We start from the raw sequence: 115,343 nt of genomic DNA on the forward strand, positions 1-115,343 counted from the left end.
GCGTCATAATCATACTAATCGTATCTTGTTCGGCTGCCTGCTGCGCAAAGTAGGACAATGCCCCACAGTGACTACTGTTTACGATTCCTACAATTCCAATGCCATTATCCTTAGAAAGTTGAATTGCATGGTCCATTGCCTCTTTCGTGATGACATGTCCCATTCCGTTATCACCATCAAAGAGACTCGCTGAAGACCCTTTTTGCTCAGTACTGAATACTGGAGTGGGGTTCATCCCACCTTCTAGCATTCTTTTTACATAGTGCTCAGTTCGTAATACCCCATGTGAACTCACTCCACGTAGGTCTGCGTGAACGAGTACATCTGCTACAACAGTCGCGTGTTCTTGGCTTACCTTTGCTTTTGTTAATTTATTGACAACTAAAGATTTTAGCTCTTCCTTTTGTACGATTATGTCTGACATCTAATCTTCCTCTCATTGCAGATTGGCATGATTTCGTTTCATCATGTCGTGAATATCTTCCTGTTTGCTAGTCATGGAAATCACCACAGCATCTAACAATAGATGAACAGATTGATCAAATTGGTTTCCCATAGGTTGAATGGTCTCGGGTTCATCTTTCCTGCGATGTTTTGTTGCTGCTGGGATAATCACTTGATGGTTAGCTAAATCCCCAATATCAGATTCACTATTGGTCGTAACTAGGTATACCTTGGCCTTATTTTTGGCCGCTTGCTCAGCTACGAGTGCAACAGACGGGGTGTTTCCTGACCCACTTATGGCTACTAGCAAATCCCCTTCCTGAATACTTGGTGTAATGGTCTCCCCTGTTACATAAACCGGATAGTTTGCGTGCATCAATCTCATCGCAAATGCCTTCCCAATCAATCCTGATCGCCCCTCACCACAGATAAAAATATGTTTAGCCTGTTTCAGGGCATCTATTAAAGAAGTAACTTGCTCATTGTCTACATGTTCAGCTACTTGCTTAAGCTCCTCTAAAATTTTCAAATGAACATTCTTCATGTTTTTGGAATCACCTCCTTTATGGTTGCGCTTGCCTTACCTGGGTTAGCCGCACTTGTGATGTAACCACCTACAATAAAAACGTCTGGTTTAAGCTTTTCAAAGCGTTGAACCGATTCTGGTGAAATTCCTCCCGCTACAAACACAGTAAAATCATCGGATAAAGATTTGTAACGCTCTAATGAATACCTCTCTGCTTGAACTTGTGTATCCTTCCCAATATGGGCGGAAACGAGTTCTACACCCAATTCTTTTAATCTTTGAAATCGCTCTACCGGTACTTCTAATAAATCGACTAATACTCTTTTATTTAGTTCCTTAGCAATTTTTATCGAGTCAAGAATGGTTTGATCATGGGCAAAACCCATTACTGTAGTAATATCAGCTCCAGCCTCTAGCGCCTGCACTGTCTCATCTTTACCCGCGTCACAGGTTTTCATATCCGCAACAATTTTCTTGTACGGAAACCTATGACGGAACTCGCGAATAATATCCATTCCGTACTCCTTAATGACCCCTGTTCCAATCTCAATATAATCGATATGATTATAAGTCTGCTCTGTAATAGAGATACATTCCTCTTTAGTCAAACGGTCAAGTGCAACCTGAATCATTTCGATCACCTACCTCTCAATAGACTCTTTTTCCCCAAGTCTTTCGAGGACATCATCATAATAAGGTAAGCCTTCATTATCCCCGTAAACTCCAACAACCATGGCTCCAATGGTATTGGCAAATTGCAGGATGCGTTTAGGCTCCCAGCCATTTAATAAGCCACAAATCACACCCGCATCAAATCCATCTCCTGCACCAACGGTATCGGCTACTGTTTCTACTTTTACAGCTGGGGCTTCAATGATCTTATCCTCAGACCACACGAGTGAACCATCCCCTCCAAGCTTGACGAACAAATGAGAAATTCCACATTCCTTTGCATTCTTGATTAGTTCATTTACATCTCTAGTACCAAACAGCACTTCGGCCTCATCTAACCCGGTAAGTAGGTAATCCACATAAGGCATCCAGTTTAGCAAAGTCTCACGCGCCTTTTCCTTACTCCAAAGCTTCAATCGAATATTTGGGTCCATGGAAACTTTCACCCCATGCTTGTGAGCTAAAGCAACAGCCTGGTCAATGACTCGAATGTTTTGCTCACTAATTGCTGGAAATACCCCAGTGATATGAAGCAGCTTTGCATTTTCAAAGTAAGATTCGTTTAAGGATTCTGGAAGTAATGTTTCGGTCGGTGATTTATCCCGGTAATAAAAGGTTTTTCCAGATCCATCTGCTTGGATTTCTTTAAAGTTAAGGGAGGTTGGATAACCTTCCACTAGCTTGACCTCAGATACGTCAATGCCTTCACCTCTTGCAAAGTTGTATATATATCGACCAAACTCATCCTTCCCTAAACGGCCAATCCATCCTGCATTAAGGCCAAGTCGAGAGCACCCAATTGCAACATTGAATTCAGCTCCCCCAACCTTTCTTTTAAAGGAATCTGAAAAACGAAGAGGACCGGTAGCACTTGGGTCAAATGTAATCATGGCATCTCCGATTGTGATGATATCGTTCATATTCGTGCACCTGCTTTCTCTGCTGATTTTCTAATAATTATAGAAGGATCAAAACGATAGATTTGAGGCTCATCATACTGTTCCGATTCAAACTTATGAAGAACTAACTCCACCGCCTTCTTCCCCATCTCAAAGGTTGGCTGTGCAATGGTTGTTAATGACGGGTAATGAACCTCAGCGAATGATACTTCATCAATTGTGACCAATCCGACGTCCCTTCCAATTTCCAAGTCGTGATCCGATGCATATTTCAAGAACTCCATTAAGGTTAAGTCGTTTCCAGAAACTATGGCCTGTGGAGGATTTTCAAGTTGAAAAAGCTCATCTATACCCTTCTTCAAAAACGGAGGATCCATTGATTTGATATATCCTTCACGAATTGGGAGATCAAACCTTTCCATCGCACTTTTATAGCCTTCAACACGCTCAACTCTTGGTACAACCGCCGTATCAATGGACGTTGTTAAGACAGCTATATTTTCATAACCATTGGTGAGCAAATGCTCCACCGCCAAATGAATAGCTTTTTCATTATCTAGCATGACGGCGTCTCCGTTTAAACCGTTTACATATCGGTCAACAAAAACGATAGGAAAGTTTGAGTCTATTAATCTTTTATAAAGCTCCCGATTCCCGCTAGTTGGAAAAACTATCAAGCCATCAACCTGTCTGGCTAATAAGGTTTCGATGTATTTTTTCTCCTTTTCTGGATCATCATCTGCATTACAAATAATAGTTGAAAAATCATTTTCATTTAATGTATCTTCAATCGAGCGTATCACCTGGGTAGAGAAGGAATGAAGAATGTTCGCCACAATTACCCCAATCGTTGCCGTGCTTTTCAGTTTTAAGCTTCTTGCAACATTGTTAGGTTGATAGTTTAGTTCTTCGATAGCATTTTCAATTCTTTCTCGAGTTTCTTCTCTCATGTACTCATATCTTTCATTTAAATATTGAGATACAGTACTCTTGGATACTTGTGCGTGCTTTGCTACGTCACTTATGGTCGTTTTTTTGATTTGCATGTTCCTTCATCCTTTACAAAACAGGTTTACTAAATCGGTTTACTAAATCGGTTTAATGAAACTATAACACAATGAAAACGCTTTTAAAATAGAAAATTTACATTTTTGCAAAAAACAAATTTTGGAATCCAGAGTTATAACACGTTTTATGATGAACACCTATTTCGCACAAAAAATGTCCTATCTCAATATAGAGACAGGACATTAAATATCTGATTAATCAACTACACTCGTATACTATTGTCCTTCATTGGACACGTCTTCTTTGATGAAATTTTGTGGTCGGGAAACCAATATAATTTTACCTGAAGTGAGGTATTTTTATTTTTTATACCACACTGAAAGCTTACCGGAACCCCTGGCATAGCCAGGGGTTCCAAATATATAAAGAATAAAAACAAGGGCCAACTCCCACATCTGGGGTTGGCCCTTGTTTACTCAAAAGTTCCCTTAACCATAACTTCCTTATCCTTAACCATATGGCGTCCCCTTGCAAAAACATGCTGAATATCAAAAGTTTGCTTGTCCAAAATTAACACATCGGCATCTGATGACTCTTGCAGACGACCTTTGTTTTTCAAATGTAAAACTTCCGCTGTGTTCGTTGTAACCAGTGGTAGTACTTCCTCTAAATCTAGTCCTTGTTCCTTCACAGCTGCTACCATTTGCTTGTATAGTGTCTGAGTACTGGCAACACCTAAACCAACCAAATTTCCATCTTCATCAAACTTAGGCAAACTACCATTTCCATCTGATGATAAGGTTAGGTGCTGCATGTCTCCTCCATTTTCCTTATAATATGTAATCCACTCGCCGGTTTTGCTATCTGCAGTCATATCTACATAAGCACCTTTCTTGGCTAGTGCAATAGCATCATCAAGCAAGCGTTGACTTCGGGTGATGTGAGTGGCATATAGTTGTGATGCTGGAATCTCGTATTCTTCTAATAGCTGATGCAAAAGAGACAAATATTCTTTCCCAGGTCCAGTGTGAAAATGGGTGATTCCTGCCTTTCCACTTAACAAACCACCAACTCGAGCTTCCCCTACTAGCTTGGCTAGCTCATGTAAGGATGGCTGCCCGGATCTGGAATCTGAAATAGCAATTTCTCCAGCTCCAATCACCTTATCTATTAAAATGACGTCATCTTTTACACTGGTAGTAATCGTAGGAGTAGGAACATCGTAATTCCCCGTATAAATAAAGGTCGTGACGCCCTCTTCCTCTAATCCTCTCGCTTTGGCCAGCAGGGAGGTCATATGGCGAGTCGTTCCATCTGTTCCTAAAAGACCCGCAACAGTAGTAATACCGGATTTGAGAAGATCACTTAACTGAATCTCCGGTGTTCGAGTGGCAAAGCCACCCTCTCCACCACCACCGATTAAATGAACATGTGGGTCAATTAATCCTGGTACTACGACACAACCGTCTGCATCCACTACGTTTACATCTACTCCCAGCTTCTCAACAACCTGAAGGTCAATATCCCCAATTTTGATGATTTTTTGATTCACTAGTAGGATGGATTGTTTCCCAATAGGATTTGGTGCGTATATTTCGCCATTTTGAATGAGTGTGAACATGGTTTGCCTCCAATGCTTTTGTTATTAAACAAACGTTTGTTTGAATTGAGATCGCTAACTAATCAATCACACGAGCAACATCTCTATTACAAGACTTACATTTCCCTTTCAAAACCAAATTCCCATCCTCAGAATCAACCTGATAATCCACAATCGTTGTCACAAAACAATTACCACAAAAAACATTTTCCTCTAGTTCTTTTCGTATATCGGCTGGTATGGAAAGCCATCTTTTTCTGGCTAATTCATCGATTGGCATGTTTTCACCTCAAGTTTCTTATTTTAGACTATTCTATATAAAATAGAGCACTATGTAAAACAAAGCTATTACAAGAGAGATACTCACTACTACTACTTAATAGAATGGCATGCAATCCAAACAAAAAGAGAATTGGTCACCCAATCCTCTTCAACTTGCACTATTAAGTATGATCTCTCAAATGATTCTTCTGTATCTTCCCAATCGATGTCCTTGGAAAGTCTTCCACAAATTGATAGATTTGCGGTACTTTAAAGTAAGATAATCGCTTCTCACAAAAGGATTTAATTTCTTCTTCCGTCAACGATTCTCCATCCAAAACCTTTATATAAGCCGCTACAGCTTCCTCGCGTAAATGATCTGGAACGGAAATGACCGCACAGTCTTCTACACTCGGATGAACACGGATAGTGTTTTCCACCTCAATAGATGAAATATTTTCTCCAGCTCGCTTAATCATATCCTTACTTCGATCAACAAACCAAATGTACCCATTATTCAAGTAGTAACCACTATCACCCGTGTAGAGCCATCCATCCTTTAAGGTTTCTTGAGTAGCCTCAGGATTTTTATAGTATCCTTTCATCAAGGAAGGAGATTTCACCACAATCTGTCCCACCTGATCTGGACCAAGTTCCTTTCCTTCCTCATCTACAATTTTCACTTCATGACCCAAGGCGGGCTTACCAATGGGGACAATGCCCGTTCTTTCATCTCGAATTCTTTTATCAAATAACGGGGTGACAATGTTGGTCGTAATCGATTCGGTCATGCCAAACCATTGATAGAGACGAACGCCAAAGCGGGCTTCAAACTCCTCCAGCTCATTATAGGTCACAAATAAACCATAACCTGCCCACTTAAGCGTGTGATCCTTTTCATTCGGATGAGGATCAGTTTGCAAAAGCATTTTAACCGTTGTTGCCACAAAGCTAGAAACTGTCGGTTGATAGCGCTGAACGTCATCCCAAAAGGTGGATGAGCTAAATCGCTTCTTCAACACGATAGAACACCCCACTACTAAGGAGGCCATTGACGTATAATATTGAGAATTTACATGAAATAACGGTAAAAAGATTAAATAACGATCAAATGGGGTTAACCATTGATTTCGTACTGATGTCTCCCCTGCAAAAAGATAATTTTCATGAGTAATTTCTACCCCCTTTGGTTTCGATGTAGTACCAGATGTGTACATCATCCCGCACACATCACTTGGTTGTACGTCCTCCTCACGATTCTCTGAGGAATACTTTTGCAAATAGATACCCCACTCCTCATCCAGCACTTCCTGAAATGCTAAATCTTTAGAATCCACAACCTCAGTAATTTCATTTGTAAATAAGGAATCCTCAGCTATAAACCCAACCGCATCAGAATGATCCACGAAATATTCAATTTCAAAGGCAGTAGATGCTGTATTAATGGGAACCATTACCGCTCCAATGGCACCACAACCAAACCATAAATCATAAAACTCTGGTCGATTGCTCAACAATACTGCTACCTTGTCCCCTTTTTCAACCCCTTTGGTTTTTAAGAAATCAGCTGTTTGATTCACGCGAGTTCGTAGTTCATCATAGGTAATCACTTGATCCTCATAATAAAGAAATACCTTTTTCGGATGTAATGTACTTTTTTCAATAATTAAGTCATAAACGTTTTTATTTCCTGTTATAAGCAAGATGGGTACCTCCTTAACTTAATTAAAATATCATCGGAATAAAAGTGACCCCGACAGCTCCAATGACAAATAAAATTACAAGTGAGACTAAGCAGTATCCCCAGATATCTTTTAACCCCAAACCAGACAAACCTAATGCTGGGAGTACAAAAAATGGCTGGAGAAGGTTGGTAACGACATCCCCGATAGAAACGGTATTAACAGCCACTGATGGTGAAATTCCCATCTGTTGGATAGCATTGATCATAATTGGACCCTGAATTTGCCACTGCCCCCCAGCTGATGGAACAAATATGTTTACAATAGATGCAGATAAAAAGCTTAGGAAAGGAAAGGTAAATTCATTTGAGATGGCTACAATGCTATTAGAGATGATGACGATTAAACCTGATCCAATCATCATTCCCATAATCCCCGCATAAAAAGGAAACTGCAATACAATTCCGCCTGCAGATGGCATTGCATTCGTAATGGATTTAACATAACTACGGGGTGAACCATGCAAAGCAAGTCCTAGAATAATAAAACCAAAGTTTAAAATATTAAGCTCTAAATTAAACCCATTTCTAGAAAAGTATATGAATAACCATATGAAACCTAAAACGACAATAATATAATTTAATATCTTGCTATTATCCAATCGATCTGCAATGGTTGGATCTTCCACAGGTATAGATGGATTCGTTTCTACACCAGCAGCAGTCTCATCATGCTTCATTTGATAAGGAACAACCTCATCAGATTTTGGCATCATTTTTATATAAGCAAAGATGACAGCTACTAAACCTACTAATGCAACAAATAGCATAATCGGACTAAAAATCGTTTCGGTTAAAGGGATTAGACCAATTTGTTCTTCTAAGGAGTGTCCTGGAGTATTAACTAGAAGTGGTGCAGTGAGTGTGATACTAATTGGTAAAATAGAGATGGTTGCTGTATATGCTGCAGCAATCAAAATTCGAAAGTCTGCTTTTTGAACGTTTTTGGCGACTTCAATCGCAAATAATGTACCTAAAACAAAGCCTAGTCCCCAGCTAAGGAAACCACCCACAGCTGCAACCAACATGGTGATAATAATGGCTGATTTTTGAGTTTTGGGAACCTTGGCCCCTTTTTGTACCCACTTCTGTACAATTGGAGCTTTAACAAGTGCATACCCCGTAATAATGATTAAAATCATTTGAGTGGTAAAAGCCAAAAAGTTCCAAAAACCGCTATACCAATGTTCAACCATTCCAAATAAACTTTCCCCGGTCATGGTTATACCCATAATCATAACAATTAAAGTCAATATAATAGCAAAAATAAAGGCATTTGGCAGAAATCTTTCTACCCCAACTTTAAAGCTCTGAGAGACTCTTCTTAGCATTGTCATCCTCCTAGATCATTTTTTAAGTGTGTTAGTTACTATTTCGCAATTCCTAAAGCGCTTACAAAATATGAAATATAATAAATAACTGACCTCCGTTACATATAGACCACCCCTGACGTATTTTTTTATGACTTTTTTTAATATACAGAATATTAACATATTTATTACCAGCCCACAATAGTAGATTACCTTATATCTAGTAAAACAACCCATCCCCTACCGAAACACCATTTGCTTAATTTTTCATTATTCTATATAGTGAAAATAGGAAAATGGTCTATCCTCGTTTAAAACACTCTAGTAATCATATCTATCTTTCCTATTGTGATGAATATAATCCTACATGGAAATCCCTTAAGAAATGAGGTTATCCAATGAACGAATTATCACTAGAAAAACAAGTCCCATATTACGAACAGTTTTACCACATGATTAAGAAAATGATCTTTGAAGGAAAATATCAGCCTGGGGAACGAATAAATGAAACACAACTGGCCAAAGAGTTTAATGTCAGTAAAAGTCCAATTCGAGAAGCAGTACGTATTCTTGAAAAAGAAGGTCTATTAGTAGTCAAAAAATCGAAGGTCGTGGTGTATGAGCCGACTTTAAAGGATGTAAAGGATATCTATTTTTGTCGGATGGCATTGGAATCCTTTGCAGCGAAAATTACAACACAAATGGCCAGTGATGAGGAACTGAAAGAAATTGAGGATTCTTTATTAAAAACGGAAAAAGCGATTCAAGCTAACGAAAACGCGAACACGATTATTACCCTCAATGAGCAGTTCCACAATTTGATTCTCAAGTTTACACATAACAACCGCCTTCAAAAGCAGGTTAATGATTTAAAAGGGTTAATCTACTTTTTTCGTATTCTTAATTTTAAGGGTGAAAATAGAGCCGCAGACATTTTAAAGCAGCATCGTAGTATCTTTGAATGTATGAAAAATAGAGATGCAGAACAAGCATCCGAGCAAATGATTAACCATTTAGAGCTTGATACCGAACACTTATTTGAAGTCCTTTCTTCTAGTAAAGATAAAAGCACGACGTAAACATAAATAAGTATTTTAGACAGAAAGCTGTGTCCTCCATAGGATTCAGCTTCTTTTTTTCTTTCTATTAAAAATTTCTCTTGATAATATTCAGAAACTTTTGTATAGTATGATTACAAATCATCATCAGTCGACTGACGACTAAAATACTATAAGGAGGCATACATAGTGAAACAATTAAAAATTGCATCCATCCCAGGAGACGGTATAGGAAAGGAAGTTGTACCCGCAGCCATCGATGTTTTGAAAGCGGTATCAGAGGTTCATGGAGGACTACAGTTTGAATTCACGGATTTTCCATACAGCTGTGAATATTACTTAGAGCATGGTGCCATGATGCCTGAGGATGGACTTGAGAGATTAAAAGATTTCGACTCTATCTTTTTAGGAGCAGTTGGGAATGAAAAACTAGTACCAGACCATGTTTCCCTGTGGGGATTGTTGATTAAGCTTCGTCGTGAGTTTGAACAGCAAATCAACATCCGCCCTGCTAAAGTACTTAATGGCATTCAATCACCACTCGTGAACCCGAAAGATTTTGACCTGATCGTGGTTCGTGAAAATAGTGAAGGTGAATACAGTGAAGTCGGCGGTCGCATTTTCCGTGAAGAAGATGAAATTGCCATTCAAAACAATATCTTCTCACGTAAAGGAACTGAACGGGCAATGCACTATGCCTTTGATTTAGCCTCAAAGCGCAATAAGCATGTGACAAGTGCGACAAAATCTAATGGAATCGTTCACTCTATGCCGTTTTGGGACGAGGTGTTCCAAGATGTGGCTAAGCAGTATCCGGAGATTGGAACGGATAAGCAGCACATTGATGCATTAACTGCCTTCTTTGTTACCCATCCAGATCGATTTGATGTCATCGTGGCCAGTAACCTATTTGGCGACATTTTAACTGATTTAGGTGCTGCGGTTATGGGAAGCATCGGAATCGCTCCAGCCGGGAACATCAATGTTAATGGGAAGTACCCATCCATGTTTGAACCGGTTCATGGATCAGCACCTGATATTATTGGAAAAGGTGTTGCAAATCCAATTGGCCAAATTTGGACAGCGAAGATGATGCTAGACCACCACGGAGAAGATGAAATCGGTAAAGTACTATTAGACGTTGTGGAAAGTACAACAGCTGATGGAATTATTACTCCAGATATCGGTGGAAAGCACTCCACACAAGAAGTTACAGATGAAATTATTAAACGTTTGAAAGCGAAAGCGTAATTACTAACTATAGATGAATCTATTCAACCTGGATAGATTCATCATTTCCCCACCATTGCAAACGCTTACCTACTAAACAAAAAGGAGTGTTAAAAAAATGAGTAATCTTCAAAACAACCCTACTGTAGAAGGCACGGACTTAAAGGCTAATAATAAGTTAAAAATTATGGGCATTGACGCCCCTATCTTTTTCGCTATTGTCGTTGTTTTACTTATTGGTATTTATATGGAAGCTCTACCTGTAAATCTAGCAAGTGGTCTCATCGTAGCTATGGTATTAGGGATACTCTTAATGTGGATTGGGGACCAAATTCCAGTCTTCAACACATTTGGTGGCGGCCCTATCCTATGTATCTTAATTCCAGCCCTATTTTTATATTGGGGAATTCTACCTGAAAGTGTTGGAACGTTGACAGATACATTTTACAACGAAATTGGATTTTCTGACTTTGCTGTAACTGGGATTATTGTCGGTAGTATTCTAAGTATGGACCGAAAACTGTTGATGAAAATTGGGGTTCGCTTCTTTGTTCCTCTTCTCGGTGCTGTGGTTTCCGCTCTTTTAATTGGCGGACTTGTTGGACAGCTAATTGGATTTGGCTTTGCTGAAACATTATTTTATGTCGTTGGGCCGATTATGGGCGGCGGTATGGCCGCTGGTGCAGTACCTATGTCTGAAATTTTCGCCTCTACTGCTGGTGGAGACGCCGGTGATGTTCTGGCTAAAATTGCTCCTGCCGTCATGGTTGGGAACATGATTTGTATTCTCGCTGCTGGTGCCCTTAACGGTTTAGGAAAACGAAAAAATCGTTCCAAAAACTTCTCCGGTGATGGAGAAATGCTACGCCGTAAAGATGGGGAGAAAAAGCTTGATTTAAGTTCAAAATCATCTGGTTTTCCATTTTCGATTAATAGTCTCATTATTGGGATCATCATTGCTACTACCGTTTTTGCATTCGGTAAAATTGTGGCAGAAATTTTCCCAACCTTCCACTCCTATGTGTACATTATTTTAGGAGCAGCCGCTTTAAAGATTTTCAATGTTTTACCGGAATATATTGAGAAGGCTGCAGAAGATTGGTACGACTTGATTACGAAGGCATGGGTTCCTGCAATCTTGGTAGCGATCAGTGCGGGTATGGTTGATTTCAAAAGTGTCATTCAAATCGTAACTGACCCAAGCTATATCACATTAGCAGTCATGACTGTTGTGATTGCTATATTTGCAGCTGGATTTTTGGGACTCTTAGTTGGATTCTATTTTGTCGAGTCCGCAGTCGGTGCTGGGCTTGGTATGGCCGACATGGGTGGTTCTGGTGATGTTGCCGTACTTAGTGCCGCCGACCGAATGGGCCTGATGCCATTCCTACAAATTTCATCACGTATTGGTGGAGCCATAATGCTAGTAATTCTATCTATTTTAGCTCCATTCTTGATGTAAAATCTAGTAGACTATAAATATAGGAAAATGAAGGAAAACATAGCGGATTCTCGTGATCTGTTGTGTTTTCCTATCGTTTTATAATGGCGACTACATATTTTGAATAGGAGTGTTAGGAATGAAGGTCCTCATTGCTATGGACTCATTTAAAGGAAGTATTTCATCGATAGAAGGAAGCAAAGCAATTTCCCAAGGTATACACGAGGTTTACCCAGCTGCGGAAACTGTAACCCTTCCCCTAGCTGATGGTGGTGAAGGAACAGTTGAGGCATTGGTTCACGCCACATCAGGTCAGTGGATTGAAAAATCAGTGACAGGTCCATTGGGTGAACCTGTTGAGGCTTTGTATGGAATTTCAGGTGACGGGAAAACCGCAATAATTGAAGTGGCTGCTGCGTGTGGACTCCCACTCATTCCACGAGATTCCCTTGATCCGTTAAAGGCCACGACCTATGGTGTAGGGGAATTGATTTTAGATGCAATAGATAAAGGCTGCCGGCATTTTATTGTTGGCCTAGGTGGTAGTGCGACAAACGATGCTGGGGTCGGGATGCTTCAAGAACTAGGATTCCGTTTTGAAAATAATCAAGGTGAAGAGGTTGGATATGGTGGAGGTGCCCTAGCGGATATCGAGCACATCAACACAGACAATATCCATCCTTCCGTTAAAGAATGTACCTTCCAGGTTGCCTGTGATGTGAAAAATTTCTTACATGGAACAGATGGTGCGGCTTATGTTTACGGACCGCAAAAGGGTGCGACAGATGAAATGGTTCGTGAATTGGATGAGGGGCTTAAGCATTTTGCTGAACGTGTTCGAGATCAGCTAGATATAGATATTCATTCCATCGAGGGTGCTGGAGCCGCTGGCGGGTTAGGCGCTGCTTTTTCAGGATTTTTAAATGGTCAGCTACAATCTGGTATTGAGCTTGTCCTCGAAGTTATTGATATGGAAAAACAGCTCCAGGATGTGGACTTCGTAATCACTGGTGAAGGTATGCTTGACGGACAAACATCGATGGGAAAAGCACCAATTGGCGTGGCTCAGATGGCTAAGAAACACGGCATTCCTGTCATCGCCCTTGCTGGAGCGGTAAACCAGGAACAATTTACTTTAAATGACCGGGGAATGACGTCCTGCTTTTCCATATTATCGGCACCAATGTCCTTAGACGACGCTATGAATTCAGTTATTGCATATAAAAATTTACAGTTTACAACCAATCAATTATTTCGATTAATCAAAGGTTCAGAAGCTTTTCATTCCAAATAGGTTGAGGAGGAAAGATAGATGAAAATTACAGATGTACAAGTGATTCGAGCAAATCGTTTTTTATATGTAAAAGTGTTTACCGATGAAGGATTAACAGGTCTCGGGGAATCAGGAGCATGGGGCTTTTTAGATGCTTCAGCTGAAGCTGTGAACACATTTAAATCCTATTTAATTGGTAAAGACCCACTACAAATTGAGCACCACTGGCAGTATATGTATCGCTCCTTCCATTTTAGAGGTGCTGCGATTATGGGGGCCATTAGTGCAATCGACATTGCGCTCTGGGACATTGCAGGTAAATGGTTTAACGTCCCGACATATATGCTGTTAGGTGGAAAAACGAGAGACAAAATTAGAACCTATTACCACGTGGCGGGTGAAACGACAGAAGAGCTTGTAGCCAATTGTGTAAAGGCGAAGGAACAGGGATTTAATGCGATTGGGCACCTCTCCCCTTTCCTAGATGAGCCAAGAAGTAAACCATATTTCCTCCCTTATGCTCGTATGATAAATGAAGCGGCTGATCGTGTTGGAATGATTCGAGATGCGGTTGGGAATGACATGGACTTGTGCTTGGAATTACACCGCCGGATGAAACCTGGTGAGGCTGTAGCTTTCGCCCAAGCTGTTGAGCAATATCATCCATTTTTCCTAGAAGATCCAACTACACCGGATAATTTTGATTCCATGGGATTGATTGCCGAAAAATCAACAGTACCGATTGCGACTGGTGAGCGAATTCACACTATCCAAGAATTCGAAATGCTAATGTCACGCAATGCTATGTCCTATGCTCGTACCAGCGTTTGTGTATGTGGCGGTATTACAGGAACGAAAAAAATTGCCGCCATCGCAGAAGCACATGGTGTTCAGGTTGTGCCCCACAATCCACTAAGTCCTGTCAGCACAGCCGCTTGTATGCAAATAGCCATTTCAACAGAAAATGTGGCCATTCAAGAGCTGCCTGATCATAGCACCGTATCAGCAACGGAAAGATATACAAGCTCCAATAAAGTGGATGAAGAGAGCTTTAAGCAAAGTGATATGGTCACATGGGTACCTACCGTGAAGGATGGATTTATTGAAGTAGAGGATCGTGTTGGCATTGGGATTGATTTAGTTGATGATGTGGAGGAAAGATTCCCTTATGAGCGTCGGGATGTGAATACAAGATTGCATGTGGATGGGTCTATTGTGGATCAGTGATTTTGTGTGGAAGAAGCCCTCTTGGATAAGGGGGCTTCTTTTTTTGTGCTGTTGGTGGTGGGTGATTTGAGGGTGCAAGGCGGGCGTGCGGGTTGCTGAAGTTTATCTATTTAAGGCTAAAGTTTAAGTATATTTTACTGAAGATGGTTGTTTTGGCTAAAGTTTCCTGTTTATTTGCTAAAGTAGAGATTTGGATTGCTATAGATTTCATTAAAATAACTAAAGATACTGGATTAAATGCTGAACCTAGGCTGACTGTACCTTAGCCGGGTCCCATGCTAAACAACCTCTCATTTTTGCTGAAGATATATTTATTTTTGCTGAAGACCCCCGATTATGCTAAAGATTATTATATGTTCGCTAAAGTTTAAAATCAGATTGCTGAACCATGCTACCCAATTGCGAAAGGTCATCCACCAAATGCAAAATCAAACCCCATCAAAAAAACAGCCACTCTCTCCAAAAGAGAATGGCTGCTTAAACTTACGTTGTAATCTTAGAGTCCTGGTAAAATTCCAGTGAATAAGCTCAAAATAAACACAACACCTAATGCAGTTAAACCTGCTACAAATCCACCGAGTGACCAAGCCTTGATTGTTTGAACGATGGTAAGTTTTCCAAAGCGGTTTACAACCCAGAAACCAGAGTCGTTTGGTAAAGAAAGACCGACGGCACCAGCACAAATTGCAAGTCCAAGTAGTACTGGAGATGTACCTAATTCGACTGCCATTGGCCCAAGGATACTTGATGTTGTAACAAGTGCTACAGTTGCTGAACCGAGTGATGCACGTAGGATTTGTGAAAAAATAAAGGCTAGCAACAGAACTGGGATACTCCAACTTTGCATAGTTGAGATTAAGTGATCACCAATTCCACTCTCATTAATGACCGCACCAAATGCACCACCAGCACCCGTAATCAAGATAATCATTCCGGCTGAATTAATCGCCTCTGTGTAGATGTTATCTTTTGTTTGAGAAAGATAAGGTCTTAATACAATTAAAGCAATGACTACACTAATAAATAGGGCAACGTTTTTATCCCCGATAAAGCCTAATACAGTCGCTGCACCTGTACCTGGGAACAAGAGGTCAGATATTGTATTGGAAAGAATTAAAACAATTGGCAAAGCTAGTAATCCAAGCGATAAACCAGTACTAATTTCTTTCTTCGGTGTAACCTCTTCAACTGTTGCAGACGTTTCAGAAACTAGTGCATCTTCATCCACTTCACCAGAGTGCTTCACACGCTTTCCAATAAACATTCCGTAGAAATATCCACCTACTAATGTGGCAGGAATGGCACAAAGTAAACCATAAATAATAAATAGTCCTAAGTCAGACCCCGTGTTCTCAGCTACAATTAAAGGACCTGGCGTTGGTGCAATCATACTATGGGAAACAATTAAACCAACACCTAAAGCGGTTACAAATGAAACAATTGAAATGCCTGTTTTCTTAGATAAGCTTTTAATAAGTCCACTTAAAATAACGAACGCTGCATCAAAATATACAGAAATCGAAACTGCTGTACCGGTGATGGCTAGTCCAGCGGGTGATTTTTTCACTCCAAATAGCTTTAATACAGCTTGTGCAATTTTTCCAATCGCTCCGGAAGCGGCCAAGAACTGACCAAAAATGACACCAAGACCAATTAAAATCCCGACACCTGTTAAGGTACTACCAAATCCTGATGCGGCTATACCCGGAACTTCACTGATTGGTAAGCCAATAACAATCCCTGTACCTAGCGCAACCCCGATGAGCGCTAGGAATGGTTCTAATTTCACTTTTAATATGAGGAAAAATAAAGCTGCAAGTGAAAGCAAAAATACGATTATAAGTGCATTACCTGTCATCATAAGAACTTTCTCCTTTGTCTAGTTAGTATGGTTTATTTTTTATTTATCTTCAAGCAAGACAACGACATCTTTTAACGTGTCAACGGCTCCTACATTGCCTGGGAAGATGACGTATGGAATGTGTGGGAATGTACTTTCATTTCCGGTTTTCCATACAGGAATTCCTGGTGCAATTTGGCCAGCAACGGTTGCTCGTTTCACCCGTAATCCATTGGTGCCAACATCACTAGACGTGATTCCCCCTTTGGCAATAAGATAATTGGGGCGAACTTGAAAATCTCGGACGATACTCGTGACCGCGTCTGAAATTTCAACGGATAACTTTAATTCTTCTTCCTTTTTGTTTTCTCCGAGATCCAAACGCTCTCGTTTTGTATAAATGACGGTTGTCACACCACTCGCCACTTGCTCCTCAGCCTCCGCTTTAACTCGGGCCACTTCTTGTTGGAAAGCTTCCTTGTCTAACACAAGGTGAACATCAAGTTCAATAAAGTTTAGATTAGATAACGTTTTCAGTGCTTCTAGCTGCTGAGTCGTTTTTTGCACGTGTGATCCGACAACGACTAGTCCACCGTTTTGCAGATTTTCTTCTATCAATTCATCTCTAGTCAGTAATGGTCGTGATGAAATGTTTCCTATCACCTTTGTAAATGCTGCAGCTGTTCGGAATAAAAAGTTTTTGCCTTGGTTCATTGCTTTAATAAGACCTATGGAAAAAACTCGAACGTCCGCTTCTTCAATAGCATTGACGACAACCTTTCCAAAATCTGAAGTTTCAAGTAACTGCTGTTCAATCGTATCAATATCTAAATCTCGTATGGTTTCTAGAGAAATATAAGTTACATCCTCTTTAGCAAATTGACCTTTTGTTTTCTCTTCTACCCATTCTCCTAGATGACTAGATTGATAGCCAAAGGTACGATCCTTCGCAAATTCTGTTTCACCGGCTGGCACGAGGTTGTCCCCATCCTGAACATAGTGGGTGTTATCGATTGTAAGACGGCCACCCTCCTTGAAAAATGGTAGAATCACTTCCCCATCGATACGCTGATCACTAGCTTCTTTTAAAACCTCTGTTTCTAATGGATAGTGCCCACGTAATGTAGAATCCCCTCGGCTAATAATCAAGTAAGGCTGGTCATGCTTTTGAGCAACTCGAGCCACACGCTCCGCAATATCCCGATGAACCTGCTCGGTTTCGCTTGCTGTAAACGCTCTCGAATTCGTTAAAATAAAGAATATTGGCGAATCCTCCTGGAAGCCTCGTTCAATCGTTTCTTCAGACCAATCGGTATAAACAGAAACTCCATGAACCGTTTGAACCCCAGTTGGATCGTCATCTAATACGACCATTTTATGTTGAAATGTGGGATAGACTTCCTCCCATAGCTTCTGAACGGCCGCTTCATCTACCGGCTTGAGCTTATCGTATACATTAGTGAACGTTTTGTAGTTCGTCATGATTTTCCACCCTCTTCACTTCTGTTTTCGCAAGCTTCTCAAAGTACTGAACCAATCCTCCGTGGTCATCGGCTTCTTTTCCGTCTGCTTTTAAAGTTTGGAACATTTCTAGAACCTGACTGGATAGCGGTAAAGGCACATTCATTTGATGTCCTGTTTCCATCACATTCATAAGGTCCTTCGCATTGATGTCGATACGTCCACCAGCTACAAAATTACGTTCTAAAATGAGTGGAACCTTTGCGTCTAGAACAGCACTTCCTGCTAAACCACCTTTTATCGCCTCATACATTTTACCGACATCGATACCTGCTTTTTGAGCTAAAACTAACGCCTCTGACATAGCAGCAATGTTCACGTTTACAATAATTTGGTTCGCTAGCTTAGCCGTTGTCCCACAGCCATGATCTCCAACTAATGTGATATCCTGTCCCATACACGCAAGGGACGGCTTCACTTTTTCAAAAATATCTGGTTTACCTCCAACCATAATCGCAAGGGTTCCATCAATTGCTTTTGGCTCTCCCCCACTAACCGGTGCATCTAGCATGTGCATGCCTTTTTCTACTAAACGGTCCGCAATTTCCTTGGAAGCAACTGGTGTAATAGAGCTCATATCTACTACAATCGCACCTTCCTTCGCTCCATGGATGACACCGTTTTCATCCAATACAACGCTTTTTACATGGTTTGAGTTAGGTAGCATTGTGAAGATGACATCGCTTTCCTTTGCTACATCCTTAGGTGAATCTGCACCCTGTGCTCCTGCCTGAACCAACTGTTGAACAGCTTCTTTATTGATATCAAACACAGTTACTTGATAACCATTTGTTAAAAGGTTCTTCGTCATCGGTCTCCCCATTATTCCTAATCCAATAAAACCGAGTTTCATGTTGTCAGCTCCCTTTTTTACAACGCTTTCATTTTTCTATGAATTCATTGTACACAAAAAGTTCAATTTTGTATACAATAAATTTAAAATTGTATACATTTTATGATTTGTTCTTTAAATAAAAGCGATTTAAAACTATACTTAAGGTAGGATAGACCAAGGAGAAAGGAAGGATAGACAGTTCAGAACCGTCATTTGTACTGTCGACTACTGTGAGTCAATCAGCCTATTTAACTGCTTATGAAGCCATAAGAGATCAAATATTAAATGGAGAAATTCCACGAGGACAAAAATTAACCGAAGATAAGCTCGCATCCGAGTTAGGTGTTAGTCGAACGCCGGTGCGAGAAGCGATACGTAAACTAGAGGAAGAAGGATTGATTAAGAAAAAAAAGGTCGTCAACCCATCAGAAACCGACCTACGAAATATTTTTCATGTTCGTTCTCTGTTAGAAGGAGACGCGGCCCGCAGTGCAGCTGAATATTTAAGTGAGGAAAAGTTAATAAGATTAAAAGAGTGCGTTAAAATTGGTCGGAATGGTACCGTTGATGAAATTATGGCGGCCAACAAAGATTTCCATGAAATTATCGTCCAGTCCAGCAACAATCCGTTCATGGCTGATGTCATTGAACGTATGAATTCGATTATTTACTTATTTAGAAAAACAGTGGTTTACCATAATCGGCCGTTTCTCATCGATGAGCATGAGAAGATTTATGATGCGATTCTTAAGCACCAACCAGATCAAGCTGAGGAGTTGATGAAGAAGCATTTGCGGGCGGATTTGGAATTTTGTTTGAGGTTTATTCGGGTGGAGTAGGTCGTGCCTGTTATATTCATCCTAGCAGATATCCTTTTAAAACATAGAAAGCACCCTCTTATTACTAATAAGAGGGTGCTTTCTATGTTAGCATTACTCAAAAAAATGCTCTGTGATAGAAACCGTATACTTTGCGAACTCCTAACAACCACAAGATTTCCTTGTAATCAGTGTTGGTGGTAGTTCAATATTCTTTTCATAGTTAGGGTTATTGATTTTGTTCAGTAAAACATCAAATGCTGTTTTTCCTATTGTCTCAGGCGGTAAGACGATATTTGTTACAGGTGGTTCAATAATTGGAGCTGAAGCAAAATCCCCAAAACCAATGATGGCTATATCCTCAGGAATTTTAATATTCAATTCTCTTAACATAGAGATAGAACCAATCGTCATGAGATCATTTTGTATAAAAAGCGCCGTTATATCCGACTCCCTCTTTATTAAGGACTGAATGGCGTTTATCCCACCATTTACTGTCGCATACCCCGCTTCTAAATAACTTTCATTAAACGGAATATTTGCTTCTTTCAACGCATCTTTATAACCTCGAATTCGGTCATCTGTAGTGGTAACATGTCGTACTGCATAAATAAAACCAATTTTTTGGTGACCATGTTGTAGCAAGTGTTTTGTTGCATCATAACCAGTTTGATAATTGTCCCCTGTTACACGTGGAATGCTCTTCATATTGTAGTCCTGACGATTAACTAGCACCATTGGAAAACCATTATGGACAAAACGCTCAAGATAACCAATGTCTGTTGAAGTCGGGGATAGAATAATACCATCTACCATTTTAGAATATAGAAGGTTTATTGTTTCTTCTTCATATTTCTTATCCTCATTAGTATTAACCAAAAATAGATTATAACCTGCATCACGCGCTCTAGCTTCTACCCCATTAATCATTTCCGTTACAAAGGAATCAGGAAAACTTGAAACGACTAAACCCGCTGTTTTTGTTTTCATTTGCCGTAAATTTTTAGCAGTAGAATTAGGAATATAATTATATTTCTCTATGATTTGCATAATACTATTATATTTTTCTTCACTAATTTTTTTGGTTCCATTAATCACATGTGAAACAGTTGCAACTGAAACCTTTGCTTCTGTAGCTATATCTTTCATCGTTACCTTCATATTTACACCTCATTAAGTTAATCCTTTAACCAAAATGTGTATTTGTCATATATTTTAAACTATTTCTATAAAGTAAACAATTCCTTTTAAAAGAAGGATTGTTACAACGAACAGTTTTTAAATTTCTGAAAATTTATTGACAAAAAAACGCTTACATAATACTATATACTCATACATCGGTTAAACGATTAACCTAAAGGAGGCATATAATATTGAGCACTCAAACTTTAGAAAAATCAGAAGCTGTAAATCTTATAAGGGAAAAGGCCAAGATGTCTCGACTGGAGACGATCCGGCTTATATCTTATGCAAAAAGTGGACATTACGGATCCTCTTTTTCATGCTCAGAAATATTCGCAACACTTTATTATTATCAATTAAATTATGATTCTAAAAACCCTAAATGGGCTGAACGAGATCGATTTGTCATGGGTAAAGGTCACTCAGCAGTGGGTGTATATCCAATCCTAGCTGATGTTGGCTTTTTCCCAAAAGAGGAATTAGACACCTATACTAGCTTAGGAAGTCCTTTTGGAGACCATCCCGACATGAATAAAATCAAAGGGATAGATTTTAGTTCAGGGTCAATCGGGCATGGCCTTTCTGTAGGAGTCGGAATGTCACTAGGTGCTCGTGTTGATGGATTAAAATATCGAACCTATATCCTAATGGGTGATGGTGAATTACAAGAAGGCCAGGTTTGGGAAGCTGCCATGAGTGCAGGTAATTTTAAGCTTGGAAACCTAGTCGCTATTGTCGATAACAATAAGGTAACCGTGGATGGTGTAACAAAAGAATTAATGAATGTTAATCCAATCAAGGAAAAGTGGGAAAGCTTCGGTTGGAATGTAGTCGAAGTTGATGGCCATGATGTAGAGGCCCTGATTGATACCTTCGACAACCTTCCTAACGTCGATTCTAAAACACCGACTGTTATAATTTGTGACACAGTAGCTGGCAAAGGGGTTTCTTTTATGGAGCACGGTTTTGAATGGCATGTGGCTAACCTCGGTGAAGATGATATAAAAAGAGCAATTGCTGAAATTGAAGGAGGTAAATAAAGTGACAACACAAACCTTTCATAAAGATACATGGGAGCTATTTAAAAGTCTAGAATTATCGAAACAACTAACAACTGGTGAAACACTAGCAAAACTAGGTCATGAACATCCTGAGATTGTTGCTCTTTGCGCAGACTTAGGGTATCCAACTAGATTAGCAGACTTTGGAGAAAAGTTCCCAGATCGCTTCTTCGACTTCGGTCTAGCTGAAAAAAACATGGTAACAGCCGCAGCTGGTTTGGCTAGTACCGGTAAAAAAGCATATGTTTCTACGTACGCTTCCTTTTTAGGTGTGTTATGTGCTGAGCAAATTCGTACTGCTGTAGCTTATCCAAACCTTAATGTACGTTTGATTGGAACACATACTGGTATTGCCATGGGCTTTTATGGAACTTCTCACCATGCAACAGAAGATATTGCGATTACACGCTCCATGGCGAATATGACAGTTATATCGCCTGCAGACGGAGTGGCTTTATCAGAAATGATTGAAGAATCAGTTAAGACATATGAAGGCCCGATATATTTTCGTGTTAGTCGTGGACGTGAAACACCTATTTATGAAAATAACTCCTCCAATATTCAGAACAAGATTGGAAAAGCAAACGTGGTAAGAGAAGGATCTGACATAACCATTATCGCTTGTGGAATTGAAGTAAAACAAGCACTCGAAGCAGCTGAATTATTAGAGAGAGAAAATATTTCTACTAGAGTCATAGATATGCACACCATTAAGCCTATCGATCAAGAAATTATTTTTAATTCTGCCAAGAATACTGGGGCCATATTAACTGTTGAAGAGCACAACGTTCAAGGCGGACTTGGAAGTGCTGTTGCAGAGGTTTTAATGGAATCCGGAAACTTCTGTAAATTTAAAAGGCATGGGATATACGATGAATATTCTATTATAGGGAAGCCCTATTATTTATACCACCATTATAAATTAGATGGAGAAGGAATTGCAGATGAAGCAAAAACTCTTTTAAATCAGTCATAAGGATGTGTCTTAATGAAAGCAGCACTGTTTGATCAAATAAACAGTATGAAGATTATTAATAAAGAAAATCCAGAAATAAATGATAATGACGTGTTAATTAAAATTATAACAACTGGAATATGTGGTTCCGAAATACATGCCTATAATGGGGCTCATCCATTCCGCAAGCCCCCTTCTATTTTGGGGCATGAACTGGTTGGAAAGATTGAAGAAGTTGGTGAAAACGTTCAAGGATTTCACCCTGGAGATTATGTAACAGTAGAACCTCATTATGGATGTAAGCAATGTGTCCATTGCCAGAACGGTGACTACCATTTATGCGACAATAAAACTGTTTTAGGTACAGAAAAATGGGAAGGAGCATTTGCAGAATACTTAACTGCACCTGCTTCAACTGTCTATAAAATTCCTGGGGATATTCCCTATCACGTTGGAGTTTTAACCGAACCCTTGGCTGTAGGGGTTCATGCTGTTAAGCTAGGTCAAATTAAAAAGGGCGATAAGATTGCCGTCCTAGGTGCTGGGCCCATTGGTTTATTAGTGGCTGTTGCAGCAAAACATGCAGGTGCAGAAGTCATTTGCATTACAGATGCAATAGATCATAATTTAGAAACTAGTAAACAACTAGGAGCCACAGACACTCTAAACGTAAAAGAAGTATCTATTGTTGACTACATCGATGAAACCTATGGTAAAGTTGATCAAGTATATGTAACAGTGGGGCTTCAATCCACTATGAATGACGCCCTACAAATTGTTAAGAAAAAAGGGAAAATCATTTCAATAGCAATTTTTGAAGAAGATATAAAAGTAGATTTTAATCATGTATTCATCTCTGAGATTCAAATACTAGGCTCATCTATGTATGTCAAAGAGGATTTTGAACAAGCAATTGACATTATCTCTGAAAGGGGTGATCAGTTAGAAATACTTACAAAACACACCTTTCCATTACAAGATATTGAATTAGCCATGGATGCAGCAGCAACGAAAAAAGATGGAGCCATTAAAGTTTTAGTAGACCTTTAATATATTTTTTAGATACTCCAACAGGAATTTTCTTACACACTCATAAAACATCCGCTATAACACAATTGGAGTATCTAAATGTTTTCTATTATAATTGTTCAGAATTTTCTTTAAATGTAAACGGTGATGTATAAAACAAATTTAAATTATAAAATCAAGGAGGTTAACAATTTGATTACTGGAAACTTACTCATCTTAATATTTATAGCTTCGTTATTAAGTCTTTTTTTCTTAATTTTATTTTTAAAATGGGACGCCTTTATAGCCCTTCTAGTCGTAGCGACATTAACTGGTATTGTAGTTGGTATACCTATAGTAGATGTTCCAGTTATTATAGCCGATGGTTTTGGTAGTACATTGGCAGGAGTGGGTATACTTATTGGTCTTGGGATTGTCCTTGGAAAACTAATGGAATTTTCAGGGGCCATTCAAAAAATAGCATCTACTTTATTAAACATTTCAGGTCCAAAAAAGTCTAGACATGCTGTGGCGAGTACAGGCCTAGTTGTAGGGATACCTCTATTCTTTGATGCAGCTTTTGTTATTTTGAATAACTTAGTAAGAAGTTTATCAGCTAAAGCAAAAATTCCTTATGTATCTTTAGTACTTCCACTTGCATTAGGATTAATTGTAGCTTACTGCATAGTAATTCCAACCCCTGCTCCACTTGCAGTGGCGGATAACCTGAGTCTTGATCTTGGATTGTTTTTTATTTACGGACTTATTGTAGCCTTAGGAGCCATTTACGTTGGTGGTATTGTATATGGTAAATTTGTTGGTCGAAATGCCAAACCATTAATTGAAAACGCTATCAATAATCTAGCAAGTGAACAAGAAAGTCAACATGAGATATCTGCTAGTACTGAAAGCAGAAAGGAAATATCTGCTGGACTAGCTTTCTTCGTTATCTTATTACCTATTGCGTTAATTTTACTTAACACAATTTTCGGCTTAGTAATGCCAGAAACAGCCGCTGCAGCATTTTTCGGTTTTGTTGGTGAGAAAAATATGGCATTACTTATCAGTGTTATTGTGGCAGCATATTTATTAAAGCCATACATGAAAAAAGACATTGGTGAGGCTTACACCGAATCCTTTAAATCTGCCGGATTAATTATCCTGATCACAGGTGCTGGTGGTGGTTTTGGTAGTATAGTTAATGAAACGGGGATTGGTGACTATCTTGTTAGTACAATGCAAAACTGGAATATGCCAATTATCCTACTAGCATTCTTATTCGCACAGATGTTGAGGGTAGCGTTAGGTTCATCAACTGTGTCACTCATTACCACATCCTCTATTTTAGGGCCAATGGCGTTAAGCTTAGGCGTCTCCCCTATTCTATTAGGGCTAGCCATTTGTGCAGGTGGTATCGGACTTTCTATGCCAAATGACTCTGGGTTCTGGGTAGTAAGTAAGTTTGCAGGGCTCTCCGTAGTTGACACGTTAAAAACTTGGTCATTTGGTGGGTTTATAGCCGGTGTTACAGGGCTTGTAATTGTGTATATCTTAAGTTTAGGATCTGGATTTTTGCCAGGGATTTAAGAATAGGACAAGACATTTCAACTTATAGCAACAATCCCTTCTCCAACAAAAGAGAAGGGATTTTTAATACTTATAAATTAGTATGTTAATGTAGTAATTTATCTCTCTTCATTAAGATAAACTCCAGGCTTTCAGTTACCTATTCACATAATGCATGGCACCTTCTTAATATACAGTTGCTACAACTGGGTTTTCTTCCTCAGCCATCTAGTTCTGGTACTACTTTAGCTTCAAGCACTCGTACCAAAATGCACACCTCTTAGTAAAGAGGGGGGAATCATGTTAGGTTGACGTTTTGCCATACAATCATCCCACGCTTTGATAATATAACTACTATGCTTATTCAAACATTCGAAAGTATCCTTTTCCTTATTTTTATTAAGGCGGAAAAGCTGTTGTATTAGCATTAAACAAACGTTTGTTTAATTTTATATAGGCGCTTAGAGGGAGAACCCTTAGTCCTACCCTACTGCATATAAATTGCCTTCCTCGCCAATCGATCCGCATTCGGATTCTTCTTCTCAGGAATCCACTTAAAAAACACATGCGGAAAATGACTAATCTCCGTCCGTATCTTTTCTAAGTATGGTATGAACGTTTGGTTTTTCGTGAAATCACTTTCCACCACATCCACTACAATCTTGGAATCACAACGAAATGACAGAATTTCTCCAGGATAATATTCCTTACAAATCTCCAAAGCTTTAATTACCGCCATAAATTCCGCCTCGTGGTTTGAGAGTACACCCAATGGAAACGAAAATTCACTGATATCCCCTTGAGCTTTAATATAGACCCCAGCCCCACTCACGCCGGGATTTCCTTTGGATGCTCCATCTGTATAGACTTCAATCAATTTCCTGACTCTCCTTCTGCGTGTTTAGTAGTTCGATTATACCAATCTTAACTAGGGGGTGCATCCTTACTTTAGACGAGTGACAGACACCCTAATTTCTTGGTAAGATAATATCATTACTTACTTGCATCTTTTGGGGGAATACGTATGTCAAAAAATGAAGAATTAGACAAAGCAACAGGTGAACGTACGGTTCAGTCGTTGGATTTTAGATTAGGCGCGTTTGGGGCTGCTATTCCGCTCCTATTCTTTGTGATTTGGGCCATCACCATAAGTGTGCTCCAGCTCTCCTCTGAGGTGGGACTGGTTTTAGGTGCCTTAATTGGGCTGACACTTGGGCTGTTTTTTAGTAAAAGTAAATGGGAGGACTTTGCTCAAGGGATGTTTGATGGACTGGCACAGCCTGTTGGGGTCATTGCGATTGTGGCATGGTTTTATGCTGGAATGTTTGCGCAAGTCTTGCAGGTTGGCGGCCTAGTAGAAGGACTTGTCTGGATTGGGTCAATTACAGGACTTACTGGCGGCTTGTTTGTGGCCTTAACTTTTCTTTTAGCAGGAACATTCTCAACTGCAGTTGGAACAGGTTATGGAACAACGGTTGCCTTTTCCACTTTGATGTATCCGGCTGGCGTGGCTGTTGGGGCTGATCCTACTTTCATGTTTGCGGCGATTTTAGCTGGGGCCGTTTTTGGTGATAATTTGGCGCCTGTTTCAGATACGACAATTGTATCTGCTGTCACACAGGAGGCTGATGTTCCAGGGGTAGTTCGGTCGCGATTTAAATATGCGATTTCAGCGGCCATTCCTGCTACCATTTTGTTTGCAATTTTTGGTGGTGGCGGCATGATTCAAAATAACCAAGCAGCCATTGATTCCATGGCAGAATCAACCAATCCAAATGGTCTGATTATGTTAATTCCGTTCGCATTCGTGTTGTTTTTAGCCTTGAGAGGACACCATTTGCTCACATCCTTAACATGGGGAATCGTATCAGCTATCGTCCTGATTGTCGTTTTGCAAATTCAACCGTTAACTAAAATCTTAAACTTCAATCCTGACTCAGACGCGATTGTTGAAGGGGCATTGGTAAATGGGATGACCGGCTATTTTAATATGGCAATATTAATCCTATTGATTGTGGCGGCAGGGCATCTGTTAAAGTTAGGTGGCACGATGGATGTCATTACCAAAACCTTGATTAAATGGATTAAAAATTCGGTGCGGAGAGCAGAATTGGCTATGTGGGGACTTGTGGCGTTGTTAAATAGTGCAATCACCATTAATACAGCGGCCGAAATTGCAGCGGCGCCATTCGTAAAAGAACTTGGAACTAAGTATCGAATCCATAAATATCGTCGGGCTAATATGCTGGATGCTATCACTTCAGCATTAGGATATATTTTCCCATGGGGTGCACCTGTCCTCTTGGGCTGGTCTACGATTCAAACGATGAAGGAAACGTATGATTGGTTACCAGTTGTACAGCCAACATCCGTTTTCCCATTTGTATTCCAAGGCTGGTTCCTTGTCGTGATTATGCTTATAGCGGCATTGACTGGATGGGGATTACGATATGAAGGGAAAAATGGAGAGGAATTGAAAGAGCCACCACGGGATTAATAGTAGTTTAGGGAATGACATTCAACTTGTCATTCCCTTTTTAATTTGAATAGGACAAATTATCGTCCTCATATACTGAACAAAATACATCATTAGGGTGGTTTCGAAATGAAACATGTTAGACTCACTTATGATCAGTTGGTGGCTTTTCATTTGGAGGAAGTACCTGACAAAACTGCTCGTCATTATGCGGCAAAGTTGGAGAATGCCATAAATCCTCATATTATCGTTGAAAAAAGATTTGATAAAAAGTATAACGTCATAGGTGGTTTTAAATATGTATCAGCCTTGAAGTCAACGCAGAAAAAAGTGCCAACCCTTTGTTTTGTGGTCGGGCCTTTTAAATCCGAGGCAGAGAGAAAGCTTGCGATTTTACAGCAATGTATAACTGAGGGGGAAGATGAGCAATACAAGGAATTACTAATTTATGAGCTTATGCATGAGTGTGATTTAGATGAGTATGATATTTCGGAGGCTTTGGGGAAGGATGCTTTTAAGATTGATGAATATATGTACCAGCAAATCATCCCACGGACTTATTTGAAAAAAGCTATTGAATTAGGAATTAAGCCACTGATTCAGGCGATTTTCTTTAACCGATTAAATAGTTTTCAGGAAAAATGTCTGTTAACAGAATTAGCTTTAGTTGGAGACACCAGCCTCAGGGGATTCCATCTCCCTCAATACCGAAAGTACAGAGAAACATATATGCTGTTTGATGATTTTACCGAGGCAATCAATCAACTGCAACTAGCCCTACATTCCAAAAAATCCTGGCGCCACATTCCGCATCCAAGAACATACCCACCACAAGATAATTGGACTCATTATGAGATTTATACACTATATTCCTAGTGGGACGGAGGGACAGGTCCCTCGTCCCACTTCCCCTCCCTCCATCCTCACTCACTGAACGCGTTGGATCACACTTTTCGAAACCCCAGTTATCCTTGCTAACTGTCTAATAGATACTCCATTTAATGTTTTCAGCCTTGTTAATATAGCATTTCTACTCTCTTTATCCATCTTCTGTAACGAACTTGTATTAAAAACACCTAATTGCAACAAATATTCTCTCACCTCAATGTCAGACCTTCTTTCCCTTACCCTATCCTCCAAACATTGATCCTCATTCGTTTGCTTCATATACTCTATGTACATTTCAATTGCCTTTTTTCTATCTGGTGAAATATGGTTTAGCGCGAAATCTATATCTATTATATTGGTATGGTCAATATACTCATTCACACTTGTCCAACGACTACTGAAAACGTCCTTCACTAACCCTGCTTTCAATGGATTTTGATGAATATAACGTAAAACTGTGAAAAAGTAATCTCTGCTTTCCACACTTTCACTCTTAAACCGCTCCTGAAATAAATGTCCACTCCGCTCATATTTTTCGTTATACCAAAATACATAGCTCGAACTAATTCTTTTCATAGCAAGTGAGATTTCTTCCTCTACTTCCTTAATTAGTAGGTGGACATGATTATTCATCAAACAGTAGCTAAAAATTTGGTATTTAGATATTTCTTTGAACCTTGATAATGTTTCAAGAAATCTCCTTTTATCCTGGTAATCCTCAAAGATCGTTTGTTGATTCACTCCACGTAATATAATGTGATAGATACCACTACGACTCCTCTTTCTCGCGCTTCTTGGTATTTAAATCACCTCTATCATGTTGGATTCTACTACTTTATAACTAAAGATAATCACCTATGTGTTCAAAGTCAAAAGAGGAATTTTGCGATTCTAGTTTAAAAAACAAGGGTATTAGATAATTTTATAGGAGGATATTACCTTTTACTGTGTGAAATATGGGGAGAAACCTAAATTTGGGATCTTTTACCGAATTAAAAGGAAAGTGGGACGAGGGACCTGTCCCTACGACCCACTGAATATCTTGCCTGGGTTTAATAGTCCTTGGGGATCATACAGTTGTTTGGTTTGTTTCATGATGTTTAGGGCGGTGCCGTGTTCTGCTTGCTGAAATTTTATTTTTCCTAGTCCTACGCCGTGTTCTCCAGTGCAAGTGCCACCTACTTCAATGGCGCGGACAGCAAGGGCTTCATTCGTGTACTCAGCTCTTTTTCGTTCTTCCTCACTATCACGGTCGAACACAACAAGCGTATGAAAGTTTCCATCGCCCACGTGACCCCATATTCCACCTTTTAATCCACTTTCATCAACGAGCTCTCTTGCATAATCAACCAGTTCCGGCAATCGCGATATCGGGACACAGACATCGGCACCCGTTACATCTGATCCTTTCACATGGCTAAACGCATAGGTCAATTCATGTCTAGCTTTCCAAATTTCCTTTTGTTCAGTAGGGTTTTTAGCCGTATCCCAGTTGGAACAGCCTAGATCATTCATTAACTCTGCTATTAAGTCCACCTCGCCAATCACTGTATTTTTCGCACCCGCACATTCAATGAAAAGTGAATGTTTTTCAGGAAAATCATAACCATTTTGTCGGTTCACCTCAGCAATACTCGGCGCATCAATCAATTCCATGCGCATGACTGGAACACCGCTGTGTAAAATATTTTGGGCCGCAACTGTGCACTGCTCAAGTGTCTCAAAGGTGCATCTTGCCATCATTGTATATTCAGGAATGCCGTGTAAGCGCAGCGTAATCTCTGTAATGATGCCAAGCGTGCCCTCTGAACCAGCAAATAATCCGGTTAAATGGTAGCCAGATGATGACTTTTTGGCTCGTGTGCCTGTATGAATCACAGAACCATCAGCTAAAACCACTTCCAAATCTAGCAGCTGGTCTCGCATGGAGCCATAGCGAACAGCAGTGGTTCCACTTGCATTCGTGGCGACCATTCCGCCAATACTTGCATCTGCTCCTGGGTCTATCGGAAACATGAGTCCTTCTCGGTTTATGATTTTATTAAGCTCTAATCTAGTCATTCCAGGCTGTAAGGTAACAGTCATATCTTCTGGGGAAAAATCAATCACTTTGTTCATCTGTTCAAAATTGATAGATATTCCCTTTTGAATGGGAATGGCTTGCCCCTCCAACCCAGATCCTGTCCCGAAAGCTGTAACGGGTACATGATGAGTCCGCGCAACCTCCAAAATAGCTTCCACATCCTCACGATTTTCTGGAAAACAAACCACATCAGGTTCAACAGCCTGATGTGGAGATTCATCATGACTACATTTGTATAAAGCACTTTCGCTTTGACTGACTTTATTGCTGCCAAGCTTGTTTTTGAGTTCTGGTATATACATGAAATCTCCCTTTCTGTACAGGTAGTGGGACGAGGGACCTGTCCCTGTGACCCACCCCCATCTGGGACGAGGTGTCCCCACCGACCCGGTTAGTAGATGATGTGTGCGATTAGTGCGATGATGGGTAGTGAGATTATGGTACGTTCGACGAATACGAGAAATAGGTGCCAGATGTTGATTGGGATTTTGGAAATGATGAGGAGTGTCCCCATTTCCGTTAGATAAATCACCTGTACTAATGATAAGGCTCCTAGAATGAAACGTGTGATTTCAGCTTCGATTCCTGATGCCAATACAGCAGGCATGAACATATCAATAAAGCCCACGATGGTTGCTGGCGCGGCCTGTACAGCTTCTGGAATTTGCATTAGCTGTAAAAGGGGCACAATTGGCTTAGACAGAAATTGAAAAACAGTCGTGTATTCCGCAATAACGAGTGCAATGGTCCCAATGGCCATTACTTGAGGAATCAACACAAAGGCAATACCGAGAAAAATATTACTCCCTTGTTTGATCTGATTCTTTAAACTCCCTGCACTTTTAGCACGTTCAATCGCCTGTTGTAATCCCCATTTAAACTTGGACGTGTGGGTTGGTATTTTTTCACGAAATTTATTTTCCTTGAGGTACGTATCTGAAACCCTGGAAATCGGAGGGATTCTTGGAATAATAACTGCACTCACTATCCCCGCAATGACTACAGACAAATAAAATAGCGGAAACATGTGGTCAACCCCAAGCATGCCTGCAATGACTAGACAAAATGGTAGTGACACCGTTGAAAAACAGGTGGCAATAGCTGCTGCCTCCCGTCCAGTGTAGAAACCGTCCTGATACTGTTCACGCGTCACCACAACCCCAACATTTACATTTCCAATCCATGAAGCAAGTAAGTCAATAGTTGACCGACCCGGTAAGGTGAACAAAGGCTTAGTAACACCTCTAAGTAAGGTCCCAAAAAACTCCATAACCCCAAAGTTAATCAAGTAAGGCATCAAAAATGAGGCTACAAAAAACCAAACAATGAGGCTTGTCAGCAATCCAAACATGACTTGTCCAGTTAGTTCCGATCTGATGATATCAAAACCAGTGTTATAAAATGTCATAATAGAAAAAATAGTACCGATAACACGAGTCAGCATCCAAAACAAATTGACATCAAACAAGGACGTCATCAAGCTAGAATTTTGAATAAATGATGGCTTAAACAACGATGCGCTCACCGTAAATATAGTAGAAATAATCATTGTGATGGTCACAATCGCTGGTAACCAAGCACTTAATGTTTCAATTAAATATTCGGTGATAACACCAAGTGGGATGTTAAAGCTCCCACTTCCATCTAAAATCGGAAAAAGAAAAATAAATACGCCAAATAATGAGGGGATGACAAACTTTATGAGTCCTCTAAGGTCAATCCCCTCCTGAACCGGAATGTCGCTTTTGGTTTCCACTACATTTTTCAAGCACAAGACCTCCCAAATATTATTTTTTAACTTCTGCTAACACTTCATCCAAAACATCTAAACCATGATCAATTTGCTCTTTCGTTACGGATAATGGTGGAATCATACGAATAACTTCCCCCGCGTTCCCACATAGGTAAAAAAGAACTCCCTTTTCCAAGCAACGATTTAACACATCCATAACCAAATCTCCATCAGGTTCGCCTGTTTCGAGATTTTTTAGCGAAATTCCAATCATGAGACCAACACCACGGATATCATCGATTACAGGATATTTTTCCTTAAATGGTGCTAGCCGCTCAAGTGCATACTCTCCCATTTTGCGTGAATTCTCCAGAAGACTTTCTTCCTTGATGACATCCAACGAGGCTCTTGCAGCAGCACAAGCAATCGGATTTCCGCCAAAGGTTGTACCGTGAGACCCAAGCGGCCACTGGGACATTAATTCTTTTGACGCAACCGTTGCACTTAGTGGCAGACCAGCTGCAATTCCCTTTGCAATCGCCATGATATCGGGTTTCACATCAAAGGTTTGGGCTGCAAACCACTCTCCAGTTCGACCAAAGCCAGTTTGCACTTCATCAAAAATCAGAAGAATGCCGTGCCTATCACAGATTTCTCTAACCTTTTTCAGCCAAGACTTCGGAGGAATAATATAGCCGCCCTCACCCATAATAGGCTCAAGAATCATGCAAGCGACTTCTTCAGCATCTACTTTATGTTTAAATAACTCCTCAACATCCTTCTCTAATTTTTCTGGGAAAAACGCCTCAGGATCAACTCCATCTGGGCAATAGTCCGGATGCGCATATGGAAGCTGATAGGTAAGCCATGACGGCTGCTGATATTTTCGGTACTTACTTTTTGAAGTCGAAACACTCAATGACCCCATCGAACGACCGTGAAAACAGCCGGTAAAAGAAACGACATATGGGCGCTTGGTCACGTGTTTGGCAAGCTTCAAACCACCTTCAATCGCCTCGGTTCCACTATTCGCGAAGAAAAAGTTATCCAGTTTCGGCGGAAGGATTTCCTGTAGCTCCTCAGCCAATTTCATAATAGATTCATAGATAATAACCCCGGATGGCCCGTGTACCAAATGGTCTGCACTATCTTTGATTGCCTCCACAACTTTTGGATGACGATGCCCAACATTTTCAACTGCAATCCCTGATGTGAAATCCAGATATTTCGTTCCATCAACACCGTAGTAAAAACATCCCTCAGCCTTCACCACCGGCAGATTTGGATGATCCTTTGCCATACTAGGTGCTAAAAAATTTCCGATTGAGTCTACTAGTTTCACCCAATTTTGTTCTGCCTTCACCATTTTGAACTCTCCTTTATGCTAGATTGAATACTTTTTCATTTTTCTGACCACAGATGGTTGACTAATTCCTAATGCCTGGGCCATTTCTGTCGTTGTTTTATATTGCTGGCGTGCACGGCACGGGTTAAGACACGTTTTTCCACATTTTCCAAAATTTTCGTTAATGATCCCCCTTCAAATGCCAGTGAGTTTAATTCAGAATCTTGCTTACGATATTCTACTGGAAGGTCATCTACTGTAATAACATTCGACCCAGACTGAACCACCAATCTTTCCATGACATTATTCACTTCTAAATAATTTCCGCTCCACTCCATATGTAGCTTCATGGACAATCAAAACCCCTTTTATTCATGTAATTCTTATTATTCAAAATTGAATACCTAATGTATTAATATACATAATAACTTATACCATATACAAAAACAACAACAAATTTGGGACAGGGGGACAGGTACATTGTCCCTATTGTTAATACGCTAGACGCCCCCTTATAAACTTCAAGATTTTTTGCATAAAAAAAGTAGTAGTTCTCCCAAATTGTGAACTACTACTTTTACTAATTATTCTAGGGTATTAATCACTTCCCTATAGCCGACTGGGACAAGGGACCTGTCCCTCCGACCCGGTCTAGGATATTCGACAAAATACGGGCGGTGACAGGCACCCGCTCTTGATAGGTACCACATTCAAATCCGTTTATCCTTCTTCAAACACGTTTACAACCTCTCCACTTTGTGAATCCACATGTACTACAAGCCGCTTCCCTGTCAATCCTGGATTGTCCATCGAGAAATCCTTCGTATGAAACATCACAGCCCATATGTTGTCCGCTATAAAGTGGTCCTCTTCCACCACCCCAATGTCCTCGTTTTCTGTCAACCAGCCCTTGACCTCAGCATGCCCCTTTGCAGCAGATACTGCGTCTTTCTTAGATATGATGTCGGGAGCTGTACCTTGCACCATTACAGATTCCTTAATATAAAGGTTTTCTCCCTCTTCCGTCTGAAATGAAAGGGAAATCTCATATTCACCCTCTGGTGCATCTGTTTCTGTTGATTGGTTAATCCTAACGCGTGGCTCAAAAGCACTCGTTATAGTAAACTTTTCGCCCGGCCTAAATTCCTCAATATCATTTGGGTCATAAATATCTTGACAGCTTTCTGCTTTCGAATTGTTAATCAAATGCACACTACCATCCTTGGCAGCCCCACTAATCACAAAAGGAATACCACAACGCCCGTTATAATGAAGAGTTTGCCCGGATTCGTTCTTGAGTGTTGCCTCTACCTTGAGGCGGTCACCAGGTTGAAGCTCCACATCTGAAAATTGGGCGGTTAACTGAAGACCGTTCTGTATTTCTTCCATTTGTTTTGGTGTTGGGGGCTCTGCGTTAACAGGTGTTTGTGAGAATAAGTTCGTATAAATTATAAACGCGACAACTCCTAACAATGCAGTCGCCCCAAGTATACTAAATGATTTCAATCTTGCGTCACGCACCCTAATCCCCCTCAAAGGTTATTTATGTAGTTAGTCGTTTTAGTTGATGATTTGTTTCAGTATCCTTCATTTATTTTTTATCAAAATAAAAGAGTGTGCATGGCTAAGCGGAACTAATTGTACACCACTCCAACACTTGTATATCAACCCCTATGCCTCTCAATAAATTTTACAAAAATCGGCTTCTTTTCTATAACAGACCCTTATTAACAAGTGATTCCCTATAATCTATTTTTATCTCTCCCTCAACCATAGCATAACTGTCCATCAGCACCTCTAAGTTCATATACGGTGGAACCCTAAGCTGATGATTTCTATAATAACGAAAGCTGCTCCATCTATATTTCTCCGGGGCACCAACCATTTTCGCCTCCACCGGATTTAAATGTATGTATCGACTTACCTCAATCATATCTTCAGGAGTTCGTAGTACCTTGTCAAAAAACCGTTTTTCATAAACGTGCCCGGTGAAATTATGTTTGGAATTAAAATAATTCGCATGTCGCTTATTAATCAGTGCCATAATTTTTGAAATGGGGATTTCCTGTGATCGTAGTTGTAGATGGATGTGGTTACTCATGAGGCAATAGGCGGCAATCTCAAACGGGTATTGTTGATAAACCTTTTCAAGGATATACAAATAAACAAGAAAATCCTCCCGATCATAAAATAATAGTTCCCGTCGATTTCCGCGGCAAACAATATGATAAAAGGCGTCAGGTTCCCAAATTCTCTTCTTTCTGCCCATATCTTCACTCCATTATTGTAGACTTAGATATATTATAATCGTCCACAGAATTAATGTCATAGTAGGTAGAAATTCGTTACTACTTATAATTACGGGATAAAATGGAGAAATAAATAGATATAAAAGTGAATTTCACATTGGGTTATGAATTCAAAAGTTGAAAATGGTGAAATTTTTTCCGATCTTAACTTTAGCCTCAAAATAAAGAAGCGTACGAAACACTCTCCCTCACTTTTCGACAAAACCCGGGGCGTGACAGGCACTTCACAAACAGGCTACCACCATTAATTTCCACAAAAAACGACTTGGATTCTTTAAACCTAAGCCATTTTTTGCGGTATCAGCATTTAGCTATCATGAATTGAACAGTTCTTCCTCTATGATTTGTTCTAATTCATCCTTATAACGAACACCTTGAACGACTGTTTCACCAATCATAAAGGTTGGCACAGCCTGTATATCTGCCTCTGTATAAGCAAGTTGTAACGCCTTTTGATGTTCCTCTTTGTACTTTCTTGTTTGTAATGCGTCACGATATTCTCGTTTATTTAGACCCAATTCACCAGCTAAGCCTGTTAGCACCTCTATGTCCCCTATATTCTGTTCTTCCTGGAAAAAGGCCTTTAATACGCGATGATTATAATCATTCCCTTTCCCTTTTTCTTTGGCGTACTGATATCCTTCAAAGGCTAGATGAGTGTAGGGTTGCGGGGAAACTCTTGGCAACACGATGTTTACCCCAAACTGTTCTGCCATCGGATACACATAATTTTTCCATGTGGTTTGGAGATAATCCCCCTCAGGCTTTAACGTTTCATTTGGATATGGACGTAATTCAAATGGCATCCATTCTACTTCCACATCTTTTCCTTGAATCGCCTCATGAAGCGGAGCCTCCGCTATGAAACAGAATGGTCATACGTAATCAGAGTAGATTTTGATTTTAATGGGCATGGTTAATCCTCCTTACTTTATTACTATTATTGTCCTTAAGCATATCTTTATATGAATTAGTCAAACAAATGCAGATTATATCAAAACTCCCAACAGAGCGTTCTCTATTGGGAGTTAATACATTACTATTATTATATGACATAACCTGACAAAACCCGGGGCGTGACAGGCACCCCTGTTGTGGAAAAAAGCCTTACTGAAAATGTCACTAAGGCCTTTGATTTTATTAATCACGTTTAAATATATCCCTAGTATAAACCTTATCCTCCACATCAATAATCCCTTTTTCTAACCTGTTTGAAACGATTATATCAGTGATTTGCTTGAACTCATTCAGATCATGAACAACTTCACACCCTTGAAACTCATCACCCTCTAATACTGGCTCATAAATCACAATTTTCACACGAACTTTCTTGAGACGTTCCATCACACCTTGGATGGCAGATGCACGGAAGTTATCGGAATTAGTTTTCATGATTAGGCGGTAAATCCCAACAGTATTTGGTTTTTTCTCGATAATTTGGTTCGCGATATGGTCTTTACGTGTATCATTCGCCTCAACAACTGCACTGATTATGTTGTTTGGTACACCATCAAAATTTGCCCCCAACTGCTTAGTATCTTTTGGTAAACAGTAACCACCATATCCAAAAGAAGGATTGTTATAGTGGTTACCAATTCTTGGATCTAGACCGACGCCCTCAATCATCTCTTTAGTATTTAATCGGTTTATTTCCGCATATGTATCTAATTCGTTAAAGAAAGCAACACGCATGGCTAGATAAGTATTTGAAAATAATTTAACTGCCTCTGCCTCTGTCGAATTGGTGTATAAAATCGGAATTTCTTCTCTAATTGCCCCCTTTACTAACAACTCGGCAAATTTCTTTGCTCGATCAGACTTTTCCCCTACTATGATTCTAGATGGGTAAAGGTTATCATATAACGCTTTACCCTCCCTAAGAAATTCTGGGGAAAAAACAATATTGTCAGTTCGAAATTTCTTTTTAATTTCTTTTGTATAACCTACCGGGACAGTGGACCTTATAATCATAACAGCATTTGAATTAATACCTAACACCTGATCAATCACTATTTCTACCGTTTTTGTATCAAAATAATTTTGTTCAGAATTATAGTCAGTAGGAGTTGCAATAATGATAAGCTCTGCATTTTGAAAAGCTTCCAATGGATCCGTAGTAGCTACTAAATCTAAATCCTTTCTAGTCATAAATTCTGCTATTTCGGTATCAACAATCGGGGATTGTTTATTATTAATAAGATCAACCTTTTCTTGATTGATATCATAAGCAACTACCTTATTATGTTGAGCGAGTAAAATGGCGTTTGATAAACCTACATAGCCGGTACCAGCAAATGCAATTTTCATTGTTTGCACTTCCTTTTTAGTAGATTCATAAATTTCAACATATCGGATAATCACAATATTAACCTCGCAAAGAATATAACATGTTCATTTGTAAATTACAGTAGGTATAATATTAAGTTTTCTTAAATACCCTTTCACAAAGAAATGAATTTTTATTACCTATTTTCACTTGATTTACCCTTAATACAAAAGGCATCCTCATATAAAATAACCACCACAAAAATAAGAGGAATTAAACTAATACAAAAAATACTTCTGTCGCCAAATATCAGCGAAGGAAGTAGTGAAACGGAGAGAAAAACGCCTCTACTTTGTTTTGTTGTATAGCCTTTTAAGTCTGAAAGGGAAAGAAAGCTTGCTATATTACAACGTTGTATCGCAGAAAACGAGGATGTGAAATACTAGGAAGTTATTATTTACGAGTTAATCCATGAACTTAGGTGGATGAATACGCCATTGGGGTCTTTAGGTCGGGATGCCTTTTGGCTGAATTAATCATAGACCCCTCTGATGAAAAGGGACTAAACAGAAACCACCTACTCCAATATTGGAAAATGCAGAGAAACCTATATACTTTTGATGATTTTGATAAAGCTTAAAAACAAGTAATACAGGGCGTCCACTCGGAAAACCGAATGAGGAAAGGTGGGCAGGTTTTACAGTGCCCTCCTTCACTTTTTGTTAGGTCCTAATCACTATCAATAGACAAAATAGTTCGTTTTTCTGATTTTCATCTATCTTTCTGCTCTGGAAACCCCTCTTACCTTCCCTTCCACTTAATCAAATTACTGGATTTTTATCATTCAGGATGTATATGCTATTTGAAGGTAGGAGGTAAAAAAAGTGACAACAAACGATGGAGATGTAAACATTGAACATACATTAACCAAACAAGAAAAACAGAAAATTATATTCCTAATGTGTTCGGTCTTATTATTTTCTGTCATGAACGGGACAATGTTTATGATTGCTGTACCTGATATCGCGGAAGCCTTTTCCCTTTTACCATCACAGGTTAGTTGGGTGGTTACAGGTTACATCATAATTTATGCAATTGGAGCTTTAATGTATGGAAAGCTTGCTGATATTTATCCTTTAAGAACATTATTAACCATTGGTTTAAGTTTATTTGCAGCAGGTTCTTTATTTGGTTTTTTTGCACCAAATTATATCATGGTCGTTCTAGCACGTATTATTCAGGGAGCCGGTGCTTCCTCTATTCTTGCGCTCGCTTTTATCGTGCCATCAAGGTATTTTCCAAAAGAGCAGGGAAAGGTGCTCGGGATTATTTCAAGCACAATGGCCTTTGCTTCAGGTGTCGGACCGGTGATGGGTGGTTTTGTTACAGGTGCCCTTAATTGGCAGTATTTATTTTTAATTTCGGCATTGGTTTGCGTAACGATTCCATTTTTTCGTATATGGATGCCTAATGAGGAAAAAAAAGATGGGAAAGTAGATATTCTTGGGGCTATTTTTATTGCCATAGCGGTAGCATCCTTGATCCTTACGATTACGATGTTTATATGGTGGTATATCATCATCAGTATTGTGTTTTTAAGCTTATTTATTTGGAGAATCTTCCGCAGTAACAATCCTTTTATTAATCCCAAATTATTTCAAAATGGAGCGTTTCGAACAACGATTATAACGAGCTTCTTTGCGATTTTTGCTATGTTTGGGATGATGTTTATGATGCCACTTATGTTAAGTGAGGTTTATGAATTAAGTGCTCTATTCATCGGACTTACTTTATTTCCAGGTGCCATGGCAGCGGCTATTACAGGAAGATGGGTAGGATTATTAACGGATAAGCATGGGGGTAAGCAGGTAGCATTTATGGCATTTTCACTAATGGTTACAGGCTTTTTGCTGTTATCCACTTTTATTGGTAGTCCTACTTGGGTAATAGGGATTGTGGTCATTGTCGTCTATATCGCTTTTCCTTTTATCCAAACATCGACTGCAACCTTAATCTCAACCGTCCTTTCAGATAATGAGATAGGGGTAGGAATGGGGATCTATAATTTGTGTAATTTTATGTCGGGTGCTTTTGGAGGAGCCATTATCGGTAAAATTTTAGATTATGAAAGCGAGATACTATGGAATCCATTTGCACTTGCACAAGGTCATGAGATTATGTATAGTAACGTATTTATGGGACTTGTTGGGTTAACGGTTGTTAATGGACTTTTCTTTTTCTTCGTTTTTAGATGGTAAAATGGGTGGTACGGGGGGACAGGTTCCTCGTCCCACTCCCCCTTCCAAACCTTTCCCTATTGTCCCAATTCCAGCAACCCCATCTCCAAACAAGTCCCAACAGCCAACTGCTTCGAAAACTTCGGAAAACGAATCTCCACAATCCCATCCTCACAGTTAACAATCTCACCAGCTCCAAACACACGGTGTTTTACCATTAGGCCTTTTATCAAAACCTTCTCATCTTTAATCGCATTGGGACTAACCGGCGCTTTCTCTTTCGCTTGTTTCTTCCTAATCTTCTCCACCTTCGACTGGGACTTGCCAATTTGAGTAGGAGGATTGATCATCCGATTCACATCTTCATAAAACTGAGAAACCCGAACCTTCTTCCCATACTTCATTTGATACGTAATCAGCTCCAAATGCTCTTTTGCCCGAGTCATCCCCACATAAAAAAGCCTTACCGCCTCTTCCATCGGCTCCATTATGCCTTCCTTCTTACTCTCAATATCCGACTGAGCCGGAATCACGCCTTCAATCAAATCAATCATATATACACGCGAAAACTCCAAGCCTTTGGAACTATGAAAAGTTGAAAACGTGACCGCATTCTCATGCTTATTAAACTTCGAGGATTTCATCAGTGCATCCAAATGCTTAATCCGCTTACCAAACTCAATCACCCCATCAACTGATTTGGAAATCTCTTCAAGGGTGTTCAGAATATCAAGCAAATTTTCCTTATTAAAACCAAGTCGCTTACTCATATCCTTCAGAACTTCCTCATACCCAAGATCTGACCGAATCGCGCGGATTGCCTGCGTTGGCGACATGTCTTTCATCTCACTAAAAATCTTTTTCCCCTTTTTAACCTTCAGCCTTTGGAAATCCTTCAAATCGGAAAACTGAATCAAATTATCGAACACCGACTCGTTATTCCCCATCCGCTTCAACTGGGCCATATGCTGTCTGGACAAAAACCAATTAAACTTCCCATAAATGCGTTCAAACACATCCGTCCGCCGAACATCAAAAGCCAGGCGCATGAAGTTCATCATATCCTGTACAACCCAATGGCTGAAAAAACGATTGTCCGAATCCTTCATATAAAAAGGAATCTTCGCCTGTTCAAAGGCATCAATCAGAGTTATGGAGGAGGAATTATTTCGATACAAAATCGCGTTATCCTCATAGTTTTCCAACCGAGAAATTTCTTCGGCTAGATAAGTAGCCTGTCCCTTATAATCGGTCAGCGACACAAGTTCAACCGGCTTCTTATCAGGATTTTTTGTAAACATATTTTTATCGTAACGATTTTTGTTCCGCTTAATGAACCTGTTCGCAATCTCCACAATCTCCTTGGAAGATCGATAGTTTTGCTCCATTTTCAAAATCTTCGCCTCAGGGTAGACCTTTTGAAAATCTAGCAAATACTGAGGCTCTGCGGCTCGCCACGTATAGATGGATTGGTCATCGTCCGCAACAACACATAGGTTCCGATGCTCTTCAACCAACTTTTCTATGATAGAATGCTGCACCAAGGAAGTATCTTGACTCTCGTCGGTAAGAAAGTAGTCGTACTTCTGCTGGTATTTCCTTCGCATTTTGATGTTCTCATCCAGCGCACGATTGGCAATGGTCAGCATGTCATCATAATCGACCAATAACTGATTGGCGTGTGATTTCTTAAAATCCTCATACTGCTTAAAAATCTCCACAGCCTTTGGAACATCGCTCTCCACCGATGACCATTTTTCCTCTGGAAGCATTCGATTTTTAATGAAACTGATGTAAGTAGTGAGCTCTTCTAGTTGGTCATCTGTAATATTTTCCTCATTTACCGACTGAAAGATCCGACGCAAAACCATTTTCTTATTCAGCTCAAAACCAACCTCACCTTCTATCAACTTATACGCCACATCATTTCGCCAAAAATACTCCCGTACCACCTGAAAAGCTAAACTATGTATAGTAGAAAAATCAATCGATGGCAGCCCTGGGAAAAAGCTTTGGAATCGATCCTTCATGTCATTGGCAGATGCTTTGCTAAAGGTAACTGCTTTGACCCTTACAGGATCTACACCCAACACCTCTAGCAGATAACCAATCCTCATAATGATCGTTGTGGTTTTCCCCGAACCTGGTGAAGCCAATAGCAGCAGTGGCCCTTCTGTATGTAAAACTGCCTGTTTCTGAACACTATTCAGCGACACCCCGATATCTTTTATTTTTCGATTAAAAAACTTCTCTCCTGTTGTCATTACATGTACTCCCTTTATGCCGTTTATCCTAACAACCATCGTATCATAAATGTACTAGGTTCAAGGCTATGAAATTATTACTTTATTAAAATTCGACAAATATCGGGTGGTGACAGGCACCGACACAAAAAGGCCAGATAATTTATCTGGCCTGGCAAAAATTCATATGTTTTTTTTATAAGTTATAGGTATGTTTAACCGCTTGATATAAGATATTGACTCCATTGATCATGGCATCATGGTCAAACTTCATATTAGGGTGATGTAATCCTGGCTCAAGCCCACAGCCTAAACCTAGCATAGTGGCCTTTAAGGAAGGCTTTTTAATCGTATAGTAATGAAAATCGTCGCCACCTGGGGTCACTAATGGTTGATCTAGGTTATCTTTCCCAAGAGTATCCTCAATGGCTTTACTCATAATATCGATTGCTTCATCGTTTAATTTGGCAGCCGCAATTGCTCCGACACTCTCCAATTTAATATCCACATTATACAATTCTTTAACGGTGTCAATGATCCCATTCACTTTGGATTCTAATTCGTCCATTTGTTCATTCGTTTGCGCTCTTAAATCTAATGAAAAGGAAGCACTACCTGGAATGATATTGGTACTTTTTCCGCCAGCTTGAAAATTAGTCATCTTAACGGAATGAGGTACTAAAGGATCTAAATGAATTTGTCTAAGCAAATTGACAATTTGAGCCCCAACTTCAATAGCATTGTCATTGAGATGTGGTCGTGCCCCATGTGCATCATCACCTTTAATGGCTCCCCTATACATTTGACTTGCCCCGTGAACGATTACTGGAGAAGCATGACCCATTGCGGTTTCTTGTATAGGTCTTAGATGTACACCAAATAAATAATCCACATCATGCACAACGTTCTTTTCAACCATTTTCAAAGCCCCTGATCCCTTTTCTTCAGCTGGTTGGAAAATAAAACGAACAGCAATTTTGTCTTTTAAACCTTCTTCTTCCTCTAGACGCCATAACAGCCCTAACACCATGGACATATGTGCATCATGTCCACAAGAATGATTCGCTTGGAATTTCCCATCAACTTCCTGCCAAAGGGCGTCGATATCAGCCCGTACTGCTACAATAGGTAAACCCTGATCAAAATTACCATAATCCCCAATGACTCCAGTACAGTCATCAAAGGTAGTAACCTTACATCCACTCTCTTTTAATAGATTCTCAATATATTTAGTTGTTTCTACCTCTTCCCAACTTATTTCAGCATGGGTATGAAGATGATGGAACGTATTCAATACTTTTTGTTCTATTCCATTACTCATTTATTCTTCGCCATCCTTTATCAAATATTTATAAGTATAACTAATTTTTCCATGGTCCTTAACCCCTTTTATAACCTCAAATAATAGTGAATTTACCACAGATAGAGTTATAGGACCTCTAGAAAGTAATGATTTATCGCTAACATGAATAGGTAATAGTAAGTCAGCAAACTCAGCTATTGGTGAAACACGAGAATCGGTAACGGCGATTACTCGTATATCTTTACTTTTCGCTTCCTCTGCCAGCCTTAAGGTATCAAGTGCATATCGATAAAATGAAAAAATCACAACGGTTGACCCTTTAGGAAGTAAATCTAAAACTCCAGCATCATTTTCAGGTCGGTATAAGGACACATTGCCAAGTATGTAATTTAAATTAAAATAAAACCAATGGGCATAGGAGAATGATTGAAAATAACCAGCTACTACAATCTTTTCACTATCGATCAAACACCTTACTGCCTGTTCCATGTCTTCTAGTTCTAAACGTTCAATATTAGTTCTTAAATGATTGATGTCTGCTTTCATACTTTGAGCAAAACCATTAGTGCCCTTACCTTCTGACTCTAGCCCTTCAATAGGTCTACGATTTAAATCTAAAAGATGCCTTCGAACTTCCTTTTGCAGAGTACCATAACCAGAATAACCAATTTCACTACAAAAGCGCAGAACCGTTGTTTCGCTAACATCAATAATCTTACCCACTTCCTTTGCTGGATGTATAGCAAATATCATAGGTTCTGACAATAAAAAGTCTCCTACTTTTTTTAATCCTTTTGTTAAAGAAGAAAATTTCAGGTTGGTTTGCTTTACATAGTTCGGCTCCATAGGTCCCCCAATAATAATTTTGAAGTTTTCACAACATTCTGTGTTGAAATAAAGTATAAACTATAATATACTTTACTTCAACTTTAAATATTCTGAAAAAAATGTCAACGGGGGGGAATACACATGAGTGAAAAAAACTCAAAAGATTTGGAACAGCACACTGATCCAAATGCTAAGAAAAAGAAAAAGAGACAATTACCAGATGCGTATGTCATATTATTTGGCTTCTTGGTACTTGCAGCTATTTTAACCTACATCATTCCTGCAGGAAGCTTTGAAAGGGAACCAACGGACAATGGCAAATCTGTCATTATACCGGGAAGCTATGAACAGATTGATCAACAGCCAGCCTCAGTCATGGATGTTTTCACTTCCATACAAGAAGGTTTAGTTGGCGGAGCAGCACTGATCTTTTTAGTATTAATTATTGGTGGTGCATTCGCTGTTATTGAAAGCACCGGTGCTGTTGATACGGTGATTATGAAAACGATAGATAAAACGAGAAATAAAGAGTGGTTGCTGATTACCGTTGTAGCCGTATTGTTCTCCATTTTTGGCGGACTCGGCATTATTGTTAATGCTGTTATTGCCTTTATACCTATTGGAATTCTTCTCGCACGAGCCATGAATATGGACGCAATCGTCGGGGTATCGATTATATATCTTGGAGCCTATTCAGGATTTGCTATTGGTTTCTTAGATCCAATGACAACCGGGTTTGCACAGCAAATCGCGGAATTACCACTTTTTTCAGGCTTAAGCTTTCGTTTAGTCATTTATGTAACAGTTTTAGCTTCTTCCTTAATCTATATTATTTGGTACGCGAACAGGGTTAAAAAAGATCCACAGAAAAGTATCCTTAAGGAAAATAGGTTTCCAAAGTATGATGAAAAGAGCATGGACAACGTTTCATCTAAATTAACCACAACACACAAACTTGTCCTTTCCGTTTTAGCCATTGGAATTGGACTTTATGTTTATGGGGTATTTCAACTTGGCTGGTCAATTAACCAAATGGCAGGTATATTTATAGCTATCGCTATCATTACGGCTCTAATTGCCAAAATGGGAGCCAATAAACTAGTTTTAGAGTTTATGAACGGCTGTAAAGGTGTTGTATACGGGGCCTTAATTATTGGGATGGCAAGGTCTATTGTGGTCATTTTAGAAAATGGCATGATATTAGATACAATCGTAAATGGAATGGCAGTAGGAATGGAATCTTTTTCAAGTGTAACTGGGGCAATTGCCTTGTTTATCGGAAATGGTTTATTTAATCTCGTTGTAAGTTCCGGAAGTGGACAAGCAGCAATCGTAATGCCAATCATGACACCATTAGCAGACCTTATGGAGATTCCTCGCCAAGTTGCGGTTCAAGCCTACTCTATGGGGGATGGTTTTACAAATATTATTACTCCACTATCAGGAATTCTCATGGCTAACCTTGCAATTGCAGGTATACCATGGACGAAGTGGATTAAGTTTGCTCTTCCTTTAGTTTTAATTTGGTATACCATTGGTGTTATCTATTTAACAATTGGGGTCTTAATGAATTGGGGTCCAATGTAATAAATTTAAGGGAGCGATCTTGATTGAAACTGAAGGAAATAAATTTGTACAAAGTAAGCATGCGAATGAAAAATCCTTTCACCACAAGCTTTGGAACAGAACAAAACCGTAAATTTATTCTAGTAGAAGTAAAAGATGACCAAGAATTAACAGGCTGGGGAGAGTGTGTAACAACCGAACGTCCTTTATATATTGAGGAATTCACAGACTCTAGTTGGGTTATGTTGGAAAAATTCCTTATTCCACTAGTTCTTAATCGAGAAATTGGTCATCCTGATGAGCTACAAAAAGATTTCTCTCCTTATAAAAGGAACAATCTAGCAAAGTCAGCCATTGAAGGGGCAGTTTGGGATTTATATGCAAAATCCAAAGGAATTTCTTTATCCGAAGCCTTAGGTGGAGCCAAAAACGAAATTGAAGTAGGTGTCAGTCTAGGAATTGAGGATAATATCCAAGATCTCTTAGAGAATATACAACAAAAGTCAGACGAAGGGTACAGAAGAATAAAAATTAAAATTAAACCAGGTAAAGACGTAGAAGTTATTGATCAGGTGCGACAACGCTTCCCTGACCTGCCCCTTATGGTAGATGCGAATTCTGCTTATACCTTAGAGGATCTACCTACCTTAAAGGAAATGGATAAGTATAATCTTATGATGATTGAACAACCACTAACAGCGGGAGACCTAATCGACCACGCAAAGCTACAAAAAGAGGTTGAAACACCGATTTGCCTAGATGAAAGTATTCATTCTTATGAGGATGCTAGACAAGCTATTGAACTAGGAAGCGGTAAAATCATTAACATGAAAGTTGGTAGAGTCGGTGGACTGACACAGGCAAAAAAAATACATGGTCTATGCCAAGAAGCAAACATCCCATTATGGTGTGGAGGAATGCTCGAGTCAGGAGTAGGTCGGGCTCACAATATCGCTATTACTTCATTGGCCAATTTTACACTTCCTGGGGATACCGCCTCATCATCTAGATATTGGGAAAAGGACATTATTGAACCAGAAGTAGTGGTAGATAACGGATTACTTCAAGTTCCTACTAAACCTGGAATTGGATTTGAGGTCAATCTTGATGAAGTTTTAAAGCATACTATTGAACATAAAACGTTTCATTAATTCTATTGGTTAACTCGACTACACATGTGTAGTCGAGTTTTTCTATTTAATGGATTAAAAATCTACGTGGCATTTTTCTATGTCGAAGCCGTCGACAAAATTCGGGTGGTGACAGGCACGAGATATAACGTTCTCCGATAGGTGTTATTTAAAAAGGTGATAAGTCAATACACCTTAAATATGTTAGTGTTTAAGAATACAGCACTACGTCGGAGGTGGATCAATGGGGGTTCAAAAAATAAAGTTCCAATCTACGAATACACCAAAATCATCAAGGCCAAATTTACTCACTCATTTCCAAAGACTTTACAAAGGGGTCATCCTCACCACTGTTTTAGCTTTAGTAGCTAGCCAGCTTGCCACTTTACCGTTTTTATCTATAGCAGGTGTGATGATTATATCTATTTTTGTCGGTGTTTCTTGGAAGAGTATTATGGGGGTTCCAACAGAAGCGAATGCTGGAGTGACCTTCAGTAGTAAAGTACTCTTAAAATTAGGGATTGTTCTGATGGGGCTAAATTTAAACATCGCTCAAATAGCAGAAGCAGGCCTTCCAGTCATTACAATTGACATCATTGTGATTGTCTTCACCCTAACTGTGTTCTTCCTTTTAGGTAGAATGCACAACGTAGATAAACACTTAACTGCATTAATTGGCGTTGGTACTGCGGTTTGTGGAGCCTCCGCGATCGTAGCGGTTGCCCCGTTGATTAAAGCGAAGAAGGAGCATACGGCCTTAGCTGTTGCTTGTATAGCGGTTTTCGGAACGATAGGCGCCATCACTTATGTCATGGTATATCCAGCTTTAGACCTTGAGCCTTATACCTATGGAGTATTAGTGGGATCCACCTTACATGAGGTTGCCCATGTGGTTGCAGCTGGGGCTTCAGGAGGTAGTACAGGTGCCGAAGCTGCCATTATCACAAAGCTTGGAAGAGTTGCTCTATTAATTCCAGTTGCCATTATTTTAGGAATCATTTTTTCCTACATGGATAAAAAAGTAAATCAAGAGAAAAAGTCATTCAAACATTTACCCATTCCTTGGTTCTTATTTGGATTTCTACTTATGATTGTCGTTAATTCCTTACAAGTGATTCCTACTTCACTCGCAAACTCACTTGTCTCATTTAGTGGATTTTTACTCGCTATGTCGATGGTCGGTCTTGGGCTAAACATTAATTTCGTTGATTTTAAAAAGACAGGATTCAAGCCCATTCTTGTCGGGTTATTGGGGTTTATAGCCCTAGCAATCCTCGGGCCATTCTTACTATATCTACTATAACTTCATCACCGCCTATTTCCTACACTCTCCTATGCTATACTAGAGAAAAAGATTAGGAGAGTGTAGGTCAGGTGAATTTCGAACATTTAAAGGTCTTTTATACAGCTGCAAACAAAAAGAATTTCTCGGAAACCGCTAAAATACTCCATTTATCACAGCCCTCCGTTAGCTCTCAAATCAGACAGCTTGAAGAATCTCTTAATGTTTCTTTATTTAGACGTACAACTAAAAAAGTGAGCCTAACAGCTGAAGGGAAATTGCTATACCAATATGCCGGAAAAATTTTAGAGCTGGTAAATCAAACTAAAAAAGAAATAGACCTTCTCTCTCAATCCGTTCATGGGGAGCTCATTATAGGAGCTAGCTTAACTACGGGAGAATACTTCTTGCCATACTTTCTTGGACAATATAAACAAGAATATCCTCATGTAGACCTTACCATGAAGATTTACAATTCCGAACAAATTATTGAAAAGCTCGAAAATGAGGAAATCAATGTAGGCTTTATTGAATCGATGATCTCGTACTCCCACCTTCACCAAGAAGCCATTATGGATGATGAACTTGTCATGGTTGCGTCTAAGCAGTGGTTTGATTCTTCATTTGATGAAGAGGAGACAATCACACCTGAAGAGTTGTTCTCTCTTCCAATTATCATGAGAGAACAAGGATCCGGAACAAGACAGGTAGTAGAGGAGAACCTACGCAGGAATGACCTAAACCCGAGTAAGCTAAATATAATTCTTGAGCTAGAAAGCACGGAGTCCATCAAATCAGCCGTAGAATCGGGAATGGGCATTTCCATTATTTCTAAATCAGCCGTTCAAAAGGAAATGAAATTAGGGATTCTGAAAGCTCTGCGTATTAAGGGGATCCGTTTAAAACGTTACTTTTATGCCGTTTATAATGATCAAAACCTATCCCTGCCAAGTGAATCATTTGTATCATTTATAAAAGAGAATACAAAATAGTTAAAGAGCTTCATTAAGTTCGAAAAATAGATAAAACACTTGATAAAAGAGTAGGCCTTCCCCTACACTTTTTGTTATTCATCTTCATCCTCAGTCTTATTTTCGTCTTCTTTACCTTCCTTTTTAGGTTTTCCCTTTTCTGGAGCCTTCCGTTTAGTTTCTTGACGTACTTCTACCTCCTCATCTACGGTTTCTTCTTTGTCTTCTACTTTCGTACGTTCTTCTGTCTTCTCTGATTGATGTTCAGTTTTCTTACGCTCCTCTTTCATTTCTGACTTTTCCGCAGCTGCCTTTTTAGAGGCTGGTGCTGGAACCACTTCATCTCTAGCTGCAACATCTTCATCATCGTTTTCCTCTTTATCCTTATTCACATCATTTCTGTTTTTATCTTTACCCCGCTCCTTACCTTTAGTCTTTGACTCCTTATTTTTTCCCGCTACCTCTTTCATGCCCTCTTCAAATTCTTCCTGGTCTTCGGCAATCTCCTCTTGCAATTCTTTTAAAGCTTCCTCATGGTTTTCAATATGATCGAGATTACCTTTGGCCTTTTTCTCTTGCATTTTGGCTCTAATGTCGTTCATCTTTTCAAACTTCTTGGACATGCGTTCAAAGGACTTTTCTATGTTTTTAGCAAGAGCTTCTTTTGCATTTGGATTATCTACTTTTTCCATGGCTGTGAGAAGGGCCATGGTATTTGTAGTAAATCGATTTTCTAATGCTTTACGCACTTCATCTACTATTCCGGTTGTTCTATCGCCCTCCGCTGTTCCTGTTTCATCAGTAACTTGTTCGCTATAATCAAGGGCAAGTTCTTGATTTTCTAACGCCTTTTGTAAAGTTTCCGTCGCTCTTTCTGTATCCCCTTCCGCTATCAGGGCATTGGCTTCAGCTATACGTTCCGCTGCAAAATCAGCAAGTTTCTGTGCTTTTTTTACATCATCAAAGGTAAGAGCTAAAGAGATTTTCTCTGATAGCGTTTTGACAAAGTAAAAGAAATCACCAGGTAAAAGACCCGGCTCTTCAGTGGTAGGTTCTTCAACAGCTGATTCATCGGTTGGTGCGGTGGTCTCATTATTTTCAAGTGTAGCCTCCTCTTCCGTGGGAGTTGTTTCTTCAGTGGTTGTATCTGTTGTGGTTTCCTCTGTTGTATCAGGACTTGTGGTATCCGTCGTTTCAGGCGTATTTTCTTCTGTTGTGCCTTCTGGACTTGTGTTGTCCGTGGTAGTCTCTGTATCCGTTGTGGTTTCTGTTGTCGTCTCAGTTGGTGTTTCACCCTCTTCAGCAAAGGCTTGAGACATGCCTCCCCCAAGCATAATGCTTGTCACAACCACTCCACCCATCATCACTTTAATGGATCTGACTTTAAGATTAGAAAATTTATTTTTAACGTATCCAATGGCTATTCTATTTAAATCCTTTTTAGTCCCTCTAGTTAGGGGATTGAATTCTTCGGCAAATTCCACTAATGTATCGTTTCCCTTTATGTAAAGAATGACATCAAAGAATTGTCCAGCCTCTTCCAGTTTAAAGTCTTGAATCATCATAACCAGCCCATTCCTTTCAAACGTTTAAGTTTTAGGTTACGCTAAACAAAAAGGTATTATTACACTTAGAGATACTGGGGGCTTTACATATAAAAAACTGCACCTAACCGCTAACATTTTAGGTACAGTTCATACATCTTAATTTATTATTTGGACTGGTGAATTAGGTAAGGGAAAAGGAAATCCTTAAGATATTTTCTTACCTGCCTCAAATGATCTAACCGGTACTCGCTTCTTTCCTCGATAATTCAACACAATAATTCCCGTCGCGACCATGGCAATAGCAACAAGAATCATTATATTCAAATCCTCACCAGGTATAAACCACGACGACAACATCGTCCCTGCCACTGGAACTATAAACTTATAAAGACTAATTTCTCCGGCATTATTGAATTTTAATAACGAATACCAAAGCCCGAATGCCACAGCCGATAACAGCGCCGAATAGACTAATAAGCCCCAGCCAAATGGTGTAAAGACAATCGCGCCAGGACTCATCACTGGCACGCCTACTAGTAGCATAATCGATGCACCTAGGCTAAGCTGCCAGCCTGTCACAGCAAATGGATGAATCCCAGTTGCCAGCTCCTTAGCCATAATTGTAGCAATAGCATTTGTAACACCGGCAAGAATCATATATCCCTCACCATCCCACTGGAAGCTTAGCTGAAATTCTTGCCCCCAATTCGCCACTACTATACCTGAAAAACCAGCAATCAATCCGAACGCTTTTTTCCAATTTAACCGATCATTTTTATAGTAATAGTGCGCTAGGATTACAGCAAAAAACGTCCCGGCTGAGGACAAAATAGCTCCCTGCATCCCAGAAACTTTTGCCAAACCATTATAGAAGAAAAAATACTGCAGAGTGGTCTGGACAATACCAAGGATCACCAATACAACAAAATTCCTCCGGGTTACCAAAATCCTCTTAGGACTAGTGACTAACAAAAATCCTAGCACCAATAGCCCCGCAAGCAGAAACCGTATGCCAGCAAACACAATCTTAGCCATCACATCATCCGGAGCCATTTGCATCTCTTCATAACTCACTTTAAGTACAGGGAACGCACTCCCCCACAATATCGAACAAAATACCGCAATCCCAATCACGGACCATTTATTTTGAAATATCCCTTTCATGATGTCATCTCCTAAAGCCTTGTTAATCAAATAAATATATCGTAGGACATTGTGGGAGATTAAGCAAAGGATGTGATTGGAAGCGTTGCAAACAGGGGGGAGAAAATGAAACTGGCCAGATATCTGTCCATCGGCTTAATTGCTTTGTCATTTTGTTTCACGGAACCAGCCATTGCTCAAAAATGGTTTAATGAATATCCACTACCCACTGAAAATTCCCATCCAAGAACAGAAAAAATCACACATGTTGTACTGCACTTTACAAGTAATGTGACCAACAAACCCGACAACCCTTATAACATCAAAGACATTCACATGATTTTCATAAAAAATGGAGTCTCCGCACATTACATGATAGACCGAAAAGGCAGGATCTACTCCCTCGTACCTGAAAAGCGAGTTGCTTACCATGCGGGAAAGGGAAATTTTCAAAATTTTCCTGAGTATAAAAATAAGCTAAACGAGTTTTCCATTGGGATTGAGTTGCTCGGTATGGGAACAAAGGAAGAAATGAAACGTTATATCTCAGAGGAAAAATATGATTCAATTGATTCCAAACACATTGGATATACAGAGGCTCAATACAAGTCGCTAAAAAAGCTCCTGAAGCAAATTTACGAGCAAAACCCTCAGGTCCATCAAAATCGAAATCACGTTATAGGTCACGATGAATATGCACCCAATCGACGGAGTGACCCGGGCTCACTATTTGATTGGTCAAAAATTGGATTGTAAATAGACCAGTTATACTCCCCACCTGTTAACTGGTCTTCGATTTATAACCAATCACACAATTTAAATCTACTATTACCTCAAAACTTCATAACCAATTTCCGCCAACCTCTCTTGACCCAATTCCGTCGGGTGAATATCCCCTGGGATCAAGTTTGAATCCTCTCCAATCATCGCTTCATAAGCATCCACGACCACCACATTTTTTTCATCATCTATCTCACTGGTGATAATAGAATTAAATCCACCTGCAAAGTCATGCAAAAGCAAGCTTCCAATCATATGATTTTGAAAGTCACTAGATGGATACGGATTATAGATATTATAGAAAACAATTGGTGAATCGGATAAAGCTCGAATCTCTGAAATAATGGTTTCCATTCTATCCACCAAATCAGGTACATCCATAATATCCTGAACCTCTTCATAAACACTGTAATCTCCGTTAAAAACCAATTCCATTACTTTTGCTTGAGTAGCCTCTTGTCTAAACCCTCGTAACAAATCATTACTCCCAATACTCAACGTAATATAGTCTGAATGTCGAATAGCCTGTCTGTATTTTTGATCACCTTGAATAGAGGCTAATAAGTCTTCTGTCGTCCATCCTGGTTCACCTAAATTTCGCACGCGTAGATTGGCTTTATCACCAATCAGGTAAGGATAGGCATCTCTAGACGGGTGTTGATTGTTTTTCTCGAGATTATACCCATAAGGAATAGAGTCCCCAAGAGCTACGAGAGACTCCTTTCCTACTCCCTCTTTCGCTAACACATGAGTAGAAAATAGCGGTAAAGATACTAGCAAAACCATGATAACCGAAATTATTTTCTTCATCATCATTCCTCCCCCTAAAATATGTAACGTAAATAGTATATAGGAACTAGTTAAAATACTTTGTCGATGCTTGTAAGTGTATGAAAATTTTGTTAATTTATTAGCATTTAACTTTACATATTTATCCCGTAGAATCATAATTTTAATTGAAGGTAACAAATTCCATTTAGGAGGTTGTGTGTATGTCAAAGAAAGTATTATTGATTACTGGTGATGCAGTGGAGGCGTTGGAGGTTTATTATCCATATTTTCGTTTGCTAGAGGCAGGGTATGAGGCTGTGATTGCTTCTCCTGAGAAAAAGGCTCTGAACACCGTGATTCATGACTTTATTGGCTGGGATACATACACCGAGAGACAAGGCTATCTACTAGAATCCCATGTGGCATTCAAAGATGTAGATCCTACAGAATATGACGGACTCGTGATTCCAGGCGGTCGTGCACCGGAGTACATTCGTCTAGATGAGAACGTGCCAAGTATTGTGAATCATTTCTTAGAAAGTAATAAACCTGTGGGTGCAATCTGCCATGCTGTGCAAGTTTTATCTGCACTACAGGATAAAGGTTACTTTGAAGGTAAAACGATGACAGCATACACAGCTTGTAAGCCTGATGTTGAGAATTTAGGGGCGAATTATGCGAGTGAAACCTTGCATGTGGATGGTAAGCTTGTGTCGGGGCATGCTTGGCCAGATTTGCCTGGGTTTATGAGGGAGTTTATTAAGTTAATAGAAGAATAGAATAGTAGAAGAGTGATTGGCATAAATGCCAATCACTCTTTTATTTACTATTTCAGTATTGTCCGTTAATGGTCAAGGACGTTTTACAGAATATATTCTCTAACATTGTTCCTCACTAACTTAATGATGGACACTTCACTATGTTTTTCTATCAGTTTTGTCCGTCATCATCACCATCAAGGACATTTCACGACCTTTTCCCATCAAATTTGTCCTTCATCGACTTTATGAAGGACAATTCACTCGCAATTCTGCTCGTATAAGTCCGTCATCACAATGAATCACGAATCTATATAAATATACAAATTCAAGCAGGAAAATACGCAACCAATACAGTAACAATAGATATAAAACATTAGAAAGGAAGCGAGACATGCCAGAACCTTATAAATGCCGTACTGAATCCCCTGAATTACTGGCTATGCGTAGCCTCAATAATCGAATGAATCTACCCCCGAAGGACAAACAACACTATTTTAATCTTAGGAAGGGTTATGAAGGAGAGGTGAAGTTTGACTCATATACAGAAAAGCTACAATGTGATTGCATCATTTTAAATGACCTGCTCCTTAGAGTGAATAGCACCACCTTCCAGATTGATTCTCTCATCATCACTTTAGACAGAGTTTTCCTTTATGAAGTGAAAAATTTTAAAGGGGATTATTACTATGATTCTGACCTTTTATATAAGAAACCTAAAATTGAGGTAATCAATCCCCTCCTCCAATTGCAGAGAAGCGAATCTCTATTACGACAGTTACTCCTCAGTCTTGGATTTAACCTTCCTATTGATTCTTCAGTAGTCTTTATCAATCCTGAGTTCACCTTATATCAAGCACCGCTGAATGAACCATTTATTTTCTCAACTCAACTGAATCACTATTTTAAACAACAAAATACAATATCAACTAAGATAGATTCAAAACATAAGATGCTAGCTGATCAATTGGTTTCTCTACACATGGCTGACTCCCCCTTTACACAGGTAGCTCCCTATGAGTATAACCGGTTAAGGAAAGGAATTAGTTGCCTTAATTGTGATTCATTCTCCCTTTCTATTGAAGGACAGAAATGTGTTTGCAAAGAGTGTGGATATGTAGAAGTGGTTGCAGCAGCCGTGATGAGATGTGTTCATGAATTTAACATGCTATTTCCAAAGCAAGAAATAACGACGAACATTATCCATGATTGGTGCCAGGTTGTGAATTCTAAGAAGAGGATCAGAAGAATACTAGCATCCCATTTTAATAGGATTGGGGTTCATAGGTGGACTCTGGTGGTTCTCCAGGCATCCTTTTTGTCCTTGACTAGGCCAATGAGGGACAATTCACGTAGGAAATCACCTTGTTTTGTCGTACATAGGACACTTTGATGCCTGCTAACCTTCGTATTGTCCTTCATTGATTTATTAAAAAAGTATGCGAAATACCCATCCTTCGTTCCCCCTGTTATCAATCAAAAGTTTGATTGAGCTTGGCTGAATACTGTTAACATTGAATTTAATGCCTTTCAAACAAACGTTTGTTTAATCATGCTAGATGTTATATTCCCCAACGGAATGGCGTAATAATTTAGTGGAGTACTTGGATAAGCGCCGTGTGGTGCAGGCACCCAGGAGTGATGAGTAACTTTTTTATGCTCTAGGGGGGCGTTTTGTCCCTGACGAGGCTAATCTCGGACTTTTTTGACTCGAGTCATGCTAATTTTGTCCTTCACCCCACTCTTAACGGACAGTTCGTTGCGATTAATCTGCTGAATGTCCTTCAGCTATCCTATCATGGACAATTAGGGTCCTGCACCTCTCTATTTTGCCCTTTATTCACTTATGGCTGTTATACCCCCTATCATAAATAATACCGCTAACGTTTTACAGGTATTGGAAATAATCTAACCAATAGGCTCCCCTTATTTTTCCCTTTGGATAATTGAAGAATGATACTATTTTATCTCCAATATAAAATACCCCTTTTCTAAGCCTGATCGGGATGATGTACTTGGAAAAACAAGATATCTCGTAATTCTAGTAAATAATTCACCTCCATTTGAATATATATTAATAAAGGAGGTAGAATATATGGAATTACGAGTTCGTATGAATAATGGTGAGGAATACATACTAGGTGACTATGAAAGTATAGATGAGTTTTTTGACTGGTGTGACCAGAGCGGGGATTTTATTAATATAAGTGAAAGAGAATGGATTCAGGTATCAGCTATTACATCTATTGAAGAATCCTATTAATTCCGGGAGAGTAGAATATATCCAAACATCAGAATGCGGAAGTGTTTACTAGGGGGTAGCGTAGTAAATTAGTGGATGACTCGGAGAAGATCGAGTGGTGACAGACAGCTGGAAGTGATGATTACCATTTTTGCTCTGGGGGTCCGTTTTGTCCCTGATGAGGCTAGTCTCGGACTTTTTGACTCGAGTCATGCTGATTTTGTTTTTCAGTCTCCTCTAACAGACTGTTCGCTGAGGTTAATCTTCTGAAATGTCCTTCATTAACCCTATCACGGACAATTCAGTACCTGCTCCACTCTTCATTGACCGGTTTACGCAATCCCTTATGACTCTTAAGCCACCCTTGCAAACTGTTCCCCTCATTTTTCCACAGTCGGATAATTGAAAAAATCTTCCATGTAAAGCTCCCTATTACGTTTTATAATGATCAAATCCTAGAGATGGACCAATAAATGAAAAGAAGAGAAGTGCACTTACACTTCTCTCCGCACCCTCTATCGTCAGACTGTTGGTGGTCAACAATTATTTCTTCTTTTGTGAGCAGCCCCTAACTTAATGGCGTTACGCTTCATTGTTTAATAATTTGTGGCTCTTCATTGTTTACAAACACCTCATCTAAAATGAAAGAAGTGTTTAATTGTCCAACAACCTCATAATTTCTTTTCTTTGCGGAATAGAGTCAGGGTTTACTTTTTCAATAGTTGCTGTATAGATACAATTATGTCGAATAGCTTCAAACATAAATCCACTATAATACACAGGAATTATCCTAATTTTTCGACCTATACAATCAGAAAGTACAATGACAGCTTTATCATCTTCTGGATTATCGTGTTGTAGCTAAAGTGAAAATGCTTTAGTAAACCAGAAATGTCCCGAAGTGAATTTACAATAATTTACGATAAATCTTTTCGATGTCTAATACAGAAAGTTTTTTGGGATTATTATTCATAAGTCTAGTCACGTTAGATGCAGCCTCAGCAAGTGCTGGGACATCCTCTTCCTTAACGCCATAACTTTTTAGGTCTTGTGGAATGTTTAGTGTTTGGGTCCATCTAACAATTTGGTCAATTAACAATTCACTGGCATATCTCGCTGATTCATCTTTTTCCAAAAGTCCAATCTCTCGTGCAATTGTTTTCATTCTATCTTCAATATGATCAAGGTTTGCAAGAGTGACGTGTGGAAGAAGCATGGAATTGGCTTCACCATGAGCAATGTTAAATTTTCCTCCTAGAGGATAGGCGAGTGCATGAACAGCTGCTGTTCCAGCGCTAGTTAAAGCCATTCCACCATAGGTTGATCCTAAAAGCATATCCTGACGAGCATTTATATCTGAGCCGTTCTCATAGGCATTTACGATACTACGAGATATGAGTCGCATGGATTCTAAAGCATACATATCACTGATTGGATTTGCTTTATTGGAAATAAATGACTCAAATGAATGCGTGAAAGCATCCATCCCAGTTGCAGCTGTAATTGTTTTAGGTAATGTCACAGTAAGAGTTGGATCCAAAAGTACTAAGTCAGGTAAAAAGTGTGGAGATACAATTCCGATTTTTAATTCTTCATCAGGAAGTGTCACAATTGAATTTGGTGTCACTTCTGAGCCTGTTCCTGAAGTAGTCGGAATTAAGATCATTGGTACTCCTTTATTGGAAATTGTTTTACCTTTAGTCATTTCTTTTACTGACACATCGTTTTTTAGAAGAACGGAAAATAGTTTGGTAACATCAAGAACACTACCTCCACCGATCCCAATCATTAGGTCAAAAGGATGTCTATTAATACGCTTAAACGTTGTCTCAATATGTTCAATCGTTGGCTCAGGTTCAATATCCGTAATAACATCGTACTCCATATTGGCATCATTTAATTGTTTTCCAATAAGATCGATATAGCCATTTTTCTTAAGAAAAGGTGAGGATACAATTAATACACGTTTTGCGCCTTCGAACGGAAATAATTGATTTCTTAAATTCTCTAAGGCTCCTTTTCCTAGAACAACGCGCTTTGATGTTTGAAAAGTATGTATTGTACTCATATATAACCTCCTAGTTAATAATGCTTTAAGATTTCTATTATTTTATTTTCTACATCTTTTGGAATCTCTTTAACAGGTAACCGAGGTGGACCAACGGGTATTCCTAACAACTCCATAGCTTTTTTAAATACTGCTGGTGTACTTGCCATGGATGACGCTTCCCGGAGCATTCTTAACTTCTGTTGTGCATCATACGCTTTTTGAATCTCTCCATTTTTCCAATGTTTGTAAATCGATACAACTAATTCAGGTACCATATTAGAGGAGGCCGCAATTGCACCCTTACCTCCAGCTAATAATGTCCATAAAATGAGAGGATCAGCTCCTGATAATACAGAAAAGTCTTCATCTGTTATTTCAATATATTTAAGAATTTGATTAAAGTCACCTGTACTATCTTTAATTCCTACAATGTTGGGAATACGGCTAAGCTCTTTAACTGTTTCCGGTTGCAATTCATTATTGGTTCGTCCTGGCATATGATACATAAGAATTGGAAGATTAGTAGATTCAGCCACCTTCGTATAATGGGAGGTAAGTTCTTGTTGGCTAATCGTCATTAAATAAGGTGTAAGAACAGAAACAATATCTATACCGATTGTTTCCATATCTTTCGTAAGCATAATCACTTCATCCGTGCTAATAGCACCTGTCCCAGCACATACTGATACTCTACCTTTCACTTCATTCACAACAATCTTCGCAAAATGTACTTTTTCTTCATGACTCATGCTAAAAAATTCACCATTTGTCCCTAATATAAATAAACCGTCTACACCTCTATCAATTAAATGATTGACTAGATTTCTAGTTGCTACTTCATCAATAGTATAATCATCTTTAAAAGGTGTTAACATAGCTGTGTAAATACCTGAAACCTTATTCATTGTCTCCCCCCTCTCACTTGATTAATAAAACCAAAGCTATACATTAATATCCTCTATATCCCCAGCTTCTTTATGTTTTGTAACAATGTCCTGAACTAATCGTTTCTTCTCTTCAGACAGAGGTGAAATTGGTAATCTCGGTGCCCCAATATTTATCCCAGCTTCATTGAGCGCTTCTTTAAGAACAGAAGGCAATGTGCCCATTTTAAAAGCACTTCGGATTGCTCTTAATTTCCTTTGTTCATATTCAGCCCCTTCAATATCTCCATCCTTCCACTTATTATAGATAGAAGTTACAACATTCGGTAACAAATTAGCGGTAGCTGCTATGCCACCATTTCCTCCGGCCATTAATGTCGATAGTATCAACGAATCAGTACCAGCTAAAATGGAAAAGTCTGAATCCGTCAATTCAATAAGTTGAAGGATATTGTCAAAATTACCGCTACTATCCTTAATACCCACGATGTTCGGGACTCTTGATATATGAGCAACTGTTTCAGGTGCTAGTGCATTTCCTGTTAAGCCTGGAATGTTATATAAAATGATAGGTAGATTGGTTTGTTCTGCTACCGTTTCATAATATTTAATCAATTCTTCCTGCGACATTTTCACAAAATATGGTGTAATCAACGATACAGCGGTCACACCCAACTCTTCCATTTCCTTATTCAATTGAATGGTCTCTCTCGTACTATTAGAGCCAGTTCCCATATAGACTGGGATTTTACTTTGAACCTCATCCAAGACAATTTTCGCTACTTTCAATTTTTCTTCAAAACTTAAGGAAAAAAATTCACCATTACTTCCTAAACAGAAAAGACCATGACAACCACTTTTCATAGTTGATTGGATCAGTTGACGCAATACTTCTTCATTTATTTCCTCTTCTTGATTAAAAGGCGTGACTAATGCCGGGACAATGCCTTCTGGTTTATGCATCTACTACTCCTCCTTCACTGTATTGTTTAGGTGCTAGATCAACTGCCATAAATAAGGCTTCTAAAAGAGAACCCGCATCAGCTTTATTTTTCCCTGCTATATCAAATGCGGTACCATGATCGACAGAGGTTCGAATAACGCCGTTCCGAAGTCCGATTGTAATGTTTACCCCAGCTTCTAATCCGAGCGCTTTAATAGGGCCATGACCTTGATCATGGTAACACGCCACAACGATATCGAAATCGCCTCTCACGGCCCGATAAAACAACGTATCAGCAGGATGTGGACCTGAGGCATCTATCCCTTCTGCTTGGGCTTTTTCAATACCCGGAATGAGTTTTTCCTCTTCCTCTCCATTTCCAAAAAGACCATTCTCTCCGGCATGTGGATTAATTCCACAAACGGCAATTTTCGGCTTATGGTAGCCTGCTCGTGTTAAAGTTTCATTGGCTAACTGGATCACTTTATAGGTCCGTTCAGGAGTTATAGAATGAATCGCATCGAGTAATCCAACATGAGTTGTGAGATGAACCACTTTTAATTTAGGAGCCGATAGCATCATGGAAAAATCCTCTGTTTGCGTTAAATCAGCTAGAATTTCTGTATGCCCCGGATATAAATGCCCACCCTTGTGTAAGGCTTCTTTATTTAGTGGTGCTGTACAAATACCATTAATACGTTGTTCTAATGCTAAAGAAACTGCCTTTTCAATACATTTAAATGCAGCATGGCCAGCTTCGGCAGATATTTCTCCATAAGGTAGATTTTCAGGAACTAAGTCCAAATCAATCACATCAACTGTACCATTTTCGAAAATGCCATCTTTTGGATCTTCAATTACGTTGAATTTTAGTAAAACACCTAAATGATGCGCTTCCCTTTTTAGGATTTTTGCATCACCTATCACCAATGGTTGCGCAAGTTGATAAACCTTAGCTGACTGTAATGCTTTTAAAATGATTTCTGGTCCAATCCCAGCTGCATCTCCCATTGTTATTCCTATAATTGGACGCACTTAATCAACTCTCCCTCCCGCAAAAAGTAAATTAATATTTGATATGGAATATAGTGTTTTAATAATTTACCCCTTGCGAATTTTTATTTAACAAAGAGATATCCTTTTTGTTTTGGAAATACATATAAACTCCAAACGCAAGCCCTAGCACAAGACCAACTGCTGATGTAAGAGTTTCAGGTGTAATGATGAGTAATGCTATGACTACCAATACAGCTCGATAAATAAAGTTGTTTAGAGATTTAAAGAAGTAACCAGCGACTCCCCCAGACAAAAAGATTATACCTATACACATAATTAAGGTTGTGATAACTGTGTCTACTACTGTCCCCATTAATAGAATTTCTGGCTGATAGACAAAAACAAATGGGGCTATAAAAGCCACAAGTGCGTATGAAAACGCCATCCACCCTGTTTTCCAGGAGTCTGCTTTTGCTATTCCTGCCGCCGCAAAAGCCGCTAATGCAACTGGTGGCGTTATTTGGGCAACTACCCCAAAGTAAAAGATAAACATATTTGCAGGTAACGCGGGTATTCCTAAACTTATAAGCGTAGGAACAAACAGAATATAAGAGATTAAATACGCCGCTACTGTAGGTAATGCCATACCTAGCAAAAGACAACCTAACATTGCAATTAATAGCGCAACTAGGAGGTTACCATTTCCTAAATCACCTATTAGACTTGTCAGCTTATTTGCAACACCCGATCTAACAACAATACCAATCATGATTCCAACTGCCGCTGTAGGAATAGCAATATTTGCCGCTTGCCTAATCCCTGTTAAAGCAGCCGCAACAAACCCTAGGAATGAAAGGCGTGTTTTTTTAGAGAATAAGCTAATTACTATCGATAACGCTACACCTATTAGTGCAGCTCTTGTAAGAGATGAGCCTGCAAAAATCATGGCAACAACTACTACAATAGGAATAAGTTGATAAAGTCTCGGAATAATAGGCTCGGATTCATACTTTATTTCCTCATCTTGAACATCCAGCTTCCTTTTCTTTGCCAATAAGTGAACAACTACAAATATAGCTAAAAAGTAAGCAGCTGCAGGAATAATAGCAGCAGTAGCGATGGTTACATAACTAATCCCAATCATTTCTGCCATAATAAAGGCACCAACCCCCATAATCGGAGGCATGATTTGACCTCCTGTTGAAGCAACTGCTTCAATGGCACCAGACTGTTCTTTCGTATATCCAGACTTTTTCATTAATGGAATGGTTAAAACACCTGTTGTTGATACATTTGCCATGGCACTACCACTAATCATTCCCATAAAACTGCTAGAAACAACTGATGCCTTGGCAGGACCACCTACTGTCTTATCACTAAGTTTCATCCCCATATCAATGAGGACTTGCCCTCCACCGCATTTTGCAAAAAAAGCACCAAATAATAGAAAATAGAATAGAATATTAAGAGAAGTTGCCAAAGGAGTACCAAAAATTCCATCAGGTGATAATGTAAGCATTTCAGCAAACTGTTGCCAAGTCATCCCGCTGTATCTAAATGGTCCTCCAATATATTGACCTATAAAAGCATAAACAATGAAAATCATAATAAAGATAAAAAGATTTAACCCAATTGTCCTTCTAACAATTTCCATAATGGCTAATAACATAAAAAATGACACAAAGAGATCCATTGGCGTCATTAGGTCTACCATCATAATTCGGAACGTTAATCGTTCATTGCTTACAATAAAATATACTACGGTTACAAATAGCCCAATAAGGAAGCCAATATCAATTGCCCATAACCATTTTTTCTTATATTTCTTTGCCAATGGCTTATAAAGTATCATTAATGCAATTGCCAAACAAAGATGAAGTGGTATAGAAATTAACGAATCAATTGGTCTAACTAAGGCTATATATAACTGAAAAACAAGAAAAATCAGGGATATACCTATAATTGGATATAACCTAATTTTCTCAACTTTCAACTCTTCCGAATCCTCTACTGGGTTTTGTATTTTATCTGTCTTGGATTCATTATTATTAGGGCCAGACTTTTTCATTTTCATGTAAACACCTCTCTTTTGCTTTTGACTAGTAGTCAAGTTAAATTGTGATAGCTAGGAATTGTATTATTAAAGCACTTTAATAAACTTTTAGTCGTTTATTTTCGGAAGTAATTCCAACCGTAGCCAGTTCAATAAAAGACTAACTACGGCCGGACTCATATATAACATTCATTTGTTAAATACACGTAAGTCTTACTCCATATAACCCATTTCTTTATAATACTTTTCAGCACCTGGATGTAATTCAATCCCACCAAGTTTCCCTGGCTTCCAGGCTTCCTTTGGATTAAACGGTTCCAATGATGCAAACTGTTCAACTAGTTGTTCTCGGTTTTCAGAAATCCCTTTTACTAGAGCGTAAGCAACGTCCTCAGACATGTCTTTGTGAACATAAACACTGTCTGGGGTGCCGGCATTTATAATTTCCTCTGTTTGACCTTCCCATGTATTTGCAGGAATAGTTATTCTCTCAAATCCTTGCGAATCAAAATGACTTAAAAGGTCTTCTCCCCATTGAATAAACTTAATATCAGATGTCATGGCCATTTCTGTCATTGTAGATGAGTTAACAGATGTATGATTTAGATACATATCAACTTTACCATCCCTTGCCATTGCAGTTAGTTCACTTCCACCGCCATGGATGACATCTCCGCCCCAAGACTTCACGTCTTCATAACTTGCACCTAAGTATTCCAAAGCCATACTAGTTATTTTCTCATCCATAGACCCTCTTGGGCTTGTTCCAATTCGAATTGGAATTTGCTGTTCAACCACTTCTTCTAGCGTATCCACACCATGTTCATCGATAAAGTCTTGTGTAAAGAAAGTAATTGCAGATACACCTGTAAGACTTCCAACTAAAGCTCTGTAATCTTGGGTAGGGCCATTTCCAAGGGTTCCTTCTTCAAACGCCCATTTTGCTGGCGCACCATTTACAAACGCAATATCTGCTTGACCTTGTTCAAAAAGGTATGGAGCCCCCATTCCTCCAGGAGATGTTGGTTGGACATCTACTGAAGAACCTTCTGGGAGGTACTCCTCCCACAATGTACCGAGTGATGCAGAAATAGCATACGTTGCAGAACCGACTTCATGCGTTGAGAAAAGGACATCTACAGGTTCACCTTCTGCATGCTCACTTGAATTTGTTTCTATTTTAGCACCATCATTCTCAGCTTTGTCTGTCCCCTCTCCCGCAGTATCCTCACTTGATCCACATGCTGTCATAAACAACATTGCGAGTGTAAACAATAAAACAATTATCCCTCTTGATTTGAATAGTTTCATTACGACAACCTCCCAATAATTATCAATTTAATTAATCCCAACTGAAATAAGGAGTAGACTCATAGGATGTATGTCTTTAAGTAACTTTTATTTCTTCACTATGTTCTTTAATATAATCTCCTATTCTAATAAGTGCATCTATCTCACCAAAACCTCCAGATTTGCTTACAATGTAAAGTGTATCCTCACCCCCTAAAATTTTCGATAATGTGATACCGCTTTCAATTTCGGTTATGGGTACCAATGTATCAAAGCCCATATTGTCAATCACTGACTTTAATGTATCACCACCAATAACTATATAGGTCCCTTTTATACCTTCTTTGTATAAATAATTAATTGCTTTACCTATATTCACTTTAATAGTCTCTCTGATGTCCTTATCATCTATTGCGATTTCACGTGCAAGTTCCCTTGTAGCCTCAATCATTTCATTATCACCGCCACCATCCACAATGACTCTTCCACTTGAGGTGTAGATATCTTTTATGTCTTTTATTTTTAGTTTAAGACTTGTTAGTGACTTTAAATTACTAGATAGTTTTTCTGCTGGACTGAGTCTTATGATGTTGTATCCTTTATCTCTTGCGTATTGAATTTGTCGGCGAGTGATATCATTGACGCTTCCTGATACAAATAACATTTTTTGTTCAAGATGAAATGATTGATTATAATTAGAACTTAAATTAATTAGTTGTGGAAGGTATTCTGCAAAACCTGCACACCCAGCGAGAAGATTTATTGTGCCAAGGTCCTTCAAAGTGGTTGAGATTTTTTGTAAGTCTTCTTCTCTTTCAGAGTCTATGATATAAACATTACCATTCCCCTCTAAATAGTTGTAATGATCAACCTCATCAACCTTTACACTAATGGTCATAACATCAGACTGCTCTTTAATAATTTTTTGAACACTATCATATTTGACTGGGCTAAATGGGTCCTTGCCAACTTCAGTTTTAGTGATTCTTTTTTTAGCTATATAATGAATACCTTCAACAGTTGTCCGCTGTGTCTTGGGGAAAGCAGGAACAAATATAAGATTACTCTCCTTAAAGGCATCCACCAATGCGACCAATTCACTTCCAATATTTCCTCGTAAACCTGAATCAGTCTTTTTGTAAATGTGCTGAATTCCGTACTGAATACATTTGGTTGCAATACTGTAGACCTTATTATAAGCTTCCTGAGGCTCAAGATGGCGTGTTTCTAGATCAATGACTAGCACTTGAGTGTCTTCTATATAACGACTGAAATCCCATTCGTCATTTGTTGTCACAATAGTACTAATTCCTTTTTTAGCAAATTGGACCCCAGTATCTAGCGCACCTGTAAAATCATCTGCTAGTATAAGTAATTTATACATTATCTCGTCCTTTCATCTACTATACTCAGCTTTCCCCAAATGTCTCACATCAGCACCAACTAATTACAGTTTCATATTACATCAACTTGAAAGCGTATACAATTTCAAAAATAGCTATTTGTGTTTCATTTTTAAACATTTTAAATTATCTCAACTTTGCACACACTTAAATTGCTTTATTTTTATAAATAAAATAAAATAAAATTATTATTCATCTCATTTTGAAACACAAAATTGGGGAGTAAGGGGGAAAAGACGATGCAGAAAGTAAATATTCTAGCAGTAGCTCCTTATAAAGGATTAAAAGATTTACTGGAAAATACAGCAATGACTAGAGATGACATTGATTTAACAGTGTACCTAGGTGATTTAAAAGCTGGTGCGGAACTGGTACTTACAATTGATAACATCGAAAAATATGACGTCATTATTTCACGTGGTGGAACAGCAGAAATGATCCAGGATCTTGTTCAAATACCGGTAATTGAGATCAAACTAACGGAATATGACATGATGCGGGCGATTAATCTCGCCCAAAACTATAGTGGCAAATTCGCCATCGTAGGCTTCCCAAATATCACAAGATATGCCAACATGATTTGTGACTTATTACAATACAAAATTGATACTTATACAATAAAGAGTGGGGATGAAGCAGAAAGAGTAATTGAAGAGTTAGCTCATTTAGATTATAGCCTCATAGTGGGGGACGCAGTAACTATATCTAAAGCCTCAAAATACCATCTAAACGGACTATTAATAACTTCTGGTAAAGAAAGTATTAATGAAGCATTTGATGAAGCACAAAAATTAGTAAAGGCTGTTAGTCTATCATCGAAAAAAAATACTTTATATCAAAATATCTTAAATAACTGCTTTTTAGAAATCGTTGCCTTTAATAAGGATAAAGAAGTAGTCTATTCTAATTTATCAAATCAGTCAGAACTTGAAACGATTAAAGAAAAATTAATTCAGTATATACCACAGACCTTAAAAGAGAAAACTATTAAATTAATGTTAAAACTTGAAGGTTATCAGTGGACTATTGAAGGAAATGTAATCATGGATGGGTATGCAGAAAATATCATATATTACATTAAAAAAATTCCCGATATCTCAACAACAAATAATACTTTTTATGAAATAACAAACGTATCAGAAAAGGAAGACCTATCTTCTATTAACTTTTATCTGTCCACTCGTTCAACGCGGTATATCATTGATAGAGTTTCTAAAATAGTAGATTCTCAATCACCGATCTTAATTTATGGGGAAAATGGTACGGATAAAGATAGTATTGCATATCATATACATTCGATTAGCAGTCATAAGAATAACCCAATGCTAACTATTAATTGCAAAAACATAACGGACAAAGAATTATCGTTCATTCTTTATAATGAAAATTCGCCCATCACAGAAAACAATCTAACAGTTTATTTTAAAAATGTTCACCATTTAAACGGAGACAAACAAGAAAAACTTATTAACTATATAGATGATTCTTTTTTAACGAAGAGAAGCCTTGTCATTTATTCAACTGAAAAGTCGATAGAAGATATGCAACCCGGGATTCTACCCGAATACATTTTGGGAAGTGAACAATATACATATAGTATTGCAATCCCCCCATTAAGAGAGTTAAGTGAAGAAATACCAAGTCTAACGAGTATTTATATAAGCATGCTTAATTTAGAGCTAGGCAAGCAAGTTTCAGGAGTTTCACCAGGTGCGATGGAACTACTTAAAAATTTTTCATGGGATTTTAATTTCAACCAATTTATTAATGTACTTAAAAAACTAATCCTGATTACTGAAACCAATTTAATTCAAGAAGAGGATACCATAACCATTCTCGAGGAAGAGGTTCGTATACATTCCCAAACCAGAACGGAAGATATTCAATTTAAAGGAACTTTAGACGAAATTACATCTAGTATTATCTATAAAGTGCTTGAAGAAGAAGATATGAACCAGTCTAAAGCAGCAAAACGATTAGGAATTAGCCGGAGCACCTTATGGAGAAAGTTAAAAAGTGAAATGGTTTAAAAATAAGGACTGTACCCAAGTGATTATAATCAACTTGTACAGTCCTTAAAATTATGTATACTTCTAATGTCTTTTGGGGGGGCTGACAGGCACCTTGCTTTTAAACAAAATGTCCAAATTAACATATCCGAGTATCCCCTGCGTACACATAGCCCAATTCACCCACCATTATCCCCCTCATCCCTCGACTTCTGCTTCGCAAACAAAGAAATAAACCTAGCGATACTTAATAATGTCATAAATAACCCAATAAATGATTGCGTTGTTATCATAAAAATTCCAAGATCTTACACAGGTTGTAGTTTAGTACGAAAGCTCGCCATGCTTAAAAAGCTATAGTAAATCATTGATAAGATATTGACAGAACTTGCTTCAAAGTTACTAATCAAAATAGCATTTTAGCATAGGAAGTGGCAAACCAGAAGATAATTTCAACATAATATTATGTAATAATAAAATAACAATTCAGCGATAGCTCCTAATCGAATATTTAACCGATTTTTTGACAGCAAGATTAACAGTACATTTACTTGATAAACATTAATTTCAAAGACTCTTTATGTTCCATAACCCAGAATAATGTATTTTAGTACAAAAACTAGAATTAGATGAACAATAAAAATTAGGCAAATAAAGGCAAGGACAGAATTTAAGATTGTCCATAAATCTACAAACAGGTGCGTTCTAGTTAATTTCGGAACAATACTCTTAAAACACTAAAGATTGATATTTCCCTTAACCATTTAAAGATCGTTGACCAAAAATTTCCCATCATCATCGCTTCTTTATCTTTATTCTATCAAATAAAAAAACTGTGTGAGTAAGAAACAGTACGCATTTCTTACTTACACAGTTAATATAACATTCCCGTCCTTGAACACCATTATCACGGAAAATTTGGTAACAGTACTCTCTGGTTTTGTCCTTCGTTGAACCGTACACCAGCATCCGCTATCTTTCTGATTTGCCGTCTGTGTTATTAACTCGGTGTCGCGTCCAGCTGAACACCCGACTGTAATTGGCTTATGAGAGACCTTTATTCTATTTCAGGACTCCATTTTGTCCATGACGGGGCATGTGACGGACTTTTCAATCAGGCCTCCTCGATGTTTCGTTCCTCACACCCCTAATGACGGACAGTCGTAATCTTATTTTTATTGCAATTGTCCGTCAGAAGCCTTATCACGGAAAAATTGGGGCCAGCACTCTCTTGTACTGTCCTTCATTGAGCCAGCCGCACATCAATATCCAATTATCTTTCGCTGATATCGTTTAAGATGAGAACCTGACTCATATAAGTAAGGGTTTTTACAATTATTAAACGCAGTCTACTGGGACAAGGGACCTGTCCCCCTGTACCCCCCTATCCCCCTATTCTCCAAGAACCCCATACAGAAACTCTTTATTGGGATATTCCACCTCATCCAGCTGTTTCAAAACCTTACCCACATCATACTTCACCCGCTGAATACCTACACTATAATCCGCACCATCACCTTCCACAATCAGATAAGAAGCATGATTTATCCCATCAAACGGCAGCCCTACACTTCCGAGATTCGCTACGCATTTGCCATTAATGTAACGAACATAAGGATGGTGAATATGGCCATACAGGTAGATATCCGCAGAAGAATCTCTCATTAATTTTTCTTTCACGACCTCGTTCTCATCCGTTGGCTTAACAATATCGAATAGACTGTTTGGCGTAGCATGAAGAGCATGAATCTTCACCTGATCGCTAAGTTGTACGCTAGTTTCCGTTGGGAGACTTTGAAGGTAATCGATGTCCTCCTGTGATAGCTTGTCCACTGTCCACTGCTGTTCCACCCTCATCATGTCAATAGCCTGGTCCGGTACTTCGCCATCACGTATGCCGCGCACCACCCACTCATCTGCGTTACCTTTAACCACAGTTGTATCAAGGGACCTCACGAGTTCAAGCGAACGTTTTGGCTCGGACCCGCGGTAGCAGAGATCACCTAATACAACAATTTTATCGACATGCTTGGATTGAATATCTTCTAGAACGGCTTCTAGGGCTGTAGCGTTGCCATGGATGTCGGATAAAAAAGCGATTTTCATTTATAATACCTCCTATCCTTGTACTTTTATTTCACATTATATCAAAACCCGTATTCTTTTCATTTAATTTGAATGGAGCCAGAGATAATCCCTGGCTCCATTCAAATTTATTATTCTACATAGGCCTCTCAGTCATCTGCCCAACACCAAAATTAAATTTGGTATCTAAAGTCAGTCCTTGATACTCATTTCCAGCCTCTCTCTTTAAATGTGTTCCGAATAAGAAATTCACTTGCTGTCCTTCTTGAAGGTGAAAAGTAGAATCTGGGAATAATACTGGTGTTTCAACGTCTCCTTCATTAAAATAATCATCTGGGAAGAAGTTTGCTGTCATAAAAGAGCTGTCAGGGAATAACCTTGTGTCCGGGAAGAATATGGTATCTGGAAATAGGATTGCATCAATTTCGCCAACCGTTAAATCTCTCAATAATCTGTTCAAGTTATCTTGGTTCGCTAAAGCAATTTGAGCGTCACCTTTATGGATGATTCTACCGTAATCATCTGTAGGAGGATCATTTGGATTGACTAAATATCTTCTTAATACATCTGCGCATTCAAGTGGAACATAAAACTCATCATCACCTAAAGTTAAAACCGCAGCTGAACGATAGGACTCTAAACTCACACTCTCATCCATTACAGGTTCATTATCTTTTAACAACTGTAGTTCATAACCGAGGTTAAAATTCGCCATTTCACTTAAATTCGTTTCTAACGTCACCCATTCCCCCATCGCCGTTCTACCTGGCGCTAACAACTCTCCTTCTCCAACATCTACATCATAATCAATCTCCTCAACATTGGATGAAAGCTCAACTACCAAGTGGTCAATCTCACCCTCCACCTCTTCAGTACCGGAAAAGAGAGCAAACGAACCATAACCCGCAATTGCAAAAATCGCCGCCGCTAGAGAAGTTCCAAGTAAAACCCTCTTCCATTTCCCCATGTTTTTCACTAAACGCTACCCCTTTCTAATCATTTATTTGTTATAAGGAATACTCCTTTATAACCTAAGCTAAAAGACTCTAACCACTTTTTTCTCTAATGATGTTTAGTCTCTGAAAAAATTCAATGATAACGACTAGAATAATAGGAAGAACAATAAGTAGGAAAATTCCTGTGGGACTTGCAATAAAACTAGCAATGTGACCAATAAGAGGAATGGTAAAAACTTTTACACCGATAATGTTTTCCTCAGATACATATTCTCGGTCAGGGATATTGTTCGCATCTCCTTTGGTTTGATAAAGATTTTGCCCATCCTGATTCACAATATCTATCACTCGATGAGAGAGTAGCTCTTGATTCGGATCCACATAGGTAATCACCTCATTGACTTTCGGAGCCTCATTCGTGTCAATGACAATTATATCCCCCGCTTCAAAGTCAGGTACCATACTATTGGACAAAATCGTCAGAGGCTTATATCCAAAAAAGCTCGGAAGTTTATTTATGTCTCCTTTTGCTTGAAAAATAAAAAACAATAATATAATGGCTAAAGCTCCAGCAGTCAGAAATATGATTTTTTTGAGCATGATGCCTGTCACCACCCTATTTTTGTGGTTTTTCAAACGTGAAGTCCACTGTTATCCTGTTTAAATTTACGACCAACCACAATGCTTAAGATTAGGAAATAAATTATGTAAATAATGATTGAATTAAACATACTGTCAGTTGCTTGGTAGCCTACAACAGTGAAAATAATAATCTTAGGGAGCTTGCCTAATGCACTTGCTGCTATATAAATGAAGGTGTTCACACGAGTAACCCCGCAAAGCACATTTGCAAGTGGTGTGGGAATGATCGGAAAGACTCGTAAACCAAGGATGGCGATAAAGGCGTTATTTTCAAAAATGTACTCATAATGTTTAACGCGCTCATATTTACTAAGTATCTTTTGAGTCCAGACCTGAAATCCATAACGGGCTAATAGGAACATGGCGATGGTGCCGATCATTACACCCGTGAGGACAATTCCCGAACCAGCTGCCACACCGTAAGATGCCCCCATAATTCCGGCTGCTACTAGGAATGGGACGGCTGGGAAAAAGACTAAAAGGGCAAAAAAGAGAATGCTGATGAGGATGGAGAGTTCGTCACCAGAGCGGATCCAGGTTAGGAAGGAGTCTTTATGTATAAGCAACAACGTAATTAACAATGTATAGATTAATATAATCACTATTTTCTTCAATGTAATCACCTATTTTTCTTTATTTCAGAAACAAAAAAGCCTTGATTCTTAATCTCATATTCAATCAAGGCCACTCAATCTTTTTTTAAGGCTAACTTCTTTCTTCTTTGGAAGTAGTATAGAGAACCTCCTCCAAGAAGTAGCGCAACCCCTAATAGAAGATAGTTATACATATTGGAAGCTGTATCTGGAAGTTTGTTGTCTACAGGGAGAATTCCTCCAAGTGTACCTTCCACGTATACTTTAAACTGAAATTCGGTAGCTAATCCTTGAAACTCATTCCCTAACTCATAAGGCATTTCTACTTCAAATATCAAAACTTCCGATTCACCACTTTTTAGCTCTCTTCCTTCTAATTTCTCAAAATCTTTTAGTTTTCCATCAAATAAAGTTCCGTCCGCATCGTTAACCTTTAACAAAATTTCATCGTATAATTTGGTTGAACCATTTAAAAACCTTTGAGAGAAAATATAAATAAAATCTTGCTCACCATTGTTAGAAATGGTCATTTCTTTTGTCGAATGATCCCCAGGCTTTATATTTTGTAGGTTAAAAAAGACTTTGTGAGGGCTGGTTGATATATCAATTTCTTTATTTTCAGTAGTTGGACTAGCCCCCAAAAATGAAGGAAACAAAAAGATAATCAAAAAAGATATTAAAAGAACAAGTAATAATTGACCATGTTTTTTCATAATTACCTCACCTTTTCATAGAAGAACACTTAATAATTTTAATAGTTTCCAGAATGAGCTTTTTCATTATCCTTTATATAGCCGTCTTTAGTAACTTCAATGCCTTCCCATTGAGTTGCTTCGAATGAGAATGTGATATCAACCGAATCACCCATGTATTGGTTTTGGATAAATTCATCTTTTGCAGGTCCTTCTGTTTTTCTTTCCTTGTTATTTTTCATTGTAATACCGATAATTACTGCCTCTTTGTCGTCGGGCGTTACTGGTAGGCCATCGTATCTGTCTCTACTAATAAATAGTCCCCCTTCATTGTTTGGAGCAATGTTAATCCTACCGTCAGAACCCGTAACGATGTCTGAAGGAAAATCATTGTATTTTAAATCTTTGAGTGTCACTCTGTCTTCAGGATTGAGAATACTAAAATGACCATCTAAAAATTCCTGAAGTACATCTGGGTCTAAATCTATTAAACTTCTACTCGTCACCCATAATACATTCACTTGGAATTGATCTAAAAATTCATCCAGGTCATTATCTGAGCCTACTTGTTCGACAAACTCATTTTCCCCGTTTGTAAAATTGGATGCGATTGTATCAAGTAGAACTTCCTTAATAGCAAGTGACCCAACGTTATCAATCTTAAATGCGCGATACATTGAATCTCCTGGTTTCAAGTTTGAAACTTCAAATGTATGAGGAACTCGATGTCCTTCAAATTTTATTGGTTGTATTTCAAAATCAAGTGTTCCCGCCGCAAACTCAGATGTTTGTTTTTCTACATCGTTTATTGCAGCCCAAGTACCCGTTCCAATTAAGGAAAACCCTAGGCATGCACTAATTGCACCAGTTGCAAATTTTCGTTTTATGCTCATTCGTTACACCTCCATTGTTTGGTTTATTATTAAATAAAGGTGGGGAGAGTAATCCCCACCTTTATTTGTTTATTATTCTGCTGGACTTACTGGTAGTCGGGACCATAAGAATCGCCGTTATTAGCCCGTTCATTTGTTTCAACGTATCCATCTTCACCGCTGCCTTTTTTACCGTCACCAATATCATCTTCAGTAACTTCTTGGCCACCCCATTGACGCGCTTCGAAGACTAGGTCAAAGTCAGCACTGTCACCGTTGAATTTGTTTTGAAGATATAGGTCACTATTTTCATTATGTCCTTTTTCTTCACTGCTAATATATTCAATCGTTAGTTCAAGAACATCATGATCGTTTGGATTTACGGTAACCCCATACCATTCATTTTCGTCTATGGTAGAAACATTCATGCCGTTAACACCATTTGCGTCTCCATCTTTCACATAGCTTAAACCATTAACAGAGGCTGCGACCGTATCAATTGCATCCTGTTTGTCGGCACCAGTATATTCTAAGCTAGTAGCTTTATAGAAATCTGCTAGAGAGATATCTTCCGCAATAATATTTTTGTCATAAGTACCGCCTTCTTCATATCCAACAACAGCAGCCGTAATAGCAAACTGATCTAAGTATTCTAATGCTGTATTTGGTCCAAAGACATCTCGATCTGTTCCTTCTGGGACTTCTTCATAATATCGCTCATTATTTTCAAAACCCCAATCATCAAAGTTAAGATTATCCATACCCAGCAAAACATCCTTAATAGCAAGGGTTCCATGGTTCTGTAAATCTACTCTTACTTTAGAAAAATCACCTGGTTTTAAATTCCCTAATTTAAAATTATGTTGTGTTTCACCATCGGGTCTTAATTCTAAATCTAATGTCCCTGCACCAAGAGCAGCCTCAGTCGTTTCAATATCATTAACGAGAGCAAATGTTCCACCAGCAAGTAGGGATAAACCCATTGTTGCGGATAATGCGCCCATTGTCATTTTCTTTTTAATACTCATGTAATCTCCTCCAATTTCATATAATTAGTTTAATAGACGTACATACTAATAACCTTAGATTTATTCAGCATCGTCACCGTTGAATCTTTCTTCACCAGGCATTTGAGTAGCCTCAAAGCTCATCTCAAATTTAGACTCTTCACCTTGGTATTTGTTTTGCTCGAAGTAGCGGCTATTAGGAAAACGATCGTCATTTTCTTCAAACTCAATATAAACCTCATATTCCATTTCCTCTCCTACTGGAAGGCCTGCAGTAGTGTCATTTGTACCAGTAATATCAACAGGGTTAAGCCCTACTAATTGATTCAAATGACCACTCCATACTTGACTACCATCAGCAGAAACAACTACTTTAAATTGACTAAGGAAGTCACTTTCAGAGTTATCTCCAGAACCTGCTCCTACTTCACTATTGAGATTAAGTACATCTTTATCCTCCCAAACACCCTCAACAGAGTTTGTAGAGACAAGAATTTGGTTAATATCTAGAGTTGCTGTATCTCCATGAACAAGATGCAAAGTCTTAGTAAAATGATCTCCCGGCTTAAGGTTTCTAATTTCAAAATCAATCGTGTTCTTCTCACCGAACTCTAAATCGAGAACCCCGTTAGCCAATGTGTTCTGGGTATCCTCCACATCGTTAAATGCTGCCCATGTCCCTCCTCCGATCAATGATAAACCTAGTGCGCCTGCTAAGATGCTTGTTCCCATCTTCTTTTTCATACTCATGAAAAATTCCTCCTTTAATTAATTTCACCCGAATCGGGTATGTATGTGAACCCTATAAGGGGGAACACCAAATTTGATTAAGCTTCGGTATCTGTTGATGCTGCCACTTCTTTGTTTTGTCGATCCAATTCTTTGAGCGCTAATCTAAATGAGTAAACCGCATAGCCTAGTAGCATTAATCCAGGACCGATAAGTAGAATTGCTGTACCCATTGGTGAGCTAGCAAAGTTTAGGAAGTAGCCAATTAATGGAATCGTGAGACCAGTATACTTAGCTACTACATTTTCACTTAGCACAGGCCTACTATCAGGTCCATCATTGTTGTCACCTTGTGTCCGATAGAATGTGTTTTCACCTTGAGTGAACCTTTCAATAATTCTGTGGGTGACTAATGTGTTTTCACTAGCTTGATAAGTGATGACATCGCCTTCTTGTAAACTAGTAGGATTCTCAACCCTTTTGACTACGATAATAGATCCAGTTTCAAAAGTTGGCTCCATCGAACCAGATAATACTGTTTTAAATTGGTAGCCAAATATTTGTGGTTCCCCTCCTGAGGCTCTTGTGGAAAGTACGAGTACGGTAAGGAGAAGTAGAGTCGTACAGACTAATAGATAAAGGGTGTTTTTGACTCCATTAAACACATTCTTTTTAGTAAACTTGTATTTACGCTTACCTTTAGTTACCGTTCTTTTAGGTATTTCCATCATTCATCATCCTTTGATTCTTTTTACTCATACAAAAGAGGGTTGAGATTAAATTAACTTTCCTGGTCTTCCTTTTCTTCACTAGCATTTACTTCCTCAGACTGTTTTTCTTCTTTAGTTTGTTGCTCTTCTTCAGCGTTCTCAGTATCAATTTCTTCATCTACATTTTCATTTTCAGAAGCCTCTTTTTTTACATTCTGTTCATCCTCAGCGCCTGCACCCTGCTCACCGCTGCTCTCCTTGTCTTCATTTGTTGCATCCTCATTGTCTTTGCTTTCGTCTCCTTGGTTATCCTTACTTTTGCCTTTGCTATTTTCGCTAGCTTTTCCGTCATCTACGTTGTTCTCTTTTTCTTGAGGGTTCTCTTCACCTTGACTGGCTTTTTCTGATTCAGTTTGTTGCTCTGCATTACAGCCACTCAATACTACTTCCCCACTCCAAAGCTCACCTTTTCCGTTATGACCTGGTCGTTGAAAGGCTCTAAACATATATTTGCCGTCACCTTTGGTTGGTTCAGCTTTAATCACTGTTTTTTCCCCAGTATCTAAAGCAGGAACTTCACCAGTGAATATCTTTTCACCATAGATCCCTTTACCATCTTTAATTTTTCCTTTTTCAACATAATAGACTTCAAATGCAACAGTCCCGGCCATTGGCTCAGAGTCTTTTCCGTTCGTTATCGTTGCTTGGATGACTTCACAGCTTCCACTTTGGCCAATAAATTCAAGAGAACTTTTATCCCATAACCCTGTGTCATCCCATTCCACATGGATGGAGCCTTGTGATTTCTCAATATCATTCACAAGAGCTCCGGTCCCTGTCGTTAACATGGTTGCGATAATGATGATGACACTCCAGAAGCCTAGAAGTTTAAAGGAAGATGCAAGAGTTCTTTGCCTTTTCATAAACTTTCTAAGCTGCCGATTATGAATTTTTTTCAACCTCGATCTCACCGTTATTCCTCCCTCCACCATTTGTTCTATATGTTATTTATTTGTTCTCATTAACGAACTGCACGTTGAGTGTATTATAATTTGTTCGTTTTTCAAAACTTTAAATATCGCTAAATTTCGTTATTTAGAACAAAAAGTGCATAGATATCTTCTTCTTACTGCTGATTACTTATATTTTTACAGTTTTATATAGAACCAAATGTTTTATATAATGAACACATCAACATTATAAACCTACAAATCTAAAAATATACCTAAAAGGAGTAAAAAAATGATTGGTGAGCGAATCAAAAGGTTACGAGAATCAAAGGGATACTCCATTACCGAGCTGGCAAAGCGCTCTGGTGTATCAAAATCATACATAAGTAATATCGAACGGGATCTGCAGCAAAATCCTTCCTTACAGTTTCTGGCTAAAATTGCCGACCCACTCGATAGCACAGTGGAATACATATTAGGAATGGAAACTGAACAGGTTCAGCTAGATGATGAATGGATCGAGTTGCTGAAAAAAGCTATTGATTCTGGAGTGACGAAGAAGGACTTTAAGGAATTTCAGATGTTTATGAAATATATGAAGTGGGTGGAACAGCAGGAGCAATGAGACTGGACTTAGTTTACGGGTATACGATGTTTTACAGATTAGCTGTTGAATATTACGGATTGGATTAAAAATTTTCCTGATAGAACCCACCAATTTCTGGATAACTCCTTTTTTGCTGAACAAAAATAAAGCAAAAAATCCAGTAGCTGTTAAAGCACTGGATTTTCTTTATTAAAGTATTATAGATGAATTCACATGTATACCGTAATACCTTAAATATTCCGAAAGCCTTATCTCCAACAAACCGTCTGTTGACTCCTCTTATCTAGAGTTTCTAAGGTAGCATCTACTACATCCTCAACATAGACAAATTCATGATTACCCCTATGGTCAAGAGTGAGGTCTTTATTTGTTTGATCCAAGCTATGAGAAACGGTCCCCCTCAAATCACGCTGCCCATACACTTCACTAAAACGAAGAATTGTATAATCCAACCCGTCCAACTCACCAGCAAACTGCAAATAGAGTTCTCCCGTCAGCTTTGCCAGCCCAGATGGTCCAAGCTTTTCAGAATTCTGATTTTTACTATATACATCCATCGAAGAGGCAAAAAGCACCTTCTGAACCCCGAACTTTTTCGCCACCTTTATGACATTTACCGAGTTAGATATATTCGCATTACAATCTTCCTCCATTGTCTCTGGAAGCTGAGGATAGGTGACCTGCTCGGCTAGATGAATGATGTATTCAGGACGAGTTGCATAAACAACTTGTTCAAAACTACGACCACCAACATCACAGTAAAAATAGTTTACTCTTTCGTAGTCAATATTCGTTAGCTCGCCATTTGATAGATTGTCTACCACAATGACTTCGTGACCCTGATTTAAAAGCTTGTCTACGGTATGTGAACCGATAAAACCGCACCCACCTGTTACGAGGACTTTTTTCAACATAATATCCACCTTTACTCAGCAGCTCTTCGCTACATAAATGGGTTTAGAATTTATTCAATCTATTATTTACAAGCTTACATTAACTCGTTCGTTTTTGAAAACGTTGAATTTTACCAATATTCGTCATAAAGAACCACTTTTCTATAAATATCTCTGGTAATCTTCTGTTTTCGTGCTATTTTGTAATTTTATAAAGAACGTTATATTTTATATAATGAACCCATAGTGTGGAAGAGAGGGGAATTGCGATGGAGAAATACATAGTGGAGAGTCTAGATTTAGACTGGCTGGAAATGATCAAAGAAGCTTTGGAATTAGGGATTAGCGAGGATGAGATAAGAGACTTTTTGAGAGTACATGGTGAATAAATCCATGGAATGGGAGTGTGCTGTTTGTGGTTTTGAGAAGGTCTATTACTTAGTTCCCGTGTCACAACAGATGATTGGTAGAGCTTGTAGAGAGTGTAATTTTTACAGAGGTTTGGATGATTATACTTGCAATGGCGATTCAACCAAACGTTTGTTTGGTAAACGTAAATAACGGTGTATAAGGGTTTGGTACCTCTTAAACAAACGTTTGTTTAACTTAATTTCTCCAACAGTTACTACCCTTTTAGTACCATCTTCAAATAGATGATACTCCTGTTTAACACCACTTTCTCATAGTACCCTGTTAAGTAACTTAACCTTTTTTATTCAACGATACAGTGCTTCTACATAATATTGTAAAATCCGTACTACCATTTGCATAGTATACATTGATCATTAGAAAAGCGGGGTACTCTTGATGAAAAAATCACCTAAAATAGGATTAGTGTTCATCCTATTAATCATAATAAGCGCATGTGGTAAATCAAAATTTTATGGGGAATATAGTGTCGATGGCAATCCTCGTTATGATATAAAAATATTGGACAACAATACAGCAAAAATTAATTTGGAAAGCATGATAACGGTTGAATATGAGAAAAATGGAGATCGGTTGGAGGTTATTCAAGATGACGTTTACAGTTATTATGTTGATTCTGTAACAGGAGTGTTTTTTGAACTAAAAGACGATGACACCCTTTCGTATAATATTGTAAAAAACAGTGAAGAAATGAAGATTGGTGAATTCAAATATATTGAGTGAACTGATGGGGATAGTGGGGAAGCTAGTGTTTTCTGGATGACCTTAAAAAGTATGTTTTATCGACTCCTAATCTTCCTAGGTATATTTGGCGTGATGAGGTTTGTCTTTGGTTTTGGGAATAACTATAGGGATGACTGACATTTACTCCAGTTAATTCATCAAACAAACGTTTATTTGAGTGTTTAAAAGTGTTCGTACACAAGGATTTGGTATACTTAAACAAACGTTTGTTTAACATAATTACTCCGAAACAGTCATTACCCTTTCAGTACCATCTTCAAATAGACGATACTCCTGTACAACACCATCCTCTTTATAATATCCTGAAAAGTGACTTACACGCTCTTCCTTCCAACTAAAAAACAATTGCAAGGTCATATCTCCTTTTTTCAGTCCATTTATGTCCACAGCATCCACCACATTTGAATCTAAAAGTGAATCTTGCTCCTCAAATTTATAGCCGTCCTTAGCCACGATATCATAACGCCAAGTAGGTATTGCGTTCATGGCATCCACTCCCTTGGCATCAGGCTGCCCGATGAGCCCTTCAACTTCTGCTTGTGTCATGTCCACACTCAAATGTTCCTTAATGAAGTCAGTAGATAGTTTATTAGATTTGTCAATAGATTCAGCCGATAAAGTCTGGACAGTATCACCGCTCGATTCAAAACGGGAATCTGAATTTGGTACCTTTTTATAAACCGTCTTATCTCCATGACTTTCAATTTTGACAATAAATCCAGCATCTTTTTTATACTCAGCTGCTCTTTCTTGATCACCACAGCCTGTTAATAGCATAATTACGAAAAGCATGATACAGTAAAGCAATTTCATAGTGACTCCCCCAGTAATTTATTTAATAGATTACTAGATAGTTTTGCCACTAACACAAGAAATATACACAACAATCCTTTAATAATGAAAAGAATCCTTCTTCGCATTTAGAGAGGGATTCTTTACTTTAAGCTTGTTTATGTTGCATGAAATCCCATTCACCGGACTTATTATAATTGATTTCACTTCTGATGGTTTGTAGAACTATTTTCAGTTAAAATTTTTCAACTAATCATATGAGGCATCAATCAAACGTTTGATTAATTCTTGAATGGCATGAAAATCCTACGTTAAAGGCAATAAAACAAACGTTTGTTTTATTAATTTATTTATTGAGGAGATCTACTAACTTTTTTAGGTTGTCCTTTAAAGGATTACGGAAATCAAACCTGAAGAGATTTCACACAACAAACCATCTATTCTTTATAGCCTTTAAGACTGCAGTTGTTCGATCTGGAACTGATAATTTATTTAGGATGGAACTAACACGATTTTTTACTGTGGGAAAAGTACCGGTTAAGTTATCAATTAGCGATTCCCTTATTAACGACGACTCCTTAATAATAGAAACTCTCACTGATCTCCCTCCTTCCCATAATTGATTTCTTATTTTCATGGATTGTGTATCTAGTTTAGATATTTTAAATTGGGGTTACCTTTTACCTAATAAAGGGTGCTTGCTATTTTAAATAAATACTTCTTCCCCTAATATTTCTGGAAGTTGTATTAGTTCAAATACCTCAAACACATCATCCTGAACGTCTGAGATAGTGATTTTCACATTTTGTTCTTTCAATGTATTAACAAGACTTATTAATAAGCCCATTCCCGATGAATCAACAAAGGGTACTTTTTCCAAGCTAATATTAATACTGTGATAATGAACCAGCTCTGGAATTAGTTCCTCGTTTACAACTTCAGTACCCTCAATATCTAAATCTCCTTCAAGGGATACGAGTAAGAAATCATTTTTTTCAACCGTTGTATATTTAAGCATCATTCAATCTCCAATCTTATAAGGACTCAAGTTTAAGTTCATTTTCTTGATTTAAGTAAGCTTTTAAGTGATTTTTTTTATCATTTATAAGGTGGGTTTTATTACCGATTCTTAACAAAGTCCCTTCAAAGGCTTGTGTAATATGAATCTTTTGATCACTAGGTACAGATACTATGGTTTTAGTTCCACTATTCGAACCAACTTCATTTATACTAACGCCAAGTTTTCCATATATTTCTCCCCCACGAACCATTCCGCTTACTTTTAGTTGACCTCCGGAATGGATTTTGGTATTAAGACATCCTTTTCCTATAACGTTTATATCCCCACTACAATATAATCTACTATTTACTGCTTGTGCAACCGCCATATAGGAGTCTGGCTCAACAGGAGTTTCACTAAGTTCCGATAACTCTTTCATTTTCTGTGATAAATTCCTTAATTGATCAATGGTTGTAACTTGAGTAGAAAGGTTAATAAAAATTTGCTTAAGGGATACTGCTATTTGAACCCATTCCTTCTCTTCTAAGTGATTTTCCCCTTTTTCTACCACTTCTTGATATTGTTTGGCATAAGGGATAAAGTTTTGAAATCTTTTTTCTAAAAGAATCATTATTAATGGTTGTAATCCCGTAATCGAAAAATCATTTGATTTAAAAGCAGGAGATTGGGACAATTGCTGAATAAAGACAATCATTTTATCTAGTTGTTTATTCATAATTCCAAGTAAGTGACCCAACTCAGCAATCAACAAATTATTTTTACCAGCATTTAATTCAGAATTAATGACATTTCCTTTTACCACCATGGCTTTAGAAGAAGTTAAGTCAGCCTCACTAACGGACTTGTGAACAAAAATGTCCCCACCCGCATCAACGGTCATGTTTTCTTCCACTTGGCCGATAATCTCTACATCTCCAATAAAGCGAATATTCCCAGAAGACAAATTCACATCCCCCTCATGAATAAGCTTCTCCAAAATTGTCGCCTTTACCAGATGTCCTCGTTGTTCAATAAACGGGCGCCCCGATTCAGTTGCCACTAACTTATCACCCACTTCAATAACTCCTCTTCCCGAAGCTATTTTCAGTGGATAGGTCTGCTTGGCAGGAAGAGGTTCATTAGTCACCGTAACCCCTGGTATTCCGGGTTTAGGTGGATAAATAATCCCAATTACTTGTCCTTTTTCAACATTAGGTATAAATTTCGTTTCCCTAAAGTCGACATTACCCGATTCATCTTCTACAAGGCCATTCATTGAATTCACATCTACTTTTAAATCAAGCCAACCATGATTACCAGGATGAGCACTTCTTCCTTTAGCTACCACAAATTCACCCGGTTCTACCGCGTTTATGGCTTGGACGATTTCATTATGCTGGATTCCATAAATGACCCGAAAGTCTTGGAGTTTTTTTAAAACATCCTCGTATTCTAGGGAATTATGAACCTCTCTAGATTCCTCTATAACTAAGTCTATATGTTTATCAGGATCAACGTCCTTAATTCTATGATTTACTATAAAGCCTGGATCGACCTTTAAAATAGCCTTTAATCCATTTTCTACAAGGGAAACCTGCCAACTAGTTTCTTTTTCCGAAGATTCGTCTAACTTTATGTCCAACTGATCGTTTTGTGAAATCACAGTTGATTTTTCCTGAACTTCCATACCATTCTTATATAGTTTAACACCCTTGTCTATTTGGACAGTTGGATAGTGAAATGGCGAGTCTTTTACGTAAATCTTATTATTGTTAACCCAAGCTTTTCCTTCTAATTGAGAATCACCCGATTGAAAAAAACTAGAATTCCGTTCATCACTCAAACCCTCTACATCTGTTGAATGTTCCCCATCCTTGTCTATTGGAAGAATCTCAACGATTTCTTCACTGGTATGAGTTACATGATTCATCACCTTTGCCTCATCTGATTTAGAAGTGCTACTTTTTTGATTTAATGAAATTTTTACAATCGCTTCTTTTCTTCCAATTCCTATAAATCCGTTTTTTTCCTGTTGAATGACCTCAATATCAACCTCTTTTTTTGAGACATCCATTAAATTCAACCCTATGTTTATGGCTTCCTTCAAATTTTTACCCTTGGAAATAATATTTTGCATCCTACTACCTCCTTTCTACTACGGATTTATTACAGGGGAATTATAACTAGTTATATTCGTTTGATCGTGATTCACTTTAAGTAACACCATTGTAATATCATCTTTTTGTGGTACATTTTCCGTGAATTTATCAATGGAATTCGTGATGGATTCTTCCATTTCCTTAACATCCAAACCATAGTTTTTCTTAAGAGTTTCTTCTAAACGGTCTATTCGGAACATTTCTCCATCCTGATTCAGAGCTTCTGTGATACCATCCGTATAGAAAAAAACTAACTCCTCTTCTTCTATCTTGATGGAATTTTCTTCATAAGAGGTACTCGGAAGCCCCCCTAACATAACCCCTTTAATTTTTGGAGCTTCGAAAACTTCATGAATTGATTTCACCACTAAAGGTAAATTATGTCCGGCACTTGCATAAGTGAGCGTTCTTTGACAAGGATCCCAATCTGCACATAAGACCGTCACGAAGGAACCCAGAGTACGAAGATCCTCGTACATTGCATTATTCATAGCAGTTAATGTCTCTCCTGGACCTTTTGTGCTCTCTGCCGCACTACGAAATGCGCCACGAGTTAAAATCATTAACATGGCTGCCGGAATTCCCTTTCCCATTACATCTCCAATCACAATTCGTAATTTGCCATTTGAGAGTAAGTAAAAATCATAATAATCTCCACCAATCAATCGAGCAGGAATAGAAATCCCTGAAATTTGACCATTTTCTATTTTAGGGTTGTTTCCATTTAATAGTTTCATTTGAATATTACGAGCTAGCTTGATTTCTCTTTCCAATGTTTTTGTTTTATTGTCGGGCTCTGGATTATTTAAGGAAAGTTCCCGTCTAAACAAATTATTCACCACCTTTTTGTATGGAGTCCATAATTTCAAATACACCAATGGTTTCAAATAATTCTTGGATTTCTTCGTTAATTCCATCTAGTTCCACTTCAAACTTTTTAGTATTGGCCTCGTGAACTAAATTAATGATAGACCCTATTCCAGTTGAATCTATAAATTCTAGTCCTCCGAAGTGAACAACGACCTTTGCAATACCTTCTTCGATAGATTGAATCTCTTCTATAAATGGTTCCATAGTAGAATAATCGAGTACACCACTAACATGAAGAATGCATTGATTATCATCAATTTCCTTTTTGACTTCGACGGTATCTTTCACGATTTATTTACCTCCTATTTTTGGTTATCATCACTATTCAAATTAAACTGCTCCATATTCTGAAGTAACTTCTTCGAGATTTCTGATAAAGCTTCTGATTGACCATGTAGGGACTTAAGTAAGTCTGCCAGAGTGATAGTCATTTCTGTTGCTGAGTTTGAATTATCCTTTGCTAATTCACAAATGTTTCGAATTTGATTCAATATCTCCTGAGATTGATCACTTTGAATCGGCTTTAGAGCTTCTTCAGCTCGAGATAAAAACTCATCAATTTCATTCATAAACTCTCTTGCAGTCGTCGTAGCTTCCATAGACATTGTATATACTTTTTCAACGGAATTGTTCGCCTCTGACTCTAGCAAATAAGCATGTCGTTCTGTTTGAGTAGCCTGTTTGTTTGTTTCTGAAATGACCTGATTTAATGTACTCGCCATCCGGTTTGCACTTTCTGATAATCTACCTAGTTCCCCTTTATCAGCGACATGACTTTTAGCTGTAAAATCACCTTTTTCAAGCTTCAAAATTTGCTCAATGATCTTTTGTATATTGGCATAGATACGGTTAAAGAAGCGGGTTGTAAGCATAAATAAAACGATAAGGGACAATAGGCTTGTACTAATTAAAATAAACAATTGTTTATAAAACGGTTGTTTCATTTCTGTATAATCTAGAGCTACATAAATCACCTTTCCATTTTCCATAGGTAGAAAGGCTTTATAAATTTCCCGTCCGTCATACTGCTTGATATAACTTTGCTTGTTTTTCTTATCCATCATCTGAATCAAAAGATCTGTATCTTGATCATCTTGTAATCCGTATTCTCCATTTACTACCTTTTCAAGAGGTGGATAAATTTTTTCTGATAAAGATGGATCTTTAAAAACACGTGGGTCTAAGACAGCGATTTCTTCAGCATATTCATTTTTGTTGATAACCTGCTCAATCCAAGCATCTGGGCCTACTTTTTGGGTGAATTGATAGACTTCATTTGCTTCTATATAAGGGTCAATAAGATAGTCTGTCCCCGGCGGATGATAGTAAGCATATTTAAAGAACAATGGTTCGCCTTCATGAGATCCGGAATGACTGGTAAAAAGAATGGCTGTGTCATTCGTTACATAACTGAAAGCTTGTTCTACACCATCTAATATGACTCCATCTATAAGACTATCTAATGCCTCAAAGCCTTGTGGATTAGCTTTTTTCATGCTAAACCCTATTTCTTCAGACTCTGTTGCGCGAACCCCCACAAGATCATTTCCCGTTCTTTGAAATAGTGTTATTCCTGAGATTCCTAGTGAATTCCGTATAACCATTAAATCTTCGTTTGTAATGGCATCAATTGGCCTTCCATCTAATTCTTCTGCAATATATTTTGAATACGATTCTAATTTCAAATCAATTTGATGTTCAATTTCTTTCGCTGCTAGATCAGTCTCAGATATTCCTTGTTCAATTGAGTTTGAAATCGAATTTGCTTCTCGCAAGACTCTCTCATCAAGATTGTCCTTCATAATAACTAATTGAATACTACCGGCAATTAAAGCTACTGATAACATCATACAAAGAACTCGTATGGTGAATTGTTTTTTTAGTGTTTTGCTTGGTTTCCCTTCTTTTATCCTCGTCATATCTTTTACCTCTATTTCTTTAAAGTCTTTTCTTTATTTTTAAAGCGTTTACGAAGCGTATTTTTATCTGTTTTACCTGATGTCATAGGGATTTCATCAATCAACTCAATATGATCTGGAACTTTATAAGCTGCAATTTTATTCGCACAGTAATGATAGAGTTCCTTAGTATTTACATCCTGTTCAGCAACGATATAGGCTACTACTTGTTCTCCATAGACAGAATGAGGTGCTCCAATCACGGCTGCTTGTTTAACACTTTTATAATTTTCAAGAGTCTTTTCTACTTCACCAGGAATTACTTGTTGACCCCCTTTTTTAATTACATCCTTCTTTCTTCCCTGAATAACGACTTTATGTTCAGGTGTAAGGTAGGCTAAATCACCTGTCTGAAACCATCCGTCTTCTTGTAAAACTTCCTTTGTCATCCCTAATTGGTTATAGTAGCAAGTAAATATGGCTGGTGATTTAAGGAATAATTCCTCTTCTACGACTTTAAATTGATACACTTCATCTACATCCCATTCAAGTTCTCCTCTCAAATCACACGTCATAATGCCTCCCGCTTCAGTTATTCCATAAACCCCTATAAATTTTGTCTTTTCCATTAAAGTAAATTCGTTCACTTCACCTGGATTAACCATTTCTCCCGCTAGATAGCATTCCTTAATATTTTGAAAAACTAAGGGGTCAATAGCCTTGGATAAGTTGTACATTCCTTTTAAGATTGAAGGGGTACTGACCACTTTCTGAACTCCAACTCTGTTCATCATATTCATGATTTTAGGAAGGTCAAATTGATTCGGAATGGCAACTCGATAGCCTAAATGAATCGCACAAAGGATGCCCACCAAACCAAATGCAACCGTTTGAGGTGGAATGTGTAGGTATCGGTCCCCTTCTTGACCATTTATTAACCTAGGGATAATACCCATATGATGAATGATAACTTCCTGCCCCATAACAACCCCTTTAGGTACTCCTGTACTACCTGATGTAAATAATATAAAATGTCGATCAAATGTATCTTTCACGGCCTGTTTTCCTTCAAAGTCTGTCCTCTTCCAGTCCATTCCTTCCTCTGACTCAAAAAGGGTGCATTCAGCGTTGTTGCCACGAATCCATTCCTTCATAACATCTGAATATGGCATTCCATTTAAATGTTTGATTGTAAAAATCATGTGTGGAGATGCACTAGATAAAATAGCAGATAAATCACCTTCACGATGCTGTGGGCTTAAGGGAATTACGGTTCCCCCTAACTTGTTGATGACAAATACTAATGATATGTAAGCAAGTGTTTGAGGAACGAGAAGAGCTACCCTCTTTCCTGTTAAATCACTAGTTGGACCCAACATATCTAGAAACTCATTATTTAATTGCTCAATATCTTGGACCGTATAATCATGGTCAAACGTGCTGATCACTACTCTGTTCAAATGTTCTTTCTTCATGCAATAATCGATTAATGTATTCATTCTAATTACCTCCAAAAAGGGCATAATATAAATTACCAGGTGACACATAATCGTCTGAGTCTGTTAAATTTCCAAGACTGACTCCAGTCTTTTCGGCTACTGCTACCAATAAATTCACCATTTGCAACGAATCAATACCTATATCGTCCCTAAAAGAAGAATGTTCTTGTATGGCTTCAATTGGAGCATGACTAATGTCAGCAATGAGTTGACGAAACTGATCGAAAGTCATTTTTCATGCCTCCTCTTTTCTAATCGTTAAACCAACGAACTGATTGTTCACGAATCTCTGTTAGTTTTCCATTACAGCAATGGGTTTCATGATGATACTCAATCAATTTTTTTCCAGATGGGAGCCTGTTATACAGTTCATATATATCGCTGTCCTTTACCATGACATCCTGATTTCCATGCACAAGCAGAACGGGCTTACAATTGGATAAATCATTGGTTTCAGGAAGCATTTGCGGATCTTGTTCTAAAATGTAACTCATTCTTTCTTGGAAATAATTTGGCAAAGCAACGCTATTCTGATTACTTATGGGTGGACTGACTGCAACAGCTTTCCTTACATAAGGATGTTGACTTGCTTCGATTGACCAGCTTGCTCCGGAACTTGTCCCAAATAGATAAACCGGTATTTGAGGAAGCGTTTCATAAGCTAAAGTGATAACCTTATTCATAAACTGGTTCCAACGATTTCTATTTGCCTTTAACCCATTGATTGTAAATGTTTCACCCTGACCAGGACCATCAAAACTAAAAGTAGCAAACCCTAAATCTACGAAATGATTTTCATAGGTATACAACTCTTCTTTACTAGAGTCCATTGGATTAATGATGACGATGCTTCCCTTCGGATGAGAAGGAACCCGTACTCTGCCAACACAATCCTTACCATCGATTTTAAGCGTTTTTAAAATTCGTTTGATCCTAGAGTTTTCGTCAGCTTTTGAAAAGGCCTCAAGTGATTTTTTATACCATGTCACTTTCTCATCAAAACGATCAGGAAATATCCAATAAATTAGGTTAAAATACAACCCTGCTAGTTGAAAATGTTCTTCCGCTAGTTGAGTCTGATGATGTTTCTCATATCGGGTTGCTTGTTGGAAATGATGATCAGCAAATTGATTAAAAAAACGGACCCAGTCATAAACTTTCTTAACTTCATGATTAACTAGATTGGTAACACTTTTCTTGATTCCGTGTGCAATCCATCGATCCCAAAACCCTTCAAAAAGTCGTGCCGTTACTAATGTCTTTTGTATGGTTGTATTGGGGGAAGATTTTTCATAAACCACTTTTTTCCTCTCCTTTTCCATCTAACACCAAAATCAATGTCGAACCTTCTGGAGAAGTTCCTAATAACACTTGTTTGGCCATTTTCATCATAAGCGTAAACCCCTGGCCTAATGATTCTTTAGTAGAAAACCCAGCCATTAGCGTTGTTTTTGGTAGAATTTGCAATGGAAAGCCTGGTCCCTCATCCTCAACGACTACTCGAAATTCTTCATCATTCTTGTAAATGAGCATTTTCCCTTGACCTGCATGTTTTAAAATGTTGGTAACTGCTTCTGAAATAATCAAATTGTAGCTCATGATCTTAGACGACTTTAGCCCCACCTCAGCGAAAGTATCTTTTGCAAATTGACGTGCTTTAGGTATATCTCCTCTTTCTTGAATCATGACCTCGCATAGCAGTTTGCCTTGTTTATAATCTTTTACTTTTTCAATTTCAATTAACAGAAAGGATCCATGTGTTGCTGCATAAATGACATCCCTATAAACTTCCCAGATTTTTTGGTCCTCATCCTTTTGGACCGATTGAATAATAGTCTCTGTATGGATTTCACTTAGTAGTCGAGTAAAATGCTCCTGGTATTCTTTAGGTAAATCCAATGCCTTCATCTCTTCCTCGATGACTAAGTTATTTTTTAACCATAAAACACCTAATTTAGCTAACTGACATAAATATCTAAATGTTTCATCATGTATTTCTTCAAAGGATTGGCTACTAAAAGATTGATAGAATATAGTCTCTCTTTGTTCTTGTTCCATATCTGTAACTTCCGCCAATTGATACACAATCCATCCTATAAGAGCCCTGTCATGTAAGTCTTGAAATGAATTAAGCTGGCCAATAGGCGGGAGTAAATGAGATGGCTTCTGTTCTTCCTTTTTATGATGAAGAAATTTGGGGATCAACCTTTTCATTTCATTTTCCCTAATCCTTTCTTATAAAATTCCCATTGGGGGCATGATTGTAATCTCGTCAACAACCGATTGTTTTGGCTGACATAATAAAAAAACAATATGTTCAGCAATAGATTGAGTGGGGATCATATTCTTTTTGTCTATATCAAAGTCCACTTTATCCCAAAATGAACTATCCACAGATCCAGGCAAAACAGATGTAATTCGTATTCCTTCCCTTCGAAGTTCAGCTTGTAACACTTTAGTTAAACCTAGAACTCCAAATTTAGAAGCTGAATAACCACCATTGCCAGGTAATGCAGTTGATCCTGCAATCGAAACAAGGTTTAAAATCTGACCTTCTTGCTGTTTTTTCATTTGCTGGCCGAAGTATTTACAAGACAAATATGTACCTCGAAGGTTAACAGACATCATATGATCAAAATCCTTTGTTTCAGAATCTAATATAGGGGCAAAAGTTCCAAATCCGGCTGCATTAATAAGAACGTCAATATGACCAAAACGTTCGGTACATTTCGTTACAAACTGCTTAACTGATTCTTCATCACTTACATCCAATTGAAGAGTTAACACTGTTTCATGAACAAATTGACGTTGTAACTCTTCCGTACTCCGGGAACCAAGTACAAGCTTCGTACCTTTTTCATGTAACATGGTTGCTGTAGCTCGCCCAATTCCACGACTAGCTCCAATGATGACAACTACCTTGTCCTTTAACTGTGACAAATCCATTTATTTCACCCCATTTGGACCAAAGTATTCGAAGTAGTTTTTCTCAGTTTCCCATAAGCCGATTTTATGTAAGTTAGGCAAGTATGGAGCTAACATGTCATAAACGACTTTTGCCACAACCTCTGATGTTGGATTTAGCCCTTTAAATTCCTCGACATCTAAATTTAAATGTTTATGATCTAATTTGTTAAGAGCAAATGTTTCAACGATTTCATCCAAATAAGACAAATCTATAATCATACCCGTTACCGCATCAGGTATACCGTTTACACAAACATCTAAATAATAATTATGACCATGGCCAAATGGGTTATTGCATTTTCCGAATAATTTTAGGTTTTCCTCTTCATTCAGTTCATCACTATGTAAGCGGTGCGCTGCACTAAAGTGATATTTCCTTGTTAAATGAACCATATTTCCCTCTCCCTCTACTTTTTCCGAATATAGATAAGGATTCTCATATAATCTCAGACGGTGAAGTTCACAATCTACTAAACTTCGCGAAATCATATCCCAGAGATATTTCACTAGATTTTCTGTAGTGGGGATATGCTTGATAAAATATGGATGTTCTTTGTTCAAAAACTTTCCATCTAGCTCTTGATCAATAATCTTCCCTACAACATTTTTGATATCAACCGTATTCACGACAATTCCAGATTTTTGATTTAAATTTCCTTTCACCATAACTTCTAACTTATAGTCATGTCCGTGACCACTAGGATTGCTACATAAACCAAATACACTTTTATTCCTTTCTTCCGTCCATTCCGGAATCCGGTAGCTATGCATGGCTGAAAAATCTACCCTTCTAGATAAATAAAGCATCATTCTCACCTTCCAAAAGTCTATTTAATTTAGGAAATCGTCATATTTCTTTCAAATTCTCTCACCAATGAAGCATCATCTAGATAAACTCCTTTTTTAACCGTAGTTACTGTAGAAGTTCCAGTTTTTTTCACGCCACGTGCACACATGCATAAATGCTGCCCCTCTATAGCCACCATTACCCCTTTAGGATCAAGAACCTTGTGAATAGCCTCTGCAATTTGTTGAGTCATTCTCTCTTGTACTTGTGGTCTTTTGGAAACCAACTCTACTAATCTAGCAAACTTGCTTAATCCAACAATACGCTCATTCGGAATGTAGGCAATGTGTGCTTTGCCAAAGAATGGGATTAAGTGATGTTCACAAAAGGTATAATAGTCGATATCTTTTACTACAACCATCCCCTCATAGCCCTCTGAATCAAAGGTAGTCGTTAAGGCTGTTTTAGGATCAATTCCTACACCAGCAAAAACTTCATCATACATTTTCGCAACTCGATCAGGTGTATCTAGTAGGCCTTCGCGATTGGGATTTTCTCCAATCGCTTCTAAAACCGCACGAATATGGTTAGCTACATTTGCCTTTTCTAAAGTATGATTTTTCACTAAAATTCCTCCACCAATATATTTTGAAAACCTAAACTTATACATGTAATTACTTTTCGCCAAAAAAAAATCCACCCTAAAAGCATGGTGGATTTGAAAGAGAAAGATTGCTTAAAGTAAAGTAACTTCTTACAATCATTCAAATGACACCCCTTTTCGGTAACCCGGCTACCTTAGTCTATTGACCTTAGATCCATAGGCTTTGCGTCCTCATTTTTCAATGAGTTTGCCATTATCGACAGGAATGAAATAAATATATCTATTTCTTTTTTCCTATTACTTATATCGGCACTCCATTAATAAATGTTAATAATTTTGTCGATATTTGTCAAAGAATAGTTCCTTTTAACTACACAAAGTCAATGGTTAAGGGTTGTTTATAGTTTAGTAGCAATTGGATAAACCTACCATGACCCATCATTCCTATTATGGTAGGAAGTGTGAAAATAGGAGTACCTTCCTATTTGTTTCTTTACCAAGACAAGGAACTTACTTAATCCTCTATATGAGGTAAGGTGCAGAATGAGAGGGTGAATCTAAAGTGACACACAGTACAGCCCTATTATCGAATAAAAGTAGTAGTCTAATATATAAAAAATCTCTTTCTCTATTCATATAGATTAGATGAGGAGAGAGAGTATAATCCGTTTAAGTATATGGGGAAGAATACATGTTTCATGATTACGAAAACATTGTTGATTTTTCGGCAAGTATCTGCTAAGTGAGCTTTTATCGTTGAATCTAGGTCAATCGAACGTTTAATTGACTTCCAAAATAAATAGTAGGACTCGTGTTAGTCGCACTTAAACAAACGTTTGTTTAAGCCATATTTGAACTTAGCCCTAGATCAAACTTTACGTTTCCCCACCCTAAACTTCAAATAAGCCTATAAGACAATAGCCGCCCTCTATCTTATGCTAAAACTAACGCGGATTCCAAAATAAGGACGCCTTTATAGATAGAGGTTTGTATGGAAGAGAATCATAAAGAATCTCAAGAAGTCTTACAGGAACACAAAAGGTTAACCTAATATTTGATTCACAAATGGGGATTCGAGATACTGAAGGAATTCTATCAGGAAGGGCTAATTGCCTTTTGGAGGCTTAAAATCATATCGGCCGAATCGAGGTAATTTTTTCATATTATGCCTATTTATGGTCCAATCCGTAAACGGAATCAAGAACAGGTAAATGAGGCGCTCTATATGGGCAGAGCTTAGCTGACAGCTCTGGCATTGGATTAGCATCTGGACAGTTCCTCAAAGTATAATTTTTATATAAATTGCATATTTGTCATAAATTGGGTAACATTTTCTATGTGGTAATTTTATCCCCTATTGTAAAAGATATTATATATAGTTGAGCAAGGAGAGTATTATTGATGATAAATTTAAATGGAATGCAAGTTTGTTATAAATGTAAGCAATCTAAGCATCACAGTGAATTCTACGAGAGAGGGAATCGTTATTTGAATTGTTCAAAGTGTCGTAGTCAGAGGGTTAAAAGAAAAGCATCCACAGAAAAATTGTTGGAAAGAGAAAAACATTTAGCTAGGAACTGTTAAAATAAGTACCCGGTAGTGAGTTTTATTAACTACTTCATGAGACTATATCGTTATCTTCATGGAAACTTTTAGTTAGTTAGTAATAATTTCGACACATTTTCACCACTTTTTAACATTTTAACGCTTTTCAGTGTTAAAATGTCATGTATAGGAGGGGTTCCTTTCTTTGATCTCCCTTAGAACTTTGAAAAACATGCCCCTCCTACACTGGCCCTGGAGAAACTCAAACAAACGTTTGTTTAATCGCAATTTAGATTATTATCCTTTAAATCAAAATATTTAAATCCCCGCTAACAAAAAAGCCCTAACATCATCCCCAAAAATGATGCTAGAGCCCAATAAATTATTTTACATTCGCATTGTTTACCGTTCCCGATTGTGTGTTGTGATTTATGTATTTCATAAGATCACGCTGTAAATCGGTCATGACGTCTTGAAGGGTTGAACCATGTTCATTTCCATTCCGATAAAGCTTTGTGACGATTTGTTTGAATTCTTCTATCTGTCTGTTTCCGTTCTGAGTCATATAAACTCACTCACGCCTTCTCAAGTATTTCCCCATCTAATTTCCTATGTTTCTCTTTATCTGTTAAATAGCTTACAATAGATTCCTATTTTTTTCAACAAATATTTACAACTAAAGGTAGATTATTACTGCTTATTTTTAATCCCTATGAGATTTAATACAGGTCGATAATTATGACTTACTAAACCAGTAATCTCGACCGTTAATTCGATTAATATGGCTAGTAGTATCATCACAATAGTCGAGCCCCACATGGTGCCACGAGTAAATACGATAGCAGCCAAGCTAAAGATTCCACTCATTGTATACAAAATTAGAACCGTCTGACGATGTGTAAATCCGAGTTTAATCAAGGAATGATGTAAATGTGCTTTATCAGGTGAGTGGAGCGGTTTCCCTTGAATAAATCGTCGTACGATAGCAAAAAATGTGTCGACAATTGGCACACCTAAAATGATAATTGGGACAATAAGAGAAAATACAGTTACATTTTTATATAAACCTAGGATAGATAGAACGCTAATCATAAATCCGAGAAAATAAGATCCTGTATCTCCTAAAAATATCTTGGCAGGATAAAAGTTATATATCAAGAATCCTAGAGTGCTTCCTAGGAGCATTAAGCCTAGGATGGCTACAACTACATTCCCCATAAATAAGGCCATTCCTGAAATCGTAATAAGCGCAATAGCTGCAATTCCAGCTGCCAATCCATCTAAACCATCTATGAGATTGATTGCATTTGTTACTCCGACAATCCACAATATCGTAATGGGAATACCCCATATTTCAAAATCTACCTTTGGACCAAAAGGGATTGTAATAAATTCAATTTGTAAACCGCTTAATACGACTATTAAGGCTGCAACGATATGACCACTCAGCTTCATACTAGCTGAAAGTCCTATGACATCATCTAGGACACCTACAAGCATGATCACTGTTGCACCTGTGATAATTGTTAACAAATACTGACTATCTGGAGATAAGAACAACAAGCCAATAACAAAACTTGTATAAATTGCTAAACCACCCAAACGGGGCATTATTTTATCATGAACCTTCCTCTGTTCAGGCACATCTACTGCATTTATTTTTAAAGCCACTTTTTTGACAATGGGTGTTATAGATATGGAGAATAGAAAACATGTAATGATAGATAAATACTCCATGATGTTCCTCCTGTTATTTACTCAAATATGAATCATTTCCTTTTCCCTTATAACCATTACGCTTATCCGTACTTTTTTCTGGGTATCGTTGTCTAATTCTATTACTTAGACGATATAGGGCTCCAAAAAGTTTCAGATTTTATTAACCTTTTATAATAAGAGGGTATTTAAACCTTTTAGACTTTAATAACAAAAAGAAAACAGCCGAAGATTATCCGACTGTTACTACTGTGTTTATTAATACTTTACAAGATTTTGTTTTAATTCCTTTAAATCAATATCAAGAAATTGACAAGTTAATTTTTTAATGAAAAGTTCTTCCTCCCGAGGATTAAATAATTTAACTTTTCCTTAGGGATAGCCATAAATTCCTTGTGTTTTACTAAATAAAATGCTGTACCTAACCCTATCCAAATCAGTAAAGCTATAATTGACTCGATTCCAAGAGCAGCTGGTGAAGTCGGGATTAGAAGTAGACCAATAAAGGTTAGACTCGCTAACATACCAATTAAAGCAAGTAACTTTTTACCTGGTGCAACGAGAGTTGTTTCAGAACTCATTTGACCTTGACCAGACCATTTGTAAAATGAGTAAGCTGTATAACAAGTATAAAAGTAAGCAATCGATACACCAATCGATGACATATCCACAATCCATAATAGTACTTCTCTTCCAAACCATGGTGCCAACATAGCAATTAGAGCGGTAAATATAATTCCAACATATGGAGTTTTATATTTTGAATGCAGTTTTGAAAATGAATCAGGCAAAATTTTAGCTCTTGACATGGCAAATAGTAATCGACTTGAAGAAATGATAAAACCATTTAACCCAGTAAAGATCCCCATGCTTAAGGCAATAACCAAAATGAGTAGACCAAGAGTTCCTAATATTTCTTGAATAGCAGCCCCTGTTCCCCAAATGTGTTGCTCCGAGACAAGTCCTAACCATGGTTGAGTCATTGCGGTTGCTAATACCATTAGACTATATAATAAAGCTGCAGCAAGTAAGGCAAAGACAATTAATCCAAACGCCTTTTTAGAAGAAAAATTAAATTCTTCTGCTGCTTGAGGAACATTGTCAAAACCAACATATGCCCAAGGTGCAATAGCTACAATGGAGATAATTGCTGCAAACATTGAAATATCTGGATTAAATAACGGTTCAACATTCTCGAGTCCCGACGTTGGTGACGCACCTACCATAAAGGTAAGCACTATTACTCCAATCAGCATAATGGAACAAAATATAAATTGCATACGACCAGATAAACCAGTTCCTTTAATATTTAAGTAACCAAAAATGGTTAAAGCAGCTGTTGCAATCATCACTTCGCCAAAATAAACATCCCATCCGGCCAAATTATACATTTTAAAATTTTGAACAAGCTCCGGGAACACAAACTTAAACATCAATGCAAATGCAGATGCATTCAACGCTACTATACATATGTAACCTAAAGTTAAAAACCATCCACATATAAACGCATGTGTTCTTCCTAAACTAATAAAGGCATAGGCAAATTCCCCTCCTGATACTGGGAAGTTTCGAATTAGAAAACCATAACTAACAGCTATTAACATCATTAATAGAGCTCCTATTATAAAACCAATAATTACCCCTAAAGGACCTGCCGATGACATCCATGTAGTCGGTTGAACAAAAGCTCCCCAGCCAATTGATGAGCCTAATGCAATTGCCCAAACCCAATGTGGTTTTAATGTCCTCTCTAATGTTGTCCTTTTCTCATCCAAGTTAAAACCTCCTTTGTAATCAATTCATATTTAATTCAATTTTAGGTAAGTATACTCGAAAAAAGCAATATTATCATGATGTCCGTACCAGTAAGAGATTATCACAGAAACATCACATATTCTTCCTTGATAATTTGATTTTAAAGGAATACATATCCGATCGATAAATCGCATTCTCTAATTCAACAAATTTACCATTTACATCTTTCAGGAGCCTCTCAGCGTATAACATATTTGAGTTTAATGGGAGATTCATGAGTTTCGAATCTTCACTAGATAAGGTTGTTGACTTGATTACTTGTTCCGCTTCAAAGGTCTTCACACCTAATTGACGTTCTAATAAATCATAAAGAGCCTCTTTATTTAAATCATATTTAACTAACTCTTGACCTATATCGATTGGGTAATAATGACTCTCTATACCAATCGGGATATGATTTGCGAATCTTATTCTTTTAAAGAAATATGCCCTTTGTAATCCTGTTTTCTTCTGAATGTCATGTTTTAAATTTATAATCTTGGAGTCGATTAACTCAGCTCCGGGTTCCATTCCCATACGTTCAATAGTCTCTGATGTACTACTCAGATTACCTAACCAATCATCTATTGGCTTGACGGAAACAAATGTTCCAATTCCGCGTTTTTTTTCAATTATCCCTTCTCTTTCTAAAAGACCTATTGCTTCTCTAACGGTACTCCTGCTTACATGAAAATCATCCATTAACTCTCGTTCGCTTGGTATTTTATGTATATAATATCCTGTAAATATTTTATTCTCAATCTCTCTTTTCAACTGGATATGCAAGGGAATTGAGTTAGTGTAATCCAGTGGCATAAATGTCACCTCTTTATAAATATAGACTCACTAGGTCAATCTAAAATGATATTTTCTAGACTAATGTTTATGCAGAAAAATCCTTATGGACAAAACGAGCCGAACATTGATGTCCGACTCGTTTACTTAATCTAAGCAGAATATATTACTCATCTAAATTAATTAGTTAGAAGTTTTAAAATCCTCAGGTCTTTCGCTGACCATACCAAAAGAATAACGAATGGCTTTTACTATCCGTTTAGAGGCATTTCCATCTCCATAAGGATTTGAAGCCTTTGACATTCTCTTATAAATACTTTCGTCTGATAGTAGTTCATCTGCTAAATTATATATTTTTTCTTCTTCAGTTCCACTTAACTTTAGGGTTCCTGCCTCAACCCCTTCTGGTCTTTCAGTTGTATCACGTAATACAAGAACAGGAACTCCTAATGATGGAGCTTCTTCTTGAACTCCACCTGAGTCAGTTAAGATAATGTATGATCGATAGGCTAGGTTATGAAAATCATATGCCCCTAATGGTTCTATCAAATGGATACGATCGTCGTTTCCTAAAATCTCATCAGCAATTTCCCTTACTTTAGGGTTTAAATGAACTGGATAAACAACTTGTACATCATCATATTTTTCAACTAATCGCTTAATAGCTGAAAACATATTCTTCATTGGTTGGCCTAGATTTTCACGCCGATGAGCAGTTAACAAAATTAATCTGTCATTATCAACCTTGTCTAAAACCTCATGTTTATAATCTTCTTTTACCGTTGTATTCAAAGCATCGATTGCTGTATTACCCGTGATAAAAATATTGTCAGTATCCTTATTTTCCTGGATTAAATTAGATGCAGACTTATTTGTCGGAGAAAAGTGTAAATCTGCAATCACACCTGTAATTTGTCGATTTATCTCCTCAGGAAAAGGTGAATACTTATTCCAAGTACGTAATCCAGCCTCAACGTGACCTACTTTGATTTGATTATAAAAGGCTGCTAAACTAGCCACAAACGTTGTCGTCGTATCTCCATGAACAAGTACTATATCAGGCTTAACTTCCTTCATAATTCCATCTAGACCTTCTAAGGCCGAGGCAGTTATATGTGTTAGTGTTTGACTGTCTTTCATAATATTTAAATCATAATCAGGTTTTACATTAAAAATTTTAAGAACTTGATCTAACATTTCACGATGTTGCGCTGTTACAGTTACTATTGAGTCTATTTCTGGTGACTTTTCTAATTCTAATACTAATGGGCACATTTTAATGGCTTCTGGCCTTGTACCAAAAACTGTCATAACCTTTAGTTTTCCTGACATTATTATACCTCATTTCTATCTTGGTCAATAAATATATTCTGTTTCAATCAGTAAAATCCTACCATGTAGGCAATTTATTGTAAAGAAAAGGCACACTTTTCAGGTGACTTTAAACATATATTAAACCCTTCGTTTTCACTAAATAATTTTTGTCTTTTTTTATCCCATAGCATACATTATAAATACAAAAAATATAATTGAACTTAATAAAGTATGCATATATAATAATAACTTAAGGGAGTTTGAATATGGGGGAAAAATGATGAATCGTGTTGAATTGAGGAAGAAAAAACAACGAAAAAAATTATGGCGTCGAATATTTATGATATTAGGAATCATATTAATCACATCTCTAAGTTATGGTGGATATGTTTTTTATGAGTCCTATCAAGCTGCGAGCAAAACATATGACGACTTAGGCAGAGATAAATCAAAATTACGTGAGGATAAGGTTTCTATTTCTCAAGATCCCTTTTCTGTACTGTTAATGGGCGTTGAGAGCTATTCAAGTGGCGGTGGAGATACAGGAAGATCAGATACATTAATGCTTGCCACCTTTAATCCGGAACAAAAAAACATGAAATTAATGAGTATACCTCGTGATACACGTGTAGAAATTGCTGAGCGAAATACAGTAGAAAAAATTAACCATGCCTACGCTTATGGCGGTAAGAAAATGACAATTGAAACTGTAGAAAACTTTTTAGATATTCCTGTTGATTATTATGCTACTGTAAATTTTGATGGATTTAAGAATATAGTTGATGTGTTAGGTGGCATTGATGTAAATGTTCCCTTTGATTTCCAACAAAATAGTGATGACCGTATTGCTGAAAAATTGCAGTTCTATGAAGGTCCAATGGAGCTAAATGGACGTTATGCACTTGCATATGCCCGTATGAGACTTGAAGATCCAAAAGGTGACTTAGGTCGAGTTGAACGACAAAAAGAAGTTGTGACAGCAGTTATAGATAAAGTTACTTCTGCAAGCACTGTATTTAAAATTGATGATTTAGCAAATGAATTAGGTAATAATATCGAAACAAACATGAAAATTTCCGATGCACTTAAGCTTTATAAAAAGTATCCTAACTTCAGTACTTCCAAGATTGAGCAAATTACCTTAGAGGGTACACCACAGTATATTGATGGCGTATCATATTATATTGTAGATGAGCAATCATTATCTAACGTAAAACAACAACTAAAAGAACACTTAGATATATAAAAAATAAAGCCGATTAGTTGATAACTTTCCAACTATCGGCTTTATACTTTATTATCTTGTTCTTGATTTTTAGTTGCTTTTTTTATACCCAAAATTCTTCTTATAAGATTTAAAACTGGTTGTTGACCATTTCCTACTAACCCAACAATTTCAGCGATAATATGAAGAAAAAAAACAATAACAGTAATAATGATAAACGACGTTAGTAAAGTGGAATTGGTAAAAAGAATAGCAAGAATTCCAAATAGTGTACTAAAGGAATAAATTATTAACACGGATGTGCGATGGCTAAATCCCGCATTAATTAACTGATAATGTAAATGCTTTTTGTCAGGTGCCATAATTTTTTGTCCACTTGTAGCTCGCCTAATAATTGCAAACAGGGTGTCAAATATAGGAATAGCCAAAATAATAATTGGAATAATGAAACTAAAAAGCGCAACATTTTTAAATAAACCTAACATGGAGATAATCGATATGCAATAACCGAGGAATAATGCACCTGTATCACCCATAAAGATTTTAGCAGGATAAAAATTATAAATTAAAAACCCAAGGTTACTACCAATTAATACAATACATAAATAAACTACTGTGACACGATAATCAAGGATACCCATAACTAAAATACTAGCTAAAGCTATAGTTGAAACTCCGGCCGCAAGACCGTCAAGTCCATCTATAAGGTTAATGGCATTTGTGACCCCAATAACCCATAGAATTGTAATAATAAAACTGAAATTCTCTAAATAAATTAGGCCAAAAAAAGGCAAAGTGATCTTTTCAATTATTAATCCTGATGAAATGACTAATAAAGCGGCAGATACTTGACCAATTAGTTTGTAAATTGGTTTCAATTGAAATAGGTCGTCTAAAATACCTGTAATTATAATAATAAGTCCGCCTAAAGCAATTTCAAAAAAATGTTCATGATTCGGTTGTAAATACATCAGTGAGACTGCCACACCAATAAAGATTGCCAATCCCCCTAAACGCGGGCGTATCCCTTGGTGGATTTTTCTCTCCTCCGGCTCATCTAATGCACCTATTTTTACAGCTACCTTTTTAACTAAAGGGGTGATACATACTGTCACAAAAAATGATATCAAAAAAGCGATGACAATCACTTGTACATCCATAAAAGCACCTACTCTTATTGTTTCTATAAACACACACTTATATAATAATATCACATTCTTATTGTGGTGAAAATCAGTAATAAATATGAAAACAACTTCTACATCAATAAAATAATCCCAAAACGCATATCATATTATTTGAATACGTTTTGGGAAGTTTTGATTTACCTGTTAAATCTGTTGTTATACGCTTCTTGAGCTAACATTAGTCCAACAGAGTGATTTTCATACCATATAGAATTAAAATTACTTAATGGCACAGGCCTTGGTCCTACAGGGGGCGATATTTCAGGCGTAAATCCTGGTTTCTTTTCTCCATGTAAGAACCAATCTGTGTATCCACCACCACTAGGGTTTGGACCAGGTTTTACTAAGCTATAGCCTGTATTACCTCTTATCATTTCTGCAATTCTTCTAGCGTTTCTTTCTAGTTCACCGGATGCTTTATATTTCCAATAAAGTATTTCACCAGAAGAATGATAAGCAACTGCTGTTTTAAAATCATGAGCCAAGGTAAAGTTGTAAATTGCTCTAGACTCCGGTTCACTTAATGGAGATGGTCCCTTATAATTCATGGAACTAGGTTCACCTGAATTATATTTAATGGTGTCCCATCCCGCTGGATATTGACGGTTTAAGTCTACACCTCGGATATTCGCTTTCCAAGAACTAAAATTTTCACTTCCATTATTCAGAAGAATAACCTCATGTGGTTTACTTGCACTATATGGACCCTTTTGTACTAAAGTAACTCCATCTGGGTTTACCATTGGAACAAACCAAATTGAAGTTTTGTTGAGAATGTTTCTTGCATCAAACCCATCAATACTTCCATCTTTAACATACGCTTGACTGTAGCTATCAACCATTTCCATAACCAAATTAGTTGTTAACCATTCACGAGCATGGTGAGCAGCATTGATAAAAATTTCAGTATTTCCTTTTCCGAGTTTAAGAGCATATAGATTTCTTCCATCCACTGACTTCCCTATTACTTCCCATGAAATAAGATGCGGATATGTTTTTTGAAGTTCATCAATATCATCTTTTAGTTCTTCATAGGTGTACTCTTGATATGGATTTACGATTTCTTTAGCAACCATCACATTAGCTTCAACTTTACTTTTAGATACATATCCGTACCTGCCACTAATGTTTACTTCATACCAATTTCCATAATCACGTACTACAGGATATTGCTTTCCTTTTTCTATTGTTGCAAATGGAATCAGTTCTTTGCCTGTGTTGTCATATATAACAACGTCTTGCTTAGGTTTTAGAGTTCCATTTGAATAACTCGCTTTCTTACTGTTTTGAAAAGCATTTGCATAGGATGGGTCTGTCTTTGATTTACGAACATAGCCATAATGATTACCAAACCTAATACGGTGCCAATTTCCATAATCACTTACACGTTCATAAGTTTGTCCTTTGGTCAAAGTTCCAACTATCACTAATGATCCACTACGATTATCATAAACAGGTAAATTAGACTCATTGACCTTAAAATACTTGGTATTTTTAGTAAAAGTTCTTTTCACATCATTTTTTTGGATATACCCAACTTTGTTAGCAATTAAAACACGATACCAATTCCCATAATCACTAGCAACAGGATGTGATTCACCATCTTCTAAAACTCCAAATGGCTCAAGCTTACCAGACGAATTATCATAAACAGTCACGTCTCCAATGGGAATAATTTCCATATCGCTATTCTTATAAGTTGTATTGTAGTTAGGAATTTGTTTTTTGAAATTCGGAATAGTCCCTGACTTATGAACATACCCATAATGATCTCCAAACTGTATTCGGTGCCAGTTTCCATAGTCACTTACACGTTCATATACTTGACCTTTTGTAAGCTCGCCTATCTTTTTTAATCCTTTTTGTCGGTTATCATAGACCGTTAAACCATCAGTAGTGACTTCGAAGTATTTTGATTTTGAATCAAAATAACCATTTACACTGGTCTTATGAATATACCCTACTCGATTAGCTACTAAAATGCGATACCAATCACCATAATCCGATACTATCGGAAATCTATGGCCATTTCTTATCTTTGTAAAAGGGACTAGCTTTTTCCCAGTGTTATCGTACACTACTGCATCATTACTTGCTATGAAACTTTCAGAGCTATTTTCATAGTTTTGGTTTTCATTTTTAAGAGAATTTCCGTTTGCTGGCACAGTGTCAGCCTTCCACACATAACCAAAGTGATCTCCGTATTGAATACGATGCCAGTTTCCATAATCACTCACACGAGGATAGACTTGATCTTTTTTCAATGTCCCAACTTCTACGAGTTTTCCAGTTCGATTATCATAAACCGGTAAATTATTTGTGGTTACTTTAAAATAATTGTTTTGTTCCACAAAAAGCTTTGTAACTTTTGACTTTTGTATATAACCTACCCGGTCAGCAATTAAAACACGATACCAATTTCCGTAATCGGAAACAATTTCATGTTCTTGACCTTTTTTAAGTTCAGCAAATGGGACTAATTCACCAGAAGTATTATCATAAACTGTTACCTCTTCATCTACTCTAAACTTTCTTGATGAATTCTTATAAGTTTTATTTTCATTATTTATAGAATTATGGTTACCTGAAGTTGTGTTTTGTTTATGGACATAGCCATAATGAGAACCAAACTGAATTCGATGCCAGTTTCCGTAGTCACTATCAATCGGATAAGTTTGGTCCTTAATTAAAGTTCCTATTTCCTTTAATTCTTTTCCACGATTATCATAAACTATCGCTTCATGATTAATTACTTTGAAACAGTTTCCATAATTTGTAGATTGATAAGTTTTATTTATATTTGGAATATCTTTTTTCTTAACAACTTTATTAGGACTGAAATTGGGTGTATCAGTGTCATTATCAATAGTAGTAACAACACTTTTATCTACATCCACAATTCTATTTCCGAGTACCACGCGATAAACATTTTCTTTATCTTCTAATATCGGATATTTTTCACTTTGCGATAATGTTACGTGAAATTTAGGTTTCTCTACTTCTAGTTTTAGATCTTTCTTTGGAGTAAAATACCCTTTTATTACTTCTGGATTAAAATTGGCATAAGAGTTTTCCATACTCTTATTAGGGACAATCTGGGCTTTCTCCTTGCTTATTTCAAAGTTTGTTTCACCCCATTGAATTTGATAGTTATCTTCCATTTCTTTAGCAAAAATCAGTGTCCCTTGTTTGATTTCGCCCTTTACCTGCTCATCTATGTTCACAGATACCGGATTATTTACTTTTATAATTACATTATGATATGCTAGTTGCTCTGTTGCCTCAACAGTAAGAGGAATTGTTGAAAAGATTAATAGAAATACTAGAAACCATGTAAATAATCTTGACGTTTTTTTGTTTTGTTTTCGTATTTTCCCCACCTCCATGACATACATTATACTACAAATTTAGACAATATCAGATTGTTTTTTATGATATAAGTCAATTAAAGCAAAAATTTAATTGAGCAATTTTATATAGTAATATACAATAGATAGGAACAATTAAAATAGTGATGTAATCTACAGATGGGGAGCACCTGATATGAAAGATGTTATCATGTTAGTTACAGAAATCATTAATATATTACATGATTTATTAATTGAAAAATTTGGAGTGAATATGTCAGATAAAGACCTCCATTTTTGGATTATAGGAATAATAGGAATGATATCTTTTTTTATGGTTTTTTATAGCTTCAAACTTATTTCTAAGCTTAAGTGGCATGTTTCTATACTCTCTTTCATTTATACCTTTACGATGATGGTTGTGTTGGTTTTCGCCATTGAAATTCAACAAGCTATCACCAATAGAGGGAATAAGGAGTTTGCTGATGCTGTGATAGGTTTATGGGGGTTTATTGTATTCTTTACTGTATACACATTTCTTGTTATTACAATATACTTTGTTAGTAAAATTATTAAGAATTCTACTTACAAAAAAGACATTGAATACACAAAGAGAACAGAGCGTTATAACAAACAAAAATGAGTACGTGTTATTAAAAATTGCCACACACTAAGTTATTTTTTGTTTTGCTAAGTGTGTGGCAATCTTTTTTATCAACATAATTATTGTTACTTTAATGGAATTATTATAGAAAAAACACTATTGTACTCTACAGGCTGGGAAGACTTTGTAGTCAACCTTCATTTATGAATTGCTGTAACTCATCTGGCGTTCCTAATATATGAACTTTTTCAAAATCAACATAAGAGATTCTCACTTCCCCTCCTTTTTGAATCAAAAGGTTATAAAGTGGCGCAACATATTTCTCCCCTTTTTCAAGGTTAATTTCGTCCGCATAATACTCATTATATAAGTCACTATATAGTTTACAGGAAGAGAAATAATAGGCACCCAGTGTACAATTATCCGAAATACGGACTTTCTCTCTAACTTCAATAGCCTTTCCATCATTATCTAATTTCACAAAACTCCAGTGTTCACCAGGTGCTTGAAAGCATGGAATGAAGCCATCTCCTACGATTTTTTCTGTTTTCATTGCCCCTACTTCTACATACGTATCAATATTGTAAATTAAAAGGGGTGCATCAGATTTCCATTGCTCTTTTGCAAGCATAGCTGTTGTTGCTTGTCCGTCGGTTACATGGTCGATTTCGATTACTGCATGTGAAGTAAAACTAAACTTTTCACACATTTTCTTAATAAATTCAGAAGAGTTGTCTTCTTTTCGTACGATAAAAATATAATGATTAGATGAATCATAATATCCTTCTAGACTCATCATGGACCATTCAAACAATGTTTTTCCTTTTGCTTCAATCATGTACTTTGGAACATCGTAACCCGCTTTCTTAAAACGGGAACCGAGTCCGGCCATTGTGATTACAATATTCATTACTTACACTCCTCTCTCGAATTTTTGCATATTTCATCTAATTGTTCGGGGCTGTATTTCAAAAATTCATCTGGACGAACAGAACGGTCATCTACATAAAAACCGACATGACCTGGCCATGGTTTTCCGTAAATCACTTCATCATATGGGATATCCCATTTATCTAGCCACGCAAGTAACACTTTCGCAGTGTTTGCGTTAATTAGCCCAATGTTTCCGTTATAAGAATTCATATTACGAGCGGTAAATAAGACAATTTTTGCACCTTGTTCTTTATACGTGCGTAATTTTTCAACCATCTCTGAATAAGGAATAAGATCAGCATATTCTTCTCCTTTTTGTTTGATAGGACAAAGAGTTCCATCGATATCAAAAACGAAAGTTAATTTTTCGTACATGTTTTCACCTCATTTAGAATTTCAATTGCATTTAAGATAAAGCCAAACACCTTTTGGGGATTGTCCATATGCAGTGGAAGCATGGATAGGAAAAGAGAAGATTCATATAATCTAACAAGTTGATAATCAAAACCATGCTTTGCTAGGTGTTTTTTAAATAATTCAATGTATTCCTTGTTGTCAAAATCAATCGATAAAGCAAAATGGCAATTTTCATTTAATGTAATATCATACATACCGCTATTAAAAAAATCATATTTACCGCAAATAGAATGAGACAATTTTGCTATATCATAATAAGGGTTTGTCCATAACTCTTTTTCTTCTAAAGCTCCTTTTGGGTCAATTAACCGTAAAAGAGATAATTCTTTATTATATAGCATATTCGAGAAACATAGGTCACCATGGCCAATTACACTTTTACCAACACTCACACCTGAAGCAATTTCATTATATAGTGATTTATACTCAGAAACGATATCATCAATACTTGAATAATCTGTTCCCGCTTGAATATAAGGTTCAATCTCACTGTATTTATCATGTTCTTTAAGTTCTTCCACACGTTGATCTAATTTATGAAGATAAAGGTCGTCAGCAATCGCTTTGTACTCCCCTTTAGGAATAGATGTTTCATGTCGGTTTGTTACAAAGTAAAACACCTTGCTTAAAAATCTATTCATTTCAGCAAGTGAGACAGATCCATGAATCCACCTTATTGCCATATCTGTCATGTGAAAACGTTCCATCGTGTAACTTGCAGAATGCTCATTTTCTTCATAATTATAAGGCATAACAAACCATGGTTTCATCGAATCTGGCAATAAATGATAAAAGTGATATTCCTTTTTTATTTTTTGAATATTCACAGATGTTTTAACGACCGAATATTCATCCCCTTTTAAGGAGTTAAAAAACCTAGCATCAAACCCTCCTGAGATGTACAAAAGAAATTGAGAGTAATTAGAAATATCGGAGAAAGCCTGATTTTCTAGACTCGTATAAGGAATCTGTTCTGGAATTTGACGTGTTGAAGCATGTTTTGCAACCTGTAAAAATTCCCTATACTGATCAAGGGCAGAAAAAACATAACTTAAGTCATCTACGCTTACCGTTTCATTCACATATTGAGACTTCTTAACAAGAACGTCAAATTGCTCAGTACTTGAAATTACTGCATGTGAAAAAAGATGAAGTACAACCGTATGAGAAGGAAGATTAACAAGAACTTCTTCTACTTCCTCTAATTGTTGTTGATTATTTAGCTCAAAACAACCAATTACAAAATCATAAGATTCGATTGAAGAAAGAAAACGGTTTTTAAGGCTAACCCGTTTATAAACGATTTCTCCAAAACTTTTATCTCCAACAATATTTTTTATCTCTGGTCCTGGTTGTTCAATGTTGTCATAAACGATAAAAAGTTTTTTCATCTGTTAATCCTTCCTTTCAAAAACTGAAACCCATATATGCTCAATGTAGTTAGTGAAAAGATAATTGCACCAAATACAAAATAATAAACAAAAAAGGAATCGTTTGATTGTGATAATACACTAGTTAAATAACGGTGAAAAACTGTAAAAACAGAGTTTCCTTGAACAAAGAAAGAGACAAAAAGACTGAACAAGGAAAATTCAAGTATCCATGCAACAATCGAAAGCAAAAGAATAAAAGGAGAGCGTCCAGTTACTAACAATTTTTGGGTCCTATAAAGACTTTTACCATGCTCTAACGCTTTTAGTGCTTTTACTGCTTTTAATGAATGTACCTTTTTAACCATAAACTCATTTAAATAACGATAGGTTGACGGGAAGAAAAGGTAGACAAAAAGAAAGAAAACAATAAAAAGTAATAAGAGAACACTTAAATATGAAATTTTTTCTGATGTAACAAGTTCATAAGGAATGAGAAATAGTAACAAAATACATGAATCAAAAAATCGTTCAGTTAACATCCCAAGAAAACTAATTCTGAAACTTTTTATCTGTTTACCAAATGAATAAAATTTAAAAACTTCACCAATTTTAAATGGGAACGTAATACTTACAAAGGTTGTTTTAATATACAATTTAATAAACTGTAGTGCAGGAATTCGAAACTCCATCAAAATTAAATAAAAACGGGCGCATTTCACGGCATGAATCGCTATATAAAGAAATACTGAGACAGCAATAACGCCAAAAGTAATTGGCGATATAGATACAGTAACATCATCTACCTTATCTAATACCATCACACTTAAAACAAAAAGTGATGTGAATAGAAAAAATATATTAATAACGGAATGAAAAGAAATTCTTCTCATCATTTCATTTCATCCATCTGTGTTTCGTTTTTTGCGATTATTTTTGCTGTATAATTTTCTTTTGGGCTGTCTCTTAATTCAGACGTGATGAAACTTTCACGTTTTATGCTATATTTTCCTAACATCGATAATACTTTAACTGCTTGACTAAATAACTTAACATTTGAAAGTTGATCATCTTCCCTCCAAGTAATTGGAAAAAACATCAGACTGTGCTTATAGGTATGAGCAGCTAGGATCATACAATAGTTAAACGTTAATTTGTCTGGAAATTTTTCAAAAAAGCTATTCTTCAACATGTCAACATGGTACATGTTAAGGCCAGAACCTAGGTCGAAAATTTTACGTCCAGTAACAACTGAAAATAAAAGATTATATACACGGTTTCCAAATGTTCGGAAGGAAGAGTACCCTTTTAGTTTCGAGTCTTTCATGAAACGAGCACCTAGACAACAATCGTACTGTTGGTATTTTTTGTTTTCAAGTATTGGAAGAATATCATGAATACTTCCTTGGTCATCTCCGTGAAGAACGATTACATAGTCATAGTTGTTTTCAATCGCATAAGAAAATGCCACTTTGTGAGATCCACCTAGCCCATAATTTTCATCATTTCGTAAGAGTGTCAATGGAAAATCAGGGTGTTCGTTAATGTAAGAAGAGACGACTTCCTCTGTTTTATCGGTGCTTCTATTGTTGACCATAATTACCGAAGAAATGTAACTCATCACTTTACTATCAAGTTGGTTTAGCACCCGAATAACTTGATTTTCACAGTTGTATCCAGGGATAAATAATAATATTTTATCTTTCATATTTTTCGTCCTTTCTTTATAATTTTTCGATCAACGTTTTCATCACGATATAGTTTGCCAAAAGCGTTATTGGCGTAATCAACACTTTTACCCATAATGCCAAGTTAGAAGAGATAGACTGTGGCAATACCATTGAATGATAGATAAAGTCATAAATAAACTGAGCTAGCCAAGAAATAAGTAAAAGTAGTAGAGCTTGGTAACCAAAGTACACAAAATATTTATAAATAAGCCTAATTCGAGGATTTGTTGATTTAAATACTTTATTAGTCGATGCGAGAAAAACAAATGTAATTGCAGGTAATGCGCTCGCTATATTGGAAACAAATACACTTAGTTTTACATATTCAACTAGAATAGTATAGACTACAAAGTCAATCAACCAGCCTATTCCTGAAACTGCTACAAATGATAAAAATAAAAGTAATTTTTTAAACAAAGAAATCTACCTTACTTTCATATTTTTTGTTATAAAAGAACATCACTAAAAATAAGGTTAAGAAGACATAACCAATCAAGTATACTGGGAAATAATACATAAACCAATGATCCGGAGCAGCAGCGAACACAAGCGGAACTTTTAGTAATACCAAAATGGTTAATAGACAATTAGTCCACCTCTTCTTAATCAAAGAGATAATAAATATAATGAATATGGCCATCAAGGGTGGTATTACATTATAAAAAACATGATAGGATATCGTAGTTTTTGTATAGTTCGATAAATCACGGCCTTCTAATAGCTTTATGGTCTTCTCCCTTACATCCACATATGGTGGGTGGTTTAGTGAATATTGTTTAAACCTGTCATAAGGTGGTCCTCTAAAAGAATATAATTTTGACGTGTCACGTTGTGTGTTTAATTGGTCATGAAAAAAAGCAGAAGTAGCGAGAAACGTATCAATTCGTTCATGAAAAAAAACAGGGAGATAAGAAAAAACAAGTTCATAATACGTATTTTTAAAGGTGCTAAACTCTTCTTGTGTATAATTAGAACGTATCAACTCTTTTTCATTCCAAAAAGCACCAATCCCTCGATTATGTTTCATAAATAGTTCTACATTTATAACTTGATTAATATCTTTTAACCTTGGATCGTCTTGAAGCGATGCTTCTTTAACAATTGGTAAAAGTGGTTCAACTATTGCTGTCAACTCATACCGATCACTTTCTTTTTGGTCTTTAATAAAGTAACTTTGAAAAGAGCTTAATCCCGAAAACATTATGAATGTTGTCACAACAAGAATAAGTTTGTGTATGTTCAACAACTTTGATTTAAACAATAAAATAAGGACTAAAGGAGCAAGAAAAACGTAATATACGGATTCACCTCGCCATGTGGCAAGGATGCTAATGAGAAACGAACTCATAATCACTAACTTAATGGACCACTTTCTTTTATCGATCCTCATAAAGAGAATAAAGGTAATAAAAAATAATTCTAAATACGAATAAAGTGACAACCGTAATGGATGTAAATTACTATCAAGAACGGCCAAAGATAAAAAAGGAACATAAACCAAATAAAGATACCTTTTTTTGTCAATGAAACGACTCATTTTAAAAACAATATAACCAACTACCATGGACATTATAATGTTTTGAAACAAGAGAATTCCCGCTGGGAAAGGGAAAATCTGTAATGCAGTCATAAATAATATTGATGTAAGTGAATGTTGCCAAGGATTGACTACAAGTCTAGTTGCCTTTTCCAAAACAAAAAATTCGTCCCATCTCCACACACCTGGCCATGTAAGAAGAAGGAAAAAGAGCATGATTGCAAAATAAATCAAAGAATACTTAATAAATAAAATGGTGTTACGATCTCTTTTTTTGATTATATATGAAATAAATTGCCACATTACTAATAAAAGAATTAGGGATAAACCTTTAATGCTGCACCATAAAACTAATTTTGAAAGGGGCAAATTAGTAATTGAAAACGTAAAGATGAAACGATCAGTGAAAAAACTAAAAAACCAATGAAAAAGTGCAACAATAATGAATTTTCTATCAAAATAAGGAAAAGAGGGAAGTTTTAGCAACTTCATTTAAAAACAGCTCCAATCTTATATTACATACCTTTCGATGACTTGTAGAATCTGCATCCCAAAATGGTTTTGTTTTTCGTTTATACAACAAGAAGCAAATTAGAAACCCTAATGTTTTAGAAAAGCACATCTTAAATGTACTTACTTTTTTTAAATGTAAACACCGATAAAAGTAAACATATGTTAAAAAGCAAACTATGACTCTTTGTTTTCGCAAATAATTAACAAAATGACATAGATACTGACTAAAAAAACCATCCACACCGTTCTTCACAGCTTCATACTCACCGCTAAACTAAGAGAATCATTATTATCTTAAGAATACTCACATCACTCGCCATTTCAATTAAATTCAACTGTAAACTATAACAGACAACAGAGCGCATAACACCGATTGCCTAGTATATTACCTAGCTTTTACTAACTGTTTTGGATGTTAATCATTAAAACCATTAGGATTATTTTTATGCCATTTCCATGCATGCTCAATAATAGTGTTAATATCATTGTAATTCGGATTCCAGTCCAGATGTTTCTTTGCCTTTTCTGAAGAAGCAATTAATACTGCAGGATCTCCAGGTCTTCTTGGAGCATTTTCAGCCTCGATAACTTCACCTGTCACTTTACGGCATGTTTCAATAATATCTTTCACTGAAAAACCATTTCCGTTGCCCAAGTTAAATATATTTGATTCCTCAGTTTCCCTCAAATACTTAACCGATAAGTAATGAGCCTCTGCCAAGTCCATGACATGAATATAGTCTCTAACACAAGTTCCATCTTCCGTATTATAATCGTCACCAAAAATAAAGATTTTATCTCGTTGTCCTAATGCCGTTTGTAAAACAAGAGGAATCAAATGAGATTCGGGATTATGGTCTTCCCCAATTCGGCCAGATGGATCAGCTCCAGCCGCATTAAAGTACCGAAGACATACTGATTTTAACCCGTACGCTTGATCTGCCCAATGAAACATTTTTTCTATAGCTAGCTTGGTTTCGCCATATGGATTTGTTGGTAATGTATATTGCTTTTCCTCAATCGGAACAGATGATGGATTGCCATATGTCGCAGCGGTTGATGAAAACACAATATTTTTCACATTATGTTCAACCATTTTCTTAATTAATTGATAAGTCGCAATTAGATTATTTTCATAGTACTTAAAAGGATTCTCAACACTTTCGCCGACCAACGAATCAGCTGCGAAGTGAATAACTGTGTCTATGTTATTCTCTGTAAAAATCCTGTCTAGTAGTTCTTCGTCTCTAATGTCTCCATTATAGAACGTTTGATTAAGTGTAGCTTCAGCATGTCCCTTAGATAAATTATCTAAAATGACTATATCTTCACCTTTTTCGTTAAGTAATAGTGATGTGTGACTGCCTATATAACCTGCTCCACCTGTTACTAAAATAGTCATATATATCCCCCAAACCCTTATCTTTTAACTAAAAACCAGCCATTTAAAAGGTTTTCCTTATTATAGGAAAATCGTTCGTTATTCTCATGTTTTAATACTTTACCTCCAACGGCTTCAACAATAGCTTGTCCAGCTCCAGTATCCCACTCCATTGTTGGGGCAAATCTAGGATAATAGGCTGCATTACCTTCTGCGACTAAACAAAATTTCAGTGAACTACCAGCAGAAACAACCTCTATTTGACTGTGTTTAGACTCTAAATCATTAATAAACGCTTGTGTTTCTTCAGACATGTGAGAACGACTCGCAACCACTTTCACATAGTCATCATTAGAGTTTAGTGAAAGCTTTTCAGATCGATTCAGAAGATCCTGTTCACTTTTAATTTCTAGCGTTGAAAACCTTTCTAACTTAAATCCTCCTAA

The 115,343-nt window shown here is 37.5% G+C and carries 104 protein-coding genes, 1 pseudogene and 1 riboswitch (2 of these 106 only partly in view); of the genes and pseudogenes, 27 read left to right on the forward strand and 78 right to left on the reverse strand.

Annotated features, from left to right (window positions below; translation table 11 throughout):
* From allD to GH754_RS01345, 9 genes are all read right to left on the reverse strand, one after another.
* Positions 1 to 424, reverse strand: the 5' portion of a protein-coding gene (allD, locus tag GH754_RS01305; protein ID WP_153726926.1) for an ureidoglycolate dehydrogenase. 587 nt of this gene lie to the left of the window's left edge; 424 of the gene's 1,011 nt are visible here — the first part of the coding sequence; the start codon lies at positions 422 to 424; the stop codon falls past the left edge of the window.
* Between the two features lie 12 nt (positions 425 to 436).
* Positions 437 to 988 (reverse strand): 6-phospho-3-hexuloisomerase, encoded by a 552-nt coding sequence (gene hxlB / locus GH754_RS01310; RefSeq protein ID WP_153726927.1) that lies wholly within the window; start codon positions 986 to 988, stop codon positions 437 to 439.
* Positions 985 to 1,602: a 3-hexulose-6-phosphate synthase gene (gene hxlA / locus GH754_RS01315; protein WP_153726928.1), complete on the reverse strand. Its 618-nt coding sequence runs from the start codon at positions 1,600 to 1,602 to the stop codon at positions 985 to 987. Before hxlA ends, hxlB begins: the two co-directional genes overlap by 4 nt.
* Before the next feature lie 9 nt (positions 1,603 to 1,611).
* Positions 1,612 to 2,562 carry a sugar kinase gene (locus tag GH754_RS01320; protein WP_153726929.1) on the reverse strand — a complete coding sequence of 317 codons (951 nt, stop codon included), beginning with the start codon at positions 2,560 to 2,562 and terminating at the stop codon, positions 1,612 to 1,614.
* Complete coding sequence (locus tag GH754_RS01325; RefSeq protein ID WP_323741820.1) at positions 2,559 to 3,581, reverse strand: LacI family DNA-binding transcriptional regulator; 1,023 nt, start codon at positions 3,579 to 3,581, stop codon at positions 2,559 to 2,561. The genes GH754_RS01320 and GH754_RS01325 overlap by 4 nt, the downstream gene beginning before the upstream one ends.
* Before the next feature lie 440 nt (positions 3,582 to 4,021).
* Positions 4,022 to 5,170, reverse strand: a complete 1,149-nt coding sequence (iadA, locus tag GH754_RS01330; RefSeq protein WP_153726931.1) for a beta-aspartyl-peptidase — start codon at positions 5,168 to 5,170, stop codon at positions 4,022 to 4,024.
* Between the two features lie 58 nt (positions 5,171 to 5,228).
* Positions 5,229 to 5,429 (reverse strand): hypothetical protein, encoded by a 201-nt coding sequence (locus GH754_RS01335; protein ID WP_153726932.1) that lies wholly within the window; start codon positions 5,427 to 5,429, stop codon positions 5,229 to 5,231.
* A 163-nt stretch (positions 5,430 to 5,592) separates the two neighbouring features.
* The gene (locus GH754_RS01340) at positions 5,593 to 7,113 is read right to left on the reverse strand and encodes a class I adenylate-forming enzyme family protein (protein ID WP_153726933.1); all 1,521 of its coding nucleotides are present in this window, start codon (positions 7,111 to 7,113) and stop codon (positions 5,593 to 5,595) included.
* A gap of 22 nt (positions 7,114 to 7,135) precedes the next feature.
* Positions 7,136 to 8,482, reverse strand: a complete 1,347-nt coding sequence (locus GH754_RS01345; RefSeq protein WP_153726934.1) for a short-chain fatty acid transporter — start codon at positions 8,480 to 8,482, stop codon at positions 7,136 to 7,138.
* Positions 8,483 to 8,859: 377 nt separating this feature from the next.
* Here GH754_RS01345 and GH754_RS01350 point away from each other — a divergent pair, with 377 nt between their 5' ends.
* From GH754_RS01350 to GH754_RS01370, 5 genes are all read left to right on the forward strand, one after another.
* Positions 8,860 to 9,540, forward strand: a complete 681-nt coding sequence (locus GH754_RS01350; protein ID WP_153726935.1) for a GntR family transcriptional regulator — start codon at positions 8,860 to 8,862, stop codon at positions 9,538 to 9,540.
* A gap of 168 nt (positions 9,541 to 9,708) precedes the next feature.
* A complete protein-coding gene (locus GH754_RS01355; RefSeq protein ID WP_323741794.1) occupies positions 9,709 to 10,770 on the forward strand; it encodes a tartrate dehydrogenase in 1,062 nt (353 codons plus the stop codon).
* Positions 10,771 to 10,867: 97 nt separating this feature from the next.
* Positions 10,868 to 12,211, forward strand: coding sequence for a 2-hydroxycarboxylate transporter family protein (locus GH754_RS01360; protein ID WP_153726936.1), 1,344 nt, complete (start codon positions 10,868 to 10,870; stop codon positions 12,209 to 12,211).
* 118 nt (positions 12,212 to 12,329) lie between these two features.
* Positions 12,330 to 13,484 carry a glycerate kinase gene (locus tag GH754_RS01365; RefSeq protein ID WP_153726937.1) on the forward strand — a complete coding sequence of 385 codons (1,155 nt, stop codon included), beginning with the start codon at positions 12,330 to 12,332 and terminating at the stop codon, positions 13,482 to 13,484.
* Between the two features lie 18 nt (positions 13,485 to 13,502).
* Positions 13,503 to 14,690, forward strand: coding sequence for a mandelate racemase/muconate lactonizing enzyme family protein (locus tag GH754_RS01370; RefSeq protein WP_153726938.1), 1,188 nt, complete (start codon positions 13,503 to 13,505; stop codon positions 14,688 to 14,690).
* A 496-nt stretch (positions 14,691 to 15,186) separates the two neighbouring features.
* On the opposite strand, the gene GH754_RS01375 is transcribed toward GH754_RS01370, so the two are convergent.
* From GH754_RS01375 to garR, 3 genes and pseudogenes are all read right to left on the reverse strand, one after another.
* Positions 15,187 to 16,551 carry a GntP family permease gene (locus GH754_RS01375; protein ID WP_153726939.1) on the reverse strand — a complete coding sequence of 455 codons (1,365 nt, stop codon included), beginning with the start codon at positions 16,549 to 16,551 and terminating at the stop codon, positions 15,187 to 15,189.
* A gap of 39 nt (positions 16,552 to 16,590) precedes the next feature.
* On the reverse strand, positions 16,591 to 18,012 hold the full coding sequence (locus tag GH754_RS01380; RefSeq protein WP_153726940.1) for a four-carbon acid sugar kinase family protein: 1,422 nt from the start codon (positions 18,010 to 18,012) through the stop codon (positions 16,591 to 16,593).
* Positions 17,987 to 18,910: pseudogene (gene garR, locus GH754_RS01385) on the reverse strand (2-hydroxy-3-oxopropionate reductase); the annotation flags it as partial. The pseudogene garR and the gene GH754_RS01380, both read right to left, overlap by 26 nt.
* Positions 18,911 to 19,116: 206 nt before the next feature.
* Between garR and GH754_RS01390 the strand changes: the two are divergent.
* On the forward strand, positions 19,117 to 19,725 hold the full coding sequence (locus GH754_RS01390) for a GntR family transcriptional regulator (protein WP_323741795.1): 609 nt from the start codon (positions 19,117 to 19,119) through the stop codon (positions 19,723 to 19,725).
* 141 nt (positions 19,726 to 19,866) lie between these two features.
* On the opposite strand, the gene GH754_RS01395 is transcribed toward GH754_RS01390, so the two are convergent.
* On the reverse strand, positions 19,867 to 20,865 hold the full coding sequence (locus GH754_RS01395) for a LacI family DNA-binding transcriptional regulator (RefSeq protein ID WP_153726943.1): 999 nt from the start codon (positions 20,863 to 20,865) through the stop codon (positions 19,867 to 19,869).
* A gap of 212 nt (positions 20,866 to 21,077) precedes the next feature.
* Here GH754_RS01395 and GH754_RS01400 point away from each other — a divergent pair, with 212 nt between their 5' ends.
* The 4 genes from GH754_RS01400 to GH754_RS01415 all read left to right on the forward strand — a co-directional run bounded on the left by GH754_RS01400 (position 21,078) and on the right by GH754_RS01415 (position 25,497).
* Positions 21,078 to 21,926: a transketolase gene (locus GH754_RS01400; protein WP_228550091.1), complete on the forward strand. Its 849-nt coding sequence runs from the start codon at positions 21,078 to 21,080 to the stop codon at positions 21,924 to 21,926.
* 1 nt (position 21,927) lies between these two features.
* Positions 21,928 to 22,923 (forward strand): transketolase family protein, encoded by a 996-nt coding sequence (locus GH754_RS01405; protein WP_323741796.1) that lies wholly within the window; start codon positions 21,928 to 21,930, stop codon positions 22,921 to 22,923.
* 12 nt (positions 22,924 to 22,935) lie between these two features.
* Positions 22,936 to 23,952, forward strand: a complete 1,017-nt coding sequence (locus GH754_RS01410) for a zinc-dependent alcohol dehydrogenase (RefSeq protein WP_153726945.1) — start codon at positions 22,936 to 22,938, stop codon at positions 23,950 to 23,952.
* A 171-nt stretch (positions 23,953 to 24,123) separates the two neighbouring features.
* Positions 24,124 to 25,497: a GntP family permease gene (locus GH754_RS01415; RefSeq protein WP_153726946.1), complete on the forward strand. Its 1,374-nt coding sequence runs from the start codon at positions 24,124 to 24,126 to the stop codon at positions 25,495 to 25,497.
* A gap of 466 nt (positions 25,498 to 25,963) precedes the next feature.
* Here GH754_RS01415 and GH754_RS01420 read toward each other — a convergent pair whose 3' ends face one another.
* Entirely contained in the window at positions 25,964 to 26,353 is a 390-nt protein-coding gene (locus GH754_RS01420) for a ribonuclease HI family protein (protein WP_153726947.1), read from the reverse strand.
* Between the two features lie 147 nt (positions 26,354 to 26,500).
* On the opposite strand from GH754_RS01420, the gene GH754_RS01425 reads away from it, so the two are divergent.
* Both GH754_RS01425 and GH754_RS01430 read left to right on the forward strand, forming a co-directional pair.
* Entirely contained in the window at positions 26,501 to 27,973 is a 1,473-nt protein-coding gene (locus tag GH754_RS01425) for a Na+/H+ antiporter NhaC family protein (RefSeq protein ID WP_153726948.1), read from the forward strand.
* A gap of 108 nt (positions 27,974 to 28,081) precedes the next feature.
* Positions 28,082 to 28,828: a hypothetical protein gene (locus GH754_RS01430; RefSeq protein WP_153726949.1), complete on the forward strand. Its 747-nt coding sequence runs from the start codon at positions 28,082 to 28,084 to the stop codon at positions 28,826 to 28,828.
* A gap of 51 nt (positions 28,829 to 28,879) precedes the next feature.
* Here GH754_RS01430 and GH754_RS01435 read toward each other — a convergent pair whose 3' ends face one another.
* The 10 genes from GH754_RS01435 to GH754_RS01475 form a co-directional block, all read right to left on the reverse strand.
* The gene (locus GH754_RS01435; protein ID WP_323741821.1) at positions 28,880 to 29,641 is read right to left on the reverse strand and encodes a transposase; all 762 of its coding nucleotides are present in this window, start codon (positions 29,639 to 29,641) and stop codon (positions 28,880 to 28,882) included.
* A gap of 222 nt (positions 29,642 to 29,863) precedes the next feature.
* Entirely contained in the window at positions 29,864 to 31,225 is a 1,362-nt protein-coding gene (locus tag GH754_RS01440) for an FAD-binding oxidoreductase (RefSeq protein ID WP_153726950.1), read from the reverse strand.
* Between the two features lie 89 nt (positions 31,226 to 31,314).
* Positions 31,315 to 32,691, reverse strand: a complete 1,377-nt coding sequence (locus GH754_RS01445) for a YjiH family protein (RefSeq protein ID WP_153726951.1) — start codon at positions 32,689 to 32,691, stop codon at positions 31,315 to 31,317.
* A gap of 19 nt (positions 32,692 to 32,710) precedes the next feature.
* A complete protein-coding gene (locus GH754_RS01450) occupies positions 32,711 to 34,021 on the reverse strand; it encodes an aspartate aminotransferase family protein (protein ID WP_153726952.1) in 1,311 nt (436 codons plus the stop codon).
* Between the two features lie 18 nt (positions 34,022 to 34,039).
* Entirely contained in the window at positions 34,040 to 34,105 is a 66-nt protein-coding gene (locus GH754_RS20040; RefSeq protein WP_228550111.1) for a hypothetical protein, read from the reverse strand.
* The gene (locus GH754_RS01455; RefSeq protein ID WP_153726953.1) at positions 34,090 to 34,350 is read right to left on the reverse strand and encodes an AAA-type ATPase lid domain-containing protein; all 261 of its coding nucleotides are present in this window, start codon (positions 34,348 to 34,350) and stop codon (positions 34,090 to 34,092) included. Before GH754_RS01455 ends, GH754_RS20040 begins: the two co-directional genes overlap by 16 nt.
* A 370-nt stretch (positions 34,351 to 34,720) precedes the next feature.
* Complete coding sequence (locus GH754_RS01460; protein ID WP_153726954.1) at positions 34,721 to 35,521, reverse strand: hypothetical protein; 801 nt, start codon at positions 35,519 to 35,521, stop codon at positions 34,721 to 34,723.
* 190 nt (positions 35,522 to 35,711) lie between these two features.
* A complete protein-coding gene (locus tag GH754_RS01465; RefSeq protein WP_228550092.1) occupies positions 35,712 to 36,269 on the reverse strand; it encodes a transposase in 558 nt (185 codons plus the stop codon).
* Positions 36,270 to 36,623: 354 nt separating this feature from the next.
* Complete coding sequence (locus GH754_RS01470; protein WP_153726955.1) at positions 36,624 to 37,223, reverse strand: DsbA family oxidoreductase; 600 nt, start codon at positions 37,221 to 37,223, stop codon at positions 36,624 to 36,626.
* 226 nt (positions 37,224 to 37,449) lie between these two features.
* Positions 37,450 to 38,616 (reverse strand): nucleotide sugar dehydrogenase, encoded by a 1,167-nt coding sequence (locus GH754_RS01475; RefSeq protein WP_153726956.1) that lies wholly within the window; start codon positions 38,614 to 38,616, stop codon positions 37,450 to 37,452.
* A gap of 843 nt (positions 38,617 to 39,459) precedes the next feature.
* Between GH754_RS01475 and GH754_RS01480 the strand changes: the two genes are divergently transcribed.
* The gene (locus tag GH754_RS01480; protein ID WP_323741797.1) at positions 39,460 to 40,833 is read left to right on the forward strand and encodes an MFS transporter; all 1,374 of its coding nucleotides are present in this window, start codon (positions 39,460 to 39,462) and stop codon (positions 40,831 to 40,833) included.
* Between the two features lie 56 nt (positions 40,834 to 40,889).
* Here GH754_RS01480 and GH754_RS01485 read toward each other — a convergent pair whose 3' ends face one another.
* The 3 genes from GH754_RS01485 to GH754_RS01495 all read right to left on the reverse strand — a co-directional run bounded on the left by GH754_RS01485 (position 40,890) and on the right by GH754_RS01495 (position 45,204).
* Positions 40,890 to 43,076, reverse strand: coding sequence for an ATP-dependent helicase (locus GH754_RS01485; protein ID WP_153726957.1), 2,187 nt, complete (start codon positions 43,074 to 43,076; stop codon positions 40,890 to 40,892).
* A gap of 175 nt (positions 43,077 to 43,251) precedes the next feature.
* Positions 43,252 to 44,376: a M20 peptidase aminoacylase family protein gene (locus GH754_RS01490; RefSeq protein WP_153726958.1), complete on the reverse strand. Its 1,125-nt coding sequence runs from the start codon at positions 44,374 to 44,376 to the stop codon at positions 43,252 to 43,254.
* Positions 44,377 to 45,204: a MurR/RpiR family transcriptional regulator gene (locus GH754_RS01495; RefSeq protein ID WP_153726959.1), complete on the reverse strand. Its 828-nt coding sequence runs from the start codon at positions 45,202 to 45,204 to the stop codon at positions 44,377 to 44,379.
* A gap of 123 nt (positions 45,205 to 45,327) precedes the next feature.
* Here GH754_RS01495 and GH754_RS01500 point away from each other — a divergent pair, with 123 nt between their 5' ends.
* The 4 genes from GH754_RS01500 to GH754_RS01515 all read left to right on the forward strand — a co-directional run bounded on the left by GH754_RS01500 (position 45,328) and on the right by GH754_RS01515 (position 50,156).
* Positions 45,328 to 46,773, forward strand: a complete 1,446-nt coding sequence (locus GH754_RS01500) for a YfcC family protein (RefSeq protein WP_153726960.1) — start codon at positions 45,328 to 45,330, stop codon at positions 46,771 to 46,773.
* 23 nt (positions 46,774 to 46,796) lie between these two features.
* Positions 46,797 to 47,903 (forward strand): o-succinylbenzoate synthase, encoded by a 1,107-nt coding sequence (gene menC, locus GH754_RS01505; RefSeq protein ID WP_153726961.1) that lies wholly within the window; start codon positions 46,797 to 46,799, stop codon positions 47,901 to 47,903.
* A 223-nt stretch (positions 47,904 to 48,126) separates the two neighbouring features.
* The gene (locus tag GH754_RS01510; protein ID WP_153726962.1) at positions 48,127 to 49,185 is read left to right on the forward strand and encodes a YeiH family protein; all 1,059 of its coding nucleotides are present in this window, start codon (positions 48,127 to 48,129) and stop codon (positions 49,183 to 49,185) included.
* A 71-nt stretch (positions 49,186 to 49,256) separates the two neighbouring features.
* Positions 49,257 to 50,156, forward strand: a complete 900-nt coding sequence (locus GH754_RS01515; RefSeq protein WP_323741798.1) for a selenium metabolism-associated LysR family transcriptional regulator — start codon at positions 49,257 to 49,259, stop codon at positions 50,154 to 50,156.
* A 74-nt stretch (positions 50,157 to 50,230) separates the two neighbouring features.
* Here GH754_RS01515 and GH754_RS01520 read toward each other — a convergent pair whose 3' ends face one another.
* Both GH754_RS01520 and GH754_RS01525 read right to left on the reverse strand, forming a co-directional pair.
* A complete protein-coding gene (locus tag GH754_RS01520; protein WP_153726963.1) occupies positions 50,231 to 51,700 on the reverse strand; it encodes a DUF5667 domain-containing protein in 1,470 nt (489 codons plus the stop codon).
* 186 nt (positions 51,701 to 51,886) lie between these two features.
* Positions 51,887 to 52,846, reverse strand: coding sequence for a DMT family transporter (locus tag GH754_RS01525; RefSeq protein WP_153726964.1), 960 nt, complete (start codon positions 52,844 to 52,846; stop codon positions 51,887 to 51,889).
* Positions 52,847 to 52,951: 105 nt separating this feature from the next.
* Here GH754_RS01525 and GH754_RS01530 point away from each other — a divergent pair, with 105 nt between their 5' ends.
* Complete coding sequence (locus GH754_RS01530; protein ID WP_153726965.1) at positions 52,952 to 53,581, forward strand: N-acetylmuramoyl-L-alanine amidase; 630 nt, start codon at positions 52,952 to 52,954, stop codon at positions 53,579 to 53,581.
* 72 nt (positions 53,582 to 53,653) lie between these two features.
* On the opposite strand, the gene GH754_RS01535 is transcribed toward GH754_RS01530, so the two are convergent.
* Positions 53,654 to 54,418: an SGNH/GDSL hydrolase family protein gene (locus GH754_RS01535; protein WP_194841250.1), complete on the reverse strand. Its 765-nt coding sequence runs from the start codon at positions 54,416 to 54,418 to the stop codon at positions 53,654 to 53,656.
* Between the two features lie 179 nt (positions 54,419 to 54,597).
* Here GH754_RS01535 and GH754_RS01540 point away from each other — a divergent pair, with 179 nt between their 5' ends.
* The 3 genes from GH754_RS01540 to GH754_RS01550 all read left to right on the forward strand — a co-directional run bounded on the left by GH754_RS01540 (position 54,598) and on the right by GH754_RS01550 (position 57,397).
* Positions 54,598 to 55,155 (forward strand): DJ-1/PfpI family protein, encoded by a 558-nt coding sequence (locus GH754_RS01540; protein WP_153726967.1) that lies wholly within the window; start codon positions 54,598 to 54,600, stop codon positions 55,153 to 55,155.
* A gap of 442 nt (positions 55,156 to 55,597) precedes the next feature.
* Positions 55,598 to 56,527: a nuclease-related domain-containing protein gene (locus GH754_RS01545; RefSeq protein WP_323741822.1), complete on the forward strand. Its 930-nt coding sequence runs from the start codon at positions 55,598 to 55,600 to the stop codon at positions 56,525 to 56,527.
* Between the two features lie 702 nt (positions 56,528 to 57,229).
* Positions 57,230 to 57,397, forward strand: a complete 168-nt coding sequence (locus tag GH754_RS01550) for a hypothetical protein (protein WP_153726969.1) — start codon at positions 57,230 to 57,232, stop codon at positions 57,395 to 57,397.
* Between the two features lie 886 nt (positions 57,398 to 58,283).
* On the opposite strand, the gene GH754_RS01555 is transcribed toward GH754_RS01550, so the two are convergent.
* The 7 genes from GH754_RS01555 to GH754_RS01585 form a co-directional block, all read right to left on the reverse strand.
* Entirely contained in the window at positions 58,284 to 59,444 is a 1,161-nt protein-coding gene (locus GH754_RS01555) for an iron-containing alcohol dehydrogenase (RefSeq protein ID WP_153726970.1), read from the reverse strand.
* A gap of 14 nt (positions 59,445 to 59,458) precedes the next feature.
* On the reverse strand, positions 59,459 to 60,331 hold the full coding sequence (gene dapA, locus GH754_RS01560; protein ID WP_153726971.1) for a 4-hydroxy-tetrahydrodipicolinate synthase: 873 nt from the start codon (positions 60,329 to 60,331) through the stop codon (positions 59,459 to 59,461).
* Positions 60,332 to 60,367: 36 nt separating this feature from the next.
* Positions 60,368 to 61,273: a 4-hydroxy-tetrahydrodipicolinate synthase gene (gene dapA, locus GH754_RS01565; protein ID WP_153726972.1), complete on the reverse strand. Its 906-nt coding sequence runs from the start codon at positions 61,271 to 61,273 to the stop codon at positions 60,368 to 60,370.
* Complete coding sequence (gene pdxA / locus GH754_RS01570; protein WP_323741799.1) at positions 61,266 to 62,288, reverse strand: 4-hydroxythreonine-4-phosphate dehydrogenase PdxA; 1,023 nt, start codon at positions 62,286 to 62,288, stop codon at positions 61,266 to 61,268. Before pdxA ends, dapA (GH754_RS01565) begins: the two co-directional genes overlap by 8 nt.
* Positions 62,289 to 62,346: 58 nt before the next feature.
* Entirely contained in the window at positions 62,347 to 64,323 is a 1,977-nt protein-coding gene (locus GH754_RS01575) for a TRAP transporter permease (RefSeq protein WP_228550093.1), read from the reverse strand.
* A 192-nt stretch (positions 64,324 to 64,515) separates the two neighbouring features.
* On the reverse strand, positions 64,516 to 65,613 hold the full coding sequence (locus GH754_RS01580; RefSeq protein WP_153726973.1) for a TAXI family TRAP transporter solute-binding subunit: 1,098 nt from the start codon (positions 65,611 to 65,613) through the stop codon (positions 64,516 to 64,518).
* Between the two features lie 76 nt (positions 65,614 to 65,689).
* On the reverse strand, positions 65,690 to 66,976 hold the full coding sequence (locus tag GH754_RS01585) for a four-carbon acid sugar kinase family protein (RefSeq protein ID WP_153726974.1): 1,287 nt from the start codon (positions 66,974 to 66,976) through the stop codon (positions 65,690 to 65,692).
* A gap of 258 nt (positions 66,977 to 67,234) precedes the next feature.
* On the opposite strand from GH754_RS01585, the gene GH754_RS01590 reads away from it, so the two are divergent.
* Positions 67,235 to 69,025 carry a sigma-54-dependent Fis family transcriptional regulator gene (locus GH754_RS01590; RefSeq protein WP_153726975.1) on the forward strand — a complete coding sequence of 597 codons (1,791 nt, stop codon included), beginning with the start codon at positions 67,235 to 67,237 and terminating at the stop codon, positions 69,023 to 69,025.
* Positions 69,026 to 70,396: 1,371 nt separating this feature from the next.
* Here the strand turns inward: GH754_RS01590 and GH754_RS01595 are convergent.
* The 10 genes from GH754_RS01595 to GH754_RS01640 all read right to left on the reverse strand — a co-directional run bounded on the left by GH754_RS01595 (position 70,397) and on the right by GH754_RS01640 (position 78,261).
* Positions 70,397 to 71,110: a metallophosphoesterase family protein gene (locus GH754_RS01595; RefSeq protein ID WP_153726976.1), complete on the reverse strand. Its 714-nt coding sequence runs from the start codon at positions 71,108 to 71,110 to the stop codon at positions 70,397 to 70,399.
* A gap of 115 nt (positions 71,111 to 71,225) precedes the next feature.
* Positions 71,226 to 72,065, reverse strand: coding sequence for a hypothetical protein (locus GH754_RS01600; protein ID WP_153726977.1), 840 nt, complete (start codon positions 72,063 to 72,065; stop codon positions 71,226 to 71,228).
* A 70-nt stretch (positions 72,066 to 72,135) separates the two neighbouring features.
* Positions 72,136 to 72,645: a signal peptidase I gene (locus tag GH754_RS01605; RefSeq protein ID WP_153726978.1), complete on the reverse strand. Its 510-nt coding sequence runs from the start codon at positions 72,643 to 72,645 to the stop codon at positions 72,136 to 72,138.
* A gap of 32 nt (positions 72,646 to 72,677) precedes the next feature.
* Positions 72,678 to 73,301, reverse strand: a complete 624-nt coding sequence (locus GH754_RS01610) for a TVP38/TMEM64 family protein (RefSeq protein WP_153726979.1) — start codon at positions 73,299 to 73,301, stop codon at positions 72,678 to 72,680.
* A gap of 74 nt (positions 73,302 to 73,375) precedes the next feature.
* Positions 73,376 to 73,993 carry an LPXTG cell wall anchor domain-containing protein gene (locus tag GH754_RS01615; RefSeq protein ID WP_153726980.1) on the reverse strand — a complete coding sequence of 206 codons (618 nt, stop codon included), beginning with the start codon at positions 73,991 to 73,993 and terminating at the stop codon, positions 73,376 to 73,378.
* A 38-nt stretch (positions 73,994 to 74,031) separates the two neighbouring features.
* Positions 74,032 to 74,865: a TasA family protein gene (locus GH754_RS01620; protein ID WP_153726981.1), complete on the reverse strand. Its 834-nt coding sequence runs from the start codon at positions 74,863 to 74,865 to the stop codon at positions 74,032 to 74,034.
* A gap of 86 nt (positions 74,866 to 74,951) precedes the next feature.
* Complete coding sequence (locus GH754_RS01625) at positions 74,952 to 75,872, reverse strand: TasA family protein (protein ID WP_153726982.1); 921 nt, start codon at positions 75,870 to 75,872, stop codon at positions 74,952 to 74,954.
* A 60-nt stretch (positions 75,873 to 75,932) separates the two neighbouring features.
* Positions 75,933 to 76,601, reverse strand: a complete 669-nt coding sequence (locus GH754_RS01630) for a TasA family protein (RefSeq protein ID WP_153726983.1) — start codon at positions 76,599 to 76,601, stop codon at positions 75,933 to 75,935.
* A 77-nt stretch (positions 76,602 to 76,678) separates the two neighbouring features.
* Entirely contained in the window at positions 76,679 to 77,308 is a 630-nt protein-coding gene (gene sipW / locus GH754_RS01635) for a signal peptidase I SipW (RefSeq protein ID WP_153726984.1), read from the reverse strand.
* Between the two features lie 53 nt (positions 77,309 to 77,361).
* Positions 77,362 to 78,261 carry a hypothetical protein gene (locus GH754_RS01640; protein WP_153726985.1) on the reverse strand — a complete coding sequence of 300 codons (900 nt, stop codon included), beginning with the start codon at positions 78,259 to 78,261 and terminating at the stop codon, positions 77,362 to 77,364.
* Positions 78,262 to 78,532: 271 nt separating this feature from the next.
* Between GH754_RS01640 and GH754_RS01645 the strand changes: the two genes are divergently transcribed.
* Positions 78,533 to 78,865 (forward strand): helix-turn-helix domain-containing protein, encoded by a 333-nt coding sequence (locus GH754_RS01645; RefSeq protein ID WP_153726986.1) that lies wholly within the window; start codon positions 78,533 to 78,535, stop codon positions 78,863 to 78,865.
* Between the two features lie 230 nt (positions 78,866 to 79,095).
* Here GH754_RS01645 and GH754_RS01650 read toward each other — a convergent pair whose 3' ends face one another.
* A complete protein-coding gene (locus GH754_RS01650) occupies positions 79,096 to 79,761 on the reverse strand; it encodes an NAD-dependent epimerase/dehydratase family protein (RefSeq protein ID WP_153726987.1) in 666 nt (221 codons plus the stop codon).
* 248 nt (positions 79,762 to 80,009) lie between these two features.
* Here GH754_RS01650 and sinI point away from each other — a divergent pair, with 248 nt between their 5' ends.
* Positions 80,010 to 80,129 (forward strand): DNA-binding anti-repressor SinI, encoded by a 120-nt coding sequence (gene sinI / locus GH754_RS01655; protein WP_153726988.1) that lies wholly within the window; start codon positions 80,010 to 80,012, stop codon positions 80,127 to 80,129.
* 418 nt (positions 80,130 to 80,547) lie between these two features.
* A complete protein-coding gene (locus tag GH754_RS01660; protein WP_153726989.1) occupies positions 80,548 to 80,892 on the forward strand; it encodes a hypothetical protein in 345 nt (114 codons plus the stop codon).
* Between the two features lie 240 nt (positions 80,893 to 81,132).
* Here GH754_RS01660 and GH754_RS01665 read toward each other — a convergent pair whose 3' ends face one another.
* The 19 genes from GH754_RS01665 to wecB all read right to left on the reverse strand — a co-directional run bounded on the left by GH754_RS01665 (position 81,133) and on the right by wecB (position 100,671).
* On the reverse strand, positions 81,133 to 81,726 hold the full coding sequence (locus tag GH754_RS01665) for a hypothetical protein (RefSeq protein ID WP_153726990.1): 594 nt from the start codon (positions 81,724 to 81,726) through the stop codon (positions 81,133 to 81,135).
* Between the two features lie 400 nt (positions 81,727 to 82,126).
* Positions 82,127 to 82,303: a helix-turn-helix domain-containing protein gene (locus GH754_RS20045; RefSeq protein WP_407690644.1), complete on the reverse strand. Its 177-nt coding sequence runs from the start codon at positions 82,301 to 82,303 to the stop codon at positions 82,127 to 82,129.
* A gap of 108 nt (positions 82,304 to 82,411) precedes the next feature.
* Positions 82,412 to 82,723, reverse strand: coding sequence for an STAS domain-containing protein (locus tag GH754_RS01675; protein ID WP_153726991.1), 312 nt, complete (start codon positions 82,721 to 82,723; stop codon positions 82,412 to 82,414).
* Positions 82,724 to 82,739: 16 nt separating this feature from the next.
* A complete protein-coding gene (locus GH754_RS01680; RefSeq protein ID WP_153726992.1) occupies positions 82,740 to 84,842 on the reverse strand; it encodes a flagellar assembly protein A in 2,103 nt (700 codons plus the stop codon).
* 18 nt (positions 84,843 to 84,860) lie between these two features.
* A complete protein-coding gene (locus GH754_RS01685) occupies positions 84,861 to 85,694 on the reverse strand; it encodes a PP2C family protein-serine/threonine phosphatase (RefSeq protein WP_228550094.1) in 834 nt (277 codons plus the stop codon).
* A gap of 1 nt (position 85,695) precedes the next feature.
* A complete protein-coding gene (locus GH754_RS01690) occupies positions 85,696 to 86,022 on the reverse strand; it encodes an STAS domain-containing protein (RefSeq protein ID WP_323741800.1) in 327 nt (108 codons plus the stop codon).
* 14 nt (positions 86,023 to 86,036) lie between these two features.
* A complete protein-coding gene (locus tag GH754_RS01695; RefSeq protein ID WP_153726994.1) occupies positions 86,037 to 87,653 on the reverse strand; it encodes a methyl-accepting chemotaxis protein in 1,617 nt (538 codons plus the stop codon).
* Between the two features lie 11 nt (positions 87,654 to 87,664).
* Positions 87,665 to 89,131, reverse strand: coding sequence for a class I adenylate-forming enzyme family protein (locus tag GH754_RS01700; RefSeq protein WP_194841251.1), 1,467 nt, complete (start codon positions 89,129 to 89,131; stop codon positions 87,665 to 87,667).
* 1 nt (position 89,132) lies between these two features.
* The gene (locus tag GH754_RS01705) at positions 89,133 to 89,363 is read right to left on the reverse strand and encodes an acyl carrier protein (protein WP_153726996.1); all 231 of its coding nucleotides are present in this window, start codon (positions 89,361 to 89,363) and stop codon (positions 89,133 to 89,135) included.
* A 19-nt stretch (positions 89,364 to 89,382) separates the two neighbouring features.
* On the reverse strand, positions 89,383 to 90,432 hold the full coding sequence (locus GH754_RS01710; protein ID WP_194841252.1) for an alpha/beta hydrolase family protein: 1,050 nt from the start codon (positions 90,430 to 90,432) through the stop codon (positions 89,383 to 89,385).
* Positions 90,422 to 91,345, reverse strand: a complete 924-nt coding sequence (locus GH754_RS01715) for an ATP-binding protein (protein ID WP_153726998.1) — start codon at positions 91,343 to 91,345, stop codon at positions 90,422 to 90,424. Before GH754_RS01715 ends, GH754_RS01710 begins: the two co-directional genes overlap by 11 nt.
* 21 nt (positions 91,346 to 91,366) lie before the next feature.
* The gene (locus GH754_RS01720) at positions 91,367 to 92,077 is read right to left on the reverse strand and encodes an SDR family oxidoreductase (protein ID WP_153726999.1); all 711 of its coding nucleotides are present in this window, start codon (positions 92,075 to 92,077) and stop codon (positions 91,367 to 91,369) included.
* On the reverse strand, positions 92,078 to 92,908 hold the full coding sequence (locus GH754_RS01725) for a 6-carboxytetrahydropterin synthase (protein WP_228550095.1): 831 nt from the start codon (positions 92,906 to 92,908) through the stop codon (positions 92,078 to 92,080).
* 26 nt (positions 92,909 to 92,934) lie between these two features.
* Entirely contained in the window at positions 92,935 to 93,555 is a 621-nt protein-coding gene (gene folE / locus GH754_RS01730) for a GTP cyclohydrolase I FolE (protein ID WP_153727187.1), read from the reverse strand.
* 110 nt (positions 93,556 to 93,665) lie between these two features.
* A riboswitch (cyclic di-GMP riboswitch) is annotated at positions 93,666 to 93,751 on the reverse strand.
* Positions 93,752 to 95,416: 1,665 nt separating this feature from the next.
* Positions 95,417 to 95,599: a hypothetical protein gene (locus GH754_RS01735; protein ID WP_153727000.1), complete on the reverse strand. Its 183-nt coding sequence runs from the start codon at positions 95,597 to 95,599 to the stop codon at positions 95,417 to 95,419.
* Positions 95,600 to 95,724: 125 nt separating this feature from the next.
* Positions 95,725 to 96,771, reverse strand: coding sequence for a glycosyltransferase family 4 protein (locus GH754_RS01740; RefSeq protein ID WP_153727001.1), 1,047 nt, complete (start codon positions 96,769 to 96,771; stop codon positions 95,725 to 95,727).
* A gap of 296 nt (positions 96,772 to 97,067) precedes the next feature.
* Complete coding sequence (locus GH754_RS01745; RefSeq protein ID WP_153727002.1) at positions 97,068 to 98,525, reverse strand: APC family permease; 1,458 nt, start codon at positions 98,523 to 98,525, stop codon at positions 97,068 to 97,070.
* Positions 98,526 to 98,637: 112 nt separating this feature from the next.
* Positions 98,638 to 99,360: a GntR family transcriptional regulator gene (locus tag GH754_RS01750; RefSeq protein WP_153727003.1), complete on the reverse strand. Its 723-nt coding sequence runs from the start codon at positions 99,358 to 99,360 to the stop codon at positions 98,638 to 98,640.
* 162 nt (positions 99,361 to 99,522) lie between these two features.
* A complete protein-coding gene (gene wecB, locus GH754_RS01755) occupies positions 99,523 to 100,671 on the reverse strand; it encodes a non-hydrolyzing UDP-N-acetylglucosamine 2-epimerase (protein ID WP_153727004.1) in 1,149 nt (382 codons plus the stop codon).
* A 262-nt stretch (positions 100,672 to 100,933) separates the two neighbouring features.
* Between wecB and GH754_RS01760 the strand changes: the two genes are divergently transcribed.
* Positions 100,934 to 101,899, forward strand: coding sequence for an LCP family glycopolymer transferase (locus GH754_RS01760; protein WP_228550096.1), 966 nt, complete (start codon positions 100,934 to 100,936; stop codon positions 101,897 to 101,899).
* A gap of 41 nt (positions 101,900 to 101,940) precedes the next feature.
* Here the strand turns inward: GH754_RS01760 and GH754_RS01765 are convergent, their stop codons facing one another.
* Positions 101,941 to 103,038, reverse strand: coding sequence for a glycosyltransferase family 4 protein (locus GH754_RS01765; RefSeq protein ID WP_153727006.1), 1,098 nt, complete (start codon positions 103,036 to 103,038; stop codon positions 101,941 to 101,943).
* Between the two features lie 164 nt (positions 103,039 to 103,202).
* Positions 103,203 to 106,451, reverse strand: a complete 3,249-nt coding sequence (locus GH754_RS01770) for a M14 family metallocarboxypeptidase (protein WP_194841253.1) — start codon at positions 106,449 to 106,451, stop codon at positions 103,203 to 103,205.
* A gap of 157 nt (positions 106,452 to 106,608) precedes the next feature.
* On the opposite strand from GH754_RS01770, the gene GH754_RS01775 reads away from it, so the two are divergent.
* Entirely contained in the window at positions 106,609 to 107,055 is a 447-nt protein-coding gene (locus GH754_RS01775; protein WP_153727008.1) for a hypothetical protein, read from the forward strand.
* A gap of 151 nt (positions 107,056 to 107,206) precedes the next feature.
* Here the strand turns inward: GH754_RS01775 and GH754_RS01780 are convergent, their stop codons facing one another.
* From GH754_RS01780 to cysQ, 9 genes are all read right to left on the reverse strand, one after another.
* Positions 107,207 to 107,926 (reverse strand): glycosyltransferase family 2 protein, encoded by a 720-nt coding sequence (locus GH754_RS01780; RefSeq protein WP_153727009.1) that lies wholly within the window; start codon positions 107,924 to 107,926, stop codon positions 107,207 to 107,209.
* Positions 107,926 to 108,324 (reverse strand): HAD family hydrolase, encoded by a 399-nt coding sequence (locus GH754_RS01785; RefSeq protein ID WP_153727010.1) that lies wholly within the window; start codon positions 108,322 to 108,324, stop codon positions 107,926 to 107,928. The genes GH754_RS01780 and GH754_RS01785 overlap by 1 nt, the downstream gene beginning before the upstream one ends.
* Entirely contained in the window at positions 108,309 to 109,757 is a 1,449-nt protein-coding gene (locus GH754_RS01790) for a hypothetical protein (RefSeq protein ID WP_153727011.1), read from the reverse strand. The genes GH754_RS01785 and GH754_RS01790 overlap by 16 nt, the downstream gene beginning before the upstream one ends.
* The gene (locus GH754_RS01795) at positions 109,754 to 110,632 is read right to left on the reverse strand and encodes a lysylphosphatidylglycerol synthase domain-containing protein (RefSeq protein WP_153727012.1); all 879 of its coding nucleotides are present in this window, start codon (positions 110,630 to 110,632) and stop codon (positions 109,754 to 109,756) included. The genes GH754_RS01790 and GH754_RS01795 overlap by 4 nt, the downstream gene beginning before the upstream one ends.
* Positions 110,629 to 111,444, reverse strand: a complete 816-nt coding sequence (locus GH754_RS01800; protein ID WP_153727013.1) for a glycosyltransferase family 2 protein — start codon at positions 111,442 to 111,444, stop codon at positions 110,629 to 110,631. Before GH754_RS01800 ends, GH754_RS01795 begins: the two co-directional genes overlap by 4 nt.
* 16 nt (positions 111,445 to 111,460) lie before the next feature.
* Positions 111,461 to 111,883 (reverse strand): GtrA family protein, encoded by a 423-nt coding sequence (locus GH754_RS01805; RefSeq protein ID WP_153727014.1) that lies wholly within the window; start codon positions 111,881 to 111,883, stop codon positions 111,461 to 111,463.
* Positions 111,876 to 113,495 (reverse strand): hypothetical protein, encoded by a 1,620-nt coding sequence (locus tag GH754_RS01810; protein WP_153727015.1) that lies wholly within the window; start codon positions 113,493 to 113,495, stop codon positions 111,876 to 111,878. Before GH754_RS01810 ends, GH754_RS01805 begins: the two co-directional genes overlap by 8 nt.
* A gap of 436 nt (positions 113,496 to 113,931) precedes the next feature.
* On the reverse strand, positions 113,932 to 114,918 hold the full coding sequence (gene galE, locus GH754_RS01815; protein ID WP_153727016.1) for a UDP-glucose 4-epimerase GalE: 987 nt from the start codon (positions 114,916 to 114,918) through the stop codon (positions 113,932 to 113,934).
* 17 nt (positions 114,919 to 114,935) lie between these two features.
* A protein-coding gene (gene cysQ, locus GH754_RS01820) for a 3'(2'),5'-bisphosphate nucleotidase CysQ (protein WP_153727017.1) crosses the window boundary here: on the reverse strand, positions 114,936 to 115,343 show its 3' portion. It continues 405 nt past the right edge of the window; the window shows 408 of its 813 coding nt (coding positions 406–813); the start codon falls outside the window, past its right edge; the stop codon is at positions 114,936 to 114,938.

Origin of the sequence: Salinibacillus xinjiangensis, from assembly GCF_009649735.1 — a bacterium.
GTDB classification, from domain to species: domain Bacteria; phylum Bacillota; class Bacilli; order Bacillales; family Alkalibacillaceae; genus Salinibacillus; species Salinibacillus xinjiangensis.

Excerpts from the sequence above, each read along its gene's own strand:
- GH754_RS01530 (WP_153726965.1), top strand. The coding sequence starts at position 52,952 with ATGAAACTGGCCAGATATCTGTCCATCGGCTTAATTGCTTTGTCATTT.
- GH754_RS01465 (WP_228550092.1), bottom strand. The coding sequence starts at position 36,269 with ATGGGCAGAAAGAAGAGAATTTGGGAACCTGACGCCTTTTATCATATT.
- GH754_RS01810 (WP_153727015.1), bottom strand. The coding sequence starts at position 113,495 with ATGAAGTTGCTAAAACTTCCCTCTTTTCCTTATTTTGATAGAAAATTC.
- GH754_RS01395 (WP_153726943.1), bottom strand. The coding sequence starts at position 20,865 with ATGAAGGTAACGATGAAAGATATAGCTACAGAAGCAAAGGTTTCAGTT.
- GH754_RS01590 (WP_153726975.1), top strand. The coding sequence starts at position 67,235 with ATGCAGAAAGTAAATATTCTAGCAGTAGCTCCTTATAAAGGATTAAAA.
- GH754_RS01320 (WP_153726929.1), bottom strand. The coding sequence starts at position 2,562 with ATGAACGATATCATCACAATCGGAGATGCCATGATTACATTTGACCCA.
- GH754_RS01715 (WP_153726998.1), bottom strand. The coding sequence starts at position 91,345 with ATGAAAAGGTTGATCCCCAAATTTCTTCATCATAAAAAGGAAGAACAG.
- GH754_RS01630 (WP_153726983.1), bottom strand. The coding sequence starts at position 76,601 with ATGAGTATGAAAAAGAAGATGGGAACAAGCATCTTAGCAGGCGCACTA.
- GH754_RS01575 (WP_228550093.1), bottom strand. The coding sequence starts at position 64,323 with ATGAAAATGAAAAAGTCTGGCCCTAATAATAATGAATCCAAGACAGAT.
- GH754_RS01365 (WP_153726937.1), top strand. The coding sequence starts at position 12,330 with ATGAAGGTCCTCATTGCTATGGACTCATTTAAAGGAAGTATTTCATCG.
- GH754_RS01555 (WP_153726970.1), bottom strand. The coding sequence starts at position 59,444 with ATGAGTACAATACATACTTTTCAAACATCAAAGCGCGTTGTTCTAGGA.
- GH754_RS01495 (WP_153726959.1), bottom strand. The coding sequence starts at position 45,204 with ATGGAGCCGAACTATGTAAAGCAAACCAACCTGAAATTTTCTTCTTTA.
- GH754_RS01770 (WP_194841253.1), bottom strand. The coding sequence starts at position 106,451 with ATGGAGGTGGGGAAAATACGAAAACAAAACAAAAAAACGTCAAGATTA.
- GH754_RS01350 (WP_153726935.1), top strand. The coding sequence starts at position 8,860 with ATGAACGAATTATCACTAGAAAAACAAGTCCCATATTACGAACAGTTT.
- GH754_RS01360 (WP_153726936.1), top strand. The coding sequence starts at position 10,868 with ATGAGTAATCTTCAAAACAACCCTACTGTAGAAGGCACGGACTTAAAG.
- GH754_RS01660 (WP_153726989.1), top strand. The coding sequence starts at position 80,548 with ATGAAAAAATCACCTAAAATAGGATTAGTGTTCATCCTATTAATCATA.
- GH754_RS01550 (WP_153726969.1), top strand. The coding sequence starts at position 57,230 with ATGGAATTACGAGTTCGTATGAATAATGGTGAGGAATACATACTAGGT.
- folE (WP_153727187.1), bottom strand. The coding sequence starts at position 93,555 with ATGTATAAGTTTAGGTTTTCAAAATATATTGGTGGAGGAATTTTAGTG.
- GH754_RS01380 (WP_153726940.1), bottom strand. The coding sequence starts at position 18,012 with ATGACGAACTACAAAACGTTCACTAATGTATACGATAAGCTCAAGCCG.
- GH754_RS01790 (WP_153727011.1), bottom strand. The coding sequence starts at position 109,757 with ATGAAAAAACTTTTTATCGTTTATGACAACATTGAACAACCAGGACCA.
- GH754_RS01780 (WP_153727009.1), bottom strand. The coding sequence starts at position 107,926 with ATGAATATTGTAATCACAATGGCCGGACTCGGTTCCCGTTTTAAGAAA.
- GH754_RS01580 (WP_153726973.1), bottom strand. The coding sequence starts at position 65,613 with ATGAAACTATTCAAATCAAGAGGGATAATTGTTTTATTGTTTACACTC.
- GH754_RS01545 (WP_323741822.1), top strand. The coding sequence starts at position 55,598 with ATGAATCTACCCCCGAAGGACAAACAACACTATTTTAATCTTAGGAAG.
- iadA (WP_153726931.1), bottom strand. The coding sequence starts at position 5,170 with ATGTTCACACTCATTCAAAATGGCGAAATATACGCACCAAATCCTATT.
- GH754_RS01605 (WP_153726978.1), bottom strand. The coding sequence starts at position 72,645 with ATGCTCAAAAAAATCATATTTCTGACTGCTGGAGCTTTAGCCATTATA.
- GH754_RS01430 (WP_153726949.1), top strand. The coding sequence starts at position 28,082 with ATGAAACATGTTAGACTCACTTATGATCAGTTGGTGGCTTTTCATTTG.
- GH754_RS01375 (WP_153726939.1), bottom strand. The coding sequence starts at position 16,551 with ATGATGACAGGTAATGCACTTATAATCGTATTTTTGCTTTCACTTGCA.
- dapA (WP_153726971.1), bottom strand. The coding sequence starts at position 60,331 with ATGAATAAGGTTTCAGGTATTTACACAGCTATGTTAACACCTTTTAAA.
- GH754_RS01795 (WP_153727012.1), bottom strand. The coding sequence starts at position 110,632 with ATGATGAGAAGAATTTCTTTTCATTCCGTTATTAATATATTTTTTCTA.
- GH754_RS01775 (WP_153727008.1), top strand. The coding sequence starts at position 106,609 with ATGAAAGATGTTATCATGTTAGTTACAGAAATCATTAATATATTACAT.
- GH754_RS01735 (WP_153727000.1), bottom strand. The coding sequence starts at position 95,599 with ATGACTCAGAACGGAAACAGACAGATAGAAGAATTCAAACAAATCGTC.
- hxlB (WP_153726927.1), bottom strand. The coding sequence starts at position 988 with ATGAAGAATGTTCATTTGAAAATTTTAGAGGAGCTTAAGCAAGTAGCT.
- GH754_RS01800 (WP_153727013.1), bottom strand. The coding sequence starts at position 111,444 with ATGAAAGATAAAATATTATTATTTATCCCTGGATACAACTGTGAAAAT.
- GH754_RS01725 (WP_228550095.1), bottom strand. The coding sequence starts at position 92,908 with ATGATGCTTTATTTATCTAGAAGGGTAGATTTTTCAGCCATGCATAGC.
- GH754_RS01535 (WP_194841250.1), bottom strand. The coding sequence starts at position 54,418 with ATGATGAAGAAAATAATTTCGGTTATCATGGTTTTGCTAGTATCTTTA.
- GH754_RS01620 (WP_153726981.1), bottom strand. The coding sequence starts at position 74,865 with ATGAGCATAAAACGAAAATTTGCAACTGGTGCAATTAGTGCATGCCTA.
- GH754_RS01705 (WP_153726996.1), bottom strand. The coding sequence starts at position 89,363 with ATGACTTTCGATCAGTTTCGTCAACTCATTGCTGACATTAGTCATGCT.
- wecB (WP_153727004.1), bottom strand. The coding sequence starts at position 100,671 with ATGTCAGGAAAACTAAAGGTTATGACAGTTTTTGGTACAAGGCCAGAA.
- sipW (WP_153726984.1), bottom strand. The coding sequence starts at position 77,308 with ATGGAAATACCTAAAAGAACGGTAACTAAAGGTAAGCGTAAATACAAG.
- GH754_RS01720 (WP_153726999.1), bottom strand. The coding sequence starts at position 92,077 with ATGGATTTGTCACAGTTAAAGGACAAGGTAGTTGTCATCATTGGAGCT.
- GH754_RS01595 (WP_153726976.1), bottom strand. The coding sequence starts at position 71,110 with ATGAAAATCGCTTTTTTATCCGACATCCATGGCAACGCTACAGCCCTA.
- GH754_RS01450 (WP_153726952.1), bottom strand. The coding sequence starts at position 34,021 with ATGGTGAAGGCAGAACAAAATTGGGTGAAACTAGTAGACTCAATCGGA.
- GH754_RS01665 (WP_153726990.1), bottom strand. The coding sequence starts at position 81,726 with ATGAAATTGCTTTACTGTATCATGCTTTTCGTAATTATGCTATTAACA.
- GH754_RS01750 (WP_153727003.1), bottom strand. The coding sequence starts at position 99,360 with ATGCCACTGGATTACACTAACTCAATTCCCTTGCATATCCAGTTGAAA.
- GH754_RS01650 (WP_153726987.1), bottom strand. The coding sequence starts at position 79,761 with ATGTTGAAAAAAGTCCTCGTAACAGGTGGGTGCGGTTTTATCGGTTCA.
- GH754_RS01740 (WP_153727001.1), bottom strand. The coding sequence starts at position 96,771 with ATGGAGTATTTATCTATCATTACATGTTTTCTATTCTCCATATCTATA.
- GH754_RS01500 (WP_153726960.1), top strand. The coding sequence starts at position 45,328 with ATGAGTGAAAAAAACTCAAAAGATTTGGAACAGCACACTGATCCAAAT.
- GH754_RS01675 (WP_153726991.1), bottom strand. The coding sequence starts at position 82,723 with ATGCTTAAATATACAACGGTTGAAAAAAATGATTTCTTACTCGTATCC.
- hxlA (WP_153726928.1), bottom strand. The coding sequence starts at position 1,602 with ATGATTCAGGTTGCACTTGACCGTTTGACTAAAGAGGAATGTATCTCT.
- GH754_RS01700 (WP_194841251.1), bottom strand. The coding sequence starts at position 89,131 with ATGAATACATTAATCGATTATTGCATGAAGAAAGAACATTTGAACAGA.
- GH754_RS01440 (WP_153726950.1), bottom strand. The coding sequence starts at position 31,225 with ATGTATATACCAGAACTCAAAAACAAGCTTGGCAGCAATAAAGTCAGT.
- galE (WP_153727016.1), bottom strand. The coding sequence starts at position 114,918 with ATGACTATTTTAGTAACAGGTGGAGCAGGTTATATAGGCAGTCACACA.
- GH754_RS01455 (WP_153726953.1), bottom strand. The coding sequence starts at position 34,350 with ATGAAGCTACATATGGAGTGGAGCGGAAATTATTTAGAAGTGAATAAT.
- GH754_RS01335 (WP_153726932.1), bottom strand. The coding sequence starts at position 5,429 with ATGCCAATCGATGAATTAGCCAGAAAAAGATGGCTTTCCATACCAGCC.
- GH754_RS01525 (WP_153726964.1), bottom strand. The coding sequence starts at position 52,846 with ATGAAAGGGATATTTCAAAATAAATGGTCCGTGATTGGGATTGCGGTA.
- GH754_RS01370 (WP_153726938.1), top strand. The coding sequence starts at position 13,503 with ATGAAAATTACAGATGTACAAGTGATTCGAGCAAATCGTTTTTTATAT.
- GH754_RS01510 (WP_153726962.1), top strand. The coding sequence starts at position 48,127 with ATGGGGGTTCAAAAAATAAAGTTCCAATCTACGAATACACCAAAATCA.
- GH754_RS01765 (WP_153727006.1), bottom strand. The coding sequence starts at position 103,038 with ATGGATGTACAAGTGATTGTCATCGCTTTTTTGATATCATTTTTTGTG.
- dapA (WP_153726972.1), bottom strand. The coding sequence starts at position 61,273 with ATGCATAAACCAGAAGGCATTGTCCCGGCATTAGTCACGCCTTTTAAT.
- GH754_RS01680 (WP_153726992.1), bottom strand. The coding sequence starts at position 84,842 with ATGCAAAATATTATTTCCAAGGGTAAAAATTTGAAGGAAGCCATAAAC.
- GH754_RS01695 (WP_153726994.1), bottom strand. The coding sequence starts at position 87,653 with ATGACGAGGATAAAAGAAGGGAAACCAAGCAAAACACTAAAAAAACAA.
- GH754_RS01345 (WP_153726934.1), bottom strand. The coding sequence starts at position 8,482 with ATGCTAAGAAGAGTCTCTCAGAGCTTTAAAGTTGGGGTAGAAAGATTT.
- GH754_RS01485 (WP_153726957.1), bottom strand. The coding sequence starts at position 43,076 with ATGACAACAGGAGAGAAGTTTTTTAATCGAAAAATAAAAGATATCGGG.
- GH754_RS01785 (WP_153727010.1), bottom strand. The coding sequence starts at position 108,324 with ATGTACGAAAAATTAACTTTCGTTTTTGATATCGATGGAACTCTTTGT.
- GH754_RS01410 (WP_153726945.1), top strand. The coding sequence starts at position 22,936 with ATGAAAGCAGCACTGTTTGATCAAATAAACAGTATGAAGATTATTAAT.
- GH754_RS01760 (WP_228550096.1), top strand. The coding sequence starts at position 100,934 with ATGAATCGTGTTGAATTGAGGAAGAAAAAACAACGAAAAAAATTATGG.
- GH754_RS01625 (WP_153726982.1), bottom strand. The coding sequence starts at position 75,872 with ATGAGTATTAAAAAGAAAATGACAATGGGCGCATTATCCGCAACAATG.
- GH754_RS01490 (WP_153726958.1), bottom strand. The coding sequence starts at position 44,376 with ATGAGTAATGGAATAGAACAAAAAGTATTGAATACGTTCCATCATCTT.
- GH754_RS01540 (WP_153726967.1), top strand. The coding sequence starts at position 54,598 with ATGTCAAAGAAAGTATTATTGATTACTGGTGATGCAGTGGAGGCGTTG.
- GH754_RS01615 (WP_153726980.1), bottom strand. The coding sequence starts at position 73,993 with ATGAAAAAACATGGTCAATTATTACTTGTTCTTTTAATATCTTTTTTG.
- GH754_RS01645 (WP_153726986.1), top strand. The coding sequence starts at position 78,533 with ATGATTGGTGAGCGAATCAAAAGGTTACGAGAATCAAAGGGATACTCC.
- GH754_RS01425 (WP_153726948.1), top strand. The coding sequence starts at position 26,501 with ATGTCAAAAAATGAAGAATTAGACAAAGCAACAGGTGAACGTACGGTT.
- GH754_RS01520 (WP_153726963.1), bottom strand. The coding sequence starts at position 51,700 with ATGATGATTCAAGACTTTAAACTGGAAGAGGCTGGACAATTCTTTGAT.
- GH754_RS01585 (WP_153726974.1), bottom strand. The coding sequence starts at position 66,976 with ATGTATAAATTACTTATACTAGCAGATGATTTTACAGGTGCGCTAGAT.
- sinI (WP_153726988.1), top strand. The coding sequence starts at position 80,010 with ATGGAGAAATACATAGTGGAGAGTCTAGATTTAGACTGGCTGGAAATG.
- GH754_RS01475 (WP_153726956.1), bottom strand. The coding sequence starts at position 38,616 with ATGAAAATTGCATTTGCTGGTACCGGCTATGTAGGTTTATCAAACGCC.